Source organism: Blastococcus sp. OS1-29 (assembly GCF_057628075.1).
Genome location: NZ_JBXXJK010000002.1, coordinates 514,125 through 628,928, shown reverse-complemented (window position 1 = coordinate 628,928; position 114,804 = coordinate 514,125). Strand labels below are relative to the sequence as shown.

At 71.6% G+C, this 114,804-nt stretch carries 103 protein-coding genes, 1 tRNA gene and 1 riboswitch (1 of these 105 cut by a window edge); of the genes, 36 read left to right on the top strand and 68 right to left on the bottom strand.

All coding sequences use genetic code 11. The annotated features are described in order from the left end of the window. The 4 genes from AC2H4J_RS07605 to coaA all read right to left on the bottom strand — a co-directional run. Positions 1-1,379: the 5' portion of an ATP-binding cassette domain-containing protein gene (locus AC2H4J_RS07605; protein WP_487464247.1), read on the bottom strand. The gene continues 1,012 nt to the left of window position 1, outside the view; only the first 1,379 of its 2,391 coding nucleotides appear in the window; its start codon is at positions 1,377-1,379; the stop codon falls past the left edge of the window. 47 nt (positions 1,380-1,426) lie between these two features. Continuing rightward, positions 1,427-1,783, bottom strand: a complete 357-nt coding sequence (locus AC2H4J_RS07600) for a VOC family protein (protein ID WP_487464246.1) — start codon at positions 1,781-1,783, stop codon at positions 1,427-1,429. 116 nt (positions 1,784-1,899) lie between these two features. Beyond that, positions 1,900-2,091 carry a DUF5999 family protein gene (locus AC2H4J_RS07595; RefSeq protein ID WP_487464245.1) on the bottom strand — a complete coding sequence of 64 codons (192 nt, stop codon included), beginning with the start codon at positions 2,089-2,091 and terminating at the stop codon, positions 1,900-1,902. 208 nt (positions 2,092-2,299) lie between these two features. Continuing rightward, a complete protein-coding gene (coaA, locus tag AC2H4J_RS07590; RefSeq protein ID WP_487464244.1) occupies positions 2,300-3,262 on the bottom strand; it encodes a type I pantothenate kinase in 963 nt (320 codons plus the stop codon). 115 nt (positions 3,263-3,377) lie between these two features. Between coaA and AC2H4J_RS07585 the strand changes: the two genes are divergently transcribed. Then, positions 3,378-4,187, top strand: a complete 810-nt coding sequence (locus AC2H4J_RS07585; RefSeq protein WP_487464243.1) for a GNAT family N-acetyltransferase — start codon at positions 3,378-3,380, stop codon at positions 4,185-4,187. Between the two features lie 18 nt (positions 4,188-4,205). Here AC2H4J_RS07585 and AC2H4J_RS07580 read toward each other — a convergent pair whose 3' ends face one another. Next, positions 4,206-4,751: a YbhB/YbcL family Raf kinase inhibitor-like protein gene (locus AC2H4J_RS07580; protein WP_487464242.1), complete on the bottom strand. Its 546-nt coding sequence runs from the start codon at positions 4,749-4,751 to the stop codon at positions 4,206-4,208. Positions 4,752-4,910: 159 nt separating this feature from the next. On the opposite strand from AC2H4J_RS07580, the gene AC2H4J_RS07575 reads away from it, so the two are divergent. Next, a complete protein-coding gene (locus AC2H4J_RS07575) occupies positions 4,911-5,654 on the top strand; it encodes an HAD family hydrolase (RefSeq protein ID WP_487464241.1) in 744 nt (247 codons plus the stop codon). Continuing rightward, entirely contained in the window at positions 5,651-8,008 is a 2,358-nt protein-coding gene (locus tag AC2H4J_RS07570) for a glycoside hydrolase family 65 protein (protein ID WP_487464240.1), read from the top strand. The genes AC2H4J_RS07575 and AC2H4J_RS07570 overlap by 4 nt, the downstream gene beginning before the upstream one ends. A gap of 3 nt (positions 8,009-8,011) precedes the next feature. Here the strand turns inward: AC2H4J_RS07570 and AC2H4J_RS07565 are convergent, their stop codons facing one another. Both AC2H4J_RS07565 and AC2H4J_RS07560 read right to left on the bottom strand, forming a co-directional pair. Beyond that, on the bottom strand, positions 8,012-8,716 hold the full coding sequence (locus tag AC2H4J_RS07565) for a M50 family metallopeptidase (RefSeq protein ID WP_487464239.1): 705 nt from the start codon (positions 8,714-8,716) through the stop codon (positions 8,012-8,014). Beyond that, positions 8,717-13,867: a SpoIIE family protein phosphatase gene (locus AC2H4J_RS07560; protein ID WP_487464238.1), complete on the bottom strand. Its 5,151-nt coding sequence runs from the start codon at positions 13,865-13,867 to the stop codon at positions 8,717-8,719. It abuts the gene before it with no gap. Between the two features lie 51 nt (positions 13,868-13,918). Between AC2H4J_RS07560 and AC2H4J_RS07555 the strand changes: the two genes are divergently transcribed. Then, positions 13,919-14,626 (top strand): LysE family translocator, encoded by a 708-nt coding sequence (locus AC2H4J_RS07555; RefSeq protein ID WP_487464237.1) that lies wholly within the window; start codon positions 13,919-13,921, stop codon positions 14,624-14,626. A gap of 1 nt (position 14,627) precedes the next feature. Here the strand turns inward: AC2H4J_RS07555 and AC2H4J_RS07550 are convergent, their stop codons facing one another. From AC2H4J_RS07550 to AC2H4J_RS07540, 3 genes are all read right to left on the bottom strand, one after another. Next, positions 14,628-14,819, bottom strand: coding sequence for a hypothetical protein (locus AC2H4J_RS07550; protein ID WP_487464236.1), 192 nt, complete (start codon positions 14,817-14,819; stop codon positions 14,628-14,630). A 64-nt stretch (positions 14,820-14,883) separates the two neighbouring features. Next, positions 14,884-15,279 carry a VOC family protein gene (locus AC2H4J_RS07545; protein WP_487464235.1) on the bottom strand — a complete coding sequence of 132 codons (396 nt, stop codon included), beginning with the start codon at positions 15,277-15,279 and terminating at the stop codon, positions 14,884-14,886. 185 nt (positions 15,280-15,464) lie between these two features. Next, positions 15,465-16,649 carry an FAD-dependent monooxygenase gene (locus AC2H4J_RS07540; protein ID WP_487464234.1) on the bottom strand — a complete coding sequence of 395 codons (1,185 nt, stop codon included), beginning with the start codon at positions 16,647-16,649 and terminating at the stop codon, positions 15,465-15,467. 87 nt (positions 16,650-16,736) lie between these two features. Here AC2H4J_RS07540 and AC2H4J_RS07535 point away from each other — a divergent pair, with 87 nt between their 5' ends. Then, positions 16,737-17,426, top strand: a complete 690-nt coding sequence (locus AC2H4J_RS07535) for a TetR/AcrR family transcriptional regulator (protein WP_487464233.1) — start codon at positions 16,737-16,739, stop codon at positions 17,424-17,426. 459 nt (positions 17,427-17,885) lie between these two features. Continuing rightward, on the top strand, positions 17,886-18,095 hold the full coding sequence (locus AC2H4J_RS07530; RefSeq protein ID WP_487464232.1) for a hypothetical protein: 210 nt from the start codon (positions 17,886-17,888) through the stop codon (positions 18,093-18,095). Between the two features lie 3 nt (positions 18,096-18,098). Here AC2H4J_RS07530 and AC2H4J_RS07525 read toward each other — a convergent pair whose 3' ends face one another. Then, positions 18,099-18,506: a hypothetical protein gene (locus tag AC2H4J_RS07525; protein ID WP_487464231.1), complete on the bottom strand. Its 408-nt coding sequence runs from the start codon at positions 18,504-18,506 to the stop codon at positions 18,099-18,101. Between the two features lie 71 nt (positions 18,507-18,577). Between AC2H4J_RS07525 and AC2H4J_RS07520 the strand changes: the two genes are divergently transcribed. The 6 genes from AC2H4J_RS07520 to AC2H4J_RS07495 all read left to right on the top strand — a co-directional run bounded on the left by AC2H4J_RS07520 (position 18,578) and on the right by AC2H4J_RS07495 (position 24,192). Beyond that, positions 18,578-19,759: a MalY/PatB family protein gene (locus AC2H4J_RS07520; RefSeq protein ID WP_487464230.1), complete on the top strand. Its 1,182-nt coding sequence runs from the start codon at positions 18,578-18,580 to the stop codon at positions 19,757-19,759. 41 nt (positions 19,760-19,800) lie between these two features. Continuing rightward, entirely contained in the window at positions 19,801-20,568 is a 768-nt protein-coding gene (locus tag AC2H4J_RS07515; protein ID WP_487464229.1) for a glycerophosphodiester phosphodiesterase family protein, read from the top strand. Then, positions 20,553-21,458 (top strand): lysophospholipid acyltransferase family protein, encoded by a 906-nt coding sequence (locus AC2H4J_RS07510; protein WP_487464228.1) that lies wholly within the window; start codon positions 20,553-20,555, stop codon positions 21,456-21,458. The genes AC2H4J_RS07515 and AC2H4J_RS07510 overlap by 16 nt, the downstream gene beginning before the upstream one ends. A gap of 94 nt (positions 21,459-21,552) precedes the next feature. After that, the gene (locus tag AC2H4J_RS07505) at positions 21,553-22,908 is read left to right on the top strand and encodes an MFS transporter (protein WP_487464227.1); all 1,356 of its coding nucleotides are present in this window, start codon (positions 21,553-21,555) and stop codon (positions 22,906-22,908) included. Then, positions 22,905-23,654 carry a thymidine kinase gene (locus AC2H4J_RS07500; RefSeq protein WP_487464226.1) on the top strand — a complete coding sequence of 250 codons (750 nt, stop codon included), beginning with the start codon at positions 22,905-22,907 and terminating at the stop codon, positions 23,652-23,654. The genes AC2H4J_RS07505 and AC2H4J_RS07500 overlap by 4 nt, the downstream gene beginning before the upstream one ends. Before the next feature lie 193 nt (positions 23,655-23,847). Then, positions 23,848-24,192: an RNA polymerase-binding protein RbpA gene (locus AC2H4J_RS07495; RefSeq protein ID WP_029336385.1), complete on the top strand. Its 345-nt coding sequence runs from the start codon at positions 23,848-23,850 to the stop codon at positions 24,190-24,192. Positions 24,193-24,325: 133 nt separating this feature from the next. On the opposite strand, the gene AC2H4J_RS07490 is transcribed toward AC2H4J_RS07495, so the two are convergent. From AC2H4J_RS07490 to kdd, 8 genes are all read right to left on the bottom strand, one after another. Next, complete coding sequence (locus AC2H4J_RS07490) at positions 24,326-24,832, bottom strand: FxsA family protein (RefSeq protein ID WP_487464225.1); 507 nt, start codon at positions 24,830-24,832, stop codon at positions 24,326-24,328. Between the two features lie 61 nt (positions 24,833-24,893). Further along, positions 24,894-25,667, bottom strand: coding sequence for a polyprenol monophosphomannose synthase (locus tag AC2H4J_RS07485; protein ID WP_487464224.1), 774 nt, complete (start codon positions 25,665-25,667; stop codon positions 24,894-24,896). Further along, positions 25,664-27,205, bottom strand: coding sequence for an apolipoprotein N-acyltransferase (gene lnt, locus AC2H4J_RS07480; protein WP_487464223.1), 1,542 nt, complete (start codon positions 27,203-27,205; stop codon positions 25,664-25,666). Before lnt ends, AC2H4J_RS07485 begins: the two co-directional genes overlap by 4 nt. A 585-nt stretch (positions 27,206-27,790) precedes the next feature. Continuing rightward, positions 27,791-28,183 (bottom strand): 3-aminobutyryl-CoA ammonia lyase, encoded by a 393-nt coding sequence (kal, locus tag AC2H4J_RS07475; RefSeq protein ID WP_487464222.1) that lies wholly within the window; start codon positions 28,181-28,183, stop codon positions 27,791-27,793. Next, positions 28,180-28,920 carry a lysine 5,6-aminomutase subunit beta gene (kamE, locus tag AC2H4J_RS07470; RefSeq protein WP_487464221.1) on the bottom strand — a complete coding sequence of 247 codons (741 nt, stop codon included), beginning with the start codon at positions 28,918-28,920 and terminating at the stop codon, positions 28,180-28,182. Before kamE ends, kal begins: the two co-directional genes overlap by 4 nt. Next, a complete protein-coding gene (gene kamD / locus AC2H4J_RS07465; RefSeq protein ID WP_487464220.1) occupies positions 28,913-30,502 on the bottom strand; it encodes a lysine 5,6-aminomutase subunit alpha in 1,590 nt (529 codons plus the stop codon). Before kamD ends, kamE begins: the two co-directional genes overlap by 8 nt. A gap of 82 nt (positions 30,503-30,584) precedes the next feature. Next, positions 30,585-32,102 (bottom strand): amidohydrolase, encoded by a 1,518-nt coding sequence (locus AC2H4J_RS07460; protein WP_487464219.1) that lies wholly within the window; start codon positions 32,100-32,102, stop codon positions 30,585-30,587. After that, entirely contained in the window at positions 32,099-33,127 is a 1,029-nt protein-coding gene (kdd, locus tag AC2H4J_RS07455) for an L-erythro-3,5-diaminohexanoate dehydrogenase (RefSeq protein WP_487464218.1), read from the bottom strand. The genes AC2H4J_RS07460 and kdd overlap by 4 nt, the downstream gene beginning before the upstream one ends. Before the next feature lie 126 nt (positions 33,128-33,253). Here kdd and AC2H4J_RS07450 point away from each other — a divergent pair, with 126 nt between their 5' ends. Next, complete coding sequence (locus AC2H4J_RS07450) at positions 33,254-34,663, top strand: KamA family radical SAM protein (protein WP_487464217.1); 1,410 nt, start codon at positions 33,254-33,256, stop codon at positions 34,661-34,663. Between the two features lie 51 nt (positions 34,664-34,714). After that, positions 34,715-35,239 (top strand): GNAT family N-acetyltransferase, encoded by a 525-nt coding sequence (locus tag AC2H4J_RS07445; RefSeq protein WP_487464216.1) that lies wholly within the window; start codon positions 34,715-34,717, stop codon positions 35,237-35,239. Positions 35,240-35,242: 3 nt separating this feature from the next. Here AC2H4J_RS07445 and AC2H4J_RS07440 read toward each other — a convergent pair whose 3' ends face one another. Then, positions 35,243-36,100 carry a lysophospholipid acyltransferase family protein gene (locus AC2H4J_RS07440; RefSeq protein WP_487464215.1) on the bottom strand — a complete coding sequence of 286 codons (858 nt, stop codon included), beginning with the start codon at positions 36,098-36,100 and terminating at the stop codon, positions 35,243-35,245. A gap of 10 nt (positions 36,101-36,110) precedes the next feature. Then, positions 36,111-37,301: a carboxylate-amine ligase gene (locus tag AC2H4J_RS07435; protein WP_487464214.1), complete on the bottom strand. Its 1,191-nt coding sequence runs from the start codon at positions 37,299-37,301 to the stop codon at positions 36,111-36,113. Positions 37,302-37,575: 274 nt separating this feature from the next. Between AC2H4J_RS07435 and AC2H4J_RS07430 the strand changes: the two genes are divergently transcribed. Beyond that, complete coding sequence (locus AC2H4J_RS07430; RefSeq protein WP_487464213.1) at positions 37,576-38,421, top strand: hypothetical protein; 846 nt, start codon at positions 37,576-37,578, stop codon at positions 38,419-38,421. Positions 38,422-38,427: 6 nt separating this feature from the next. On the opposite strand, the gene AC2H4J_RS07425 is transcribed toward AC2H4J_RS07430, so the two are convergent. From AC2H4J_RS07425 to AC2H4J_RS07405, 5 genes are all read right to left on the bottom strand, one after another. Beyond that, positions 38,428-39,432, bottom strand: coding sequence for a hypothetical protein (locus AC2H4J_RS07425; protein WP_487464212.1), 1,005 nt, complete (start codon positions 39,430-39,432; stop codon positions 38,428-38,430). A gap of 94 nt (positions 39,433-39,526) precedes the next feature. Continuing rightward, complete coding sequence (locus AC2H4J_RS07420; RefSeq protein WP_487464211.1) at positions 39,527-41,653, bottom strand: intein-containing Rv2578c family radical SAM protein; 2,127 nt, start codon at positions 41,651-41,653, stop codon at positions 39,527-39,529. Between the two features lie 37 nt (positions 41,654-41,690). Then, positions 41,691-42,113: a nitroreductase/quinone reductase family protein gene (locus tag AC2H4J_RS07415; protein ID WP_487464210.1), complete on the bottom strand. Its 423-nt coding sequence runs from the start codon at positions 42,111-42,113 to the stop codon at positions 41,691-41,693. Between the two features lie 19 nt (positions 42,114-42,132). Further along, positions 42,133-42,618, bottom strand: coding sequence for an Lrp/AsnC family transcriptional regulator (locus tag AC2H4J_RS07410; protein ID WP_487464209.1), 486 nt, complete (start codon positions 42,616-42,618; stop codon positions 42,133-42,135). Further along, positions 42,593-43,738, bottom strand: a complete 1,146-nt coding sequence (locus tag AC2H4J_RS07405) for a M24 family metallopeptidase (protein ID WP_487464208.1) — start codon at positions 43,736-43,738, stop codon at positions 42,593-42,595. Before AC2H4J_RS07405 ends, AC2H4J_RS07410 begins: the two co-directional genes overlap by 26 nt. A gap of 154 nt (positions 43,739-43,892) precedes the next feature. On the opposite strand from AC2H4J_RS07405, the gene AC2H4J_RS07400 reads away from it, so the two are divergent. Continuing rightward, positions 43,893-44,810, top strand: coding sequence for a 5'-3' exonuclease (locus tag AC2H4J_RS07400; RefSeq protein WP_487464359.1), 918 nt, complete (start codon positions 43,893-43,895; stop codon positions 44,808-44,810). Between the two features lie 6 nt (positions 44,811-44,816). Here the strand turns inward: AC2H4J_RS07400 and AC2H4J_RS07395 are convergent, their stop codons facing one another. From AC2H4J_RS07395 to AC2H4J_RS07360, 8 genes are all read right to left on the bottom strand, one after another. Beyond that, positions 44,817-45,377, bottom strand: a complete 561-nt coding sequence (locus AC2H4J_RS07395) for a DUF4333 domain-containing protein (protein WP_487464207.1) — start codon at positions 45,375-45,377, stop codon at positions 44,817-44,819. Between the two features lie 84 nt (positions 45,378-45,461). Continuing rightward, positions 45,462-48,308: a DEAD/DEAH box helicase gene (locus tag AC2H4J_RS07390; RefSeq protein ID WP_487464206.1), complete on the bottom strand. Its 2,847-nt coding sequence runs from the start codon at positions 48,306-48,308 to the stop codon at positions 45,462-45,464. Positions 48,309-48,389: 81 nt separating this feature from the next. Continuing rightward, positions 48,390-49,274, bottom strand: a complete 885-nt coding sequence (locus tag AC2H4J_RS07385; protein WP_487464205.1) for a YegS/Rv2252/BmrU family lipid kinase — start codon at positions 49,272-49,274, stop codon at positions 48,390-48,392. Then, positions 49,274-50,173 carry a twin-arginine translocase subunit TatC gene (gene tatC / locus AC2H4J_RS07380; protein WP_487464204.1) on the bottom strand — a complete coding sequence of 300 codons (900 nt, stop codon included), beginning with the start codon at positions 50,171-50,173 and terminating at the stop codon, positions 49,274-49,276. The genes AC2H4J_RS07385 and tatC overlap by 1 nt, the downstream gene beginning before the upstream one ends. Before the next feature lie 24 nt (positions 50,174-50,197). Continuing rightward, on the bottom strand, positions 50,198-50,530 hold the full coding sequence (gene tatA / locus AC2H4J_RS07375) for a Sec-independent protein translocase subunit TatA (protein ID WP_487464203.1): 333 nt from the start codon (positions 50,528-50,530) through the stop codon (positions 50,198-50,200). 78 nt (positions 50,531-50,608) lie between these two features. Then, the gene (locus tag AC2H4J_RS07370) at positions 50,609-50,794 is read right to left on the bottom strand and encodes a hypothetical protein (RefSeq protein ID WP_487464202.1); all 186 of its coding nucleotides are present in this window, start codon (positions 50,792-50,794) and stop codon (positions 50,609-50,611) included. Positions 50,795-50,804: 10 nt separating this feature from the next. Then, the gene (locus AC2H4J_RS07365; RefSeq protein WP_487464201.1) at positions 50,805-51,794 is read right to left on the bottom strand and encodes a helix-turn-helix transcriptional regulator; all 990 of its coding nucleotides are present in this window, start codon (positions 51,792-51,794) and stop codon (positions 50,805-50,807) included. Next, positions 51,791-52,768, bottom strand: a complete 978-nt coding sequence (locus tag AC2H4J_RS07360; RefSeq protein ID WP_487464200.1) for a helix-turn-helix transcriptional regulator — start codon at positions 52,766-52,768, stop codon at positions 51,791-51,793. The genes AC2H4J_RS07365 and AC2H4J_RS07360 overlap by 4 nt, the downstream gene beginning before the upstream one ends. Before the next feature lie 50 nt (positions 52,769-52,818). On the opposite strand from AC2H4J_RS07360, the gene AC2H4J_RS07355 reads away from it, so the two are divergent. Continuing rightward, positions 52,819-53,961 (top strand): DUF3866 family protein, encoded by a 1,143-nt coding sequence (locus tag AC2H4J_RS07355; RefSeq protein ID WP_487464199.1) that lies wholly within the window; start codon positions 52,819-52,821, stop codon positions 53,959-53,961. 71 nt (positions 53,962-54,032) lie between these two features. On the opposite strand, the gene AC2H4J_RS07350 is transcribed toward AC2H4J_RS07355, so the two are convergent. The 9 genes from AC2H4J_RS07350 to dop form a co-directional block, all read right to left on the bottom strand. Then, complete coding sequence (locus tag AC2H4J_RS07350; RefSeq protein ID WP_487464198.1) at positions 54,033-54,725, bottom strand: alpha/beta fold hydrolase; 693 nt, start codon at positions 54,723-54,725, stop codon at positions 54,033-54,035. Between the two features lie 40 nt (positions 54,726-54,765). Then, positions 54,766-56,124 carry a Pup--protein ligase gene (gene pafA / locus AC2H4J_RS07345; protein WP_487464197.1) on the bottom strand — a complete coding sequence of 453 codons (1,359 nt, stop codon included), beginning with the start codon at positions 56,122-56,124 and terminating at the stop codon, positions 54,766-54,768. A gap of 77 nt (positions 56,125-56,201) precedes the next feature. Then, positions 56,202-56,450, bottom strand: a complete 249-nt coding sequence (locus tag AC2H4J_RS07340; protein WP_487464196.1) for a hypothetical protein — start codon at positions 56,448-56,450, stop codon at positions 56,202-56,204. A 185-nt stretch (positions 56,451-56,635) separates the two neighbouring features. After that, complete coding sequence (locus tag AC2H4J_RS07335; RefSeq protein ID WP_487464195.1) at positions 56,636-56,989, bottom strand: hypothetical protein; 354 nt, start codon at positions 56,987-56,989, stop codon at positions 56,636-56,638. Positions 56,990-56,991: 2 nt separating this feature from the next. After that, on the bottom strand, positions 56,992-57,852 hold the full coding sequence (gene prcA, locus AC2H4J_RS07330) for a proteasome subunit alpha (protein WP_487464194.1): 861 nt from the start codon (positions 57,850-57,852) through the stop codon (positions 56,992-56,994). Between the two features lie 3 nt (positions 57,853-57,855). Continuing rightward, positions 57,856-58,713, bottom strand: coding sequence for a proteasome subunit beta (prcB, locus tag AC2H4J_RS07325; RefSeq protein ID WP_487464193.1), 858 nt, complete (start codon positions 58,711-58,713; stop codon positions 57,856-57,858). Further along, complete coding sequence (locus AC2H4J_RS07320; protein WP_487464358.1) at positions 58,710-59,420, bottom strand: endonuclease VII domain-containing protein; 711 nt, start codon at positions 59,418-59,420, stop codon at positions 58,710-58,712. The genes prcB and AC2H4J_RS07320 overlap by 4 nt, the downstream gene beginning before the upstream one ends. An 87-nt stretch (positions 59,421-59,507) precedes the next feature. Further along, positions 59,508-59,717: a ubiquitin-like protein Pup gene (locus tag AC2H4J_RS07315; RefSeq protein ID WP_487464192.1), complete on the bottom strand. Its 210-nt coding sequence runs from the start codon at positions 59,715-59,717 to the stop codon at positions 59,508-59,510. Between the two features lie 90 nt (positions 59,718-59,807). Further along, a complete protein-coding gene (gene dop / locus AC2H4J_RS07310; protein WP_487464191.1) occupies positions 59,808-61,313 on the bottom strand; it encodes a depupylase/deamidase Dop in 1,506 nt (501 codons plus the stop codon). Positions 61,314-61,484: 171 nt separating this feature from the next. On the opposite strand from dop, the gene AC2H4J_RS07305 reads away from it, so the two are divergent. Then, positions 61,485-62,219 carry a hypothetical protein gene (locus AC2H4J_RS07305; protein WP_487464190.1) on the top strand — a complete coding sequence of 245 codons (735 nt, stop codon included), beginning with the start codon at positions 61,485-61,487 and terminating at the stop codon, positions 62,217-62,219. 70 nt (positions 62,220-62,289) lie between these two features. Here AC2H4J_RS07305 and AC2H4J_RS07300 read toward each other — a convergent pair whose 3' ends face one another. The 3 genes from AC2H4J_RS07300 to AC2H4J_RS07290 all read right to left on the bottom strand — a co-directional run bounded on the left by AC2H4J_RS07300 (position 62,290) and on the right by AC2H4J_RS07290 (position 65,837). Next, a complete protein-coding gene (locus AC2H4J_RS07300; RefSeq protein ID WP_487464189.1) occupies positions 62,290-63,036 on the bottom strand; it encodes a DinB family protein in 747 nt (248 codons plus the stop codon). A gap of 48 nt (positions 63,037-63,084) precedes the next feature. Further along, positions 63,085-64,842 carry a proteasome ATPase gene (gene arc / locus AC2H4J_RS07295; RefSeq protein WP_487464188.1) on the bottom strand — a complete coding sequence of 586 codons (1,758 nt, stop codon included), beginning with the start codon at positions 64,840-64,842 and terminating at the stop codon, positions 63,085-63,087. A 149-nt stretch (positions 64,843-64,991) separates the two neighbouring features. Further along, positions 64,992-65,837, bottom strand: coding sequence for a tRNA (adenine-N1)-methyltransferase (locus AC2H4J_RS07290; RefSeq protein WP_487464187.1), 846 nt, complete (start codon positions 65,835-65,837; stop codon positions 64,992-64,994). A 95-nt stretch (positions 65,838-65,932) separates the two neighbouring features. On the opposite strand from AC2H4J_RS07290, the gene AC2H4J_RS07285 reads away from it, so the two are divergent. After that, on the top strand, positions 65,933-66,862 hold the full coding sequence (locus AC2H4J_RS07285; RefSeq protein ID WP_487464186.1) for a RecB family exonuclease: 930 nt from the start codon (positions 65,933-65,935) through the stop codon (positions 66,860-66,862). A 42-nt stretch (positions 66,863-66,904) separates the two neighbouring features. Here the strand turns inward: AC2H4J_RS07285 and AC2H4J_RS07280 are convergent, their stop codons facing one another. From AC2H4J_RS07280 to metH, 3 genes are all read right to left on the bottom strand, one after another. Then, the gene (locus AC2H4J_RS07280) at positions 66,905-67,756 is read right to left on the bottom strand and encodes a VldE C-terminal domain-containing protein (protein ID WP_487464185.1); all 852 of its coding nucleotides are present in this window, start codon (positions 67,754-67,756) and stop codon (positions 66,905-66,907) included. Between the two features lie 13 nt (positions 67,757-67,769). Beyond that, positions 67,770-67,921: riboswitch (cyclic di-AMP (ydaO/yuaA leader) on the bottom strand. A gap of 223 nt (positions 67,922-68,144) precedes the next feature. Next, complete coding sequence (locus AC2H4J_RS07275) at positions 68,145-68,846, bottom strand: HAD family hydrolase (RefSeq protein ID WP_487464184.1); 702 nt, start codon at positions 68,844-68,846, stop codon at positions 68,145-68,147. An 81-nt stretch (positions 68,847-68,927) separates the two neighbouring features. Further along, the gene (gene metH / locus AC2H4J_RS07270; protein ID WP_487464183.1) at positions 68,928-72,728 is read right to left on the bottom strand and encodes a methionine synthase; all 3,801 of its coding nucleotides are present in this window, start codon (positions 72,726-72,728) and stop codon (positions 68,928-68,930) included. 198 nt (positions 72,729-72,926) lie between these two features. On the opposite strand from metH, the gene AC2H4J_RS07265 reads away from it, so the two are divergent. Beyond that, entirely contained in the window at positions 72,927-73,790 is an 864-nt protein-coding gene (locus tag AC2H4J_RS07265) for a PAC2 family protein (RefSeq protein ID WP_487464182.1), read from the top strand. A gap of 74 nt (positions 73,791-73,864) precedes the next feature. Here AC2H4J_RS07265 and AC2H4J_RS07260 read toward each other — a convergent pair whose 3' ends face one another. Continuing rightward, positions 73,865-74,941, bottom strand: a complete 1,077-nt coding sequence (locus tag AC2H4J_RS07260) for an HD domain-containing protein (RefSeq protein ID WP_487464181.1) — start codon at positions 74,939-74,941, stop codon at positions 73,865-73,867. Continuing rightward, positions 74,938-76,191 (bottom strand): cysteine--1-D-myo-inosityl 2-amino-2-deoxy-alpha-D-glucopyranoside ligase, encoded by a 1,254-nt coding sequence (gene mshC, locus AC2H4J_RS07255; RefSeq protein WP_487464180.1) that lies wholly within the window; start codon positions 76,189-76,191, stop codon positions 74,938-74,940. The genes AC2H4J_RS07260 and mshC overlap by 4 nt, the downstream gene beginning before the upstream one ends. 48 nt (positions 76,192-76,239) lie before the next feature. On the opposite strand from mshC, the gene AC2H4J_RS07250 reads away from it, so the two are divergent. After that, entirely contained in the window at positions 76,240-76,965 is a 726-nt protein-coding gene (locus AC2H4J_RS07250) for a maleylpyruvate isomerase family mycothiol-dependent enzyme (RefSeq protein ID WP_487464179.1), read from the top strand. Beyond that, positions 76,962-77,528, top strand: coding sequence for a TIGR03086 family metal-binding protein (locus AC2H4J_RS07245; protein ID WP_487464178.1), 567 nt, complete (start codon positions 76,962-76,964; stop codon positions 77,526-77,528). Before AC2H4J_RS07250 ends, AC2H4J_RS07245 begins: the two co-directional genes overlap by 4 nt. Here the strand turns inward: AC2H4J_RS07245 and AC2H4J_RS07240 are convergent. The 6 genes from AC2H4J_RS07240 to AC2H4J_RS07215 all read right to left on the bottom strand — a co-directional run bounded on the left by AC2H4J_RS07240 (position 77,515) and on the right by AC2H4J_RS07215 (position 81,275). Further along, positions 77,515-77,901, bottom strand: coding sequence for a VOC family protein (locus AC2H4J_RS07240; RefSeq protein WP_487464177.1), 387 nt, complete (start codon positions 77,899-77,901; stop codon positions 77,515-77,517). The genes AC2H4J_RS07245 and AC2H4J_RS07240 overlap by 14 nt on opposite strands. 70 nt (positions 77,902-77,971) lie before the next feature. Continuing rightward, a complete protein-coding gene (locus AC2H4J_RS07235; protein ID WP_487464176.1) occupies positions 77,972-78,721 on the bottom strand; it encodes an SCO1664 family protein in 750 nt (249 codons plus the stop codon). A gap of 14 nt (positions 78,722-78,735) precedes the next feature. Beyond that, on the bottom strand, positions 78,736-79,287 hold the full coding sequence (locus tag AC2H4J_RS07230) for a DUF3090 family protein (RefSeq protein WP_487464175.1): 552 nt from the start codon (positions 79,285-79,287) through the stop codon (positions 78,736-78,738). A 64-nt stretch (positions 79,288-79,351) separates the two neighbouring features. After that, positions 79,352-80,050 carry a histidine phosphatase family protein gene (locus AC2H4J_RS07225; RefSeq protein ID WP_487464174.1) on the bottom strand — a complete coding sequence of 233 codons (699 nt, stop codon included), beginning with the start codon at positions 80,048-80,050 and terminating at the stop codon, positions 79,352-79,354. Positions 80,051-80,076: 26 nt separating this feature from the next. Beyond that, positions 80,077-80,907 (bottom strand): undecaprenyl-diphosphate phosphatase, encoded by an 831-nt coding sequence (locus AC2H4J_RS07220; protein ID WP_487464173.1) that lies wholly within the window; start codon positions 80,905-80,907, stop codon positions 80,077-80,079. Between the two features lie 212 nt (positions 80,908-81,119). Then, a complete protein-coding gene (locus tag AC2H4J_RS07215) occupies positions 81,120-81,275 on the bottom strand; it encodes a hypothetical protein (RefSeq protein WP_487464172.1) in 156 nt (51 codons plus the stop codon). Between the two features lie 101 nt (positions 81,276-81,376). Here AC2H4J_RS07215 and AC2H4J_RS07210 point away from each other — a divergent pair, with 101 nt between their 5' ends. Together AC2H4J_RS07210 and AC2H4J_RS07205 are read left to right on the top strand one after the other, a co-directional pair. Next, entirely contained in the window at positions 81,377-82,357 is a 981-nt protein-coding gene (locus AC2H4J_RS07210; protein ID WP_487464171.1) for an aldo/keto reductase, read from the top strand. Continuing rightward, entirely contained in the window at positions 82,354-84,300 is a 1,947-nt protein-coding gene (locus AC2H4J_RS07205; protein WP_487464170.1) for an AAA family ATPase, read from the top strand. The genes AC2H4J_RS07210 and AC2H4J_RS07205 overlap by 4 nt, the downstream gene beginning before the upstream one ends. A 10-nt stretch (positions 84,301-84,310) precedes the next feature. Here the strand turns inward: AC2H4J_RS07205 and AC2H4J_RS07200 are convergent, their stop codons facing one another. Next, positions 84,311-84,583, bottom strand: coding sequence for a hypothetical protein (locus AC2H4J_RS07200; protein ID WP_487464169.1), 273 nt, complete (start codon positions 84,581-84,583; stop codon positions 84,311-84,313). 120 nt (positions 84,584-84,703) lie between these two features. On the opposite strand from AC2H4J_RS07200, the gene AC2H4J_RS07195 reads away from it, so the two are divergent. The 4 genes from AC2H4J_RS07195 to AC2H4J_RS07180 all read left to right on the top strand — a co-directional run bounded on the left by AC2H4J_RS07195 (position 84,704) and on the right by AC2H4J_RS07180 (position 87,165). Continuing rightward, positions 84,704-84,907, top strand: a complete 204-nt coding sequence (locus tag AC2H4J_RS07195; protein WP_487464168.1) for a DUF5703 family protein — start codon at positions 84,704-84,706, stop codon at positions 84,905-84,907. 56 nt (positions 84,908-84,963) lie between these two features. Next, entirely contained in the window at positions 84,964-85,707 is a 744-nt protein-coding gene (locus tag AC2H4J_RS07190) for an IclR family transcriptional regulator (RefSeq protein WP_487464167.1), read from the top strand. A gap of 61 nt (positions 85,708-85,768) precedes the next feature. Then, a complete protein-coding gene (locus tag AC2H4J_RS07185; RefSeq protein WP_487464166.1) occupies positions 85,769-86,158 on the top strand; it encodes a metal-sulfur cluster assembly factor in 390 nt (129 codons plus the stop codon). Beyond that, positions 86,155-87,165 (top strand): amidohydrolase family protein, encoded by a 1,011-nt coding sequence (locus AC2H4J_RS07180; protein WP_487464165.1) that lies wholly within the window; start codon positions 86,155-86,157, stop codon positions 87,163-87,165. The genes AC2H4J_RS07185 and AC2H4J_RS07180 overlap by 4 nt, the downstream gene beginning before the upstream one ends. A gap of 3 nt (positions 87,166-87,168) precedes the next feature. Here AC2H4J_RS07180 and AC2H4J_RS07175 read toward each other — a convergent pair whose 3' ends face one another. From AC2H4J_RS07175 to AC2H4J_RS07165, 3 genes are read right to left on the bottom strand one after another with little or no spacing between them, the layout of a single operon-like run. Beyond that, the gene (locus tag AC2H4J_RS07175) at positions 87,169-87,906 is read right to left on the bottom strand and encodes a pentapeptide repeat-containing protein (RefSeq protein ID WP_487464164.1); all 738 of its coding nucleotides are present in this window, start codon (positions 87,904-87,906) and stop codon (positions 87,169-87,171) included. 56 nt (positions 87,907-87,962) lie between these two features. Then, the gene (locus tag AC2H4J_RS07170) at positions 87,963-88,919 is read right to left on the bottom strand and encodes an NADPH:quinone oxidoreductase family protein (protein ID WP_487464163.1); all 957 of its coding nucleotides are present in this window, start codon (positions 88,917-88,919) and stop codon (positions 87,963-87,965) included. Between the two features lie 44 nt (positions 88,920-88,963). Next, positions 88,964-89,761: an SDR family oxidoreductase gene (locus AC2H4J_RS07165; protein WP_487464162.1), complete on the bottom strand. Its 798-nt coding sequence runs from the start codon at positions 89,759-89,761 to the stop codon at positions 88,964-88,966. Positions 89,762-89,920: 159 nt separating this feature from the next. On the opposite strand from AC2H4J_RS07165, the gene AC2H4J_RS07160 reads away from it, so the two are divergent. Next, positions 89,921-90,520, top strand: a complete 600-nt coding sequence (locus tag AC2H4J_RS07160) for a hypothetical protein (RefSeq protein WP_487464161.1) — start codon at positions 89,921-89,923, stop codon at positions 90,518-90,520. A 53-nt stretch (positions 90,521-90,573) separates the two neighbouring features. Here AC2H4J_RS07160 and AC2H4J_RS07155 read toward each other — a convergent pair whose 3' ends face one another. After that, the gene (locus tag AC2H4J_RS07155; RefSeq protein WP_487464160.1) at positions 90,574-91,902 is read right to left on the bottom strand and encodes a M20/M25/M40 family metallo-hydrolase; all 1,329 of its coding nucleotides are present in this window, start codon (positions 91,900-91,902) and stop codon (positions 90,574-90,576) included. A 37-nt stretch (positions 91,903-91,939) separates the two neighbouring features. On the opposite strand from AC2H4J_RS07155, the gene AC2H4J_RS07150 reads away from it, so the two are divergent. From AC2H4J_RS07150 to AC2H4J_RS07140, 3 genes are all read left to right on the top strand, one after another. Next, positions 91,940-93,082 (top strand): GGDEF domain-containing protein, encoded by a 1,143-nt coding sequence (locus tag AC2H4J_RS07150; protein WP_487464159.1) that lies wholly within the window; start codon positions 91,940-91,942, stop codon positions 93,080-93,082. 15 nt (positions 93,083-93,097) lie between these two features. Next, positions 93,098-93,182: transfer RNA gene (locus AC2H4J_RS07145), tRNA-Leu, on the top strand. 158 nt (positions 93,183-93,340) lie between these two features. After that, positions 93,341-93,622, top strand: coding sequence for a hypothetical protein (locus AC2H4J_RS07140; RefSeq protein WP_487464158.1), 282 nt, complete (start codon positions 93,341-93,343; stop codon positions 93,620-93,622). A gap of 352 nt (positions 93,623-93,974) precedes the next feature. Here the strand turns inward: AC2H4J_RS07140 and AC2H4J_RS07135 are convergent, their stop codons facing one another. Beyond that, positions 93,975-94,373, bottom strand: a complete 399-nt coding sequence (locus AC2H4J_RS07135) for a hypothetical protein (protein ID WP_487464157.1) — start codon at positions 94,371-94,373, stop codon at positions 93,975-93,977. 74 nt (positions 94,374-94,447) lie between these two features. On the opposite strand from AC2H4J_RS07135, the gene AC2H4J_RS07130 reads away from it, so the two are divergent. Then, the gene (locus tag AC2H4J_RS07130; RefSeq protein WP_487464156.1) at positions 94,448-97,222 is read left to right on the top strand and encodes a hypothetical protein; all 2,775 of its coding nucleotides are present in this window, start codon (positions 94,448-94,450) and stop codon (positions 97,220-97,222) included. A 372-nt stretch (positions 97,223-97,594) separates the two neighbouring features. On the opposite strand, the gene AC2H4J_RS07125 is transcribed toward AC2H4J_RS07130, so the two are convergent. After that, positions 97,595-98,578 (bottom strand): PIN domain-containing protein, encoded by a 984-nt coding sequence (locus AC2H4J_RS07125; RefSeq protein WP_487464155.1) that lies wholly within the window; start codon positions 98,576-98,578, stop codon positions 97,595-97,597. Between the two features lie 223 nt (positions 98,579-98,801). Between AC2H4J_RS07125 and AC2H4J_RS07120 the strand changes: the two genes are divergently transcribed. From AC2H4J_RS07120 to AC2H4J_RS07110, 3 genes are all read left to right on the top strand, one after another. Next, positions 98,802-99,185, top strand: a complete 384-nt coding sequence (locus tag AC2H4J_RS07120) for a hypothetical protein (protein WP_487464154.1) — start codon at positions 98,802-98,804, stop codon at positions 99,183-99,185. Between the two features lie 89 nt (positions 99,186-99,274). Further along, entirely contained in the window at positions 99,275-100,735 is a 1,461-nt protein-coding gene (locus AC2H4J_RS07115; protein ID WP_487464153.1) for an ATP-binding protein, read from the top strand. Next, positions 100,732-102,705: a Druantia anti-phage system protein DruA gene (locus AC2H4J_RS07110; RefSeq protein ID WP_487464152.1), complete on the top strand. Its 1,974-nt coding sequence runs from the start codon at positions 100,732-100,734 to the stop codon at positions 102,703-102,705. The genes AC2H4J_RS07115 and AC2H4J_RS07110 overlap by 4 nt, the downstream gene beginning before the upstream one ends. Here the strand turns inward: AC2H4J_RS07110 and AC2H4J_RS07105 are convergent. The 4 genes from AC2H4J_RS07105 to AC2H4J_RS07090 are packed head-to-tail and all read right to left on the bottom strand — an operon-like array spanning position 102,702 to position 113,474. Then, complete coding sequence (locus AC2H4J_RS07105; RefSeq protein WP_487464151.1) at positions 102,702-103,961, bottom strand: PD-(D/E)XK nuclease family protein; 1,260 nt, start codon at positions 103,959-103,961, stop codon at positions 102,702-102,704. The genes AC2H4J_RS07110 and AC2H4J_RS07105 overlap by 4 nt on opposite strands. After that, positions 103,958-109,525 (bottom strand): DEAD/DEAH box helicase, encoded by a 5,568-nt coding sequence (locus AC2H4J_RS07100; protein ID WP_487464150.1) that lies wholly within the window; start codon positions 109,523-109,525, stop codon positions 103,958-103,960. The genes AC2H4J_RS07105 and AC2H4J_RS07100 overlap by 4 nt, the downstream gene beginning before the upstream one ends. Beyond that, on the bottom strand, positions 109,522-110,598 hold the full coding sequence (locus tag AC2H4J_RS07095; protein WP_487464149.1) for a hypothetical protein: 1,077 nt from the start codon (positions 110,596-110,598) through the stop codon (positions 109,522-109,524). The genes AC2H4J_RS07100 and AC2H4J_RS07095 overlap by 4 nt, the downstream gene beginning before the upstream one ends. Positions 110,599-110,609: 11 nt before the next feature. Continuing rightward, entirely contained in the window at positions 110,610-113,474 is a 2,865-nt protein-coding gene (locus AC2H4J_RS07090; RefSeq protein WP_487464148.1) for a hypothetical protein, read from the bottom strand. Between the last annotated feature and the right edge of the window lie 1,330 nt (positions 113,475-114,804).

Here is a 114,804-nt window from a genome sequence, read left to right as displayed (position 1 = left end):
ACCTCGCCACCGGCGGTGCCGGCGCCGGGGCCGAGGTCGACGACGTGGTCGCCGATCGCGATGGTCTCGGGCTTGTGCTCGACGACCAGCACCGTGTTGCCCTTGTCGCGCAGCTGCAGAAGCAGGTCGTTCATGCGGGCGATGTCGTGGGGGTGCAGCCCGATCGTGGGCTCGTCGAAGACGTAGGTGACGTCGGTGAGGGAGGAGCCGAGGTGCCGGATCATCTTCGTGCGCTGCGCCTCGCCGCCGGACAGGGTGCCGGCCGGCCGGTCGAGGGACAGGTAGCCGAGCCCGATCTTGGTGAAGGAGTCGAGGAGGTGGCGCAGCCCGGCGACCAGCGGGGCGACCCCGGGCTCGTGGAGCTCCCGCACCCAGTCGGCGAGGTCGGTGATCTGCATGGCGCAGAGGTCGGCGATGTTCTTCCCGCCGATCTTCGACGACCGGGCCTCCTTGGACAGGCGGGTGCCGCCGCACTCCGGGCAGGTCGTGAAGGTGACGGCGCGTTCGACGAAGCGCCGGATGTGCGGCTGCATCGAGTCCACGTCCTTCGAGAGCATCGACTTCTGGACCCGCGGGATGACGCCCTCGTAGGTCAGGTTCACGCCCTCGACCCTGATCTTGGTCGGCTCCTTGTAGAGGAGGTCGGCCATCTCCTTCTTCGTGTAGCTCCCGATCGGCTTGTCCAGGTCGAGGCCGATGCCCTGGAAGAGGCGGCCGTACCAGCCGTCCATGCTGTAGCCGGGCACCATGAGGCCGCCCTCGTTGAGGGACTTCGACCCGTCGTAGAGGGCCGTGAGGTCGAAGTCGTTGAGCGAGCCCATGCCCTCGCACTTCGGGCACATGCCGCCCTGGTAGACGGCCTCGCGGACGACGTTCTTCTCGACCCGGCCACCCTTCTCGGTGCTCATGACGCCACTGGCCTTGCGCGTCGGCACGTTGAAGGCGAAGGCGGTCGGAGGGCCGATGTAGGGGGTGCCGAGCCGGCTGAAAAGGATGCGCAGCATGGCGTTGGCGTCGGTGGCGGTGCCGACGGTGGAGCGGGGGTTGGCGCCCATCCGCTCCTGGTCGACGATGATGGCCGTGGTGAGGCCCTCGAGCAGGTCCACGTCGGGCCGCGCGAGGCTCGGCATGAAGCCCTGCAGGAAGGCGCTGTAGGTCTCGTTGATCAGCCGCTGCGACTCCGCGGCGATCGTGTCGAAGACCAGCGAGCTCTTGCCCGACCCGGAGACGCCGGTGAACACGGTCAGCCGCCGCTTGGGGATGTCGACGCTGATGTCCTTGAGGTTGTTCACGCGCGCGCCGTGGACGCGGATCAGGTCGTGGCTGTCGGCCTCCGGCAGCTCGGGCGACGGCGCGCCGGTCCTCGTGGCCGTGCTCATCGGGTCTCCAACCGTCGGACGGGCCGCGCCGGCGGGGGTGCCGGCGCTCAGCGATCCTGCAGCAGACCCAGGATGTTGCCATCGGGGTCGGACACCGTGGCCACCAGGCGGCCGCCGCCCACATCGTGCGCGGGCTCGGTCACGGTGGCGCCGGCCGCCGTCACCTCGGCGAGCTTGGCCTCGATGTCGGGCACGTGCCAGTAGGCGACCGGGCTCGTCATCCCTTGCGGGCCGCCGCCGGGCACGAGGCCGATGTGCTGGCCCTCGGCGTCGTAACCGACGTAGTAGAGCGAGTCCGCGTGCGGCGGGACGCCGAGCAGCGCGGTGTAGACGGCCTTGGCGGCAGTCAGATCCGAGACCGGGTGCAGCACGGTCCGGATGCCCTGGGTGGTCGAGGCGGTCATGGTTCCTCCTGGCGTGGTGGACGCCGTCCGGATCGGACGACGACGGTCACGCTAGGAGCGGTCCGGCGTGGGTGCTTCTCGATTCCTGACCGGCCGGGAGCGATCGCCGCCCCGGGTCAGGCGGGGGTGAGCCAGGTGTGGTGGTCGAGCACGGCGCTGCCGTCGGGCAGCAGCTCGCCGCCGTCGTCGAAGAGGACGACGCCGTTGCACAGCAGGCTCCAGCCCTGTTCGGGGTGGCTGCTCACCACTGCGGCGAGATCACGCGCGTCGCTGGTGGCGTCAGGGCAGGTCGTTACGTGGTGGCACATCGCGGTTCCATCCCGTTCGGCGTCCCGGCGCGATGCCGGAGAGTTACGTACCGTGTTCAACTGATTACCAGTTCGGCAAGTGTGCGCCGGTGCTGAAGGACCTGATCGTGATGCAGGTCACCACGTCACCCGAAGGTATCGGCAGGTCCTGCCAACGCCACTGGTGACACGGTGGCATCGGCCCAGGTCGGGACGGCGAGTCGCGGGTTCAGAGCTTGCGCAGGAGAACGCGGCGGACCGAGTGGTCGCTGGCCTTCTGCAGTACCAGCCGGGCGCGCGAGCGGGTAGGCGCGATGTTGCTGCGCAGGTTCGGTCCGTTGACCGCGGCCCAGATGCCGAGCGCCGTGTCGCGGGCCTGCTCGTCGCTCAGGCCGGCGAAGCGGTGGAAGTAGGCGTCGCTGTCCTGGAACGCCGTCCGGCGCAGCCCGAGGAACCGTTCGACGTACCAGTGCTGGATGTCGGCCTCGGCGGCATCGACGTACACGGAGAAGTCGAAGAAGTCCGACAGGAACACCTCGGGCGCGGTGCCGTCGGCGCGGCGGCCGGCCTGCAGCACGTTGAGGCCCTCGACGACCAGGATGTCCGGCCGGTCGACCGCCTGACGGGCGCCCGGCACGATGTCGTAGGACTGGTGGTCGTACACCGGCGCGAAGACCTCCGCCCGGCCGGACTTCACGTCGGCGAGGAAGCGCAGCAGGGCCCGCCGGTCGTAGCTCTCGGGGAAGCCCTTGCGGCCCAGCAGGCCGCGGGCCTCCAGTGCCGCGTTGGGCATCAGGAACCCGTCGGTGGTCACCAGGTCCACCCGAGGGGACCCGGGGGCGGCCGACAGCAGCGTCTGCAGCAGCCGGGCGGTCGTGCTCTTGCCGACCGCCACGCTGCCGGCGACGGCGATGACGTAGGGGACCTTCGCCGTCGTGTTGCCCAGGAACTCGGCCTGGGCCGCCCACAGCCGCCGGCTCGCGGCGACGTGCAGGTCGAGCAGCTCGGCGAGCGGGAGGTAGACGGTCGCGACCTCGTCGAGGTCGATCCGGTCGCCGAAGGTTGCGAGCTCCCGCAGCTCGGCCTCGTCCAGGGGCAGCCGGGAGCCTGCGGCGAGGGCCCGCCACGAGGCCCGGTCGAACACCGCGTAGGGCGAGACCGAGCTGCGCGTTTCCGACGTCACGGCGACCATCGTGCCGTCCGGGGGTGCCGGAGGCTGTGTGCGGGTCACCCGGCCGGGTGGGCCGGGGCGCCGAACCGCCGATGGCGACCGCTCGCCCGGCGTCGGCGCGGCTACTGTTCGGAGTGTGCCGACCCGTCCGGGGCTGCTCGAATGCATCGAGCGCTACTTCGCCGCCGCGCCGCTACCGGACGCCCGGATCGAGGCCGCCGGCGCCCTCGACGTGCCCATCGGCGACCCCGCGTGGCCCTACCCGGCACGCCCCCGATCGAGCGCCGTACCGGTGACCGCGGACGACGTCCGCGCCGCCGTCGCGCTGCAGGAGGCGGCCGGGCTTCCGGCCGCGGTCGAGTGGGTGCCCGAGCTGTCGCCGGCGACCGCCGCCGCCGCCCGCGCGGCGGGACTCCAGGTCGAGGAGCTGCCGCTGCTCGTCGCGGTGGATCCGGTGGAACTGCTGCTCCCGGCCGGGGTCGACCTCTACGTGGTGGGGGCTGACGACCCGCAGCTCGCCCGCTACCAGTGGGTGGCCGCCGCCGCCTTCGCCCATCCCGGTGGCGCGTCGGAGGTGAGCGTCGTCCCCGAGGACCTCTCGGCCGAGGCGCGCGCCCGGACGGCGGCGCTGCGCGACCGGATCGCCTCGGGCCGCACCGTGATGATGGTGGCCGTCGAGGACGACGAGCCGGTGGCCGTCGGCTCGCACCAGCCGGTGGCCCTCGAGGGCACGGAGGTCAGCGAGGTCATCGGCGTCGCCACGCTGCCGCGCCTGCGCGGTCGAGGGCTCGGTGCCGGCATCACCTCGGCGCTCGTCGCGCACGCCACCGAGACCGCCGACCTGGTCTTCCTGGCCGCCGGCGACGACGACGTGGCGCGGGTGTACGAGCGGGTCGGCTTCGCCCGCCTGGCCACGACCGCCGTCGCCGAGCGGCCCGCGGATTAGAGCCGCAGGGAAGGGCCCTTACTCCTCCTCGTAGGTCGCGACCAGCGTGGCGCGGGCCAGCGTGTGGAAGAACAGGTTGAACCCCAGCACGGCGGGGGTGGTGTCGGCGTCGACGTCGAGGGTCTCGGTGTCGACGGCGTGCACGACCACGAAGTAGCGGTGCGTGCCGTGGCCCGACGGGGGAGCGGCCCCGACGTATCCGGCGAAGCCGCCGTCGTTGCGCAGCTGGATCGCTCCGTCCGGCAGCGCGGGGGAGTCCTTGTCACCGGCGCCACTGGGCAGCTCGGTGACCGACGCGGGGATGTTGGCGACCGCCCAGTGCCAGAAGCCGCTCGCGGTCGGTGCGTCCGGGTCGTAGACGGTCACCGCGAAGCTCTTCGTCCCCTCCGGGAAACCCGACCAGGACAGCTGGGGGGACCGGTCCTCGCCGCCGGCGCCCATGACGCCGCTGACGCAGGCCGTGGGCAGCGTCTCGCCGTCGGAGCAGTCGGTGCTCGTGACCGTGAAAGCAGGCACCTGCGGCAGGAAGTCGTAGGGGTTGGGCGGGGTCGGCCGGTCGGCCATGGTCGTCTCCTCGAGGGATGGGGTTCGTTTCCCGATCTGGACCCTAGGCACGCCGTCGCTGCGTCGCCTTCCGGGACGGGTGGGGCTGCCTGGACGACGTTGCCCGACTGCAACCGTCCTGACAGGTCTCGGGCACGCCGCGCCGGTAGCGTCCCGGGCGTGTCAGCCCCCGCGCCCGGCCCCCTCGGCCTCCCGGATTCGATCCGCGTGTGCCTGTTCGACCTCGACGGCGTCCTCACGAGGACGGCGACGGTGCACATGGCCGCCTGGAAGCGGACCTTCGACGAGTTCCTCCAGGCGCGCGAGCCGGGGTCGGGGGAGTTCAGCCAGCTCGACTACAACCGCTTCGTCGACGGCAAGCCGCGCGCCGACGGCGTCCGCGACTTCCTCGCCAGCCGCGGGATCACGCTGCCCGAGGGGGCTCCGGGTGACGCCCCGGAAGCTGCGACCGTGCAAGGCATCGCCACCCGGAAGAACGCACTGGTGCTCCAGGAGCTCGCCGAGCACGGCGTCGAGGTCTACCCCGGCTCGGTGGCCTATCTGAAGGCGGTGAAGGACGCGGGCCTCGCGACGGCGGTGGTGACCGCCTCGGCCAACGGCGAGCAGGTGATCGCCGCCGCCGGGTTCGCCGACCTCATCGACGTCCGGGTCGACGGGGTGGTGGCGGCGGCTGAGAAGCTGCGCGGCAAGCCGGCGCCGGACACCTTCCTGGCCGGCGCCCGCCTGCTGTCGGCCGACCCGAGCGAGGCGGTCGTCTTCGAGGACGCCATCTCGGGCGTGGCCGCGGGGCGGGCCGGGAACTTCGGCTACGTCGTCGGCGTGGACCGCGTGGGGCATGCCGACGAGCTGGCCGCGCAGGGCGCCGACGTCGTCGTGCAGGACCTCGCGGAGCTGCTGTCATGACCGAGGGTCGCGCCACCTTCCCGATCGAGCCGTGGTCCCTGACCGAGGTCGGCATGGATCACGCCTCGCTCGCGGTCCACGAGTCGGTGTTCGCCCTGACCAACGGGCACATCGGCATGCGCGGCTCGTTCGAGGAGGGCGAGCCGGTGGTCATCCCCGGCACCTACCTCAACGGGTTCTTCGAGGAGCGCCCGCTGCCCTACGCGGAGGCCGGCTACGGCTTCCCCGAGATGGGCCAGACGATGGTCAACGTCACCGACGGCAAGCTGATCCGGCTGCTGGTGAAGGACTCGCCGCTCGACCTCGACTACGGCGAGATCATCGAGCACACCCGCACCCTCGACCTGCGCGCCGGCGTGCTGCGCCGCTCCACCGAGTGGCGCTCACCGGGTGGCCGGACCGTCCGGGTCACCAGCACCCGGCTCGTGTCGCTGGCCCGACGCTCGATCGCGGCCATCGAGTACAACGTCGAGCTCACCGACGACCTCGGTGATCTCTACGTCGCCCTCCAGTCGGACCTGCTCGCCAACGAGCTCACGCCGTCGGAGGAGGACGACCCGCGGGCCGCCGCGGCGCTGGCGCGCCCGCTGGCGCCGGAGTCGGCCGTCGGCCGCGGACGGCGGGCGGTGCTGGTCCACCAGACCAAGCGCAGCAAGCTGCGGATGGCCGCGGGCATGGACCACACCGTCGAGATCCCCGACTCGAGCACCGAGGACATCGAGGCCAGCGGCGACCTGGCCCGCTACACGCTGGCCGCCCGCATCCCGCCCGGCGGCTCGCTGAAGCTGGTCAAGTTCCTCGCCTACGGCTGGTCGTCGCGGCGGTCCGGCCCGGCCCTGCGCGACCAGGTCGAGGCCGCGCTGGCCACCGCCAAGCTGGCCGGGTGGGAGCGGCTGGTCCGCGAGCAGCGGGAGCTGCTGGACCAGCACTGGGACGAGGCCGACGTCGAGATCGAGGGCGACGAGGAGCTCCAGCAGGCGGTCCGGGTGGGCATGTTCCACGTCCTGCAGGCCGGCCTGCGCGGCGAGCGGCAGCCGATCCCGGCCAAGGGCCTGACCGGTCCCGGCTACGACGGGCACACGTTCTGGGACACCGAGACCTACGTGCTCCCGGTGCTCACCTACACCGCCCCGCACGCGGTGCGTGACGCGCTGCGCTGGCGGCACTCGACGCTGGACCTGGCGCGCGACCGCGCGCGGGAGCTCGGCCGCCGGGGCGCGGCGTTCCCGTGGCGCACGATCCGCGGCGAGGAGACGTCGGGCTACTGGCCCGCGGGAACGGCGGCCTTCCACATCAACGCCGACATCGCCGACGCCGTCGTCCGCTACTACAACGCCACCCTCGACGACGACTTCGACCGCGATTTCGGCGCGGAGCTACTCATCGAGACCGCCCGGCTGTGGGCGTCGCTGGGCCACTTCGACGCCGAGCACGGGTTCCGGATCGACGGGGTGACCGGCCCGGACGAGTACACGGCGGTGGTCGACAACAACGTCTACACGAACCTGATGGCGCAGCGGAACCTGCGGGAGGCCGCCGAGGCGGTCAAGCGGCAGCCCGACGTCGCCGGGCGGCTCGACGTCGACCCCGACGAGGTCGAGGTGTGGTTGCGCGCCGCGTCGCTGATGGCGGTGCCCTACGACACCCAGCGGGGCGTGCACATGCAGTCCGACGCGTTCACCCACCACGAGGAGTGGGACTTCGCCGCCACCCCGGCGGAGAACTACCCGCTGCTGCTGCACTACCCGTACTTCGAGATCTACCGCAAGCAGGTGGTGAAGCAGGCCGACCTGGTGATGGCCCTGCACCTGCGCGGGGACGCCTTCACCCTCGAGGAGAAGACCGCCGACTTCGCCTACTACGAGGCGCGGACGACGCGGGACAGCTCGCTGTCGGCCAGCCAGCAGGCCGTCGTCGCGGCCGAGACCGGCCACCTGCAGCTGGCCTACGAGTACTGGGCCGAGGCCGCGCTGACCGATCTGCAGAACCTGCACCACAACTCGGGGCACGGGCTGCACATCGCCTCGCTCGCCGGGGGCTGGACGGTGGCGGTGGCCGGTTTCGGCGGGATGCGCGACCACAACGGCGAGCTGACCTTCGGGCCCCGGCTGCCGGAGCGGATCACCCGGCTGCGCTTCCGGGTCGTCTACCGCGGCCGGAAGCTCACGGTCACGGTCACCCCGGGGCAGGCCACGTACCGGCTGGAGGACGGCGAACCGCTCGACATCCGGCACCACGGCCGTCAGGTGACCGTCGATCACAGCGACCTGGTGCTGGACATCCCACCGGCGCCCCAGCCGGAGCCGGTGACCCAGCCGAAGGGGTGTGAGCCGCGGCGGCGCAGCCGCAACTGATGCCTAGCGCAGCAGCCAGTAGGCGCCGAGGAGCAGCGCGCCGACGTCGACCAGCAGGAAGACCCCGACCCAGAACAGCGCGGGGAAGGGAGTCAGCCCGGCCAGCTGGTCGGCGTCGGAGTCGGGCGCCCGGCGCCGTCGCCGCGCCGTCTGCAGCTCCAGGACCGTCCGGGGCGCGGCCAGCAGCAGGAACCAGGTGGCGAGCGCGGCGAAGGCCGCCTGACCCTGCGGCGGCAGCCACCAGGTGGCGCCGAACACGATCGCACCGGTGACCAGCACCGACCACAGGCCGTACCAGTTGCGGATCTGCACCAGGAGCAGCGCCAGCAGGATCAGCAGCGCCCAGAGCAGGCCGACGGCGTGTCCGGCGGCGAGCAGGGCCGCCGCGCCCAGTCCGAACAAAGCGGGGCCCGTGTAGCCGGACGCGCAGGTGAGCACCATGCCGAGGCCGGTGGGGCGCCCCGCGGACACCGTCAGGCCGGAGGTGTCCGAGTGCAGCCGGATACCGGACAACCGGCGTCCGGCGGCGAGGGCGACCAGGCCGTGCGCGCCCTCGTGGGCGATGGTCACGACGTGCCGGGTGGGTCGCCACAGCGTGGGGGAGAGGACCAGCAGCGCCGCCACGGCCGCGCTGCCGAGGAGGACCCCAGGCCGCAGGTCGGGGGAGACGACGGTGACCTGCGCCCAGAACCGGCCGAGGGACCCCACTCAGGCCCCGCCGGTGACCAGCGTCTCCAGCCCGGCCAGCGCCAGGACGCGGGCGATGGGCCCACCCGGCTCGACGCTCACCCGCAGCCGCCCGCCCGCGACACGGGCCCGGTCCACCGCCTCCACGAGCAGGCCGATGCCGGCACTCGCGAGATAGCGGAGCTCGCGGAGGTCCAGCTCGAGTCGGGTCGCACCGGCCGCGTCGACCTCGGCCAGCAGCAGCGGGCGCAGATCGCCGGCCGCGATGAGGTCCAGCTCACCGGTCAGCCGCAGGACGCCGTCCGCGCGGACGAGTCGCGCGCCGCCGTCGGCGGCGTTCTGGACCGGCCGGCGCGCGGACGCCGGACCCTTGCCGGCGGCCGGGCGGACCGGGAGGCGGAAGCGCACGGCCGTGCCGCCGGACGCGGACCGCTCGACGGTGGCGTCCTCGGACAGCTCGCGGATCAGCCGCAGACCGCGGCCCCGGAAACCGGGATCGGCGGGCACGGGCCGCCACGTGCCGAAGTCCTCCACCTGCACGTCGACGGTCCCGTCGGGCAGCCAGCGCACCGCGTACGTGCAGGCACCGGGGGGCTGGTCACGGTAGGCGTGCTCGACGGCGTTGGCCAGTGCCTCACCCAGGGCCAGCTGCAGGTCCTCGACGGCGTCCTCGGACAGCGCGGCGGCGGCGGCCCAGGCCACCACGGCGCGGCGGACCGACGCCAGCCGGGCCGGATCCGCGGCGATCCGGCCCTCCAGGGGCGGCGGCATCAGCCGCGCTGCGATCAGCGCCACGTCGTCGGGCTGGTCGGTGTCGGCGAGGATCTCGTGCAGGACCCGGCTCGCGAAGTCCTCGGGCGGCTGCTCGCCGTGCCGCCGCACGGCGTCGGCGAGCCGGTCCAGACCGACGTCGATGGGCGCGTTACGGCGCTCCACCAGGCCGTCGGTGTACATCAGCAGGACCGCTCCCGGCCGCACCCGGGCCGTGCCCTCGGTGAACGGACGGCGGCCCGGCACACCCAGGACCGTCCCCGATCCGGCGGCGTCGAGGTACTCCGCCCGCCCGTCCTCGTGCAGCAGGAGAGGCGGCGGATGCCCGGCGCGGGCCCAGCGGATCGTGCACTGCTCCCAGTCGAGGACGAGGCAGGCCGCCGTGGACGCCGTGGCGGCGGGCAGCCGGGAGGCGAAGAGGTCCAGCAGCTCGAGCGCCTCGGCCGGGCTGCTGCCGGCGAGGAGCGCCGTCGACAGCGCGCTGCGCAGCTGACCCATCACCGCCGCGGCGGCGGGGCCCTGGCCGACGACGTCCCCGACGGCGATCGCCACCCGATGGTCGTCCAGCGCCACCACGTCGTACCAGTCGCCACCGGCCTGCGTGCCGGCCGCGCCGGGGAGGTATCGCGCCACCAGCGCCAGGCGGGCGAGCTGCGGCAGCCCCTGGGGGAGGAGGCTGCGCTGCAGCGTCTCGGCGATCCGCTGCTCGGCGCGGTACAGGCGGGCGCGGTCGAGGGCCTGCGCGCACTGCTCGGCGAGCGCGAGCAGGGTGGCCCGCTCGGTGACGGTGAGCCGGCGGTCCTCGGCCAGGCCGATGCCGATCACGCCCACCGAGGCACCGCCGACGGCGAGGGGGAGGGCGACACCACCGGCACTCTGCGTGGCCCGCATGTTCTCGACGAGGTCGGGATGGCGGTCGGGATGTGCCGACAGCCAGGCGTCGAGGTCCTCATACCACTGGGGGCGGCGCTCGTGCACGGCCACGGTGAGCGGGCGGACCGTGGCCAGCGGCATGCTGTCGTAGGACCTCGTCGGTCGCTCGGCATCCGTTCCCAGCAGGGTCAGCGTGCGGCGGGACTCGTCGACCTCGTAGACGCCCACGGCGCTGCCCGGACCGAGCAGTTGCGCGACGTGGCGCGCGGCGGTGGCACCCACCGACGCGGGCGTGGTCGCCGCCGAGAGTGCCGCCGTGGCCTGCTGGAGGAGGGTGAGTCGCTGGGCGCTGGCCCGCTCGTCGGCCAGCAGCAGTGCGTTGTCGACCGCCAGTGCGGCGCGGCCCGCGATCTCCTCCACCAGGGACCGGTCGTCGGCGTTGAATCCCGGCGTCTCCGGGCGGCGACCGAGCCCCAGCACGGCCAGGACACGTCCGCGGACCACCAGCGGCACCGCCAGCTTCGAGTTCGCGTCCAGCCGCCGGCGCAACTGGGCGGGGTCGGCGTTGCGGGAGCCGATGACGGGCACACCCGTGCCGGCGGCGCCGACCGTCGTCCGGCCGGTCTCGACGGCCTCGCGGGCCAACGAGGTCTCCTCCGGCATGGTCGCGATCACCGCTTCGGTGGCGGCGTCGAGCGCGGCCACCGCGGCCCGGTGCAGCACCCCGTCGTCGCCCACCCGCCGGACGTCGCACGCGTCGGCCAGCCGGGTGGTGACCAGCACCCGGGCCAGCGTGGCGAGCTGGTCGCCGATGCCGCCCGCGCGATCGAGCGTGGCGCTGACCTCGGCGAGCAGACTCTGCCGCTGGCTCTCGCGATAGCGCGCGTTGATGTCGGTGCAGCTGCCCACGTAGCCGGAGTGCTCGGCACCGCCGCCCAGGGGGGCGGCACGCTCCAGCAGCCAGTGATAGGCGCCGTCGGCCCGGCGCAGCCGGTACTCCACCTCCCAGGGCACGTGCGCGGAGGAGGCCGCGCCCACGACCTCGAGGTAGCGCTCCTCGTCGTCGGGATGCAGCCGGGCGCGCCAGGAGTTGTCGACGTCCTGGGCGCTGCCGGAACCGGTGAACTCCTGCCACCCGGCGTTGAGGAAGATCCGCCGGTTCTCGGCGTCGGCGACCCAGATCAGCGCCGGCACCAGGTCGGCCATCGCGCCGAAGCGCTCCTCGGCCTCCCGGCGCACACGGCCGAGCTCCACGTGCGCGCCGACGCGGGCGAGCAGCTCCCGGGCCGAGAACGGCTTCTCGAGGTAGTCGTCGGCGCCGGCGGCCAGGCCCTCGACCGCGGCCTCCTGGCCCGCGCGGGCGGACAGCAGCAGCACGGGCACGCGCTCGGTGCGCGGATCGGCGCGGAGCCGGGAGAGCAGGGCCATCCCGTCCAGCCGCGGCATCATCACGTCGCTCACGACCAGGTCCGGCGGGTCGGCCAGCGCGGTCTCCAGCGCCACCTGCCCGTCGGGCACGACCTGAACGCGGTAGCGCGGGCTCAGCAACCGTCGCAGGTAGTCGCGCATGTCCGCGTTGTCGTCGGCGACGAGCACCCGCCCGGGACCGGCCAGGGGGTCGCGGGCGGGGTCCACCGGTGCCGCGGCGGCCGCGGCGTCGGCTTCCTCGGCGTCCGGGAGCCAGCGGAGCGCCTCGGCGACGAACGGCTCGGCGGCCGCGGAGACGCCGGTGCCGGCCCTGTCCTCGGCCACCTGCTCGGCCGGAAGGTGCTCCGATCCCAGAGGCAGGGCGACCGTGAACGTCGTCCCGCGCCCCCCGCCGCTCTCGGCCGTGATGGTTCCACCGTGCAGCCCCACCAGCTCGCGGACCATGGCCAGCCCGATGCCGCTGCCCTCGCCCGAGCGCGAGCGGGCGCGCTCGACGCGATGGAAGCGCTCGAACAGCCGGGGGAGCTCCTCGGGCGGCACCCCGGTGCCGGTGTCGGAGACCGTGAGCACCGCCCGGTCGTCGTCGCGGTGCAGGGCGACGGTGATCCCGCCCTCGAAGGTGAACTTCACCGCGTTCGACAGCAGGTTGAGGACCACCTTCTCCCACATGTCGCGGTCGACGAAGACCGGTTGGTCGAACGGGGGACAGTCGACGGTGAACCGCAACCCCGCTCGCTCGACCGCCGACCGGAAGACGCTGGCCAGCTCGGCGGTGGTGACGGCGAGGTCGACGGGCTCGAACCGGGCATCGATCCGGCCGGCCTGCAGTCGGGAGAAGTCCAGCAGCGTGTTGACCAGCTTGCCCAGGCGCAGCGCGTTGCGGTGGATCACCTCGAGTTCCTCGCGGGCACGGGCGTCGCCGCCGACCGCGGGGGAGTTCTGGAGTTCGGTGAGCGGTCCCATGATCAACGTCAGTGGGGTGCGGAACTCGTGGCTGACGTTGGAGAAGAAGTCGGTCTTGGCGCGGTCGAGCTCGGCCAGCGACTCGGCCCGGCGACGCTCGGCCTCGTAGCTGCGCGCGTTCACCAGGCCGGAGGCGATCTGGTTCGCCACCAGCCCGACGAAGCCGCGGTAGTCGTCGTCGTAGCGGTGGTGGGGGTTCAGGCCGACGACCAGGAAACCGTCGGTCGGTGCGGTGCCCTGGGCGGAGGTGGCGAACGGAACGGCCACGGCCTGCAACGGTGGCCGCTGCCAGTTCCCGGTCGGCAGCCCGGGGAAGCGGTCGGGCAGGTCGTCGACCAGCGCCTCCTGTCCGGCCCGCAGCGCCGCCAGGGGCCACGCCGCGTCGTCCCGGTCCGCCGTGATGGTCGCCGGCGCCGCGGCGCTGCCCGCCTCGATGCCGGTCGCGCAGGCCAGCCGGGCGGTCCCGGACTCGTCGAACAGGTACGTCAGGCTGAACGGCAGGTCGGCCAGGTTGCGGCCGAGCTGCTCGCCGATCGCGGCGAGGACGTCGGGCTCGGTGCGCGTGGTCGCCACCGCCGCCGCGAGATCGCGCAGGTTCGCCATGCGGCGCTCACCGACGACGCGCTGGGTCGTCTCGACGACGACGCAGAGCATGCCGGCGGTCCGGCCGTCGTCGCCGTCGACCGCGCTGTAGGAGAACGTGTGGTACGTCTCCTCGGGGTAGCCGCTGCGCTCCAGGAAGAGCAGCAGGTCCTCGTCCCACGTCGCGATGCCGGTGTCGAGCACCGACCGGATCCGTGGCCCGATGTCGTGCCAGATCTCCGCCCACATCTCGTCGGCGGGACGGCCGAGCGCCCAGGGGTGCTTGCCCTGCAGGGTGTCGCGCCAGTAGGCGTCGTTGTAGAAGGTCGTCAGCTCCGGGCCCCAGGCCGCCCACATGGAGAAGCGGGAGGTCAGGACGATCCGGACCAGGTTGCGGAGCGCACCCGGCCAGGTGTCGGGGGAGCCGACCGCGGTCTGGCTCCAGTCGCGCTCCGCCATCGCCCTGCCGAGTTCGCCACCGTTGCGGAAGAGCGCCTCGACCGCACCCTCGTCGCCGGCGCCCGGCGTCACGTTCCCTGACGGCTGCGTCCCCACGATCGGCACTCTGCCTGACGAGTCCCGCAGTGCGCTCCCCGGGTTGGCGGCGTGTCGCTCACACGGCGGGTGCCCGGCAAGTCGGTCGACGCGGAGCCGGAGCGGTGCGAACATCCGCCCGTGGAGCTCGCCACCTCGCTGCCGGCCTTCCTGCTGGCGGTGCTGCTCATCTCGGCCTCGCCCGGGCCGGCGATGGCGCTGATCCTGCGCCGGGCGGCGCTGCGTGGGCTCGCCGGCGCGGTGCCGACGGTGCTCGGCCTGGAGCTCGGGCTCTACTGCTGGGCGCTGTTCGCGGGCGCTGGGTTCGCCGCCCTGGTCGCGGCGTCGGAGATCGCGTATCTGGTCCTGCGGGTCGTGGGCGCGGCGGTGCTGCTCTACCTCGGCGTCCGTGCCCTCCGGCAGGCCTGGCCGGCTCGCAGGGGCCCCGACGCCGTCGCGCCGCCGGAACCGCCGGGTCGGCGTCGCTGGTGGGGCTCGTTCGGGGAGGGCGTGCTCGTGCAGCTCGCCAACCCGAAGGCTGCCGTCTTCATGATCGCCTTCTATCCGCAGTTCGTGCCGGCCCGCGGGCCGGTGTTCACGACGACGGCGCTGCTCGGGCTGCTGCAGGTGGCGCTGGAGGCTGCGCTGTACCTCGCCCTGGCCGCCGGGGTCGCCCGGGCCGGCGCCTGGTTCCGCCGCCCGCGGATCCGCCGTCGCCTCGAGGTGGTCAGCGGCAGCGTCCTCATCGGCCTGGGGCTGCGCGTCGCCGTCGGTCCATGAGTCAGTTGCCGGGCTTCATGGTCCGGCCGCGCTGCTGGTCGTCGTCGTCCGCCTCGTAGGCGCCCGGCACGGCGGACGGCTGCGTCGTGTCGGCGCCCGGCGTCGCCGGGCGGTCGGTCAGGTCGCCCCGGCCGGCGGACGGCGTGCCACCCGGCTCGTGCCGGTCGTCGGTGTCGGGCCGTTGCTCGGTCATGCGTTTCCTCCTCGGTCGAGGAAGCGGCTACCCGGTCCGGGGACGGCGAATCGGGGAAGTTGAGTCACTGTGACGAAAGCGTGGGCTCGTCCGGGGGTCGGAGGGTCTGCGTCAGATTGACGTCGTTGCCGTCCGGGTCCCCGATGTGGGCGACTCGTTGACCCCACGGCATGTCGTTCGCCGGCCCCTGGACGTGGCCGCCCAGAGAAGGGACACGCTCGAGCACTGCGTCGACCTCGGGTACCTCGACGCTGAGCAGAATGCGACCGGGGGAGCCGGGTTCGGCGCGGGTGTCGCCGACGAGGTTGAGTTCCGAGTCGCCGAGCGCGAGGACGACGGAGAAGGCAGGCCCGTCCTCGGGGTAGCGCTCGACCTCCCGGGCGCCGAGTAGTCCGGTGTAGAAGGTGAGCAGCCGGTCGAGATCGGCGGTGACGATGATCGGCCGGATGGTGGCGGGCACGGGCACTCCTGGGACGGACGACGGTTGCAGCTGAGACCGTGCCCAGCCGGCGAACTCGTCGGTGCGGGTGGGTGAGATCGTCGCCGCCGTCTACCGTTATCCCCAACACCGAGGCGGCGTCCCCGTGCCGTCGCGCTGCACAGTGAGCTGGCTGAGAAAACCGCGCCGAGGGCGCACCGGAAACGTCAGGGGACTGCGTAGAACGGCAGCTCGGTGTCGGTGGCGATGGACCGCGTGCTGCGCACCAGCGCCCGCTGGGCCAGTCGGGTGCTGAGCAGGGCGTTGCGGAATCGGAGTCCTGCTGCCGATGCCGGCGCCAGGAATCGCCCCGGGTTGGCTCCGGTCTGCCAGCGTCGCGCGTACGAGCGCATTCGCTCCTCGTAAGTAGTGAAGCCGCGTCGGTGGTCGCCGTCGGCCCGTGCCAGTTCGCCGGCGAGCACGTAGGCGCCCACGATGCCGGTGCCGACCCCCATGCCGCCGAGGGTGACGCCCCAGGCGGCATCGCCGAGCAGCGCCGTCCGACCGCTCGTCCAGCGGTGCGCGCGAACCCGGCTGATCGAGTCGAGATACACCTCGGCCGCGTCGTCCAGGCCGGCGAGCAGGGTCGGTGCATGCCACCCCAGGCCCGTGAACGCGCGGGTGATCAGCAGCTTCTGCTCGTCGAGGTCGCAGCGGGCCTGGGGGAGTGGCCGCCCCGCGAAGACGGCGAACGCCAGCGCCCGGTCGGGCGCCCGCTCGTCGACGGTCACGCTGATCATGCGGCCCGGGACGTTGTAGTGCTGCGCGGCAGTGCCGGCCCCGGCGAAGCGGGGGAGGTCCCATCCGGCGACGAGGTATCCGAGGTGGCGCAGGTGGTCGCGTTCCGGTCCGAATCTCAGACGGCGGACGGCGGAGTGCAGGCCGTCGGCCCCGATGACGAGATCGAAGCTCTGGGCGGGGCGGCGGAGGAACTCGACGCGCACGTCGGCGGGACCCTCGAGCATCGCGGTGATCTCGTCGGCGAAGACGTAGTCGACGGCATCGGCGCTGTGCTGGTAGAGCAGCCGCGACAGGTCTCGCCGGCGCACCTCGACGTCGCCTCCCGCGAAGCTGGCCGGCAGCTCGAAGATGGGGCGACTGTGCTCGTCGACCCAGGTCATCGAGCCGCCGTGCGTCTGCACGCTGCGGAGATCGTCGAGGATGCCCATCCGTGCGAGCACGCCGAGATGGGTGGGGCCGCGGAAGTCCACTGCGAACCCGGACGTCCGCAGGGCCGGAGAGACCTCCACGACGGTCACGGTCGCGCCGTGCCGCGCGAGCCAGAACGCCACCGCCGGGCCGGCCACACCGGCGCCGGAGACAAGGACGCGCGTGCCGGAGAGAGCTGTCATCGTGGGCCCCTTGACTAGGTCATCTGTGTCCGTCGGACACGGTGTACCATAGACACAGTTAAGCGGCAGGGCAAGGGGAGGAGTCCGATGAACAGGAGCGCCGTCGACCTTCTGTGGGGCCCTCAGCCCGCGGTGCGGCGGGGCCCGCGACCGACCCTGGATCTCACGACGATCGCGGTGAAAGGCGTCGCCATCGCCGACGACGCGGGCTTGGCGGCTGTCACGATGCAGCGGGTCGCGGAGGGCCTGGGCGTGACGAAAATGGCCCTGTATCGCTACGTGCCCGGCCGGGCGGAGCTGATCGCGCTCATGACCGACCTCGGTATGGGCACACCGCCACGGCTGGACGACATCGCCGGCGGATGGCGTGCGCGACTCGAGCACTGGGCCACCGAGATCTTCGGCCTCTTCGTCGCGCACCCGTGGGCACTCGAGGCGACCCTGGGATCACGGGTCATGGGCCCCAACGAGCTGGGCTGGCTGGAGCAGGCGCTGGCCGTGCTGTCGGACACCCGGCTGAGCGGCGGTCAGAAGCTGGACCTCGTCGCGACGCTGCTGGGGCACGTGCGGATGCTCGCGCAGCAGGCCGCCGCGTTGAGCGGGGCACCGTCCGAGGACCTGCTGGGCCGGACGATGTCGGTCGTGCTCGCCGGCCACGCGGAGCGCTTCCCGTCATTCGTCGCAGCCCTGGCGGACCCGGGCACGGAGGGGCACGCACTGACATTCGGGTTGCGCTGCATTCTCGACGGCGTCGCGCCGCTGGCCGAGCGGGGCTGACTGGGGAGCTTCCGTCAGCGTGACGCTCCCAATGAGTTGACATAATGTGCATTATCGGCGCACGGTGGTTGAGCCCAGAAGGGGCTGGTTCGCCGGTATCCCCGCCCGATCTCACTCCGGCTCGTCGTCCGTTCGCGCGCACGTGTTCGGCAACCGGCGTCGTGTGTGGCCGCCCCGGAGGCATGCGCCCGTGGAGAACCCGCCTCCTCGGCGGCGGTCTCCGGACACCGCAGCACCGCCCAGAGTCCAAGATCAACTCCCCCGCTGTGGATCTTGATGTCTGACCAAGATCATCGCGACCTGCTTCTTGCCATGTCGTGCGCTCGGTGGCTGCTGACGGCCTGGCAACGCATCTTCCCCCATGCAGCCACACCAGCTTCCTAACGTCACAGTGACGTTAGGAAGGTGGTGTGGCCGGCTCGGCGAGCGCGTGCGCCCCGGCGTTCGTAGGGTCGGCCTATGGAACTCCGACGACCGATACTTGCGTTCACGACGGCTTTGACGCTGGTCTGCGGCGGCGCGCTCACGGCATGCGGCGATCCGGTCAACAGCGACACGGGAACGCCGAAGGACACCGCGTCCAACACCAGCCAGCATGAGCAGACCCAGGACAACACTGGGCCGCAGCAGGGCTCGAGCAGCAGCGGCGCCGGCGCGCCGGCGTCCTGATGGTCAGCTGACTCGCTCGGTGACCCACAGACGGTCCAGGCGGCCGGTGGACCGCAGCAGCTCGGCGAGCTGACGTTCCAACTCGACCTTCGTCGGCCGCTCGGTCAGCAGCGTCTGTGCGTCCTCCAGGGCGCAGCGCAACTGGTAGAGCCGGTCCTGCAGCCCGTCGAGCTCGGCCCGGGACACCAGCACCACGTCACCGGGCAGACCGGCCTTCGCGGTGGCCGAGCGCTGCTCGTAGGCGCGCTGACGGCAGGCCTGCCCGCAGTACAGCCGCGGTCGCCCGACCGACCCCTGTTCGGGAAGAACCCGGCGACACCAGCCGCACCGCCGTTGCTCCCCGCTCCCCCGGTTGGGGATGGGGGACACCGGAAGCTCGCTCGTCGTGCCCGCTGCGTGTCGCTCTGCCACGTCTGGGCACGGTAGACGTCCGGGGCGACACTCCCCGGGGACACGCCAGAGAACCGCGCAGGAGGCTCCGAATGGCCGCTCCGGACATCGGCGAGCCGCCACGCTTCGACGTGCCGACCGAACAGGTGCTGCGGGAGGGGCGAAGCCTCAAGTGGACCCGCTACGAGCCCGCGATCGGGGCGTTCGTCGCCGAGATGGACTTCGGCACCGCGCCCGCGGTGACCCGGAGCCTGCTCGACACCGTGCAGCGCGGCCATCTGGGCTACGCCACCCCCCAGGCCGCCGCGCAGATGGCCGGTGCCTGCGCGCGCTGGCTGGGTCGGCGGTACGGATGGGAGGTACCGGACACCTGGATCACCCCGCTCGGCGACGTCGTCGCCGGGCTGCAGGCGGCCATCGAGCGGTTCACTGCGCCCGGATCCGCGGTGGTCCTCCCCACGCCGGCCTACATGCCGTTCCTCGCCGTGCCGGGGCTCTTGGGCCGAGAGCTGATCCAGGTGCCGATGGTCGAGCGCGACGGCCGGGTCACCTATGACCTGGCCGGGATCGCCGCCGCCTTCGACCGGGGCGCCGGGCTGCTCGTGCACGTCAACCCGCACAACCCGCTGGGCCGGGTCTTCGACGTCGACGAGCAACTCGCCCTCGCCGACGTCGTCGCGGCCGCTGGGGCCCGGGTGTTCGCCGACGAGATCCACGCGCCGCTGATCTACCCGGGCGCCGCGCACCGCCCGTACGCCTCGCTGTCGCCCGAGACGGCCCGGCACACGGTCACCGCCACGTCCACGTCCAAGGCCTGGAACGTGCCGGGCCTGAAGACCGCCCAGCTGATCCTGAGCAACCCGGCCGACGTCGAGCACTGGGCGCAGGTGGGAGTCCAGTACGGGCACGGCGCGTCCACTCCCGGCCTGCTGGCCGCCGTGGCCGCCTACGACGACGGCGAGGAGTGGCTGGACGACGTCCTCGGCTACCTGGACGGCAACCGGAGGCTGCTCGCCCAGCTGCTGGCCGAGCGGCTGCCGCAGATCCGGTACACCCCGCCCGAGGGCACCTACCTGGCCTGGCTGGACTGCCGGCGGCTCGGGCTCGAGGGATCCGCCGGGGCGTTCTTCCTGGAGCGGGCCGGCGTCGCGCTGGTCGACGGGCCGGAGTGCGGGGCCCCGGGGGCCGGTCACGTGCGGCTCAACTTCGCCACGCCGCGGCCGGTCCTGGCGACGATCGTGGACCGCATGGCCGGGGCCCTGGCCGCCCGCTGACCGCTCGCCGACCGCGCGGCCGCCCCCACTAGCGTGGACCCGTGCCCTACGCCTTCCTCGACGGGCCCGGACCTGTGGCGATGGCGCACCGGGGCGGTGCCATCGAGCACCTGGAGAACACGATGCCCGCCTTCCAGGCGTGCGTGGACATGGGCTACCGGTACCTCGAGACCGACGTGCGGGTGACGGCGGACGGCGTCCTGGTCGTGTTCCACGATGCGACGCTCGAGCGGGTCACCGACCGGACCGGGCGGGTGGAGTCGATGTCCTGGGCGGAGGTCTCGACGGCGCGGATCGGCGGCCGGGAACCGATCCTCCGGCTCGAGGACCTTCTGGGCGCCTGGCCCGACGTCCGGTTCAACCTCGACATCAAGGCCGCCGGCGTCCTGGCCCCGCTCGTGCGGACGGTGCGCCGGCTCAAGGTGGCCGAGCGCATCTGCCTGGGGTCGTTCTCCGACGCGCGGATCGCGGCGGCCCGCCGCCTGTTCGGCCCGTCCGTCTGCACCGCCCTGGGTCCCCGTGGGGTCGCGGCGCTGCGCCTGTCGTCCTACTCCCCGCGCGCGGCGGGACTCGTCCGCATCCAGGCGGGCGTGGCCCAGGTCCCGCTGCAGCTGGGTGGCCGGGCGTTGGTCGACGAGCGGTTCCTGGCCGCCGCGCACGCCCGCGACCTGCAGGTGCACGTCTGGACCGTCGACACCGAGGAGGAGACGACGGCGATGCTGGATCTCGGCGTCGACGGGGTCATGACCGACCGGCCCGCGATGCTCAAGGAACTGCTCGAGAAGCGCGGTCAGTGGTTCCCTCGCTGAGCGCCCTCGCCGGACGGATGCGCGGCTGGCGCCCGCGCATCCCACCCCTGGCCGACGACCTCGCCCGCCTCGTGAAGCCCGACGATCCCGACTGGTTCGCCCGCGAGATGGCCATCGCCGCCGCACCGCCCTGGGCGGTCTGGACGTTCCTGCTGCGCCGCTTCTCCTGGCTGGTGAGCATCTTCGGCCGGGTGCAGGTGACCGGCGGGATCGCCGAGGAGCTGCGCCGGGGGCCGCTGCTGCTCGCGGCGAACCACATCGGCGACTTCGATCCGTTCGTCATCGCCGTCGCCCTGCACAGGATCGGCGTCGTCCCCCGGATCATGGCGACCGGCGGCATCCTCGCCGCGCCCGTCGCCGGTGCCCTGCTGGAACGGGCCGGCGCCATCCGCGTGGAGCGGGGCACCGAGCTCGCCCGGCACGCCGTCCGGATCACCGAGGTCGCCCTCGTGCAGGGCGGTCACGTCGTGGCCTATCCCGAGGGCCGGGTGGGGCTGGCCGCCGACGGCTGGCCCGAGCGCGGCCGCACCGGGATGGCGCGGATGGCTCTCGGACTCGGCGTCCCGGTGATCCCGGTGAGCCAGTGGGGCGCGCACGAGGTGCTGCAGTACGGCAACGACTGGGGAAAGCTGCGTACCGCCGTGCGCGCGATCGTCCGCCGGCCGACGCTCGCGGTGCACGTGGGTCCCCCGGTCCGGCTCGACGACCTGGAGATGGGCCGCGTCGGTGACGCGAACCGGGCCCGCTACCGCATCGCGGCGGCGATCACCCGGGGCCTGGTCCCGTTGCGCGCCGGCGAGGAGTCGCGGCCGCACTTCGTCGACCGCACGCGCCCGACGACGGCGGTCGCCGCCTACCCGGGCGGGGTCGTGCCGGACGAGGTGCCGTGACCGGCCCGGGAGTACACGGCGCGGGAGTGACCGATGGGGTGACGGCTCCCCCGCGGTGCTGGACCCGCCGCCCGGCCACTGAGAACCTGCGCCGGTGACGACAGCGCTGCCCACCACCGGACCCGGCCTGCCCGTCGACCGGGCGCTCAAGCGGGAACGGTTCGGCTGGTACTCCTACGACTGGGCGATGTCGGTCTTCAACACCTCGGTGACGACCGTCTTCCTGGGGCCCTACCTGACCGCGGTGGCCGAGGACGCCGTCGGCGAGCACGGCCGGCTGTCGTTGCTCGGCCTGTCGATCGCGCCGGGCGCGTGGTTCTCCTACGTGCTGTCGTTCTCCGTGCTGGTCCAGGTCCTGGTGCTGCCGATCACCGGTGCCGTCGCCGACCGGACGGGCCGCAAGCGGGAGATGCTGGCCGGCTTCGCGTTCCTGGGGGCGCTGGCCACCACGGCGATGTTCTTCATCGCCGACGGCCGGTGGTTGCTGGGTGCGCTGCTGTTCGTCGTGGCCAACATCGCCTTCGGCGCGGCGACCGTCGTCTACTACTCCTGGCTGCCCGATCTGGCCGGCCCCGACGAGCGCGACGACGTCTCGAGCAAGGGCTGGGCGTTCGGCTACGTGGGGGGTGCCCTGCTGCTCGCCGTCCACCTCGGCCTGGTGCTCGCCCACGACTCGCTCGGGCTGACGACCGGCGAGGCGGTGCGCATCGCACTGGCGACGGCGGGGCTCTGGTGGGGGGCCTTCACGGTGTTCACCGTGTCGCGGCTGCGCAACCGCCCGGTGCGCGACCCCGACGCCGTGCGCAGCCACAGCGGCTTCCGGCAGCTCGCCACGACGATGCGCGAGATGCGGGCGTTCCCGCTCACCCTGTGGTTCCTGGGTGCCTACCTGTTGTTCAACGACGGAGTCCAGACCGTCATCGCCCTGTCGGCGACCTACGCCACCGAGGAGCTCGACCTCGACCAGTCGGTGCTGACCGGCGCCATCCTGATGGTGCAGGTGGTGGCGATCGGCGGTGCCCTGGGACTGGGCCGGCTGGCCGGCCGGTACGGAGCCCGGCGGGTGATCCTCGGCGCGCTGATCGCCTGGATCGTCGTGCTGGTGGTGGCGTTCTTCCTGCAGTCCGGCGCCGTGAGCCAGTTCTACGCACTGGCCGCCGTCATCGGCATCGTGCAGGGCGGCACGCAGGCCCTGTCGCGGTCGCTGTTCAGCCAGCTGATCCCGCTGGGCAAGGAGGCCGAGTACTACGGCTTCTACGAGATCAGCGACCGCGGGACCAGCTGGCTGGGGCCGCTCGCGTTCGGGCTCACCTACCAGCTGACCGGCTCCTACCGGCTGGCGATCGTCAGCCTGGTCATCTTCTTCGTGGCCGGCTTCGTCGCGCTGGCCGCGCTGCCCATGCGCCGCGCCGTCGTCGAGGCCGGCAACACCCCACCGGAGCGCCTGTGACCCCGGCCGAGTCCCCGGCCACCCAACCCCCACTGCCCGAGCTGGAGTCCGTGCCGGCGGCCGGCGACCGGCGTCGGCACCCCGCGCCGGCGCACCTGCGGTTCTTCCACGGCCCGATGGACTGCGGCAAGTCCACGCTGGCCCTCCAGGTCGACCACAACCAGCAGCGCCAGGGCCGCCACGGCGTCCTCCTCACCCAGGGGGACCGGTCCGCGGCGCCGCAGATCAGCTCCCGGGTCGGGCTCTCCCGGGCGGCCGTGGAGGTCGACGGTGACACCGATCTGCAGTTGCTCGTCCGCGACCGGTGGGCCGAGGGGCACCGGGTGGACTATCTCATCGTCGACGAGGCGCAGTTCCTGACCGCGGCGCAGGTCGACCAGCTCGCGTCCCTGGTCGACGACTGGCACGTCGACGTCTACGCCTTCGGGCTGACCACCGACTTCCGCGCCCGCCTGTTCCCCGGCACGCAGCGGCTCCTGGAGGTCGCCGACGACGTCCAGCGGGTCCAGGTGGAGGTTCTCTGCTGGTGCGGGCTGCCGGGGCTGCTCAACGCCCGCGTGGTCGACGGCGCGATGGTGCGGTCGGGTGAGACCGTGGTGGTCGCGGACACCGCACCGGCCGATCCGCCGCGGGCGGCAGAGGGCCGCTCCCCCGCCGTCCGGTACCAGGTGGTGTGCCGGCGGCACTACGTCCGCGGCCAGCTCGACCCGTCGACGGCGGGGCCGGGACAGCTGTCGCTGACCTGACGGGGGCGGAGGGGTCACCCCTCCGGGGGGCAGTGACGCTCCGGATCTGACCCCATGCGATGATGAGCAACTGTTTCGGGGGAATCTCTCCGCCATTTCTGTCGTTGATCTCTGCGAGTCCGCGTGCCTGGGTATGCCCCGGTCGCCGGACACCGAGTTTCGACCGACACCACGAACGAGAGGACGGTGGGCCATGGGCGAGCGTTCCCTGCGCGGCAGCCGACTGGGCAGCGTCAGCTACGAGACCGAGCGGAACACCGCGCCCATCGAGCGGCAGTACGCCGAGTACCGGTGCCCCTCGGGCCACCTGTTCACGGTGCCGTTCGCTGACGACGCCGAGCTCCCCGACACCTGGGAGTGCAAGTTCGACGGTGGTGCGGCCAAGCTGGTCGGCGGTGCCGAGCCGGCCCCCAAGAAGGTCAAGCCCCCGCGCACGCACTGGGACATGCTGCTCGAGCGGCGTTCCGTCGAGGACCTCGAAGAGGTGCTCGCCGAGCGGCTCGACGTCCTTCGTGGACGGCGCACCCGCGCCAGCTGAGCCCAGCACAGCTCGACCGAACGGCCCCGGTGGATCCCCACCGGGGCCGTTCCGCGTCTGGGGGCGGGCTGCGGTCGCGATCCGGGCCCCGGACGAGCCTGCGCTTCCGCGTGCTGCGATAGGCCGGCCCGCGTCAGAGCAACGGGCGGCCGTCGGGGCCGCGGACGATCTCGCCCTCGATCACCAGCGGTCCGGCGTCGGGCATGGGGCCGCCGACGCCGGCCGTCCGCACGCTCTCCACCCGCACCGGGCCGCGCAGGCGGTCGGGCAGCCGCCCGATCACCAGCCGCGTCAGCAGCCCGCGGACCAGCCCGCGGGTGACCGGCAGCAGGCAGAGGAGGCCGACCAGGTCACCGAGGAAGCCCGGCAGCACCATCAGCAGCCCACCGGCGGCCACGAGTCCGGCGTCCCCGAGCTCCCGGCCGGCCGTGCGGCGGGACCGGGCCCGTTCGCGGAGGTCGGCGAGTGCCTTCGTGCCCTGCCGCCCCAGCAGCGCGACGCCCAGTGCGCTGGTGGCCAGCGTCGCCAGGATCGTCCACCCCAGCCCGATCCAGCTCGCGACGAGCACGAACACGACGAACTCGGCCAGGACGACCAGCCCGGCGGCCAGGCGCACCCGGCGTCCGACAGCGTCTCTCACCACGGTCCTGCCTCTCCCTGCCCGCATCCCCGGCGACGGCGGCCCGCCAGCCGGGCCGCGCTCATCGCCCGCGGGAGCGGGTCCGCGCCGGCACGGGTCGGGCGACCCGGCCCGGCAGCCAGTCGGCCAGCCGGTCCTGCAGTCCCCACACGGTGACCCGCACCAACGCTTCCTTAACGATCGAGCGGCTCATCTTGCTCCGGCCGAAGGCACGTTCGGTGAACGTGATCGGCACCTCCCGGACACGGGCGCCCGAGCGGAACGCCCGCCACGCCCAGTCCACCTGGAAGCAGTAGCCGTGGCTGGCCACGTCGTCGAAGTGCAGCGCGTCGATCAGCTCGCCCCGCGCGGCGCGATAGCCGCCGGTGGCGTCGCTGAGCGGGAGGCGCAGCGCCCAGCGGGTGTACCGGTTGCCCAGGCGCGACAGCAGCAGGCGGTGCATCGGCCAGTCCGCCACCGCTCCCCCGGGCACGTACCGCGAACCGAGGACGAGATCGGCGGACTCCAGCGCGGTGAGCAGCAGTGGCAGCTGCTCCGGGGCGTGCGAGCCGTCGGCGTCCATCTCGACGACCACGTCGTACCCGTGCTCGCGCGCCCACCGGAAACCGGCGACGTAGGCGGGCCCGAGCCCCTCCTTCGTCGTCCGCCGCAGCACGTGCACCCGGGGGTCGGCCTGCGCCAGCTTCTCGGCGAGGTCGCCGGTGCCGTCCGGCGACCCGTCGTCGACCACGAGCGCGTGCGCCGTCGGCACGCTCGCGGCCAGCCGGGTCAGGATCGGCTCGAGGTTCTGCACCTCGTCGTAGGTGGGCACGATGACGAGCACCCGGTCGCTCACCGCCGTCCCCTCCCCCGCCGCCTCCCGACGATGAGGAGACCGGCCGCCCCGAGGCCGGTCAGCACCCACTCCGGGCCCGCTCCCAACCGCTGGGCCACGGTCGTGGAGTGCCGCTGGGCGATCTGCTCGACGAAGACCGCCGGCGTGAACAGGGACGACGACTCGGCGATGCTGCCATCGGGGGCGACGATCGCCGAGATGCCGCTGGTGGCCGCGACCGCGACGGTGCGGCCGAACTCGACGGCGCGCAACCGGCTCATGGCCAGCTGCTGGGCGCTCTCGTCGGTGTAGCCGAACGTCGCGTTGTTGGTCTGGACGACGATCATCCCCGCGCCCCCGTCGACGACGTCGCCGACCAGCCCGTCGTAGACGACCTCGAAGCAGATCAGGTCGCCCAGCCGGGCGCCGCCCGCGTCCAGGACGCCGACACGGTCACCGGCGACGAAGTCGTGGCGGACCAGGTCCACCTTGTCGCTGAAGAAGCGGAAGAAGCCGCGCGCCGGCACGTACTCGGCCAGGGGCACGGGATGCCGCTTGACGTAGGTGTCCCCCGGCCCGTCGACGGGATCCCAGACGATCGCGGTGTTGCGGACGTTCTGCCCCGGGCCGTCGACCACCGCGCCGACGAGGATCGGCGCACCGACCGCCCGCGCGGCCCGGTCGATCTGGGCTGCCGCGTCGGCGTTGGTGTACGGGTCAATGTCGGAGCTGTTCTCCGGCCAGAGAACGACGTCGGGCTGCGGTTGCCGCCCCGCCGCCACGGCTGCGGCGAGCTCCCGGGTGCGCTGCACGTGGTTGTCGAGCACGGCGCGGCGCTGGGCGTTGAACTCCAGGCCCGCCCGGGGCACGTTGCCCTGGATGACGGCGACGGTCGACGTCGGGCCACCCGAGGTGAGCGACGGACCGGGCAGCGGCAGCCAGGCCAGCGCCCCGACCAGGGGGACGGCGAGGACGGCGCCCACGCGCAGCGCCGCCGTCCGCAGCGCCGGGCCGCGCTCCCCCGCCGCGTCGGCCACCCGCCAGGCACGGTGCAGCGCGATCGCGGCCGCGGCGAGCAGTGCCCCGGCGAGCGCGACCGCGAAGCTGACCAGCGGGACGCCGCCGTACGCGGCCAGGGAGAGCAGCGGGCCCTCGGTCTGGCTGAACCCGAGCCGACCCCACGGAAAGCCGCCGAGGACGAATCGCCCGCGCACCGCTTCGTCGGCGACCCAGAGCGCGGCAGTCCAGAGCGGCCACAGCGGCAGCCGGGAGGTGAGCGCGGTCACGCCGCCGAGCAGGGCGAGGTGGGCAGCCTCCCAGACGGCCAGCGCCAACCACGGGAAGGCTCCGACGTAGATCCCGGTCCAGGAGAGCAGTGGGACGAAGAAGGTGAGGCCGAAGACCAGTCCGAGCCACAGGCCGGACCGCCAGCGCTGCCCCCGGACGGCCAGCGCGAGCGCGGCCGGGCCGAGGACCGCCAGGGCCGGGAGGTCGTGGTCGGGGAAGGCGAGGACGAGGACGAGACCGCCGGCGGCGGCGAGCAGAGTGCGCCACGGCATCCGCCGGGCGCTCCGGCCGGCGGGCGACCTCGGAGAGTCGGCCGGCCGCGCGAGCGTGCCGGTTCCCGGCTCTCCTGCACCTGCCGGCACGGACTGCCTCCCGGAACGCCGTCCCGGGCCGCTGGGTGCCGGGATCCTCCCCGCGCCGGACGGGCGGGGTCCGGACCGCCGCAGCGCTGCCGCGGTCCTGACCCAGCATCCCATCCCGCCAGACCCGGGTCGTCCGACAGCGCCGGCAGGATGCGCCGCCCGGGATCCGCATCTTCGGGCCGGACGGCCGGTCGCTGGAGGCGACCGGCTCGACCGTTGTCTGATGGCGCGGACGTCGGGCGGGCTCCACCGGAGGTGCCGGTCCGTCCTCCCCCGGCGGCCCGCCGCCCCCCTCGGCCCGGCTGTGGCACGGAGCGGCGCCGACGCCGCCTCCCGTGCCGGCCGGGGGGCCGCACGAATCAGCCGGAGAGCACGTTCCGGTGCTCCCGATCTGGAACTGCAGCGACTGTAAGAACTGACCGCGCCCGCGTCGGTACTCCAGGTGACAACGGGAGGGACTGTGACCGGATCGTTACCTCGACTGGAGCGTCGGGGTCAGGCGGCTGCCGGCACCACGAGGGTCGCGGTGGCCTCGACGACGACGAGTGGCTCGTCCAAAACCCGGGCCGCAGACGGACCGCGCTCGGGCTCGGCCCGCGCCACGACCCGTGCGGTGCAGCGCAGCTCCCTGCTCCGACGCCCGACGCGGACGACCTCGGCGGTCGCCTCCAGTACGTCGCCCGCGCGCACCGGCCCGCGGAACGACACCTCCGAGTAGCCGGCGAGCAGCCCCTCGTCGCCGTCCATCACGATCGCGACCTCGGTCGCGACGTCGCCGAACAGACCGAGGGTGTACGCGCCGTCCACCAGCGAGCCTCCGTAGTGGGCGTGCGCGTACGGCACGTACCGGCGATGGGTCACGGTGAGGCCGAGGCGAGGGTCGGTCATGCGGGCTCCTTCACGAGTGCGTGCACGAGGTAGCTGGCGACCTCACCGGGCGTCGTCCCCCGGCCGAAGACCTTGTCGACGCCGAGGTCGGCCGCCATGGCCGGGTCGAACCGGGGTCCGCCGACGACCAGGAGCGGCCGGGACTCCCCCATCGCCTCGCGGAACGCCGCGGCGAGCTCGCGGGTGTTGCGCAGGTGCGCGTCCTTCTGGGTGACCACCTGGGACACCAGGACGGCGTCCGCGCGCGCGGCACGGGCCTTCGCCACCAGCTCGGGGACGGTCACCTGGGCGCCGAGGTTGGTCACCGCCATCTCGCGCAGGTATTCCAGGCCCTTCTCCCCCGCGAAGCCCTTCACGTTGAGGATCGCGTCGATGCCGACCGTGTGGGCGTCGGTGCCGATGCAGGCGCCGAGGACGACGAGCTTGCGGCCCAGCCCGGTGCGGATGGCGCCGTTGATCTCCGCCGAGGACAGCAGCGGGTAGGCCCGCTCCTCCACGACCACGGCGTCCAGGTCCACCAGGTGCTTCACCGAGCCGTAGACGACGAAGAACGTGTAGCCGACGTCGATGGCGTGGCTGTGCACGACCATCGCGGGCTCGATGCCCATCTTGGTGGCCAGCTGCAGGGCGGCACCCTCGGCCTTCGGACCCATGGGCACGGGCAGCGTGAACGACGTCTGCACCATCCCGTCGCCGGTGGTGTCGCCGTAGGGCCGCACGATGGAACCGTCAGGCATGCGACACCTCCTTCTCCAGGAGCTCCACGGCGGGGTTGTAGGCGTCGGGGGCGAGCTCGACGACGCCGTCCAGGCCCTTGCCGCCGTCCGCCGGCCGCTTGGTGATGCCGAACGTGCCGTCGGCGATCGCCTGGATGAGCCCCTCGGGGTGGTCGGCGATCCGGCCGAGCAGGTCGACGGCCTCGCGGAGCACGGTGTCGGCCCGGCGGTCGATGAAGCCACCCGGCGGCGGGGCGAAGTCCTCGGCGAGGTTGCCCGCGGAGTTCAGCACGTAGCGGACGTTGCGCAGGGCGAGGTCCCGGTCCGACAGCCACGGGGTGACCACGGCCTCGGTCATCATCCCGACCAGCAGGATGCCCTGACCGGTGAGCGCCCCGGCGAGGTTGAAGAAGCCGTCGAGCAGGTAGCCGCGGAACACGTCGCCGGTCATGTGCTTCGTGGGGGGCATCCACTTCAGCGGGGCGTCGGGGAACAGCGACCGGGCCAGCAGCGCGTGGGCGAGCTCCAGCCGGAAGGACTCCTCCCGGTCGGGGTCGATCTCGAAGGCGTGCCCGAGCCCGAGCTGCCAGTCCTCGAGTCCGGCCTCCTTGGCCAGCGTCTCGTTGAGCAGCTGGCTCACGGTCACGGTGTGCGCCTCGTCGACGGCGTCGGCGGTCGTGAGGTAGTTGTCCTCGCCGGTGTTGATGATGATCCCGGCGCGGGCGTGCACCATCCGGCTGAACCGCTGGTCGACGAAGGTCCGCCGGGGGTTGATGTCGCGGAAGAGGATCCCGTACATCGCGTCGTTGAGCATCATGTCCAGCCGCTCGAGCCCGGCCAGCACGGCGATCTCGGGCATGCAGAGACCGCTCGCGTAGTTGGTCAGCCGGACGTACCGGCCGAGCTCGGCGCTGACGTCGTCCAGGGCGGCCCGCATGAGCCGGAAGTTCTCCTGCGTGGCGTACGTGCCGGCGTAGCCGGTGCGGGTGGCCCCCTCCGGCACGTAGTCGAGCAGCGACTGCCCGGTCGAGCGGATGACGGCGATGACGTCGGCCCCGGCCCGCGCGGCGGCCTGCGCCTGCGGGATGTCCTCGTAGATGTCGCCGGTGGCGACGATCAGGTAGATCCACGGACGGCGTGGCGGATCCCCGTGCAGCGCGACGAGCTGCTCCCGCCGGCGGCGGTTGGCGTCGATGCGGGCGATCCCTGCCGCGACGGCGGCGTGCGCGGCGTTCCGGGCGCACTCGGCATCCGCGCCGGTCGGCACGGTGAAGCGCGCCGTCCCTGCGCCGACCTCCTCGGCCAGCGACTGGAGCGACGTCCCCCGGGCCAACGCGTGCCAGACCGGCAGCGCGACACCGGACTCCAGGCCCACCTGGTCGCGCACGGCGTCGACCACCCGGTTCACCCAGGGGACACGGTCCTCGGTGCGCCCCTCCCCCGTCACCGGGTCGGTGCCGGTCAGCCCGGCCAGCCGCAGCACCGCGCGCTCGACGGACACGGTGGTGTGCCGTTGGGCGAGGTCGACGACCGGCTGCGCGGCCCGCGCCGCGAGCTCCCGCGAGCGCGCGACGAGCGTCGGATCGAGGGTCAAGGTGCTCATGGCCGCTCCCCTCCCGGGACTTCCTGTACAGAACGTCCCTCAGCAGCTGGGACCTTCTGTACAGAAAGTCCCGAACGGTGCGTCACGTGTGGTCTCCGATCGGCGTGCCGTCGACGATCAGGAGCCGGCAGGTGGGCCGGGCCCGCTGACTTAGGACGGCGGACAGGGTGTCGGTCGTGGCCCACAGCGCCAGGTGCGCCGGGGCGCCGATTGCGAGCGGGCCGACGGGATGCTCGGCGCGTGCCGCGTACCAGCCCCCGTGGGTGGCCGCGTCGAAGGCGTCGAACGGGCGCAGGCCCGAGCCGGGCGTGCGGTGGTCGGCCGCGGCGTGCACGCCGCCCCACGGATCCAGGGGCGTGACTGGAGCGTCGCTCCCGAGGGCGAGCGCCACACCGGCGTCGGCGAACGCGGCGAACGGGTTGGTCGCGAGGGCCCGGTCGGCACCCAGCCGCTCGGCGTACATGCCGGCGTCCCCGCCCCAGGCGGCGTCGAAGGCCGGTTGCACGCTGGCGACCATGCCCAGGTCGCGCATCCGCTCGATGTCGGGCCGGTCGATCATCTCGACGTGCTCGAGCCGGTGGCGGCAGGCGCGGACGGCCGGGCGCCCGAGCTCGGCCGCGACGGTCTCGACGGCGAAGACGACCTGGGCGACGGCGGCGTCCCCGATGGCGTGGAACCCGGCCTGGACGCCGGCGAGGGTGCAGGCCCGGACGTGGTGGACGAGCTGGCCGGAGGCGAAGCGGAGGGTTCCGGACGTGTCCGGGCGGTCGGCGTAGTGGCCGTTGCCCAGCGCGGCGGTGTGCGAGCCGAACGAGCCGTCGCAGAACAGGTCTCCCCCGGCGCCGGCCAGCCCCAGCTCGCGGACGACGTCCAGCCCGCCCCGCTCGGCCAGCTCGCCCCAGAACCCGAGGACCCGCGGCCCCGGCGTCGACGCGGCCAGGTCCAGCAGCGCGGCGAGGTCGTCGGCGCCGGAGACCTCGGGGCCGGCCATCTCGTGCAGGCAGCCGATGCCGAGGGCGGCGGCCGCGGCGAGCGTCGCCCGCTGGGCGGCGCGGCGCTGATCGGGGCCGACCGCGCCGAAGGCCGCGGTCCGGGCGGCGTGGTGGGCATCGAGCCGGAGTTGGCCGTCGGGGTGGTATCCCGGCAGCTCGGTGATGCCCGGCACTGCGTCCAGCAGTGCCGTCGACACCGTCGCGGAGTGCACGTCCACCCGTGCCAGGTAGGCCGGGCGGTCGCCGACGACGGTGTCCACATCGGCGCGGGTCAGGCCGCGGCCCTCCGGCCACGACGTCTCGTCCCATCCCGTGCCGAGCACGATGCCGGACGGCGTGGCGGAGATGTGCTCCCGGATGGACGCAACGGCGTCGGCGAGGCTCAGGCTCCCGTGGAGGTCCAGCCCCCCGAGCGCCAGGCCGGTGCCGGTGGCGTGCACGTGCGCGTCGACGAAGGCCGGGGTGAGCAGCGCGCCCTCCCCCGGGATCGTCCGGTCGGCATCCGGCGCCTCGTCCGCTGCGCCCACCCAGGCGATCCGGCCGTCGGCCAGCTGGACGGCCCGCCCGGGGCGGTCGCCGATGGTGACGTCGGTGACGAGGAGGCTCATTCGGTCACTCGCGGATCGATCAGTGCGCGGACGCCGTGGTTCCGGCGATAGAGCTCCAGGGCCAGTGCCGCGTGCCCGGGCGTGTAGCCGTTGCCGATGAGCATGGTCACGTCCGCCGCCATCCCCTCCGCGCCGAGGGCCGCCGCCGGGAACGACGTGGCCATGGAGAAGAAGACCACGGTGCCGCCCTCAGCCGTGGCGAGGATCGCGCCGTGCTCGGCGCCCCGGACGTCGACGCAGACGACCGTGAGGTCGGCCGGCGTCCCCACCGCGGCGGCGACGGCGAGCGGGTCGGTGGCGTCGGCGACGACGACCCGGTCGGCGAGTCCGGAGGCGCGGAGGGCGGCCGCTTCCGCGTCGTTCCGCACCAGCCCGGTGAGCTGTCCGGCGCCGGCGGCGCGGGCCGCGGCGAGCGACAGACTGCCCGACTTCCCCGCGGCACCCAGGACGGTGACCGACCGCGCCGCCGTCCGCTCGACGACCCGGGCGGTGGTGGCCGGCGCGCCGCACACGTCCAGCAGCGCGAGGGACACCGCGTCGGGCAGGTCGTCGGGCAGCACCGCGGCGATCGAGCGGGCGAAGAGGATCGCCGTCCCCTCGGCCGGAACCTGCTCCGACCGGCCGTCCCAGCGGGCCAGCCCGTCGGTGATCCGCAGGGGGGTGAGGGTCAGGGAGACCAGCGTGGCGACCCGGTCGCCGACGGCGAGACCGAGCGGGGACTCCGGGCCGAGGGCGTCGACGGTGCCGATCAGCATGCCGCCCGAGCCGGTCACCGGGTTCTGCATCTTGCCGCGGGTGGCGACGATGTCCAGGACGGCGGCCCGCACGGCGGCGCCGTCACCGCCGCAGGACTCCGAGAGCTGCCGGAAGGATGCGGCGTCGAGGTTCAGCCGCTGGACGGCGATGCGGACCTCGTCGGGGCCGATCGCGGGGTCCGGGTCGAGCCGCACGGCGGCCTGCGGCAGAACTCCCGCGGGCTCGAGCACCCGGTGCACGCCGAGCGCCCGCTCGACCGATGCCTGCACGTCGTCTCTCCTGTCTCACTCGTTCGTTGGTGGAGAACCTAGCGCGTCAGCGCGCAATGACCGAAGATTCTCCCGTAAGGTCACCCGTGTTGCGGAGACCCGCTGCACTGGACCCGGGAGGACGTCGTGCTCGAACAGCCCTACGAGTACTCGGCTCGCGAGCTCGTCGAGCCCGACTGGCGCCGGCTGCCCGGATTCGCCGACGTGACCGACGAGCAGTGGCGCAGCGCCCAGTGGCAGCGCGTCAACTGCGTGAAGAACCTGCGCCAGCTCCGTGGTGTGTACGGCGACCTCCTCGACGAGTCGTTCTACGCCGACGTCGAGGCCGACCAGGCCGGTCGCGCCACGATGTCACTGCTGCTGCCGCCGCAGATGCTCAACACGATGGTGCCTGACGCGGTGCCGACCTCGGCCGCCATGCTCGCCGACCCGGTGCGCCGCTACATGCTCCCGGTGGCGTCCGACCGGCTGCCCGGCGCCGCGGCGAGCCACCCCTACGCGGCCCGCGACTCGCTGCACGAGCACGAGATGTGGACCGTCGAGGGGCTGACTCACCGCTACCCCACCAAGGTGCTGGCCGAGCTGCTGTCGACCTGCCCGCAGTACTGCGGCCACTGCACCCGCATGGACCTGGTGGGCAACTCCACCCCCGCCGTGCCGAAGCTGAAGTTCGAGCTCAAGCCGGTGGACCGGCAGGCGGCGATGCTCGAGTACCTGCGGGTCACGCCCGGCGTCCGGGACGTGGTCGTGTCCGGCGGCGACGTCGCGAACCTGCCGTTCAAGAACCTCGAGGCGTTCGTCGCCGGGCTGCTGGAGATCGAGTCCGTCCGCGACATCCGGCTGGCGTCCAAGGCGCTCATGGGCCTCCCGCAGCACTGGCTGCAGGAGGACGTCGTCGAGGGGATGACGCGGCTGGCGGCGACCGCACGGGCGCGGGGCGTCAACCTGGCGATCCACACCCACGTGAACGCCGCGCAGTCGGTGACGCCCCTGGTTGCCGAGGCCGCCGGCGCGATGCTCGCCGCCGGCGTGCGCGACGTCCGCAACCAGGGCGTGCTGCTCGAGGGCGTCAACGCCACCGCCGGTCAGCTCCTGGACCTGTGCTTCGCGCTGCAGGACGGCGCCTCGATCACGCCGTACTACTTCTACATGTGCGACATGATCCCCAGCGCCGAGCACTGGCGGGTCTCGCTGGCGAAGGCGCAGACGCTGCAGCACGACATCATGGGCTACCTGCCGGGCTTCGCCACCCCGCGGATCGTCTGCGACGTGCCCTACGTCGGCAAGCGCTGGGTGCACCAGGTCGCCGAGTACGACCGCGAGCGCGGCATCAGCTACTGGACGAAGAACTATCGCACCGGCATCGAGCGCACCGACGAGGACGCGCTGGACCGCCGGTACACCTACTACGACCCGATCCGCACGTTGCCGGCGAGCGGCCGGGCGTGGTGGGCACAGCGCGAGCACGACCCGGTCGCGGCCGAGGTGCGCGCCGCGTCGTCCCGGGCCGCGTCCGCCGCCGACCTGCTGGGCTGAACCCGGCGGTCCGGGTGTCCCCGGCCGCCCCGCGGGGGTAAGGCACCCGGCATGGGGGACGACGGAGGGCTGCGCACCGAGCGGCTGCGGCTGCGGGCGTGGACGGCCGCACCGGAGGATCTCGCCCGGCTGACCGACCTCTACGGGCGCGAGGAGGTCTGCCGCTGGCTGGGCGGGCCGCCGTCGGTGTCCTCCGAGGAGCTGGTCGGGCGCTGGGCGGCTGTGCAGGCCCTGGACGAGCGGTTCGGCTGCTGGGCGATCGAGCTGGCCGACGGCACCGTCGCCGGCACGGTGCTGTTCAAGCCGCTGCCCGACGGCGTCGGCGAGGTCGAGGTCGGCTGGCACCTGCACCCGGACTCGTGGCATCACGGGTACGCCACGGAGGCCGCGCGCGCGGTGATCACGCGGGGGTTCGAGGCAGGGCTGCCCGAGGTGTACGCCGTCGTCCGCCCGGGGAACGAGGCGTCGGTCGCCGTCTGCCGGCGGCTCGGCATGGCTCCGCTGGGCCGGCTGCGCCGCTGGTACGGCGTGGAGCTGGACGCGTTCCGGCTCATGGCGCCGGTGGTCGTGGAGTGACCGTCAGCGGCGGCTGATCAGGGCCTTCAGTCGGGCGACCGGCGTCGGCTTCGCCTTCTTGAGCTCCTTGCCCGCGGCGCGGATGGCGTCGTCGGCCGCCGCGGCCTCGGGGGTCGGTGCCGTGCCGCCGAGGTGCGCCGGCAGCCACCAGCGGTCGTCGGGGCCGGCCGGCTGCTGCGGGTAGCTGCGCTGCGCGTCGTCCAGGAGTTCCTCCATTGCGGCCCGCGTGCGCCGCAGGATCGACTGGGCCTTCTCCCCTGGCTCGGCGACGATCGGCTCGCCCAGGATCACCGTGACGGCGACCCCGCGGCGCAGCTGCACCTTTCCCTTGGTCGCCACCCGGTGCCCGCCCCAGACCGCCGCCGGGATGATCGGAACCCCGGACTGGACCGCCATCCGCGCCGCGCCGGCCTTGAGCTCCTTCACCGTGAAGCTCGGGCTGATGGTCGCTTCGGGGAAGACGCCGACGACCTCGCCGTCCTTCAGGGCCCGGACCGCGGCTTCGAACGCCGCCGCTCCGGCGCGCCGGTCGACGGGGATGTGCCGCATGGCGCGCATGAACCGCCCGGCGAACCAGTGGTCGAAGACCGCCGATTTCGCCATGAACCGCACCATCCGGTGCTGCGGCAGCGCGCCCAGGCCGAGGAACGTGAAGTCGAAGTAGCTCACGTGGTTGCTGCAGATGATCGCGCCGCCGGTCGTGGGCACGTGCTCGGCACCGCGGACGTCGAAGCGGAACCCGAACAGCCGGAAGATGACCAGCGCCAGCCGGATGACGAACCGGTAGGGACGGTCGCGCCGCGAAGGCGCAGGGCCGAACAGATCGGGGCGGACGACGTCGCGCCAGCTCGCCGTGTACATGGGGCGCAATCTAGCCCGCGGGGCTGGGAGCCGCCCGGTCGGCAGCGTCCGGTTCCCCGGCGGTGAGGGCGACGGCGGTGCGGACGACGGACGCGAGGTCGCCGCCGGTCTCCCGGTGGACCCGACGCTGCAGGTCGGCACCGGTGCCGCGGCGCAGGATCGCGGCGACGCCGTCGGACACCCGCTGCTCGTCGCCCGCGTCGGCCAGCGCGGGCCGGACGTGTTCGAGGAGCGCGCCGAGCACCTCGGTCGCAGGAGCGGGGCGCCCGGTGCAGGGGTGGACGAGGTCGCCCGTGATCCCGGAACGCCCGGCCCGCCACGAGGCCAGGCGCAGGAGCTGGGCGGGCACGGCGGGCGCCGGTGTGGCCGCTCGGGCCTCGCGGGCGGCGACCTCGACCAGGCCCCGGACCAGACCGGCGAGGGTGACCGCGTCCTCCACCCGGAGAGCGACGTCGGCGGTCCGGACCTCGACGGTCGGCCACTTCTCCGACAGCCGGGCGTCGAAATAGACCATGCCGGAGTCGAGCACGGTGTCGGTGGCCAGGACGCCCTCGATGAGCCGGTGGTAGGTCGCGGCGTCGGGGAAGACCTCGGTCGGCCCGGCCGACGGCCAGCGCTGCCACGTCCGTGACCGGTAGCTGGCGTAGCCGGTGTCGATGCCCTGCCAGTACGGCGAGTTGGCGGTGAGCGCCGTCAGCACGGGCAGCCAGACCCGGATCCGGTTGAGGACGGCGACGCCCTCGTCGTCGTCCTCGACGCTGACGTGGACGTGGCAGCCGCAGGTGAGCATCTCCTGGGCGGTCAGCCCGAAGGCGTCGAGCATCCGGGCGAACCGCTCCCCCTCCGTCGGGACGGGGTCCACGGCGACGGGCGAGGTCGCCAGTGCGGCGACGGAGGCCCCGACGGTGGCGGCGGCGGCCGCCGCGCGGCTCCGCCAGAAGCGCAGCTCGGTGTCGACCTCGGCCAGATTCGTGCAGACGGGAGTGCCGAGTTCGAGCTGCTGGGCCTTGAGCTCGGGCATCAGGTGCGCGGCGGACTCTCCGCCGGTCTCGCTGCCGGTGTCGTCGGCGCGGTCGTGCTCGGCGGCGGTCTCCCCCTCGCCGCGCCGCGCGGCGGCCTCCAGGGCGTCCGGGCCGAGCGGAACCGGGCGGCCGCCGGAGTCGACGACCAGGAGTTCTTCTTCCACGCCGACGGTTCGCACCCGTCCATTCTTCCCAGGGTGTTGCGGGGCCCGCCGGACGGATCGGGGCCGCCCACTCCATCGGGTCACGGCGGTCATCGATCCGTTATGCCCAAGAAAGCGACGGATCTTCTACGGGACCTGCGGTCCCGCTCCCCCCATGGTCACCTTCCGGCGCACGCGTCCGTTCCCGCGGTTGCTGCTTTGCCGCCCGGAGGGCGGCAAATGTGCGTTCTCGGCAGGAGCCGACGAAATCGCCGCGCGTTTTTGTTGGGGATAACGGTAGTATTCCGGCATGCGAGGTGGGTGGCAGCAGCCACTGCCCGACATGCCGGCTCCTCCCCCGGCGCGTGCCTGGCGTCGGTTGGACGCGCCGCCCGGGTACGAGGCGCAGTGGCGCAGGCTCGCCGACGCGGCCCTCGAGCTGGGGCTCGGCCCGGAGCAGCTGGGCGAGACCGGGCTCGACCCGCTGGCCGCCGCCCGCGGGTGGAAGCCCGCCACCGTGGCGCTGTACAGCAAGGTCGCCCGCTACGGCGGGATAGCCCTGCCGCGGGTGGCCACGCCCGAACCCGATCCGCCTGCGCTCGAGCTCCGGCCACTCACGCTGGTGCGCAACGAGGACCCGGAGCACCTGCGCGCCGTCGCCTGGTGCGCGCTCGCTCTCGCGTGGCCGGCCCCGGTGGCGGTGTTCCGCTCGCTGCGCCGGGACCAGGTGCACGTGACCGCGAGGCGGCTGCTGGTGGCGACCGACGACGGCGAGTGGTCGGTGCCCGGGGCACTCACCGCCTGGCACGCCTGGGAGACCGTCCGCGGACGATTCCCGGCGCTGGCCGACAGCCCGTGGGTGCTGCCGGCCCTCCGCCGCGGACCGGGCCTGGACTCCTCGATCGGCGGCCGGCTCTCCTCGCAGGCGCTGCAGGTCACGTTCACCAAGCACGCCCGGCGCACCGCCCAGTACCTGCGGGCCACCGCGGCGCCGTCCCGCGCCGACGCGGTCGAGGAGCTCGCCCTGGTCTACCGGGAGCTGTCCTACGACTCCTACCGGCGGCTCGCGCTGGCCGCCGGCGCGCCTCCGGTGTCACCGCGCGGAGTGGTGCGGGCGAGCCGGGCGGTCGCCCGCACCGCCCGGCTGGCCGGCTGACGGCCTCTAGGGCTGGTCGAGCGAACGCCGCCGCAGCAGGACGACGGCGCCGGCGCCCAGCAGGGCCAGGCCGGTCAGCAGCAGCCCGACCGGGGCGCCCAGGCTGTCACTGGTCAGGCGGAAGACGAGGGTCGCCAGCGCCACCGCCGCCGCGGCCGCCAGTGGCCACCGCCCGGTGCGCACGTACCCGGCCAGGCCGCCCGCCACCAGCAGGACGAGCACCGCGATGCCGATCCCCTCCTCCGGCTGCTGCCCGTAGAAGGCGGCCACGCCGCAGGTGTAGAGCGCCATGCCGAGGCCGAGCGCCAGTCCGAGCATCGGAACCGTCAACAGGGGGGTCCAGGCCAGCGCCGCCCAGGCGAGCCCCACGACGGCCAGGGTGATGAAGACCCCGGTCTCCGCGGTGTTCGCCTCGTCCAGGACGGCGCCCGCCAGCAGTCCGACGGCCGCGAGCCCGGCGACTTCGCTGACGGCACTGGGGGCCAGCCACAGGGCGACGGCCATCACGACCACGGCCGTGCTCGCGGCGAGCAGGAACGTGTGGTCCGTGGCCAGGTTGCCGACCGTTCCGGCTGCCGTGGCGGCCGCGATCGTGAGCGCGGTGCCGGCCAGGCGGCGGCGGACCGCGTGCTGCGGCCGCCGGAGGAGGGTCCGCCCCCGCGGCCGGACGAGGGCCACCGCGACGCCGACCGCGGCAAGGACCAGGGTGACCCCGGCCAGCACGGCGACCCGGCCGGGGCGGCCGAGGCTCTCCCAGTGCTGGCCGACGAGCACCGCGCCCGCCGCGCCGATGAGGACGGCGCCGGCATAGCCCGCGGCCTCGGCGAGCCGGCTGCCGGTACGGGGCGGCCCGGGTGCGGCCGGCGCAACCGGCGGGACGGTCCGGTCGAGCTCCCGGAGCAGGACCGCGGCGTGCTCCGGCGACCACCGGCCGTCGGCCTGCAGCCGGTCGAGCGCCTGCACCAGTTGCTCGCGGGTGAACGTTTCCGTCGTGCGTACGGGACCGGACATGATCGGCACCTCCTCCAGCGCACCGTAGGGCCCACAGAGGAGGCATCGGGGCATTGCCGCTCGTAGATCCCCCGGCCGTGTCCGGTGTGCCGGCTCACAGCAGTGCCAGCTGCTCCCCTGCCGCGCCGGCCGGGCCCTGGACGGGGAGTCCCGCCGACGGCAGGCTCCCGGCCGGGAAGCCGACCTCCTCGTCGCCCGGCACACCGCCGGCGACCTGCCGGGCCTCACCGCCCGACCGCCGGCCCAGGCCGTGCTGCGCGAGCAGCGGCGCCACGCGCTGAGCCAGCCAGATGCGGTACTCGGCAGGCACGTAGGCCCTCCGTGCGTAGAGCTGCTCGTACCGCGACACCAGCTCCGGATGCGCACCGGCGAGCCACGCCATGAACCACTCCCGGGCACCCGGACGTAGGTGCAGCGGGATGACGGTGACCCCGGTGGCGCCGGCTGCCGCGATCGCGGCGAGGGCGGCGTCGAGTTCGGCCACGCCGTCGGTCAGCCCGGGCAGCACAGGCGCGAGGAACACCCCGCACGGGAGGCCCGCGTCGGTCAGCGCCCGCACGAGGTCGAGCCGTGCCCGCGGGGTGGGCACGCCCGGCTCCAGGGCGTGATGCAGTTCGTCGTCCCAGATGGCCATCGAGACGCCGAGGCCGACGGGGACCTTCGTCGCGGCCTCCACCAGCAGCGGAATGTCGCGGCGGAGCAGCGTGCCCTTGGTGAGAATGGAGAACGGCGTGCCGGAGTGCGCCAGCGCGCGGATGATCCCCGGCATCAGCTTGTAGCGGCCCTCGGCCCGCTGGTACGGGTCGGTGTTGGTGCCGAGCGCGACGTGCTGGCGCTTCCACGAGGGCCGGGCCAGCTCCTTGCGCAGGACGTCGACGAGATTGGTCTTGACCACGATCTGGCTGTCGAAGTCGTGACCGGAATCGAGTTCCAGCCATTCGTGGGTCCCCCGGGCGAAGCAGTTGTGGCTGATGACGCCGTTGGCCACGAAGTCACCGGTGCCGGTCGTGATGTCGAACATGGGCATCTCGAGGCCGAGCGGCTCGATGCTCACCACCCGCAGGTCCGCGTCGCTCTTCACAGCGATTCCTTCGACCGCGCACTTCCGCCGGATCGCCGGATCCACGAGGTGCACGAACCGCATGTGCTCGCGCAGTCCCCCGCGCACCCGGAGGGTGATGATGCCGTTGGATCGGCCCGGATCCTCGCGCGCCACATCGAAGCCGAAGTCGGTCAGGGCAGCATGCGTATGCGCGAAGATCTCCCCGTTGGTGTTCGAGATCCGTAGGACGCCCCTGCTCCGACTGCCCTCCGCGTCGAAAATGCCGGCGAGAAAGCCGCGTCTCCAAGCGTTCGTCGGGGCCTGTGGCCACTCCGCCAGTTCCAGGATCCGCGCGACCGACGTGGCTGTGGACGTCCGTATCGCAGTCATCTCCCGGCGAACAGCCGTAGCCGGAGTGAAGCCGAACCAGTCCGTCGAGATGCCCTCTGCGGCGAGGTAATCGTGGGTTCTGCGGAGCCCTTCGACGTCCGCCAGAGCGAGTCTGAATCGATGGTGATCACCCTGTGAACGGGCCGCCCGCTGATAGCGGTAGACCTTGAGGTCGGCATCGCCGCGAACCATCCCTGTGAGGTAGCCCCGGCGATAGTCGCTGCACACGGCCAGCGATGCCAGAGTTCGACCGAAGCCTTGCAGTTTGTCGTTCGAGGTCAGATACGGGCGCTGATTCGGGCCGCTCATGGCGCCGGTGACGTGCTTCCAGCCCCGACCGGTGAGGAAGCGATGGTCGCCGCTGGCCACGATCTCGGTGCCGTCCGCGAGCGTGACGCGGACTGCCGCCTTCACCGTCGACCAGTGCGCGAGCACCTCGGTCGCCACGTAGTGGCGGTACGTGCCGCGCTTCTCGGTACCGATGATGCGGTCGCCGACCTGCAGGTCGGCGATCGCCCGTTGACTACCGTCGCCCATCAAGATCTGGGTTTCGCCCGACACGCAATACGTGCACGCATGACTGCATCCGCGGTACGGATTGATCGTCCACGGGAACGGCATCGCCGATTCACCGGGAACGTGGTTGAGCGCACTCTTCGACCGCACCTCGTGGAACGTCAGTCCGGGGAACTCCGGTACCTGGACACTGCGCAGCAGGCCGCGGACCGACGGCATTCCGGGCAGCGTCGTCGGCTCCTCGACGTCCAGCCGTTGTGCGTCCCACCGCATGCCATCCATCCGAACACACGTTCGAACTGATGTCCAGTCAGCCGGCGGGCTCGAGGTCGGCGCGGACCAGCGTCGCCCCGGCCGGATCGGCGGCGGCCCCGGGGACGGCCGTCCGGTACGTGGCGAGCCCGGCCGCGGCCTTCTCGGGGTCGGTGCCGCCGAGAATCACGACGGCCCGGGCGCGCAGGTGCTCGCCCGCCAGCCACAGCTCGACGTCCGCGGGCCGGCGCAGGTTGTGCCACCACGTCTTGCGGTCGGCCTGACCCACGAGCACCCACACCGTGCCGCCGTCCCGGACGTACTGGACGACGAGCTCGTGGGGCCGGCCGGTCCTCGTCCCGGTGTACCGCAGCACCATCAGGCCCCGGCCCAGCACGCGGCCGGCGGGGCCACGCAGCAGCTGCCGCAGGACCGGGTTGGCCACCCGGTTGGTGAGCCAGAACCCGCGGCCGGTCGCCATGCAGGTGACGGTAGCGGCCTCAGATCGGGGGTCGGTCCTCGTAGGAGGTGGACAGCACGACCGTCGTCCGCGTCGACACGTTGGCAGCGACGCGGATCTGGTGGAGCAGCTGCTCCAGCGCGTCCGGCGAGGCGACCCGCACCTTGAGGATGTAGCTCTCGACCCCGGCGACCGAATGGCAGGCCTCGATCGCAGTGAGATGGGCCAGCCGGGCCGGCGCGTCGTCGGGCTGCGCCACGTCGATCGGCGTGATGGAGACGAAGGCGGTCAGCGGCAGGTCGAGCGCCTTCGCGTCGAGCTTCGCGTGGTACCCGCTGATCAGCCCACGCTGCTCCAGCCGCCGCACCCGCTGGTGCACGGCCGACACCGACAACCCCACCCGCTCGGCCAGCTCGGTGTAGCTCGCCCGCCCGTCCCGCGCGAGGGCGGCCAGCAGCGCCCGGTCGACGTCGACGGCGCGGAGGCCGTCGGCGCCGGGCTCAGCCGGGGAGTTCGACGAGTTCACGGGGACCCCCGTTCAGGTTCCGGACGCCGTCGTCGGTGCAGACCACGATGTCCTCGATGCGGGCGCCGCACCGGCCGGCGAGGTAGATGCCCGGCTCCACCGAGAACGCCATCCCCGGCTCCAAGGGCAGTTCGTTGCCGGCGACGATGTAGGGCGCCTCGTGCGTGTCCAGCCCGATGCCGTGCCCGGTGCGGTGGAAGAAGTGCTCCCCCCACCCGGCGTCGTCGATCACCCGGCGGGCGGCGGCGTCGACCTCCTCGGCCGTGACCCCGGGCCGGACCGCGGCCGTCGACGCCTCCTGGGCGGCCTGGAGGACGGCGTACCACTCGGCCACGTCGGCCGGCGCCGGGCCGCCGACGACATAGGTGCGGGTGCAGTCCGACCGGTACCCCGTCGGCAGGCCGCCGCCGAGGTCGACGACGACGAGGTCGCCGGCGAGGATCGTGCGATCGGACAGCTCGTGGTGCGGGCTGGCGCCATTGGGACCGGAGCCCACGATGACGAAGTCCACGCTCACGTGGCCCTCCTCGACGATGGCCGCGGCGATGTCCGCCCCCACCTCGGCCTCGGTGCGGCCCACCTTCAGCCAGTCGGCCATACGGGCGTGCACCCGGTCGATCGCCGCACCGGCCAACGCCAGCTGCTCCACCTCGGCCGGGGACTTCACCATGCGCAGCCGGTCCACGACGGGGCTCGCGACCTCCAGCGCCGAACCGGGCAGCGCCCGCTGGACGCCGAGCGCGTGCTCGGCCCAGGAGCGGGCGCCGACGGCCACGCGGGTGGGCGCGGAGCCGAGCCGGGCGGTCGCGGTGCGGGCCAGCAGTGCGAACGGGTCGTCGGTCTCGTCCCAGGCCAGCAGCTCGAGCCCCAGTGCGCCGGCCGGACTGGCGTCGACCATCGGCGCCTCCAGCCGCGGGACGACGAGGAACGGCTCTCCCCGGCGAGGCACGGCCAGCGCCGTCAGCCGCTCCAGCGGATGCGCGGAATAGCCGCAGAGGTAGCGGAGGTCCGACCCGGGCGTGAGCACGAGCAGGTCGATGCCCTTCTCCGCGGCGATGTCGCGGGCGGCGTGCACCCGGTCGATGGTCACGAGCCCGGCCGGAAGCGAATCGGATCCCACGCGCGCAGACTAGTCAGGGCCGATGCCGTGCACCGCACACCTTCCCCCGACCGCTAGCGTCCGCAAGCGTGAGCGAGCTTGCGAGATCACGGAAATGCACAGCACGTCTCGGCACGAGACGGACGAGCGCCAGCGAGGAAGACTCGTGACGACGATGCTGCTCGACGCCGCCAGTCTGTACTTCCGGGCCTTCTACGGGGTGCCGACGAGCATCACGACACCGGACGGACGGCCGATCAACGCCGTCCGGGGCTTCCTCGACATGACCGCCCGGCTGCTCACCACCCACCGCCCCGACCGCCTCGTCGCCTGCTGGGACGACGACTGGCGCCCGGCCTTCCGCGTGGACGCGCTGCCGTCGTACAAGGCGCACCGCGTGGCCCCCGAGGGCGGCGAGGAGGTGCCCGACGAGTTGAGCCCCCAGGTGCCGGTGCTGGTCGAGGTGCTCGCCGCGGCCGGGATCGACCGCGTGGGCGCTCCGGGCTACGAGGCGGACGACGTCATCGGCACGCTGGCCACCCGCGCCCGCGGACCGGTCGACGTCGTCACCGGCGACCGCGACCTGTTCCAGCTGGTCGACGACGCGCGCGGCGTCCGCGTCCTCTACACGGCCCGCGGGATCGCCGACATCGAACTGGTCGACGAGGCGGCCGTGAGCGCCAAGTACGGCATCCCGGGGCGCGCCTACGCCGACTTCGCCGTCCTGCGCGGCGACCCGAGCGACGGGCTGCCCGGGGTTGCCGGCGTCGGCGCGAAGACCGCGGCGGCACTGATCAACGAGTTCGGCGACCTCGCCGGCATCCGCGACGCCGTGGCGCGGACCGTCGTGCCGAGGCCGCCGCTGACCGCGGCGGTCCTGAAGAAGATGCATGCGGCGTCGGCCTATCTCGACGCGGCCCCCGTCGTGGTCGCGGTGGAGTGCGCCATCGACCTGCCCGCCGTCGAGGGCACGCTCCCGACGTCACCCGCCGATCCCGACGCGCTCGCCGGGCTGGCCGCCGCGCACGGCCTGGAGTCGTCGCTCAAGCGGCTGGGCGCCGCCCTCGGCTGGCCGGAGGACGCCGTCGGCTGAGCAGGCTCAGGGCTCGGTCCACGTGTAGGCGGCGGTCCGCGGATCGGTGATGGACAGCCGCAGGGTCACCGATTCGCCGTCGGCCGTCGTCCCGGTGCACGTGTAGCTGGCGCCGGCCTCGACCTTCATGTCGCTGGGGCAGTCGAGGTCGATGGACACCCCCTCGCGCTGCTCGAACTGAGCCGCGACGTCGCGCTCCGCCGAGGCCGCGTCCAGCACGGTCGACTGCAGGGTCATCACCAGGACGGCGACCGCCGCGACGACCAGCAGCGCGACGCCGGTGAGGACCGCGATCAGGCCCACCCTCGACCGCGGCGCGGGAGGAGGCGGGCCGAACTGCCCCGGCACGCCGTAACCGGGGTACCGGGGCGGGCCGTACGGGGGCTGCTGCCCGTACTGGGGCGGCGGCCCGTACGGCGCGGGCCGGCCGTACGGCGGGGGCTGGCCGAAGGGATCCTGCGCGTACTGCGGTGGCGGTGAGCCGTACGGCGGGTCCTGCCCCCACGGCCGACCGGGCGCCGGAGGGACCGACGGGCCGTCGTCGCTGCCCTCGGGCGGATAGGTCATTCATCGCTCCCGCGTCGGTGCCGATGTCGAGGCGTCGAGATTGTGCCCCACCCCGGCCGCCCGGGGAACGCGGCGAGCCGCTCGTCAGCCACCGATGGCGACCGCGACGACCCCGCGGCGCAGCCGCCCGACGGCGCTGCGGGCCACCGACGCCACCGGCTCGTCGGCGACCTTCCCGACCTGGTCGAGCAGGTCGATGAGCTGCCGGGTCCAGCGGACGAAGTCGCCGCCGGAGAGCTCCGTCCCGGCCTGCTCGGCGCCGGCCAGCACCCGGTCGAGGCTCTGCCCGTCCGCCCACCGGTAGGCGGCCCAGGCGAAGCCCAGATCCAGATCCCGCGTGACCCGGACCCCGTGGTCGGTCTCCACGTCGTGCAGCCGCGCCCGGATGCGCCGCATCTCGCCGATCGCCGCCGCCACCTTGCCGGCCGGGACGGCGGGCAGTGCCGGGTTGTCCCGCCGCGCCTCGAACACCACGGTGGAGGCAGCCGCGGCCAGCTCCGCGGGCGTGAGTCCCCGCCACGTCCCGGCGCGCAGGCACTCGGCGACCAGCAGATCGGCCTCCGACCAGATGCGGGCGAGGCGCCGTCCGTCGTCGGTCACCACGGGCACGTCGTCGGTGGCGACCACGACCTCCGTGTCGGCCGGCACCAGGGGGGCCACTTCGGGCACGAGGTAGCCGAGCTCCTCGAGGACGTCGCAGGTCGAGTCGAACTGGCGGGTCAGCGAGCCGGTCCGCTCCGCCATCTTGTGCTGGAGCGCGTCGGCCTCCCGGACCGCACGCAGCCAGCGCTCGGCGACCCGCACCCGCTCCTCGCGGTCGGGCAGCTCGTGCACCGGGTGGGCGCGCAGCGCGCGGCGGAGGTCGTCGAGCACCGGGTCGTCCGACGCGGCCGACCGGTGCTTGACCTTGCGCGCGCCCAGGTCGTTCTCGAGGCGGGCGTTGCGCAGGGTCGAGGCCAGGTCGCGGCGGGCGTGCGGGCTGCGGTGGTTGAAGTTCTTCGGCACCCGCACCCGGGCCAGGGCGCTCACCGGCGTCGGGAAGTCGATGGGGCCCAGCCGGCCGGCCCACTTGTCCTCGGTGAGCACCAGCGGCCGGGGGTCGGCCAGGTCGGTGATCCCCGCGTCCAGCACGACGGCCAGCCCCTGCCGTCGTCCGGACGGCACCCGGATGACGTCACCCGGCCGCAGGGCGGCCAGCGCCTCGGCGGCTTCGATCCGCCGCTTGGCCTGCGAGTCACGGGACAGCTCCTTCTCCCGGTCGCTGATCTGCCGGCGCAGCTCCGCGTACTGGCCGACGTCCCCGCGGTCGGAGTGCATCTCGACGGCGAAGCGGGCCGCCTCCTGCTCGTGCCGGGCCGCTGCCCGCGCCAGGCCGACGACCGAGCGGTCGGCCTGGAACTGGGCGAACGACGACGCGAGGAGCTCCCGGGCGCGCGCCCGGCCGAAGGAGCTGACCAGGTTGACCGCCATGTTGTAGCTCGGCCGGAACGACGACTTCAGCGGGAACGTGCGCGTGCTCGCCAGCCCGGCCACCGTCGCGGGGTCGACCCCGGGCGCCCACACCACGACGGCGTGACCCTCGACGTCGATGCCGCGACGGCCCGCCCGGCCGGTGAGCTGGGTGTACTCCCCCGGCGTCACGTCGACGTGCGCCTCGCCGTTCCACTTGACCAGCCGCTCGAGGACGACGCTGCGGGCGGGCATGTTGATGCCCAGCGCCAGGGTCTCGGTGGCGAACACCGCCTTCACGAGGCCCCGGACGAAGCACTCCTCCACCGTCTCCTTGAACGCGGGCACCAGGCCGGCGTGGTGGGCGGCGAGCCCGGCGAGCAGGCCCTCGCGCCACTCCCAGAAGCCCAGGACGTGCAGGTCCTCCTCCGGCAGCGAGCCGGTGCGCCGGTCGATGATCTCGGCGATCTCGGCCCGCTCGCCCTCGTCGGTGAGCCGCAGACCGGCGAGCAGGCATTGGCGGACGGCGGCGTCGCAGCCGTTGCGGCTGAAGACGAAGGTGATCGCCGGCAGCAGGCCGGCGGAGTCGAGGCGGGTGACGATCTCCGACCTCGACGGCGCCCGGTACCGCGGGCGGTAGTTGTCGTCGCGCCGGGAGCTGCGCGGTCCGCCGCCGTGCCAGGAGTCGAGCCGCCGCTCGTGCTCGCGGACGTAGCGCACCAGTTCGGGATCGACCACGGAGGCGCCGCGCTCCCGGGTGGACTGGCTGCGGGCGGTGTCGCCCTGCTCCCCCGCGTGGGCGGCCGGCCGCAGGGAGAACAGGTCGAAGACGCGGTTGCCGACCAGCATGTGCTGCCACAGCGGCACCGGCCGCACCTCGCTGACGACGACCTTCGTGTGGCCGCGGACCGTGACCAGCCAGTCGGCGAACTCCTCGGCGTTGCTGACCGTCGCCGACAGCGAGACGAGGGTGACCGACTGCGGCAGGTGGATGATCACCTCCTCCCAGACCGCGCCGCGGAACCGGTCGGCGAGGTAGTGGACCTCGTCCATGACCACGTAGCCGAGCCCGGCGATGGCCGGGGAGTCGGCGTAGAGCATGTTGCGCAGCACTTCGGTGGTCATCACGACCACGGGCGCGTCGCCGTTGACCGCGTTGTCGCCGGTGAGCAGGCCGACCTGCTTCTGGCCGTACCGCTCGACCAGGTCGACGTACTTCTGGTTGGAGAGAGCCTTGATCGGCGTGGTGTAGAACGCCTTGCGGCCCTCGGCCAGAGCCTTGTGGATCGCGAACTCGCCGACGACGGTCTTGCCCGCGCCGGTCGGCGCGCAGACCAGGACTCCCGACCCCTCGTCCAGCGCCTCGCAGGCCTCGACCTGGAACGGGTCGAGGGTGAACCCCAGCTCGGCGGTGAAGTCCGACAGCGCGGGGTGCGCGGTCCGCCGCCGGGCGGCGGCATACCGCTCAGCGGGGCTGGACATGCCCCGAGATTAGTCAAAGGACCCCCTGCCCCCCACCGCTCGCAAGCTCGCGGCGGGACCCTGCAGGGGGCCGACCGACGATCAGCGGCGGACGCCGACGACCTGCAGGGCGCCCGGGACGCACTCGGTGACGGCGGGCAGCGGCAGCACCCGCTCGCCGTCGGCGTAGGTGGTGACGCCGGGGCTCGACAGTTCCACCCGCGCCGCGCGGTGCACGCTGATCAACGGGTGCGTGACGTGCGTGCCGTCGGACAGCCGTGGCTTCGTCCGCACGAGCTCCAGCCGGCTGACCGCCCCGACCACGGTGACGTCGAAGAGCCCGTCGGTGGCGTCGGCTGCCGGGCAGATCTTCATCCCGCCGCCGTACCACGGGGTGTTGCCGACCGCGACCATCGTCACCGGCAGCGTCTGCGACTCGCCGTCCAGGACCATGGTCAGCTCGATCGGCTTGAGCCGGGCCAGCTCGGCGAGGACGGCCACGTCGTACCGGCGCCGTCCCTTCGGCCAGCGCAGCCGGTTGGCCCGGTCGGAGACCGCCGAGTCGAAGCCGCAGCACAGCACGGTGACCCACCAGCGGTGGCCGGTGCGGCCGGCATCGATCGCGGTCGAGGTGCCGGCCGCGAGGTCCTCGGCAGCGGCGCGCGCCGCGGCGAGTGCGTCGCCGGGGATGCCCACGGCACGGACGAGGTCGTTGCCGGTGCCCGTGGGCACCACCGCCAGCGCGGCCCCAGTGCCCGCGACGGCCTGCACGGCCGTGTGCACCGTGCCGTCCCCGCCCACCGCGACGACCGCGCCGGCCCCGGCGGCGACGGCGTCGGCCGCCTGCATCTCCGCCTCCCCGGCCGTCGTCGCGGACAGCAGCCGCGGCGAGAGACCGGCCGCCCGGAAGGCGTCGAGGACGTCGTCGGTGAGCACGCGGGCCCGGCCGCGACCTGCCGTGGGGCTGACGAGGACGGCGACCTGCATCAACGGGTGGTCGTCGGGTCGTAGGCGTCGTCCAGCGAGGAGGGCTGCGCGTCGAGCGGCGAGGCCTCGTCGTCCCCGACGTCGTGGAAGCCCTCGACGGCCTCCCGGCGGGCGCGCCGCTTGTCCACCACCCGGGCGATCTGGATGGCGCCCTCGAACAGCGCGATCATCGGCCCGGCCATCAGCAGCATGGTGAACGGGTCCTGGGTCGGGGTGATGAACGCGGCGAACACCAGGGTGAGAAAGAAGATCCAGCGTCGGCTCTTCGCGAGCACGGAGTACGGCAGGACGCCGACCAGGTTCAGCGCGACCGCGACGAGCGGCACCTCGAAGCTCACACCGAACGCGACCAGCAGCGACAGCACGAATCCGATGTAGTCCTGGGCCGTGAGGGCGATGACGACCCCGTCACCGGCGAGGGACAGCAGCAGCTGCAACCCCTTGGCCAGGGAGATGTAGGCGAGCACGGCGCCGGCTGCGAACAGGAACGTCGAGACGGCGACGAACCCGATCCCGTAGCGCTTCTCGTTCCGCTTCAGGCCCGGGGTGATGAACGCCCAGAGCTGGTAGAGCCAGAACGGGGCGGAGAGGACGGCGCCGGCGAGGAAGGCCACCTTGAGGCGGATGAACACGCCGCCGAACACGTCGGTGATGAGCAGCCCGCAGCCGTTCTTGTCACCGCCGTAGCGCAGGCCCGCCGGCAGGTTGCAGTACGGCGCCCGGATGAACTCACCGAGGCCGTGGTCGTACCACCAGAACGCGATCGCGGTGGCGACCAGCAGCGCCAGGAGCGCCTTCGCGATGCGATTGCGCAGCTCGGTGAGGTGCGCGATCAGCGACATGGTCGCCTCGGCGTCGCGAGGTGGACGCCGTCGCCGCCGCCGGCTCGGCTGGGTCACCGTGGTGCGCCTCGAGGGGGTGGATCAGTGGGTGCCGTCGGCGGCGCGGCTCTGCTCGGCGCGGGCGCGGAGCTCGGCGGCACGGGCCTCGGCCAGCCGCGCCTCCTCCTCGAGGCTCGCGGTGAGGTCACCGGAGGCCGACGAGGCGGTGGGGGCGACGATCTCGCCCTTGACCGACGTCTGGGCGGCGTCCTTGGTGCGGACGTCGTCGTCCTTCATGCCCTTCATCTCGCCCTTGAAGATGCGCAGCGAGCGGCCGAGCGAGCGCGAGGCGTCGGGGAGCTTCTTGTAGCCGCCGAAGATGAGCAGGGCGACCACGAGGATGATCAGCAGCTCCGGTACGCCGAGTCCGGCCATGACATGTCCTCCTGGTGGGTCGGGCACCGGCGATGCTACGCCGGAGGGCGCGCGGTTCCGGTGCCGCGCGCGGATCGGTCAGTCGTTCGAGGACGCGCGGGCCGCCGTGGCCTGAGCGCGTTCGATCAGCGGTCGCACGTCGCGCTCGGCCGCCGCGAGCTCCCGGCCCAGCCGGCCGGCCGCGCCGAGCACGCCGAACCCGATCGCCCCGAGGACGACGAGGGCGAGGACCACGACGACGATCCACACGATCAGCAGCAACACGGCAGGGACCCTAACCGGCCGGGCTGGCAGCAGGCTGTGGGTCGACCCCGTAGCGGTCGAGAGCCGCCCGGGCGTCGGCGGCGATCTCGGCGGCCAGCCCGGCCGGCTCGTCGACCCGGGCCTCGCCGCCGAGGGAGGCGACCAGCCGCCGCGCCCACGCGAGGTCCGCGGTGTGCACGGTGACGGCGAGGCCACCGTCCGCGAGCGGCGTGGGCTCGTCGACCGGGTAGTAGTCGGCGACCCAGCGGGCGCCGCGGGACAACCGCAGCCGCACCGCCGGCGTCTCCGGGTCGGGCCGGTAGACACCGTTCTCCACGTCGCGCTCCTGCGCCTGCGGGGGTGGGGCGGCCCGCTCGTCGAGGACGGCGACGTCGTCCACGCGGTCGAGCCGGAACAGCCGCACCCCCTCGGCGCGGCGGCACCAGGCCTCCAGGTACCACTTGCCGTCGACCAGCAGCAGCCGCATCGGGTCGACCGTGCGCTCGGTGCGCTCGTCGCGGGTGGGCACGTAGTAGTGCAGGTGCAGCGCGCGCTTGCGCTCCAGCCCGTCCCGGACGACGGCGAGCGCCTCCTCGCGGGCGTCGACGCTGACCGCGACCGGCGTGACCCGGTCCGCCGCGTGGCCCGCGGCCGCCGAGACCTTGGCGAGTGCCCGGCTGACCGCCTCCCGCTCGGCCAGCCCGGGCAGCTCCAGCAGGGTCTTCAGGGCGACGACCAGGGCGACGGCCTCGTCGGTGGTCAGGCGCAGCGGGCGCCCCATGCCGGCGGTGAACGTGACCCGCACCCGATCGCCCTCGAACGAGAGGTCGATCAGGTCACCGGGGCCGTAGCCGGGCAGCCCGCACATCCAGAGCAGCTCGAGGTCGCTGCGCAGCTGCCGCTCGTTGACGCCGAAGTCGCGGGCGGCCTCGGCGACCCGGACGCCCTCCGGCCGCGCGGTCAGGTACGGGACGAGCGCGAGCAGGCGGGTGACGCGGTCGGGGGTGCTCGTGGGGGTCACGACGACGCCCCCATCGCGGCCAGGCGGGTGAGCCGGGAGATCACGGCGTCGCGCACCGCGGCCGGGGCCTCCACGACGACGTCGGCGCCGTAGGAGGCGAGCTCGTCGGCCAGCCGGCCGGGCTCGGTGGTGCGCAGCTCGAGGCGGTCGTCACCGTCGTCCGCCGCGCCCAGGGGGGTCGCGAACCGGCGGAGGCCGACGGCGGTGCCCGGGCGCGCTCGGACGACGACGAGGTGCTCCTCTCCCCCGACCTGCCCGGCGACGACGTCGGCGAGGTCGACGTCGTCCGGGGGCTCGAAGGCGCCGGCCGGACCGGTGGCCTTCGGGGTGCCGACGACGCGGGACAGCCGGAAGACCCGTTCAGCCTTTCGGTCGAGGTCGAGACCCACGAGGTACCAGCGGCCGTGCCAGGCGACGACGCCCCAGGGCTGGACGTGCCGGCGGGCGGGCACGTCCTCGTCGGGACGTCGGTAGTCGAAGGTGAGTTCCCGGCGGTCGCGGGCGGCGGCGTAGCAGGGCTCGAACGCGGGTTCGCCGGCGTCCAGGCGCGGCTGGAGCGGGATGGACCGGGAGGAGTCGACCTCGACGCCGGCCGCCTTGAGCTTGACCAGGGCGCTGTGCGCGGCGCCGGCCAATTGAGCGGACTCCCACAGGCGCAGCGCGAGGCCGACGGCAGCCGCCTCCTCGCCGGTCAGCCGGATCTCGGGCAGCTCGTAGTCGGCGCGCGCGATCCGGTAGCCGTCCTCGGTGTCGAAGGCGCTGGTGCGGCCGGTCTCCAGCGGCACGCCCATCTCGCGCAGCTCGGCCTTGTCCCGCTCGAACATGCGCTTGAACGCCTCGTCGGCGCGGTCGGAGCCGTCGTCTGCCTCGTAACCCGGCACGGTCGCGCGGATCCGGGCGGCCGTCACGTACTGGCGGGTGCTGAGCAGGGCGATGACCAGGTTGACGAGTCGCTCTGCCCGCTTCGCCGCCATGCGGCTCAGGCTAGTCAGCCGCTGTCGGTGGCCCTCGTTAGCCTCCCTGCATGCCGTATTCCGCCTCCCCTCCCCCGCCCGTCCGCATCCGGTGGCGGCGGGGACGGGTCACGGCCACCGGACGGCGCGGGCGCGACAGCCTCGAGCTGACCGTGGAGGTGGCCGAGGAGGGGCAGCTGAAGGCACTGGCCTACCCGTCGATGGTGGGCATCCCCCGGGTGGGCGACGAGGTGCTGCTGAACACGACGGCGCTGGCCCAGGGGCTCGGCACCGGCGGGGTCGCGCTGGTCATCGCCGTCCCCGACCGGCTGCCGTCGGACCCCACCGAGCCCGGGCACCTGGTGAAGGCGCGGTACACGCCGATGCAGGTGACCGTCGCCGGGGTGGACGAGCAGGAGACCGAGCACCACGCCCTCATGTCGGAGGTCGACGACATCGGCGGCATGCCGGTGGTGGTCGCCGACCTGCACTCGGCGCTGCCCGCCGTCCTGATCGGCATGCTCGCCACCGACCCCGACCTGAAGGTCGCGTACGTGATGCAGGACGGCGGGGCGCTGCCCGCGGCGTTCTCGCGGACGCTGGACACGCTGGCCGCCTCCCTGGCGGGGGTGGTCACCGTCGGCCAGGCGTTCGGCGGTGACCTGGAGGCGGTGACCGTGCACACCGGGCTGCTCGCCGCGCGGCACGTGCTGGGAGCGGACCTCGCGATCATCACGCAGGGGCCGGGCAACCTGGGCACCGGCACGCCGTGGGGCTTCTCGGGGGTCGCGGCGGGCGAGGCGTGCAACGCGGTGACCGTGCTGGGGGGCGAGGCGATCGGCGCACTGCGGATCTCCGACGCCGATCCGCGGCCGCGGCACCGCGGGGTGTCGCACCACTCGCTGACGGCGTTCGGTCGGGTGGCGCTCGGGGGGGTCACGCTGATCGCCCCCCGCGGGCTCTCCTCGGAGCTCGGCGGTCAGGTGGACGAGGACCTCGCCGGTCAGCCGGCGCGGAACCCCGTGGTCTGGGTGGACACCGACGGTCTGGACGACGCCCTGGTGCTGTCGCCGGTGCCGCTGCGGACGATGGGGCGCGGCTATCCGGAGGAGCGGGCCTACTTCCTGGCGGCCGCGGCAGCCGGCCGGTATGCCGCGCTGCGGGTCCCCATACCGGAGGGCGACGTCGACGCCGAGGAGCCTGCCGACGCCTGACGTCGGTCACGCCGGATCGACGACCCGGCTGCCGGTCGAAGCGCCGAGGGGCCGGCTCGTGACGGGCCTCGTCAGCCGTCGACCTCCGACGCGGCGGCCGCCAGCAACCGGGCCAGTTCGAGGGGCCGGGTGAGCATCGGCCAGTGGCCCGAGTCGATGTCGACGAGTTCCAGGCGCTCGGCCTTCGCCAGCTCGGCCAGCTCCCCCGCGGCGATCCACTCCTCGACCTGGGCGGGGCTGAACTCGGGGCACACGAGCACGACCGGCACGCCGTACCGCCGGTCGTCGGTCAGGCGGACCACGCCGCTGGTCACCCCCTCCGGCACGGGGATCGCCGCCGCGGCGAAGCTGCGCCTGCCCTGCTCGTCGAGATCGGCGGAGTCCGGCCCCTCGAACGGGCCCCAGCCCGGAAAGGGCACGACGCCGTCCACGGTCGGGAAGAAGTCGGCGTAGGGCTCCCCATCGGACTTCGGCCAGCCGCCGACGAGGGCGACTCCAGTGACCTTCTCCGGACGCGCGTCCGCCGCCAGCCACGCGAGCGTGCCGGCGGCGGAGTGACCGACCACCAGGACCCGTCCGGCGGCCGCGTCGACGGCGGCGAGCACCGCCGCGACCTGGTCGGCGAGAGTCGCCTCCCGACGCCCGTCCCCCTGGCCGGGGAGGGTCAGCGGGATCGGGCGGTGGCCGAGCTCGCGGAGCGGAGGAACCACGTCGTCCCAGGCGGAACCGTCGAGCCACAGCCCGGCGACCAGCAGGATGTCCATGGCGCCCACGCTAGAGGGAGCGTCGGACATCCCCGCTCGGTCACATGCTGGCGATGAGCTTGTCCACGCGGTCGTCGACGGCCTTGAACGGGTCCTTGCACAGCACGGTGCGCTGGGCCTGGTCGTTGAGCTTGAGGTGCACCCAGTCGACGGTGAAGTCGCGGCGCTTCTCCTGCGCCTTGCGGATGAACTCACCGCGCAGCCGCGCCCGGGTCGTCTGCGGCGGCACGTTCTTGGCCTCGAAGACGCGCGGCTCGTGGGCCACCCGATCCACCTGGCCGGCCCGCTCGAGCAGGTAGTACAGGCCGCGGGTGCGGCTGATGTCGTGGTACGCGAGGTCCATCTGCGCGATCCGCGGCGAGGACAGCGGCAGGCCACGCTTGGCGCGGTAGCGCTCGATCAGGTTGTACTTGGTGGCCCAGTCGATCTCGCGGTCGATGAGGCTGAGGTCCTCGGTGTCGACGGCCTTGAGCACCCGGCCCCACAGCTCGAGCATGGACCGGTGCTCGGGGGTGCAGCCCTCGCGGTCGGCGAACTCGGCGGCGCGGGAGTGGTACTCGGACTGGATCTCCAGCGCCGACATCTCCCGGCCGTTGGCGAGGCGGACCTTGCGCCGTCCGGTCATGTCGTGGCTGATCTCCCGGATGGCGCGGATCGGGTTCTCCAGCGTCATGTCCTTGATGGGGACGCCGGCCTCGATCATCCGCAGCACCAGGTCGGTCATGGTGACCTTGAGCAGCGTCGTCGTCTCGTTCATGTTCGAGTCGCCGACGATGACGTGCAGCCGGCGGTAGCGCTCGGCGTCGGCGTGCGGCTCGTCGCGGGTGTTGATGATCGGCCGGGACCGGGTGGTGGCGCTGCTGACGCCCTCCCAGATGTGCTCGGCCCGCTGGCTGACGCAGAAGATGGCCCCGCGCGGGGTCTGCAGCACCTTGCCGGCGCCGACGACGATCTGCCGGCTGACGAGGAAGGGGATGAGGACGTCGGCGAGGCGGCTGAACTCGCCGTGCCGGCCGACGAGGTAGTTCTCGTGGCAGCCGTAGCTGTTGCCGGCGGAGTCGGTGTTGTTCTTGAACAGGTAGATGTCGCCGGTGACACCCTCTTCGGCCAGGCGCTGTTCCGCGTCGACCAGCAGGCCCTCGAGGATCCGCTCGCCGGCCTTGTCGTGGACGACCAGCTCGGTGAGGTCGTCGCACTCGGCCGTGGCGTACTCGGGGTGGCTGCCGACGTCGAGGTACAGGCGGGAGCCGTTGCGGAGGAAGACGTTGGAGCTGCGCCCCCAGGAGACCACCCGCCGGAACAGGTAGCGGGCGACCTCGTCCGGGGAGAGCCGGCGCTGGCCCTTGAAGGTGCACGTGACGCCGTACTCGGTCTCGATGCCGAAGATCCGTCGGTCCACGGTCCGAGACTAGGCGCCGGACGCCGTCGAGGCTGGGACCATCGGCGTCTCTCCTTCATGGAGACAAAACGACCAGCTCAGGACGCCTTCAAGGCTTGCTTCCGCGCTTCACCCGGCTGAACCGTGTCAGCAGGTGGATGCGCTGCCGTCTTCCTCGACGACGCCAGCTGCGAAATTAGCTGCAGAAGCGCGTCGTCCCGCCGCCCCTTCAGGGCGAGGACGAGGAGAGCCGCATCGGTGAGCGATGGGGCATTGGCGGGATCCAACTTCAGCAGCACCTCACGGCAGAGCCTCAACAAGAGGACCAGCTTGACGGTGCTGGTCACGCTGAGGAGTGCTGCCGACGCGACAACGATCCCCGTGGCTCCGCTGCCGGCTTCCGCAAGTGTCAACATCACGTCGCCTCCAGGGAGCAAACCTAGGCACGGGCCGTGACACAAGTAGTACATGCGAGGCCGCACATGTGCCGTGTCCTCGCGCAGAAGGCTGACGGCTGACTGACGTAAACGGCTCAGGCGTCCCGCTTCTTGTCGAGCTGATCGAGCAGCCGGTCGGCGGCCTTCTCGATCTCGTCGTGGTCGTTCTGCGCCGCGCGCTGCTTGGCGTGGATGAGGCCGGCCCGGTTGACCTTCCTGAAGTCGCCGTAGGGGAACTTGTACCGGCCCTTGGTCCCCTCCGAGGCGTCGGGGTCGATGGCGAGGTGCCAGGCGCCGAACCCGTCGTAGCCGTGCTTGTCGATCTCGGCGTTCTCGTCGTCGGCGGAGGGTGCCGCGTCGGACCACTCGGTGGCGTCGTCGTACTTCCCGGCGTCGATCAGCTCGCGCGCCTTCGCGACGCCGTCCTTGTTGACCCGGTAGTTCGGCATGCTCAGTCCTCCGGAGTGCTGTGCCCGCCGTGTTCGGTGCCGCCGGCCGTGTCGGGGTTGGCGGGGTCGCCCAGCCCGGGCGGGGTCCCGGGCTCGGGGACGCTGGGTGCGTGGGTGGCGGTGTGCGTCTCGGGTTCCGCGGCCGCCTCCGTGCCGCCGAGCAGTGACGTCAGGGCGGCGCCGGTGACCCGGCGGAAAGCGCGCTTGGGTCGGCGGCGGTCCAGGACGGCGACCTCCAGCTGGGCCGCGGTCAGCGTCGTCGCCCCGCCGTTGCCGGAGCCGGCGGTGACCGGACTGACGGCGGACAGGGCGCGGACGCCGACCTGCAGCGCGTCGGCCAGGCCCATGCCGGTGGAGAAGTGCTCGCGGAGGTGCCCGGTGACCGCCTCGGCCTGGCCGCCCATGACGACGAAGTCGGGCTCGTCGACGATCGACCCGTCGAAGGTCAGCCGGTAGAGCTGGTCGTTCTCGGCGGTGTCGCCGACCTCGGCGACGCAGAGCTCGACCTCGTAGGGCTTCATCTGCTCGCTGAATACCGCGGCGAGGGTCTGGGCGTAGGCGTTGGCGATGACCCGGCCGGTGACGTCGCGGCGGTTGTAGGAGTACCCGCGGACGTCGGCCAGCCGGATGCCGGCGACCCGCAGGCTCTCGAACTCCGAGTAGCGGCCGACGGCGGCGAACCCGATGCGGTCGTAGAGCTCGCTGACCTTGTGCAGCGTGGAGCTGGGGTTCTCGGCGATGAACAGGACACCGTCGGCGTAGGTGACGACGGCGACGCTGCGACCGCGGGAGATGCCCTTGCGGGCGTACTCCGAGCGGTCGCGCATGAGCTGCTCGGGCGAGGCGTAGTACGGCATGGTCATGGCTCAGAGCCCCCGCTCGGTGTTGGCGCGGTCGGCCTCGGCACGATCGGTGACGATGCCGTCGGCCACGGCGGCCACCTCGGCGTCGGTGAGCCGGACGGCGCCCTCGGCGTCGACCCGGTAGACGATCGGGTAGAGCCGGCGCACGGGGTCGGGGCCGCCGGTCGCGGAGTCGTCGTCCGCGGCGTCGTAGAGCGCCTCGACGACGGTGCGGGTGGCCGCCTCGGCGGTCAGGTTGCTGCGCCAGGTCTTCTTGAGCGAGTTCTTGGCGAACAGCGAGCCGGAGCCGACGGCGGCGTACCCGCGCTCCTCGTAGTTCCCGCCGGTGACGTCGTAGCTGAAGATGCGGCCCGGGGTCGTGGCGGGCGCCGCGTCGAGGTCGAACCCGGCGAACAGCGGGACGACGGCGAGGCCCTGCATGGCCGCGCCGAGGTTGCCACGGATCATGGCGGCGAGCCGGTTGGCCTTGCCGTCGAGGGAGAGGGTGAGGCCCTCGATCTTCTCGTAGTGCTCGAGCTCGACCTGGTAGAGGCGGACCATCTCGATGGCGATGCCTGCGGCGCCGGCGATGCCGATGACGCTGTAGGAGTCGGCCGGGTAGACCTTCTCGATGTCCCGGCTGGAGATCAGGTTGCCCATCGTGGCGCGGCGGTCGCCGCCCATGAGCACGCCGCCGTCGTAGGTGACCGAGACGATCGTCGTGCCGTGGGGCGCGAGGTCGCCGACGGGCAGCTGCGGGATCGGCCGGCGGCCCGGCAACAGGTCAGGCGCTGTGACGCCGAGGAAGTCGGTGAACGAGGAGCCCACCCGGTCCAGATAGGCGGGCGTGAACCCGCTCCGGCCCGCTGAAAACTCGCTCACCCATCCACCTCTCCCGCCTGCGTCTGCTGGCGTGACCTGCTCGTTCGCCCGGTGCTTCGCGCGGTCGTGCCGTGCGTCGTCGGGCGCCGAATCGACCCTACCGGCGGGTCCCCCAGTCGGATGGGTCGGACGGGGCCGAGGCCGGCAGCTGCCGCGATGGCGACCACACGTTGGCTGAGGCTGTGAAAGCGGACGTACTCGGCCGCGGCACGGAGTACGGCCGGGTCGTCCTTGAACTGCCCGAGACCGCCATTGCAGTTGAAGCAGAGCAGGGCCCGGACCGCGCCGGTTGCATGGTCGTGATCCACATGCACCGCTGGCGCGGCTCTGCAAATCGCACAGAGGCCGCCCTGCTCCCCGAGCATCAAGTCAGCATCAGCCGCGCTGATGCCGTAGCGCCGCTTGAGGTGGTACGTGCGAGAGCCCCCGACGCTCTCCAGCGTGGCTTTCCCGCGTGCGTTATGGCAGGGCTTGCAGTAGGAGTGTCGCCCGTTCTTGTTGCCTCTCGACCTCGGGAAGTCGGACAAGAACTTCACGGTGTCGCAATCCGGACACCATTTCCACCCCTCTGGCACAACTCTGTCCAGCGGGTGCCGAGAGCGTGGAGGCCCGTGACGGCGAGCCTTCGACTCTCTCAAACGCTGGCGGGCATGGTCACGACAATAGAAAGCCAAGCCGTCCGACCGTCGCTTGTCGCGCGTGAACATGGCCACCGACAGGTGGTGCCCACAATCTGGGCAGTATTTCTCTAGTTGAGCCATGGGTGTCGGGGAATATTTACGGAACTAGATCGTTCACTCCCCCCCTTTTTGTACATATGCCCTAACGAATTCCTCTGCATTCGATTCCAATACCTCGTCAATTTCATCGAGAATGGAATCGACGTCCTCGGTCATTTCCTTGTGTCGTTCGGCGACCTCGGTGTCGACCGAGGCCTCGACCTCGTCGGTCTCCTCGCGCGTGCGCGTCGCCTTCTGCTGCCCGCCGGTGTCCCTGGTGGCCATGCTGCCCTCCGGTGCTGCTCGTGGCTTGTTGCCTGCCAGAAAGCTACCCCCGGGATGTGACATTCCGGGTCACCCGGAGGTGTCTGTGCGTCAGCTGCCGGTGATGGTGTCGACGAGCTCCTGGGCGGTCGCCGAGGCCTCGAACAGGGCACCCACGTGCTCCCGCGTGCCCCGCAGCGGCTCCATCGTGGGGATGCGCACCAGGTTCTCCCGGCCGAGGTCGAAGACCACCGAGTCCCACGACGCCGCGGCTACCTGTGCCGGGTAGCGGCGGAGGCACTCACCACGGAAGAAGGCCCGGGTGTCGGTCGGCGGCGAGGCCATCGCCCGGGTCACCTCGTCGTCGGTGAGCAGTCGCTTCATGGACCCACGGGCCACGAGGCGGTTGTACAGCCCCTTGTCCGTCCGGACGTCGGAGTACTGCAGGTCGACCAGGTGCAGCCGCGAGTCGCCCCAGCCGAGCTGATCCCGCGACCGGTACCCCTCGAGCAGCCGCAGCTTGGCCGGCCAGTCGAGCCGGTCGGCGCAGCGCATTGGGTCGATCGCCAGGTCGTCGAGCACCTCGGCCCAGCGGCGCAGCACGTCGTCGGTCTGCTCGTCGGACTCGCCCCGGGTGGCGACGAATTTCTCCGCCTGCTCCAGGTAAAGCTGCTGCACCTCGAGCGCCGTCATCTGCCGACCGTCGCGCAGCCGTACCTTGTGCGTGAGCGACGGGTCGTGGCTGACCGCCTGGAGCGCCTCGACCGGCTCCTCGATCGTCAGGTCCCGCGGGAGGGCGCGCGCCTCGATCATCGCCAGCACCAGCGACGTCGTCCCGACCTTCAGGTAGGTCGACAGCTCGGCGAGGTTCGCGTCGCCGATGATCACGTGCAGCCGCCGGTACTTGTCTGCGTCGGCGTGCGGCTCGTCGCGGGTGTTGATGATCGGCCGCTTCAGCGTCGTCTCCAGGCCCACCTCGACCTCGAAGAAGTCCGCGCGCGAGGACAGCTGGAAGCCCTGGGTGCGGCCCTCGACGCCGATGCCCACCCGCCCGGCGCCGGCGAACACCTGGCGCGTCACGAAGAACGGGATGAGGCCGCGGATGATGTCGATGAACGGCGTCTTCCGGTCCATCAGGTAGTTCTCGTGCGCCCCGTAGGAGGCGCCCTTGCCGTCGGTGTTGTTCTTGTAGAGCTGGATGGGCTGGGTGCCCGGCACGCGGGCCGCGCGGCGGGCCGCCTCGGCCATCACCTGCTCCCCCGCCTTGTCCCACAGCACGATGTCGCGCGGCGTGGTGACCTCAGGGGTGGAGTACTCCGGGTGCGCGTGGTCGACGTAGAGCCGGGCGCCGTTGGTCAGGATGACGTTGGCCATCCCGGTGTCGTCGTCGAGGTCGTTGTGGTCCAGCGCCGTGGCCGGCGAGAGGTCGAAGCCGCGGGCGTCGCGCAGCGGCGACTCCTCCTCGAAATCCCAGCGGGGACGGCGAGGCGTCGGCGCCTCGGCCACCGCCCAGGCGTTCACGACCTGGCTGGACAGGGTGGTCGGGTTCGCCGTCGGCTGTCCGGGCACCGAGATGCCGTACTCGACCTCGGTGCCCATGACCCGCCGCACGCTCATGGCCCGAGCCTAGGCGGCCCGCTGGACACCCGGAGGATGTCGGGGTGAGCACGCCACCCCTCGGGATCCTGCTGGACGTGGACGGCCCGGTGTCCAGCCCGGTGACCCGCACCGTGACCCCCGCTCTCCTGGCCGACGTCCGGGGCCCTCCTCGCCGCCGGGGTGCCCGTCGTGCTCAACACCGGCCGGTCGACCACCTTCGTCGACGACCAGGTGTTCGGTCCGCTGGCCGCTTCCGACCTGCCCCGGGGCGGGCGGCTGCACGCGATCTGCGAGAAGGGCGGCTCCTGGACGTCGGCCCACGGCGACGGCATCGGCGAGGTGCACACCGATCCGGCGCTGCGCGTCCCGGACGTCGCACGAGACCTGGTGCGGCGCCTGGTCGACGACGGGTACGGCGACGCCATGTTCGTCGACGGCACCAAGGTCGTCATGGCGACGGTCGAGGCCCGGACCGACGTACCGAACGACGTCTACCTGGCACGTCAGCGCGGATTCGACGTCGCGCTGCTGACCGGCCTGCGGGCGGCGGGGCTCGGCGTCCGTCTGCGGGACGAGCGGCACCCGGACGCGGAGGGACGGACGCCGTGGCGCATCGACCCGTCGGTCATCGCCACCGACGTCGAGTCCGACCTCTCCGGCAAGGCCCTCGGTGCGCAACGCGCACTCGCGCTGCTGGCAGCGGACGGCGACGTGCCGACGGTCTGGCACACCGTCGGGGACTCGCGCTCGGACTACGCCATGGCCGACTACCTGCACCGCCTCGGCCACGACGTCACACACGTGGACGTCGGTCCGCAGCCGCCGCTGACCGACCGCCCGTACGCCGTGACCACCGTGCCAGGGCTGATCTACGAGCACGCCGGCGAGGCGCACCTCCGGCTTCTGGCCGAGCGGTACGCCTGACCCCGCGGGCGTCGGCTGTCGCGGCACCCATCCCGTAGCCGACCCCGTGCCCACGACCCGCCGCACGCTCTCACCGGGCCCGCGACTCGAGGACGGCGAGGTCGCGCTCGGCGTACAGCCGGTGCTGCCACTCCTCGTTGAGGACGGTGAGGAGGCACTTCCGGACGTCGAAGCTGCTCGGCGGTGGCCAGCCGGGTCCGTCGACGGGTTCGGTCACTCCGGCGAGCGACTCCTCGGTGAGCCCGTCGACGACGCGGCGGACCGTGGCCATCCGGTCGCGGCGCAGCTCGAGGACGACGTCGAGCGAGGGCCGAGCCTCCCGGTCCCGAGGAACGCCAGGCATGTCCGGCATGCCGTCGAACGGCAGGCTCAACGGGTGCCACGGTGCCGGGTCCCCCAGCAGTGCCCGATGGATCCAGCACTCGGTCGCCATGACGAGGTGCCGGAGGGTCTCGATGAACGACCACTCACCGTCGACGGATTCATGCAGGAGCTCCGGCTCGAGCCGGCGGGCACGCTCGACGGTGCCGGCCCACAGCCGCTCGACGACGTCCCAGGCCTCCCGGAAGCCGGCCGGGTCGGTGGGCCGCAGCTTTCCGCGATCGGGATACCGCCGGTCGAGCTCGGCCTCGATCAGCGGTCCCACCGCGACGCCGTTGATCGTCAGGCCCTCGACGTCACCGTCGATCTCGACGTCGTCCAGCTGCACACCGCGCAGCACCGAACCGCTGAGGTCCACGTCGTGAAACCGGCTGTCCCGCAGATCGACGTCCCGGAACTGCGAGCCGCGGAGGTCCTGCCGGACGAAGTCGGCCATGCGCGGAACCTAGCGGCCCGGTCCGACGGTCGGACCCGGCCGCGGCCCCTACAGGTACTGGCCGGTGTTGGTCGCCGTGTCGATCGCCCGGCCGGACTCGTTGCCCTTGCCGCTGATGAGGGTGCGGATGTAGACGATCCGCTCGCCCTTCTTGCCCGAGATCCGCGCCCAGTCGTCGGGGTTGGTCGTGTTCGGGAGGTCCTCGTTCTCCTTGAACTCGTCGAGGCACGCCGCCGTCAGGTGACTGACCCGCAGCCCGCCGACACCGGTTTCGAGCTGCTCCTTGATCGCCATCTTCTTCGCCCGGTCGACGATGTTCTGCAGCATGGCGCCGGAGTTGAAGTCCTTGAAGTACAGGACCTCCTTGTCACCGTTGGCGTAGGTGACCTCGAGGAAGCGGTTCTCCTCGCTCTCGGTGTACATGCGCTCGACGGTGCGCTGGATCATCGCGCCGATCGTCGCCTCGCGGCTGCCCCCGTGCTCGGCCAGATCGTCGGGGCTGATCGGCAGGCTCGGCACCAGGTACTTGGAGAAGATGTCGCGCGCCGCCTCGGCGTCCGGACGCTCGATCTTGATCTTCACGTCCAGGCGCCCCGGCCGCAGGATCGCCGGGTCGATCATGTCCTCGCGGTTGGAGGCGCCGATGACGATGACGTTCTCCAGCCCCTCCACGCCGTCGATCTCGCTGAGCAGCTGCGGCACGATCGTCGACTCGACGTCGGAGGACACCCCGGACCCGCGGGTGCGGAAGATCGAGTCCATCTCGTCGAAGAACACGATGACCGGCGTGCCCTCGCTCGCCTTCTCCCGCGCGCGCTGGAACACCAGCCGGATGTGCCGCTCGGTCTCGCCGACGTACTTGTTGAGCAGCTCGGGGCCCTTGATGTTGAGGAAGTAGGACTTCCCCTGGCTCGTGTCGCCGTCGCCGCGGACGGCGGCCACCTTCTTGGCCAGCGAGTTCGCCACCGCCTTGGCGATCAGCGTCTTCCCGCAGCCGGGCGGCCCGTACAGGAGGATGCCCTTCGGCGGCCGCAGCTCGTACTCGCGGAACAGGTCGGCGTGCAGGAACGGCAGCTCGACGGCGTCCCGGATCTGCTCGATCTGCCGGGAGAGGCCACCGATGTCGGAGTAGTCGATGTCGGGGACCTCTTCGAGGACGAGCTCCTCGACCTCGCTCTTCGGGATCCGCTCGTAGGCGTAGCCCGACCGCGTCTCCAGCAGCAGCGAGTCGCCGACCCGCAGGGGCTGGCCGGTCAGCGAGTCGGCGAGGAAGACCACCCGCTCCTCGTCGGTGTGCCCGATGACCAGCGCGCGCGGGGTGACCCCGTCGACCGGCTCGAGCAGCTCCTTGAGCATGACGACGTCGCCGGCCCGCTCGAAGCCACGCGCCTCGACGACGTTCATCGCCTCGTTGAGCATGACCTCCTGGCCGACCCGGAGCGTCTCGACCTCCACGTTCGGCGAGACCGAGACGCGCAGCTTGCGCCCGCTGGTGAAGATGTCGACCGTGCCGTCGTCGTATCCGGTCAGGAAGACGCCGTAGCCCGACGGCGGCTGGCCGAGCCGGTCGACCTCCTCCTTGAGCGTGACCAGCTGCTCCCGCGCGTCGCGGAGGGTGCCGGCCAGCTTGTCGTTGCGCTCGGACAGGAATGCCGCGCGCCCCTCGGCCTCGGCGATGCGCTCCTCCAGGGCACGGACCTGCCGTGGACTGTCGGCCACCTTGCGCCGCAGGAGCCCGATCTCCTCCTCGAGGTAGGAGATCTGGCTGAGCAGGGCGGCGACGTCGCGCTCGCGCCGCGCAGTCATGTCGTCGGGACCTTCACCTGAACCGGGGCCCATCGCGCACCTCCACGAACATCGGGGGAGCCAGAACGCAAATCTATACACGGGGCCGGACAGTTCGCCGTGGGCTCGCTGGGACCGGGACCGAGCCGTCACACCCGACCCAGGAGCTTTCAGTGCTTCTGCGCCCGCCGCTGCCGGATCGGCGCGACGGCGCCCTCGGCGAGGCGCCGGGCGGTCACGAGGAAGGCCGTGTGGGCGACCATCCGGTGCTCCGGGCGTACCGCGAGACCGACGGCGTGCCACGGCCGCAGCAGCGACTCCCAGGCGTGCGGCTCGGTCCAGACGCCCTGTGCGCGCAGCGCCTCCACGTACGTGGACAGCTGCGTCACCGTGGCCACGTACCCGATCAGGACGCCGCCCGGTCGCAGCGCCGCCGCCACGGTCGGCAGCACCGCCCAGGGCTCCAGCATGTCCAGGACGACGCGGTCGACGACCTCCTCGGCGGGGTGCTCGGCCAGATCGCCCAGCCGCAGCGACCAGTTCTCCGGGACCTCCCCGAAGAAGGCACCGACGTTGCCGCGGGCGACGTCCGCGAAGTCCTCGCGCCGCTCGTAGCTGGTGACCGCTCCCCCGCTGCCGACCGCGCGCAGCAGCGAGCACGTCAGCGCGCCGGAGCCCGCGCCGGCCTCCAGCACCCGCATTCCGGGCCCGATGTCGCCGAAGCCCACGATCTGGGCGGCGTCCTTGGGGTAGATCACCTGGGCACCGCGGGGCATGGACAGGACGAAGTCCTGCAGCAGCGGCCGGAACGCCAGGTAGCCGGTGTTCGCCGTCGAGAAGACGACGGAGCCCTCGGGGGCACCGATCAGGTCGTCGTGCTTGATCGCGCCGCGGTGGGTGTGGAACTCCTTGCCGGGCTCGAGGACCACGGTGTGCAGCCGCCCCTTCGGGTCGGTCAGCTGCACCCGGTCGCCGATGACGAAAGCGCCGGGCACGGTTTCCTGCTCGATGTCCACAGGTGGCCAGCGTACGGACGGGGCTGATGTGACCCTTGTCCCCAGTGCGGCGCGGACGCTCGGAACTGTCGGAGGGGCCACCTAGCCTCGGAACCATGACGGCGATGGTGGAGACCGACCCGACCCCGACCGAGGGTGCCCAGGCCGTGGACGCGCCCCGCCGTCCCTCGCTGTCGCCGAGCCGCGCGGCGGATTTCAAGACCTGCCCGCTGCTCTACCGGTTCCGCACGATCGACCGGCTGCCGGAGCGCAAGAGCCTGGCCGCGGTCCGGGGGACGTTGGTGCACTCGGTCCTCGAGCGGCTCTACGACCTCCCGGCCGCACAGCGCACCGTCGAGGCGGCACAGGAGCTGATCGAGCCCGCGTGGGCCGACCTGCGCGAGGAGCCGGGCGTGGCCGAGCTGTTCGCCGTCTCCCAGGACGAGGGCGCGGAGACGGCGCCCTCGGCGCCGGAGTCGGTGGAGGCCTGGCTGCTGTCGGCGGGAAAGCTGGTCGAGAAGTACTTCACGCTGGAGGACCCGACCCGCATCGAGCCGCACGGCCGCGAGGAACTGGTCGAGGTGACGCTGCCGGACGGGCTGCTGCTGCGCGGGTTCGTCGACCGGTTGGACGTCGCCCGCAACGGCGCACTCCGGGTCGTCGACTACAAGACCGGTGCGGTGCCGCGCGAGGCGTTCGAGGGCAAAGCGCTGTTCCAGATGAAGTTCTACGCACTCGTCCTGTGGCGCACCCGCGGCGTCATCGCCGCACAGCTCAAGCTGCTCTACCTCAAGGACGGCGACGCGCTGACCTACGCGCCCGACGAGGACGAGCTGATCCGCTTCGAGCGCACCCTCACCGCGATCTGGGCGGCCATCGAGCGGGCGGTCGCGACCGGCGATTTCCGGCCGAACAAGTCGCGCCTGTGCGACTGGTGCGACCACCAGGCGCTCTGCCCGGCCTTCGGGGGCACTCCCCCGCCGTTCCCGACCGAGGCGGCCGCGGCCGCCGGCTGGCAGACCCTGCCGATCGTCGCCGTCAGCTGACCCGGGGTCGGGGCCGCCAGACCGCCCCGACCCCGTACACGGTCAGCGGTAGTTCACGTGCACGTGGTCCATGTGGTTGGCCGTCGGGCTGCCCCGGTCCTCCATGCCGACCCAGCTGCCGTTCGGGGAGGACAGCATGCGCTGCTTGTAGATGAGGTACTCCACGCCGAGCTCGTCCCAGTGCGCGATGTGGTAGGCGATGATCGCCTCACCGAGGGACGAGTTCCCGAGCACCATGTAGTCCAGGGCGAGCCCTGACGGGTGTCCGTGCGGGTCGGCCGCGCTGGCCCGCGTGCCGCCGAGGGTGATGCCGCCGGCTCCGGGCACGTTGGACACGACGGCGTTCGCCGCGACCTGCGTCTGCGGCTTCACCGGGCCCGAGCTGTTGCTGATCTTCGCGACGGCGGTCGCGGCGGTCCCAGCGGCAGCCGGGGCCGGAGTGTCGTTGGCAGCCTTCGCGGCCTGCGCAGCTGCCGCGGCGGCAGCGGCCTGCGCCGCGGCCGCCGCCTCGGCCTGGGCCTGGGCGGCAACGGCAGCCTGCTCGGCCTGGGCCTGCGCGGTGACCGCGGCGGCCTGCTCGGCGTCGCGCTGCGAGCGACTCGAGGTCACCTCGCCGAGGCGTTCCGCGTCGGCACTGACCGGGGCCGAGGCGCCGGCGACACCCAGGGCGTCCGCGACGGCAACGGACGACTGCTCGTCCGCGCTGGCCGGCACGGCGCCGGTGCCGGTGCCGGTGACCAGGTTCAGCGTGGCCAACGCGCAGACGGCGGCGATGCCCAGGCCGTAGGCGACGCGGGAGCTCGGAGCGGATCTGCGGTAGTGCCGGCCGCCCCTGTTCGGGGTGGTGGCGACCTCGTCGTGGGGCTGTGCGGTGTGCAAGTTCAGGGGCGCCACAGGGGGCGGCTCTCCGTTCTTCCTCACCCGCCTACCGAGTTAGCTGACGGGTTCGGGCCGGAAGATGCCCTACCTGCGACGTGCAGGATTCACCCCAGAGGAACCATGGGTCCCCGGTCCGGCCGGCCCCGCGAGGGCCGTTCGCCGGTTCGGCGGTGTCCAGCCGACGCCCCTCGGTCGAGGAGCCGGTCTCGGCGAACAGGTCACGAACGTACTACGAATCGCACCACCAGCACTGTGACATCGGCCTGTCGGCGCCGCTCCGACTGCCGGATGGTGTACCGCCGCCCGTGACGCTGTGTCAGCTTCCGGCTCCGCCGCTGGTGACAGCTGCAGCCGGCGCGGGCCGACCGCCGAACGGCGCGTGAGGCGTGTCCGACGTCATAGCTCAGGCGGCGGAGTCCGCGAGGTCCGCCTCGGCCAGCACCGCTGCGAGCTCGGCCGGCCCGACGCCGACCAGCCCGTCGCGCAGGTGCAGTCCCGGGGCGGGCGACACGACCTGCAGGGTGGGCACGCCGAGGACGGCGGTTCCCGCCGCCAGTCCGGCCGCGATGCCGGCCTGGGAGTCCTCGACGACGACGCACTCCCCGGGCAGCACACCCAGGGCATCCATGGCCATCCGGTAGGGCGCCGGATCGGGCTTGCGGGCCGGCACCTCGTCCCCGCAGATCGTCAGGTCGAACGGGTCCGAGCCCAGGTCGCCGCGGATCGAGGCGAGCACGATGTCGGCGATGCGGCGCGGCGTCGTCGTCACCAGGGCGGTCGCGAGGCCGGCGTCGCGCACCGACTGCAGGAGCTCGGCGGCTCCGGGACGCCAGCTGATCTCCTCGGCGAGCAGCACCGCGGTGGTGTCCTCGACCCATCGGGCGTCGGCGACGAGCTCGGCCTCGCTGCGGCTGACGCCGAGGTCGCCGTAGAGGATCTCCATCGACGTCCGCATGCTGGAGCCGACCGTCGCCTGACGCGCCTGCGCGGACAGGCGGCCGCCGAGCCGCGCGGCGAGGGCGAAGAGAGCCTCGCCCCAGTGCTCTTCGGTCTCGACGAGGGTCCCGTCCATGTCGAAGAGGACGGCGCGCAGTGATTCAGTCATCCGTTCCCAGTGTCCCTGGGAACAGGCCTCCCGGCCTCCGGCAGGGGGCCGGAAGCCGGGAGATGTTCCCCACGTGGACGGCTACTCGTCCTCGGTGCGGTAGCCCAGGTTGGGCGAGAGCCACCGCTCCGCCTCGTCGACGGTCCACCCCTTGCGCCGCGCGTAGTCCTCGACCTGATCACGACCCAGCCGACCCAGCACGAAGTACCGCGACTCGGGATGCGAGAAGTACAGGCCGCTCACCGACGCGCCCGGCCACATGGCCATGCTGTCGGTCAGCTGGATACCGGTGTTGTTCTCGACGTCGAGGAGCTCCCAGATCGTCTGCTTCTCGGTGTGCTCCGGGCAGGCGGGGTAGCCCGGGGCCGGCCGGATGCCCTTGTACTTCTCGGCGATCAGCGCCTCGTTGTCCAGGCGCTCGTCGGGCACGTAGGCCCAGAACTCCTTGCGCACCCGCTCGTGCAGCCGCTCGGCGAATGCCTCGGCCAGCCGGTCGGCCAGCGACTCCAGCAGGATCGCGTTGTAGTCGTCGTTGGCCTTCTTGAACTCCACGATCTTCTCCACCGAGCCGAGCCCGGCGGTGACGGCGAACGCGCCGACGTAGTCGTGCAGGCCGGACGCCTTGGGCGCGACGAAGTCGGCCAGCGACTTGCGCGCCGAGCCGTCGCGTCCCTCCGTCTGCTGGCGGAGCTGGTGGAGTGTCGTGAGGACCGTGCTGCGCGACTCGTCGGTGTAGACCTCGATGTCGTCGCCGGGCACCTGGTTGGCCGGGAACAGCCCGAAGACCCCGCTCGCGCGCAGCCACTTCTGAGCGATGGCCTGGTCGAGCAGCAGCTGGGCGTCCTCGTAGAGCCGGCGGGCCGCCTCACCGCTGACCGGGTTGTTGAGGATGTCCGGGAACCTGCCCCGCATCTCCCACGCGTTGAAGAACGGCTGCCAGTCGATGTACGTGCGCAGCTCCTCCAGCGAGTAGTCGTGGAACGCGCGCACGAACTGGGTGGCCACGTGGTGCAGGTGGTCGCAGCCGGGCCCGGCGCACACGTCCATCGCCTGCTGCAGCAGCATCCGCGGACGCGGCGGGTGGTAGGAGCTCCAGTCGATGGGCGTCCCGGCCGCGCGGGCGGTGGCGATCGGGAGGATCGTGCGCGTGTCCTGGCGGGCGGCGTGCCGCTCGCGCAGCGTGTCGTAGTCGGCGTCGGTCTCGGCCAGCAGCTTCGGTCGCTGCTCGTCCGACAGCAGGGCGGCCACCACCGGCACCGAGCGCGACGCGTCCTTCACCCAGATCACCGGGCCGTGGTACTTGCGGTCGACCTTGACCGCCGTGTGCGCGCGTGAGGTCGTGGCACCGCCCACCAGCAGCGGGATCTCGAAGCCCTGCCGCTCCATCTCCGACGCCAGGGTCACCATCTCGTCCAGGGACGGCGTGATGAGCCCGGAGATGCCGATGATGTCGGCGCCCTCCTCCTTGGCCGCGTCCAGGATCTTCTGGGGCGGCACCATCACCCCGAGGTCGACGACGTCGTAGTTGTTGCACTGGAGGACGACGCCGACGATGTTCTTGCCGATGTCGTGGACGTCGCCCTTCGCCGTCGCCATGACGACCTTGCCGTTGGTGCGCTCGGCGTCCCCGGGCTGCTTCTCCGCCTCGATGAACGGGATGAGGTAGGCGACCGCCTTCTTCATGACGCGAGCGGACTTCACCACCTGCGGCAGGAACATCTTCCCGGCCCCGAAGAGGTCGCCGACGACGTTCATGCCGTCCATGAGCGGGCCCTCGATGACCTCGATCGGCCGGCCGCCGCGCGCGGAGATCTCGCCGCGCAGCTCCTCGGTGTCGTCCTCGACGAACGCGTCGATGCCCTTCACGAGCGCGTGGGTGATCCGCTCGGCCACCGGGAGTGACCGCCACTCCTCGGAGGCGACCTCCTTGACCGAGCCGTCACCGGCGAAGTCGCCGGCGATCTCGAGCAGCCGCTCCGTGCTGTCGGGGCGGCGGTTGAGGATCACGTCCTCGATGCGCTCGCGCAGCAGCTCCGGCACCTCGCTGTAGACCTCGAGCTGGCCCGCGTTGACGATCGCCATGTCCAGACCGGCCGCGATGGCGTGGTACAGGAAGACGGAGTGGATGGCCTCCCGCACCGGGTTGTTGCCGCGGAAGGAGAAGGAGACGTTGGAGACGCCGCCGGAGACGAGCGCGCCGGGCAGGTTGTGCTTGATCCAGCGCGTCGCCTCGATGAAGTCGAGGCCGTAGTTCGCGTGCTCCTCGATGCCCGTGGCGACGGCGAAGATGTTGGGATCGAAGATGATGTCCTCGAACGGGAAGCCGACCTGCTCCACGAGGATGTCGTAGGCGCGGCGGCAGATCTGCGTACGCCGCTCGAGGGTGTCGCCCTGCCCGTCCTCGTCGAAGGCCATGACGACGACCGCGGCGCCGTACTTGCGGCACAGCCGGGCGTGGTGGACGAACTCCTCCTCACCGTTCTTCAGCGAGATCGAGTTGACGATGGCCTTGCCCTGGATGTTCTTGAGCCCGGCCTCCATCACCTCCCACTTCGAGGAGTCGACCATCGTCGGCACACGGGAGATGTCGGGCTCGGAGGCGATCAGCTTGGTGAAGCGGTCCATCGCCTCGACGCCGTCGATCATCCCCTCGTCCATGTTGATGTCGATGACCTGCGCGCCGGCCTCGACCTGCTGGCGGGCCACGGCCAGCGCGGCCGGGTAGTCACCGGCCTTGATCAGGTTGCGGAACCGAGCGGATCCGGTGATGTTGGTCCGCTCGCCCACGTTCACGAAGAGGGATTCCTCGGTGACCGTGAGGGGCTCCAGGCCGGAGAGCCGAAGCGCCGGGCGCGTCTGCGCCGGCGTCCGCGGCGTCCGGCCCTCCGCGACCGCGGCGACGGCCGCGATGTGCGCCGGCGTCGTCCCGCAGCAGCCGCCGACGACGTTGACGAAGCCGCTGTCGGCGAACTCCGCGAGGATCGACGCGGTCTCGTCGGGCGACTCGTCGTACTCGCCGAAGGCGTTGGGCAGGCCGGCGTTCGGGTAGCAGGAGACGAACGTGTCGGCGACCCGTGACAGCTCGGCGATGTAGGGCCGCATCTCCTTGGCGCCCAGGGCGCAGTTGAGCCCGACCAGGAGCGGGTTCACGTGCCGGACGGAGTGCCAGAAGGCCTCGGTGACCTGGCCGGAGAGCGTGCGGCCGGAGGCGTCGGTGATCGTGCCCGAGATCATGACGGGCCAGCGGCGCCCGCGTTCCTCGAACATCGTCTCCAGGGCGAAGATCGCTGCCTTCGCGTTCAGCGTGTCGAAGATGGTCTCGATCAGCAGGACGTCGACGCCGCCGTCGACCAGCCCGTTGGCCTGCTCCAGGTAGGCCTCGACCAGCTCGTCGTAGCTGACGTTGCGCGCGCCCGGGTCGTTGACGTCGGGCGAGATGGACGCCGTCCGGCTCGTGGGGCCCAGCGCACCGACGACGTAGCGCGGCTTGTCCGGCGTCCGCGCGGTCATCACGTCGCACTCGTGGCGGGCCAACCGTGCGGAGGCGACGTTGAGCTCGTGGGCGAGCTCCTCCATCCCGTAGTCCGACAGGGAGATCGACGTCGCGTTGAAGGTGTTGGTCTCGATCAGGTCCGCGCCGGCCTCCAGGTACTCGCGGTGGATGCCGGCGATGATCTCGGGAGCGGTGATGCTGAGCAGGTCGTTGTTGCCCTGCACGTCGGTCGGCCAGTCGGCGAAGCGCGCGCCGCGATAGCCGGCCTCGTCGGGGCGGTCCCGCTGGATGGCGGTGCCCATGGCGCCGTCGAGGACCAGGATGCGCTGCCGCAGCAGCGCCGTGAGCTCGGCGGTGGCGTCCGGGCGCGGGGTGGGTGAGTCGGACACAGGCGATCCCCAGGGATGTGCGATGGGCGTGCGGGCCTCTGGCTCCGGCACCCCGGCGGGCTGGCCCAGGCCTGGGCGCTCCCGATGTCGCGGTCATCTTCTCACTTCCTGGCCGCGCAGGCCGTCACCCCGCCCGCTCTCACGCCAACGGGTCGCTTCTCCCCGTGGCTTCGGCTGGATCGACGTAGGCTCGGACGGGTGATCGACCCGAAGTCAGCCTCTGACGATCTGCCTCGGCTGGACGACCCGCTGGTGGTCGTCGCGTTCGAGGGATGGAACGACGCCGGGGACGCCGCGACGGGCGCGCTGGAGCACCTGGAGCTGATCTGGGACGCCAAGCCGCTGGCCGCGCTGGACCCCGAGGACTACTACGACTTCCAGGTCAACCGGCCCACCGTCTCCCTCGTGGGCGGCATCAGCCGCCGGATCGAATGGCCGACGACGCGGATCTCCGTGGCCCGGCCGCCGGACAGCGACCGCGACGTCGTCCTCATCCGCGGGATCGAGCCGAACATGCGCTGGCGGGCGTTCTGCGACGAGCTGATCGCCATCCTGACCGAGCTCGACGTGTCGATCGTCGTCGCCCTCGGGGCCCTGCTGGCCGACACGCCGCACACGCGCCCGACGCCGGTCTCCGGGTCGGCCTACGACGCCGACTCCGCGCGGGCGTTCGGCCTGGAGACCTCCCGCTACGAGGGACCGACCGGCATCCTCGGGGTGTTCCAGGACGCCTGCGTCCAGGCCGGTCTGCCGGCGATCAGCTTCTGGGCCGCTGTCCCGCACTACGTGTCGCAGCCCCCGTCGCCGCGGGCGACGGTGGCCCTGCTCCAGCGGGTGGAGGAGGTCCTCGAGCTCGCGGTGCCCCTGGGAGCGCTCCCCCAGCAGGCCGCCGACTGGGTCAAGACGGTCGACGAGATGGCCAACGAGGACGACGAGGTCGTGGAGTACGTCCGCTCGCTCGAGGAGCGGGCCACCGAGACCGACCTGTCGCAGGCCAGCGGTGACTCGATCGCCCGGGAGTTCGAGCGCTACCTCCGCCGCCGCGGCGCGTCGGGGGGATGACGAACCACACGGCTCTGTCGTGCCGAGTGGGCCCCGGAGGGGTCCGCGCAGGCACGACGGATGGGCTCACCGCATCAGGGGGACGGCACCTGGCCGCGGTGCGATCCGGAGGATCGCGGGAGTAATGGCAGCATCTGGGCGGCTGCGTCGCCGTCGAACAGGCGGTCGTGCATGTTGAGCGCGAACCGGTCGGTCATCCCGGACACGTAGTCGACGACCTGGGTGACCTCGTCGGCCTCGGTGTCGCGGTAGGACGCGGGGATCAGCTCGGGGCGGGCCAGGTGGTGGTCGACCAGCCGCCGGATGACGTCGATCGCCACGTGCTTCTGGCCGGCGGCGGTGTCGGACATGTACACGCGCTCGAACATGAACGTGCGCAGTTCGTGCATGGCGTCGAGCGGCCCGGGTGCCATGACGACGGCGCCCGCGGTGTTCTCAGGCGCCAGTGATCCCTCGACGACGGCGTCGATCATCGCGCCGACCATCGCGCTTCCCGGCTCGCCGAACACCTCGCGGGCGCGGGCCGGCAGGTCGTCGAACCGCAGCACCCCGGCGCGGATCGCGTCCAGCGCGTCGTGGGACAGGTAGCCGATGCGGTCGGCGTAGCGCACGCACTCGGCCTCTCGGGTGGCCGGCGGCGGGTCGATCTTCCAGCTGTGTGCGCGGATGCCGTCCCGGACCTCCCAGGTGAGGTTCAGCTGCTCGAGCACCTCCACGATCCGCACCCCCTGGGCGGCGTGGTGCCAGCCGCCGGGCACGTACGGCTCCAGCGCGTCCTCACCGAGATGCCCGAACGGTGAGTGACCGACGTCGTGTCCCAGCGCGATCGCCTCGGCCAGCGTCTCGTTGAGGCCGAGGGCGCGGGCCAGCGACCGCGCCACCTGGGTGACCTGGAGGGTGTGGGTCAGCCGGGTGACGAAGTGGTCCCCGTCGGGGTTCAGGAACACCTGTGTCTTGTGCTTGAGCCGGCGGAACGCCTTGGCGTGCAGGATCCGGTCGCGGTCGCGCTCGAACGCCGTCCGCAGCGGGTCCTCGGCCTCCGGTCGGACGCGGCCACGGCTCTGTGCCGCACGGGCCGCCGACGGGGCCAGGTGCTCCTCCGCCGCCTCGCGGGCGGTCCGGTCGGTGAACCGGAACGGCCGCGCGGTCATCCGCAGTCGCCGAGCGAGATGCCCAGCAGCGCGTCGACCGCGTCACACACGATCCGCGGCGCCTCGTCCTCCGCGTCGTCCCGCCCGGCCAGGGTGCGTGCCGCCCAGTCATCCACCAGGGCGATGGCGCCGGGACTGTCGAGGTCGTCGGTGAGCCGCTCGCGAAGGCCGACCAGCAGGGGCGCGGCCGGCGCGCCCGCGTCCAGCGCGGTGGCTCGCCGCCAGGTGTCCAGCCGCTGCTCCGCCGTCTTCAGCAGGTCCGCCGTCCACGCGCGGTCGGTGCGGTAGTGCCCGGCGAGCAGCGCCAGCCGGATCGCCATCGGGTCGACGCCCTCGCCGCGGAGCTTGGAGACGAAGACCAGGTTGCCGCGGCTCTTGCTCATCTTCTCGCCGTCGAGCCCGATCATGGCCGCGTGCACGTAGGCGCGGGCGAACGGCTTGGTCGCCGTGAGCGCCTCGGCATGGACGGCGGAGTACTCGTGGTGCGGGAAGACCAGGTCGCTGCCACCGCCCTGCACGTCGAAGCCCATGCCGATGGTGTCCAGGGCGATCGTGGCGCACTCGATGTGCCACCCCGGGCGCCCGGTCACCCCCCGCGGGCCCGGCCAGGACGGCTCGTGCGGACGCTCGCCGCGCCAGAGCATCGGGTCCAGCGGCTGCCGCTTGCCCCGCCGGCGGGGATCTCCTCCGCGTTCGGCGAAGAAACCGAGCATCGTGGCCTCGTCGTACCCCGACTCGGCGCCGAAGCCAGGTGCCTGGGACACGTCGTGGTAGATGTCGCCGGTGCCGTCGTCGAGGACGTAGGCGAGGCCGGCGTCCAGGAGCGTCTCGATGTGCGCGACGATCCGCGGGATCGACTCGACCGCGCCCACGTAGTCCTCCGGCGGCAGGACCCGCAGCGCCGTCATGTCCTCGCGGAACAGCGCCGTCTCGCGCATGCCCAGGACGATCCAGTCCTCGTGGTCGCGGTCGGCGCGCTCGAGGAGCGGGTCGTCGATGTCGGTGACGTTCTGGACGTAGTGGACGGCATGACCGGCGTCGCGCCACAGCCGGTTGATCAGGTCGAAGGCCAGGTAGGTGGCCGCGTGGCCGAGGTGTGTGGCGTCGTACGGGGTGATGCCGCAGACGTACATCCGGGCCGTCTGGGCGGGGCTGGTGGCCACGACCTCGCCACGGGAGGTGTCGTGCAGCTTGAGGACGGGCCCGGTCCCGGGCAGGGTCGGCAGGAGCGGGGCAGGCCAGGAGAGCACGGCACGAGCCTAGAGCGGGGTACTGACGGCCCCGCCGGAGGAGGACCGATGGAGCCCGGCGGGTATCTCTCGGCACTGCGGTCGGCGAACGAGCGGATGGACGACGCCGCGGCGGAAGCGGTGCTGGAGCACGGCTGGTCCGCGCGCGTCCCCGGCTGCCCGGACTGGCAGCTCGCCGACCTCCTCCGGCACGTGGCCGGGGTGCAGCGCTTCTGGGCGTGGGTGGTGCGGACGCGGGCCGACGATCCTGCCGCCTACCCGGAGCCGCCGGAGCACCCCGACGACGAGCTGCTCGGCTGGCTGGCCGCCCAGCACGCCGAGCTCGAGGCGGCACTGACCGGTGCGGACCCGGCCGAGCCGGTCTGGACGTGGGCGAAGCAGCAGGACGTCGCCTTCGTGCTGCGCCGGCAGCTCCAGGAGGCGGTCGTGCACACGGTGGACGTCGAACAGGTGCTCGGCGACGTCCGGCCCATCCCGGCGGCGGTCGGACTGGACGGCCTGGACGAGTGGCTGGAGGTGATCGTCCCGGCAGCGCTGCCGGACGGGCCGCCCGACGGCGCGCACCCGGTGACCTTCCACGCCGTCGACGCAGGGGTGGAGCGGACGCTCTTCCCGGGGAGCCGACCGTTCCCGATCGCCGCACTCACCGGGACGGCGGGTGACCTGTTGCTGTCGGTGTGGCGCCGGGTACCGCTGGAGGTGCTGACCGTCGAGGGCGACGGGCTGCAGGCCGAGGCCATGATCGACCTGGTCCAGCAGAAGGGATCCCGATGACGTCACCGATCACGCGGCTCGCGAGCGCCGTGCCGGTCACCGGGCACCTCGTGGGCGCGATCGAGCCCGGGCAGTGGGACCTCCCGACGCCGTGTCGCGAGTGGTCCGTGCGCGACGTGGTGAACCACCTCGTGCTCGGCCACCGGCGGTTCGCCGCGGCCCTCACCGGTGGCGCCCCGCCCGCCCCGGACGCCGACCTGCTCGCCGGCGACCCGGAGAGCGCCTACGCGTCGTCGGCCGAGGCCATGCTCGCCGCCTTCCGGGCCGACGGCGCCCTCGACCGCCCGGTGGGCATCCCGGCCGGCACACTCCCGGGGCGCGTCGCCTGCGAGCTGCGCGTGGTGGAGGCGCTCGTGCACGGCTGGGACCTCGCCCGGGCCACCGGACGCCACCTGGAGTTCCCGGAGGACCTCGTCGAGGAGTCGATCGACTTCAGCAGGGTGCAGCTCGGTCGGGTTCCTGCCGACCGCTCACCGTTCGGTCCGTCCCAGCCGGTCAGGGACGACGCTCCCCCACTGGACCGCCTCGCCGCCCTGCTCGGCCGGGAGGTCAGTCCCAGGTGACGGCGTAGCGCTCGAATTCCTCGCCGGTCTGGATGCCCACCACGCAGAACACCAGTCCGGCCGGATCGAGCATCTGCCAGAACGACCGCATGTCCCGGTGCCGGGTGGCCCCCAGGGCCTCCAGCCGGGCGACCTCGGCCGGGATGTCGTCGGTCTCGATGTCCACGTGCCACCGCGGCGGTGTGCCGGCACCGGTCCGCTGGATCTCCACGTGCCAGCCGCCGGCGAACGACCCGAGGGAGGCCCAGTCGCCGTCCGTGGGATCAGGCGCGGCCGCCCGGCCGCTCGCCCCGGCCCAGAACGCGGTGGCCGCCGCATGGTGCTCCGGCGGCAGGTCGAGAAGGAGGATCGACAAGCGGCTGCGATGCGACATGGCGGCGATCCTGGCCCCCTGCAGGGTTGCGCCGCGAGCGTGCGAGCGGTGGGGGGCAGGGGGTCCTTCGTCAGAAGGGCGGCCAGGGCAGGGCAGGCCACTCGCCGCTGGGCTCCGGATGCCGGCCCGTGCGCAGCAGCTCTGTCACCCGCTGCTGCGTCGTCCGCACCTCGCGCCGGGTCAGGTGCTCGTGCAGCTCCTCCCCCAGGTCGCCGCGCAGCCCGTCGGCGAGCCGTTCCAGCACCTCGACCGCCTCGCCCGTCAGCGGCTTCCCGGCCCAGCGCCACAGCAGGGTGCGCAGCTTCGGGTCGACGGAGAAGCAGATGCCGTGGTCGACCCCGTACACGTGGCCGTCGGGCATCGGGATGATGTGCCCGCCCTTGCGGTCGGCGTTGTTCACGACCGCGTCGAACACCGCCATGCGGCGCAGCGCCGGCTCGTCGCGGCGGACGAAGCTCGGCAGGTCGACGTCCGCGTCGCCGTCGATCCAGAGCTGCACCATGCCGGGGCCGAACGGCCCCTCCCGCAGCACCGTCGGCGGCACGACCCGCCAGCCGGTCGCCTCGGAGACCAGGAACGCCGAGATCTCCCGGCCCGCGAGGGTTCCGTCGGGGAAGTCCCAGAGCGGCCGCTCCCCCGCGACGGGCTTGTAGACGCATTCGCCCACGAGGTCGCCGCAGCGGATCGCGCCGAACAGGGTCACGTTGCTGGCGTCGACCATGCGGCCCTCGAGGTCGATCTCACCCTCGCGCAGCAGGAGCAGCGCCTCGGCGTCGTCCGCCGGCGGGCGCAGGTGCGGCTCGACGGGTTGCTCGCTCATGGCCGGGTCGCCGGTCAGCGGCGGTAGCCGTTCTGCCGCGGGCACACGTGGCCGGCCGGGTCGAGCGGCAGGGAGCACAGCGGGCACGGCGGGCGGCCGGCGGCGACGACGCGGCGGGCCCGGGCGATGAAGGCACGCGCGGCCATCGGGGTGATGGTGACCCGGAGCGCGTCGGGCCCCTCGTCGCTGTCGGAGAGGATCGCCTTCTCGTCGATGGGCTCGTCGGTGGCGGCGACGGCCTCGACGACGACGGCTTCGGCGTTGCCGTCCCAGGCCAGGCCCATGGCGGCGACGCGGAACTCCTCGTCCAGCGGCACCGCCAGCGGCTCGAGGTCGTCGACGTCGGCCTCGGGCGGGATCACCGTGTTCGCACGGCCGGCCACCTCGTCGAGCAGCTCGTTCATGCGGTCGGCGAGGACCTGCACCTGCGTCTTCTCCAGCGCGACGCTGACCGTGCGGCCGCTGTCGTCGGAGGCCTGCAGGTAGAAGGTGCGGTCCCCGGGCTGACCCACGGTGCCGGCGACGAACCGGCTCGGACGGTCGAAGAGATGGACCTGACGGGGCACGCGAACAGGTTACGCGGGCCCACCGACACGCGGCCGGGACGACACCGACGTCACAAAGTCCAGTTCAGGCGGTCGCGCCCGCTCCGCCGCCGACGACGGCGTCCGAGGACGCCTTTCCCCGGCGCTTCCGGCGGGGCTGCGGGATGAGCCCGGACACGTCGCCACCGGTGTCGTTCACGCGGACGACGAACGGCCGCGTCTCGGTGTAGGTCACCACCGACACCGACGCCGGGTCGACGACGATCCGCTGGAACTGGTCCAGATGCAGGCCCAGGGCGTCGGCCAGGATCGCCTTGATCACGTCGCCGTGGCTGCAGGCCAGCCAGACGGCGTCCGGGCCGAGCTTGGCGTTCCACTCGCGGACGGCGGCCACCGCACGGGCCTGCGTCTGGGCCAGCCCCTCGCCGTCCGCCCCGGGGAAGACCGCGGCCGACGGGTGCAGCTGCACGACCTTCCACAGCGGGTCCTTGACCAGCTCCTTGATCGTCCGGCCGGTCCAGTCGCCGTACCGCGCCTCGCCGAGCCGGTCGTCGGACTGCACCTCGACCTCGCGGCCCGCGGCGACGGCGTCGGCCGTCTGCCGGCAGCGTTCCAGCGGGCTGCTGACGATCGCGGCCAGCGGCACCTTCGCCAGCCGCTCCCCCACCGCGCGCACCTGGCCGGCCCCGGTCTCGTCCAGCTGCACGCCGGGGGTCCAGCCGGCCAGGACGCCGCCGGCGTTGGCCGTCGTCCGGCCGTGCCTCAGGAGGATCACCGTCGTCACGGCGCGAAGCCTAGGCGGCGGAGCCGCTACGCCGGCTGGAGGACGCCCAGGATGACCAGGACGAGCACCAGCAGGCCGACCAGGACGCGGTAGACCACGAACGGTGTGAAGCTGCCCCGGGTGAGGTAGCGCAGCAGCCACGCGATGACACTCAGGCCGACGGCAAAGGCGAGCACCGTGGCCACGATCGTGGGCGGCCAGTCGACCTGCGGCCCGGCGACGTCACCCTTGAGCCCCTTGTATGCCTCGTACAACCCGGAGCCGAGGACGGCGGGGATGGCGAGCAGGAACGAGTACCTCGCCGCTGCCTCGCGGGTGTAGCCGAGGAAGAGGCCCATCGTGATCGTGCCGCCGGAACGGGACACCCCCGGGATCAGCGCCATCGCCTGGGCCAGCCCGTAGCCGATGCCGTGGCCGACCGTCAGGTCGGCGAGCCCCCGCTTCTTGGCGCCCACGTGATCCGCCCAGTACAGGACCAGCGAGAACGCGACCAGCGCGATCGCCACGATCCGCAGGTCGCGCAGCGTGGTCTCGATCGTGTCCTTGAAGAGCAGGCCGAGGATGACGATCGGGATGCTGCCCACGATGATCAGCCAGCCCATGCGGGCGTCCGGATCGCCCTTCCGCCGGCCGGTGAGCGAACCCACCCAGGCGACCAGGATCCGCCAGATGTCACGGCGGAAGTAGAGGAGCACCGCGAGCTCGGTGCCGATCTGGGTGATCGCGGTGAACGCAGCGCCCGGGTCGTCCCAGCCGAACAGCTCCCCCACGATCCGCAGATGGGCACTGGAGGAGATCGGCAGGAATTCGGTGAGACCCTGCACGACACCGAGGACGACCGCTTCGAACCAGCTCACGCCTGATCAGCCCCCGTCCGGGACTGCGGGGCGGACGGCGGCCGGGAAGAGGAGGGCACGAGGGGGCACTCTAGGGCGCGCGGCTGCGCCTCCGGCCGAGGCAGGCCTCGCGCGGGCGAACCGGCGTCAGTCCGGCGGGCGCCGTCCGACGGTGAGCGCCGGTGCACCCGGTGGGGTGGGCAGGGTGCGCACGTCCTCGAAGCCGGCGTCGGTCAGCAGCGTGGCGGCCTGCGCGTCGGCGAGTGCCGTGCCGCCCGCTGCTCCGGCGAGCCGCTCTCCCGCAGTGCCGTGACCAGCGCCGCCGTCGTCCAGGCGGCCTGGTCACCGGTGTGCAACAGGTGCTGGAGACGCTCCTCCGCCGTGGACATGCGGGCAGCCTGGCGGGGCGTCGACGAGTGGGCAAGGGCATCGTCCCCAGCCGGTGTCGCGCCCCGAACAGCGTCGGCCGGCACCGGTAAGTTGGCCCCTCGTGGAGCAACGGGCGCTGGGGCGCAGTGGCCTGGTGGTGTCCCGGCTGGCGCTCGGCACGATGACCTGGGGCCGCGACACCGACGAGGACGAGGCCGCGATGCAGCTCACGGCCTTCGTCGACGCGGGCGGCACCCTGGTCGACACCGCCGACGTCTACTGCGACGGCGAGAGCGAGCGGACGCTCGGGCACCTGCTCACCGACGTCGTCCCCCGGTCGGACGTGCTGGTCGCGACCAAGGCCGTCGGCCGCACCAGGCCGGGCCCGATGGGCCGGGGCGCCTCCCGGGGACACCTGCTCGCGGCCCTGGACGCGTCGCTGGACCGGCTGGGCCTGGACTACGTCGACCTCTGGCAGCTGCACGCCTGGGACGACGCGACCCCGCTCGAGGAGACGCTCGCCGCCTGCGATCTCGCCGTCTCCTCCGGCCGCGCCCGCTACGTCGGGGTCAGCAACTTCACCGGCTGGCAGACCGCGCACGCGGCGACCTGGCAGCGGGCCTGGCCGGGCCGGACGCCGCTGGTCAGCACCCAGGTCGAGTACTCGCTGCTGCAGCGGGGGGTGGAGCGGGAGGTCGTGCCGGCCGCGGAGTCCCTCGGCCTCGGCGTCCTGGCCTGGTCGCCGCTGGGACGAGGCATCCTCACCGGCAAGTACCGGCACTCGACGCCGTCGGAGTCCCGCGGCGCCTCGACGCAGTGGCAGGGCTTCATCGACGGCCTCCGTTCGGCGAAGTCGGACCGGATCGTGGAGGCCGTGATCACCGCCGCCGAGGGCCTCGGCACGACGCCGCTGGCCGTCGCCCTGGCCTGGGTGCGCGACCGGCCCGGCGTGGTCGCGCCGATCGTGGGGGCCCGCACCGCCCAGCAGCTGCAGGCCTCGCTCGACGCAGAAGGCGTCCGGCTGCCGGCGGCGATCCGCACCGCGCTCGAGGACGTCTCCGCGCCGCCCTTCAGCTATCCCGAGCGCCGGGCCGACGGGTGACGTCGGCCGCCACCCCGGGCGGCGACCCCGTCTTCGCCGCCTTCTGCGCCGCCGGCCTGTGGCCCGGCCTGGGCCGTCGGACGGCGGCCGAGCTGCCCGGCGCCGGCATCGTCTCCCCCGACGACGTCACGGCCGACCGGCTGGTGAAGATCCCCAAGGTCGGCCGGCAGCGCGCCGAGCGGCTCTTCTCCAGCTTCCTGGCCGCCGCGCCGACGTACGAGGTCGTCGAGCTGCTCGTCGGCGCCGGCCTGGAGGCGAAGCTCGCCGCCGGGGTCGCCGACACCCTCGGTCCCGACGCGGCCAGACGGCTCAGGGACGACCCGTGGGCGCTCCTGTCGCTGCACGGCGTCGGGCTCGGGGACGCCGACCGGCTGGCGATCGCCATCCTGTCGGGGGCCGACCGGCAGGACTCCCGCCGCGGCCGGGCCATCGTCGGGCTCACCCTGCGGACGGCGACCCGCGACGGCCACACCGTGCTGCCCGCCGACCTGGTCGTCGCCGCGCTGCAGGCCGAGGGGATCACCGACCCGGTCGCCGCGATCGTGGCGGCCGTCGACTCCGGGGACGTGCTCGAGCACGAGCCGCCGGAGCCCGAGGGGGCGGGCGGGGACGACGCAGCCGAGCCCGATCCGGCGCTGCGCACCCTGTCCCTGGCCAGGTACGGCATGGCCGAGGAGCTGGTGGCCGAGGCCATCGCCCGACTGTCGGCCACCGCGGAGCGGATCGCCGACCCCGCGTCGGTGCGGAACGTCGCGAAGGGCCTGGACGCGCAGCAGGCCGCCGCGGTCGCGCAGGTGCTCGAGGCCGGGGTCAGCCTGCTCACCGGCGGGCCGGGTACCGGGAAGAGCCGCACCGTCGCCGCGATCGTGAAGCTGCTGCGCGCCAAGGGCGCCGACATCGCCCTGGCGGCGCCGACCGGCCGGGCCGCCAAGCGCCTGGAGGAGCTGACCGACCACCCCGCCACGACGGTGCACCGGCTGCTGGGCGCCCAGGGCATGACCGGCGGGTTCGCCCGCAACGAGGAATGGCCGCTGGACGCAGACGTGATCGTCGTCGACGAGGCGTCGATGCTGGACGTCGAGCTGACCGCCGCCCTGCTGGAGGCCTGCCCCGACGGCACGCACCTGCTGCTCGTGGGCGACCCGGCCCAGCTGCCCTCGATCGGCCCCGGGCACGTGCTCGGCGACATCATCGACTCCGGCGCCGTCCCCGTCACGGAGCTGACCACGCTGTACCGGCAGGCCGAGGGCGGCGCGATCGCCCGGCTGGCCACCGCGGTGCGCGGGGGCGAGCTGCCGCCGGTCGACTCCCCCGACCGCGAGGTCGTCGTCGTGCCGGCCACCGGCAGCGCCGAGGCCGCGCGCCGCGTGGTCCAGCTGGTCACCGACTCGATCCCCCGCGCACTGGGCATCGACCCGGGTTCGGTCCAGGTCGTGACGCCGGTGCACCGCGGGCCGGCCGGGACCATCGAGCTGAACAAGGCGCTGAAGGCCGTCCTCAACCCGGGCACCGGAACGGTGTGGGGCTTCGACGCCGGCGACCGGGTGGTGGCCACCGCCAACCACCTCGAGCTCGAGCCGACCGGCTTCGCCAACGGCGAGGTGGGCACGGTGACCAAGACCGGCGACGGGTCGCTGGACGTGGCCTTCACCTCCGGTCCGGTCACCGTCACCGGAAAGGCGATGTCGGACCTGCGGCACGGCTGGGCGATCACCGTGCACCGGGCCCAGGGGTCCGAGTGGCCGGGGGTGGTCGTCGTCGTCCCCCCGGAGGCCGGCGGGATGCTCTCGCGGCCGCTGGTCTACACGGCGCTCACGCGGGCGCAGTCCCACCTGTCGATCGTGCACGCCAGCGGCGCGGCGCTGGCGCGTGCCGTGCGGGAGGTCGACGTCCGCCCGCGGCGCACCCGCCTGGCCGCGTTGCTGGCCGAGACCGCCGGCTGACCCGCCCGGCTCAGACCGGGGTCTCGTCCTCGTCCAGGGGCACGTCGGTCTCCTGCTCGATGACGTCGGCCTCGTCCGCCTCGCGCTGACCCACCGGTCGGGTCGGACCGCCCGCCTCGCCGGGTCGCGCGGCCAGCTGCTGCTCCAGCGCGTCGGCCTCGGGCACGCCCTCCCCTGGGCTGTCGGCGTCCGCGGCCGTCGTCACGGCGGGCGGCTCGACGAGCGCCTCCTGCTCGGCGCGGTCGGCGTCGGGCACATCGCTCGGGGTGCCGGGCTCGGTCACGTCGTCCTCCCTCGGTCGGCGGTGCTCGGTCGCCGTCCATCCTGCCGTCACCGGCGCATCCGGGCAGGCCGGGCACACAGCCGGTGACGCCGACCGCGTCGGGCAGGCACAATCTGGGTGATGGAGGCGACCGCGGACTACCAGTACGCGCCGCTGCGGATCCCGCCGGGCACGTCCCGGTCCGCGGCGGCGACGATGTTGAGCCTGCAGGCGGACACCGGGGGCTGGGAGCTCGCGCGGCTCCAACTGCACGCCGACGGCACCCGCAAGGTCATCCTGCGCCGCCGGGCACGGCTGTCCTACCTGCCGCTCCCCGTCACCTAGTAGACGTCCCCGCCCGGTCGCGCCATGGTGTGGACAACACCGTGAGGGGGCGGCACGTGGCCGGACGTCCGACGCTCATCCAGTCGGTGCAGCGTGCCCTGCGGATCATGGAGGTCGTCGCCGAGCACGACGGCCGTGCCCGGGCGAAGGAGGTGTCCCGCTCGACCGGGCTCCCGCTCGCCACGACGTACCACCTGTTGCGCACCTGCGCCCACGAAGGCTGGCTGCAGCGGCTGGACGACGGGTCGTACGTCCTGGGCCACCGCATCGACGTCGTCCGCGGCCACGGAACGGCCGCCCGGGGCATCGCCCACGCGCGGCCGGCCCTGGAATGGCTGCGCGACACGCTGGGCGGCGCCGTCTACCTGGCCCGCTACGTCGACGGCGAGGTCGTGGTCGCCGAGATCGTCGACAGCGCCCGGGCCCCACGCATCGACCTCTGGGTCGGCATGCACGACGCTGCGCACGCGACGGCGCTCGGCAAGTGCATCCTCGGCCAGTTGCAGGCCGACGAGCGGGACGACTACCTCGCCCGCCGTCCTCTGCACGGCCTGACCCGGCGCACCGTGGTGGACCGGCGGCTGCTGGGCCTGCCGGCCAGGGGTGAGGTCGCGGTGGACGACGGCGAGTACGCCGTCGGCGTCTCCTGTCTGGCCGCCGCCGTGAGCACCGGACACGACGTGGGCTCCCTCGGCGTCGTCGTCCCGGCCCGCGAGTTGGGCAGCCCAACCACGAGGCAGACGCTGTTGCTGGGCGCCGAACGGGTCTCCCGCGCCATGACCCTCGGCACCGTCGCCTGACTGCCGCCATCTGAAATCAGGCCTCTGGCGGCCGTCCGGCGACAGTTCCACGCTGCCACCCATGGCCGGCCCTCGTGCGGAGACACCCGAGTGGGCGGTGCGGGCGCTGTCGGGCGTCTACGACCCGTGCTGCCGCGACAAGGGCATCTCGGTCGTGGACATGGGCCTGCTCCGATCCGTCGAGCTCAGCGACCGGCACGCGCGGGTCGAACTGCTCCTGACGTCGGGCTGGTGCCCCTTCGCCGCCCGGGTGCTGACGGACGTCGAGGACGCGATGCGGGCCGACCCGCGCGTCGATTCCTGCGAGGTCGAGATCGTCTGGGACGAGCCCTGGACCACCGACCGCCTCGCCGAGTCCGCCCGGCGCACGCTCCGCTTCCTGCCCGACCCGGCGGCCGTCGGCGACCGGGACGCCTACCTCGCGGCCCACACCCCTGGAGGACAGCCATGATCGGTGACGCGTTCGTGTTCGACGGCGTGGCGCATCCGTTCAACTTCACGCCGAAGAACGCCTACGGCTCGGCCGGCGAGATGTTCAACCAGCACCTCTACGCCTTCCACAACGTCCTCACGCCGGAGGGCGAGCCGAAGCAGACCGCCGAGGAGTTCCTCAAGGAGTGGACTCCGGACGACATCCGCCACATGGTCTACGACAACTCCGACACCGACATGCTCGTCGCGATGCCGCTGCCGTTGACCGACATGTTCCGCGACGGGCTCTCGCCGTGGGAGACGTGCGCGGACCTGGCCTCCCGCGACCCGGACCGGACGGTGTTCTGGGGATCGGTCAACCCCCTGGAGGGCCGGCGGGCGCTCGAGCTCATGGAGCGCCAGGTGGGCGAGTTCGGCGCCAAGGCGTTCAAGTTCTACAACGTCCGCTACGACTACGGGTCGCCGTTCCCGTGGCGGATGGACGACCCGCAGATCGCGTTCCCGGTCTTCGAGAAGGCGCAGGAACTGGGCATCAACCTGATCGGCGTGCACAAGGGTGTGCCGCTTGGCCCGCAGCCGGTGGAGGCCACGCAGACCTGGGACATGGACGGCGCGGCGGCCGCCTTCCCCGACATCAACTTCGTGATCTTCCACGTCGGGTTGCCGTTCATCGACGAGACCTGCTGGCAGCTGATCCGCTTCCCGAACCTCTACGCCTCGCTCGCGGCGACGGTGAACTTCGTCGTCCGTGCCCCACGCCTGTTCGCCGAGATCCTCGGCAAGCTGCTGTTCTGGTGCGGCGAGGACAAGATCGTCTACGGCTCCGAAGCGCCGATCTGGCAGCCCCAGTGGGCGCTCCAGGCGTTCAAGAACTTCTCGATCCCGCAGGACCTCTGCGACGGCTACGGGTACCCGCAGCTGACCGACGTCGCCAAGCGCAAGATTCTCGGCGAGAACCTGCTCCGGCTGCACGGGATGGACGTCGAGGAGACGACGGCGCGCCTGGGTCGTCCGCAGGCGCATTGAGCCCTACCGCCAGTGCGCCGGCCGGTCGAGGGCGACAGGGAGACGAGTCGACTTGTCCCCTCGCGCCGCGGTCACCTGCGGCTGCGTGAGGAACAGGCAGCGACCGAGGTCGGCGCCCCGGACGTCGGTGGCGCGCAGGTCGGCACCGAGCAGGTCCGCAGTGCCGAGATCGAGCCCGCGCAGATCGGCGCCGATCAGGTAGGCGCCCCGGAGGCTCCCGTCGCGCAGGTCGCTGCGTCGCAGGTCGTGGCCGATGAGGTCGGCGTTCCGGTGATCGGGCCCGCCGCCACGGACGAGGTCGCTCACCCGCCCCAGCAACTCCCCGATGGAGCGCCGGTGGGCGACGACGTCGAGGGCGAGAAGTTCGTCCGCCGAGCTCGCGGTCAGCCGCTCGGTCGCGGCCACCGCCTCCTCGACGTCGTCGTGCAGCGCGGCGGCCGCGGGCAGGGACAGCGCCTCGGTCAGGTACCAGAGGCTCTCGTGCAGCTGTCGCAGGACGGGGAGGACGGCGAACTGCGCCTGCGCCAGTCCGGGGTCCTCGCGCCAGGTGCGGCCGCCGAAGGTGACCTGGATCAGCTGCTGGCCGGCACCGAAGCAGTCGAACACCTCGCAGCCGGGGAACCCGCGCTCCCGGAGCTGGGCGTGGATCCCGCAGCGGAAGTCCGGCGCCAGGTTCGGGCAGGGCCGGCCCGCCGGCTTGTCGATCGCGAAGTCGGCCGACGCGGCGAAGGCCGGGGCCACGCAGCAGAGCCCGGCGCAGCGGGAGCAGTCGGCGCGCAGGTGCGCACGGGCGTCGGTCAGGGGACGAGCACGACCTTGCCGACGGTCTCCCGCGACGCCAGCTTCTTCAGCGCCTCCGGGGCCTCCGCCAGCGGGTGCACGGAACCGACGAGGGGGTCGACGGCGCCGGACTCCACCAGTTTCACCAGCTCGTCGTGGACCCGGCCCACGATCGCCGGCTCGTGCTTCCGGTACAGCCCCCAGTGCAGGCCGACGACGCTGTAGTTCTTGACCAGCAGGTGGTTCGCCCTCGCCTCGGGGATCCGCCCGCTGGTGAAACCGACGACGACGAGCCGCCCCTCGAACGCGATGCACTTCGTGCTCTTGTCGAACACGTCGCCGCCGACCGGGTCGTAGACGATGTCCGCCCCGTGCCCGCCGGTGACCTCTTTGACCACAGGGACGAAGTCCTCGCTCGTGTAGTCGACGACGTGGTCGGCGCCCAGCTCGCGGCAGACCTCGATCTTGCGCGCACCGCCGGCGGTGGCGATGACCTGCGCACCGGCCGCCTTGGCGAGCTGGATCGCGGCCGTGCCCACGCCCCCGGCGCCGGCGTGCACGAGCACCCAGTCGCCGGCCTGGATGCCGGCCCGGCGGTGCAGGCCGACGTATCCGGTCTGGTAGGTGAGGTAGAGCGAGGCGGCCTTCTCGTCGGTCAGGGAGTCGGGCACCGGCCAGGCGTTGTTCACGTCCATCAGCGCGTACTCGGCGAACGCGCCCGGGCCGTTCGACGGCGAGCCGATGACCCGCTGGCCGGTCTCGACGATCTCCCCGCACAGCTCGACACCGGGCGTGTACGGCAGCGGCGGCTTCTCCTGATACGTGCCCATCGCCATGAGGACGTCGGGGAAGTTGAGCGCCGCCGCCCGCACCTTGACCAGCACCTGGCCGTCGCCCGGCGTCGGCTGTTCGACCTCGTCCAGGCTCATCACCTTCGAGGGGTCGCCGAGCTCGTGTACCCGCCATGCACGCATGGCCCCGACCCTGCCAGATCCCCGGTGACCGCCGTCACCGGGCCCTACCGCATGGACGGCGGTCGCAGGGCCTCCGGGACGACGGCGGTCTCGCCCGTCTCGGTCTTCGCCGAGGGCACGCCCTTGAACTTGTAGGGCACCACGCCGACCCCGGGCTGGATGACGTAGGCGGCGCCCGGTTCGGCCGACGTCCAGGCCATGACCATGGCGTCGGCGACCTCCTCGGCGGTGAGCACCGGGAACCGGGCCGCGGTGAACTGGTCGCGGATTCGGTCGATGATCGCGGTGTCGGCGAATCCGGGGCAGATCGCGGAGATGGTCGTGCCCTCCGCGGCCAGCCGCGGTGCCATCGAGCGGACGAAGGCGATCGCGCCGCCCTTGGCGACGCTGTACCCGGGGTCCCCCGCCATCGGGGACAGGCCGGCGAGCGACGCGGTGACCACGATGGCGCCCCCACCGGCGCGCCTGATCGCGGGGCGGGCGGCCTGCGCGCCGTAGACGACGCCGAACAGGTCGATGTTCACCACGCGCATGAACTCGTCGAGGTCGAGTTCGTCGTCGCTCTTGGCCGCTGAGATGCCGGCGTTGAGGTAGGCGGCGTCCAGACGTCCGTGCTCGGCCTCGATCTGCGCGACGACTGCCTCGTTCGCGTCGAGGTCCGTCACGTCGAGGACGACGAACGGGCAGCCCAGGTCGGCGGCCACCTGCCGGTTGCGCTCGCTGTCCAGATCCGCGAGCACCGGGACGACGTCGGCCGCCCGGAGCTTCGTGGCGAGTGCGCGGCCGAAGCCGCCGGTCCCTCCGGTGATCAGGGCGACGCTGCCGGGCGACGGGGAACTCATCCCGGCATCACACCACGCCTGGCCACCGGTCGCCTGGAGTGCGCGATCCGACCCGGCACATTCGGGACCTCTGGGCGGCGGACCAGGACTTTCTCCCCATGTGGCGGCCGGGCTCCGACCAGCAGGGTCAGCACAGGACAAGACGACAGGAGACACGAGATGACGACGACCGAGAGTCAGAAGAGCTACACCCTCGACGAGACCGGCGTGACGGCCCTCGCCGCGTCGGAGACCCCGACCCAGCGCTGGTCCCGCTGCATCGCCGCAGCCATCCGGCTCAGCATCGGCTGGGTCTTCCTCTGGGCATTCCTCGACAAGACGTTCGCCCTCGGCCACGAGACCGGCGTGAATGCGAAGACCGGCGCGGTCGACTACTTCGGCCCGGCTGCCTGGATCCACGGCGGCTCCCCCACGGCCGGGTTCCTCGGATTCGGCACCAAGGGCCCCCTCGCGGGCTTCTACCAGACCCTCGCCGGCAACGCGTTCGTCGACTGGATCTTCATGCTGGGGCTGCTCGGCATCGGGCTCGCGCTGATGCTGGGCATCGGCATGCGGATCGCCGCGGTCAGCGGTGCGGTCATGCTGATCATGATGTGGGGCGCCGTCCTGCCGCCCGCGAACAACGTGTTCATGGACGACCACATCATCTATGCCCTCGCGCTGGTCCTCCTGGCCCTCGTCGGGGCCGGCAGGACCTTCGGCTTCGGCAGGCAGTGGGAGAGCCTCCCCTTCGTGCACGAGCACGGCTGGCTGAAGTAGGCCCACAGCTCCGGGAGCCGGCGTCGCGATCGCGGCGCCGGCTTCCGGCATGTCTAGACCGCGCGCAGGAAGCGGTCGAGCACACGGATGCCGAACTGCAGGGACTCCACCGGCACCCGCTCGTCGATGCCGTGGAACAGCGAGGCGAAGTCCAGATCCGGCGGCAGCCGCAGCGGGGAGAAGCCGAAGCAGCGCATGCCCAGGCGCTCGAAGCTCTTGGCGTCGGTGCCGCCGCTCATCGTGAACGGGACCGGGCGGGCGCCGTCGTCCTCGGCCTTGAGCGCGGCGACCATCGAGTCCACCAGCGGGCCGTCGAACGTCGTCTCCACCGCCTGGTCGTGCACGAGCCACTCCCGCTGGACGCCCTCGCCGATGAGGCCGGCGAGCTGGCGCTCGAACTCCTCCTGCTGGCCGTAGAGGAAGCGCCCGTCGACGGTCGCCGACGCCGTCCCGGGGATCACGTTGGCCTTGTAGCCGGCGTCGAGCATCGTCGGGTTGGCCGTGTTGCGCAGGGCGGCGCCGATCATCCGCGAGATGGACCCGAGCCGGGCCAGGGCCTGCTCGGGCTCGTCGGGGTCGATCTCGATGCCGTAGGCCTCCTCGACGGCGGCCAGGAACTGACGCATCGGTGGCGTCAGCACCGTGGGCAGCCGGGCCGACCCCAGCCGGGCGACGGCCTCGCAGAGCCGGGTGACCGCGTTGTCGTCGTGCACGAACGAGCCGTGCCCGGGTTTGCCGCCGGCGGTCAGCCGCATCCAGGCGAGGCCCTTCTCGGCGGTCTGCACGAGGTAGAGGCGCAGGTCGTCGCGGACGGTGATGCTGAAGCCGCCGACCTCGCTGATCGCCTCGGTGCAGCCCTCGAAGAGGTCGGGGTGCTCGTCGACCAGCCACCGGGCACCGAGCTTCCCGCCCGCCTCCTCGTCGGCGACGTAGGCCAGCACGATGTCGCGCGGGGGCTTGGTGCCGGTGCGCGCCCAGTCACGAACGAGCGCCAGCACCATCGCGTCCATGTCCTTCATGTCGACCGCACCCCGACCCCAGATGTAGCCGTCGCGCTCCTCGCCGGAGAACGGATGCACGCTCCACTCGGCGGGGTCGGCGGGGACGACGTCCAGGTGTCCGTGCACAAGCAGCGCCGGGCGGGCGGAGTCGGTGCCCTCGATGCGGGCGACCAGGCTGGCCCGGCCGGGCTCGGACTCGCAGATCTGGGACTCGATGCCGACGTCGGCCAGCTTGCAGGCGACCCACTCCGCGGCGGCGCGCTCCCCCGCGCTGGTGGCCGTGTCGCCGGTGTTGGTGGTGTCGATCCGGATGAGCTCGGACAGGAGTTCGGCGACCTCGGCCTGGGCGGCGACGAGAGGGACGGCGGTGGGCTCGGCCATGCGGCGATCGTGCCACCTCGCCCGGTACGCCGATCGGGTGACAACGCTCGACTCCGCGCACCCCCGTGCCGATATCCCGACGATGGGAATGCTGCCCGAGCTGCGCGCTCGTGATCCGGAGGCTGCCGCGCGCAGCGCCGTCCTCACGCTCGCCCTGTTCGCCGGAGTGGTCACCGGCCTCACCAAGTACCAGCAGGCGTCGGTGAGCTCGACCGCGTACCTCGCCGGTTGGGCGACCGTGCTGGTGCTCGCCGCCGCGGCCGCCGTCCACCTGCTCGTGGACCCGGTGCGGCTGGACCGGTGGCTCAGCGGCACCGTGACCGCCGTAGGCGGGGTGCTGACCGCCTCGGTGCTCAATCTGCTCACTCTCGACACCAGCGCGGCGGCCCAGGCGTTCCTCGCCTTCCCCGTCCTCTGGGCCGCGGCGCACCTCCGCCGGGCGGCGGTCGTCGTGGTCACGGCAGCGGCCGTCTGGGCCGACTGTGTCGTGCTCCTGATGCTGCGCGCGCCGGGCGAGGCGGCTCCCGACCTGCTGTTCTTCGGTGCCGTGCTCGTCGTTCCGGCCGTGATGCTCACGCGCGCCAACCGGGTGCGTGACCGCCTGGTCGAGGCGCTGCAGGAGCAGGCCACGGTCGACCCGCTGACCGGGCTGGTCAACCGCCGGTCCTTCGACGAGGCGCTGGAGACGACGCTGACCCGGCCGGTCGGTGCCGGCACCGCCCTGGTGCTCATCGACGTCGACTCGTTCAAGACGATCAACGACTCGTACGGGCATCCGGTCGGTGACGCCGTCCTCGTGCACCTCGCCCAGGTGCTCCGCGAGCAGATCCGTGCGGACGACGCACTGGTGTCGCGGCTGGGCGGAGACGAGCTCGCCGTCCTGCTGCGCAACTGCACGCCGGCGGTGGCCGAACGGCGGGCCGAGGACCTCCTGCTCGCCGTCCGCTCGACCCCCCTCCCCCTCGCCGACGGCACCCTGCTGTCGCTGTCGATCAGCCTCGGCGTGGCGCACGTGCCCGAACGGGAGGGCGACCTGACGTCGCTCTACCACGAGGCCGACGTCGCGCTGTACGACGCCAAGCGCGGCGGCCGCGGGCGGGTGGGCGTCTCGGCAGCGTCGTTCGCGACCGCTGCGGAGACGCCGGGAGGGGTGCTCGGAACGGCCGCACCGGTCCGGTAGTCTGATCCGGCACTCGTCCGGGTGGCGGAATGGCAGACGCGCTAGCTTGAGGTGCTAGTGCCCTTTATCGGGCGTGGGGGTTCAAGTCCCCCCTCGGACACCCTTCCCGGGGCATCTGCCCCAATCGCGGCGGCGGACCGCGCCGCCGCGTTCAGTCGGCGCGCCCGCCCCGGCCGCAGCACGTCCCCTCTCCCGGCGGCCGCGGCTCCGCCGCCGATGTCCCCGGTTGTGTCCCGGCTGTCCGCGCCGGGAGTGTCGGTGCGTCCAGTCGATCCTGGCGGCGCCCGCTGGCCGGGCATGCCGCAGCTGATCACCGTCGCCCTCACCGTGCCGATCGGCTGCCGACTGGTGGTCGAGATACTGCCGTCGGCGGCCGACACCGTAGGGACGCCCTCAACACCGCCCGCCGCAGTGCTGGCCGGCGGGGACCGGCTGCGACTGGTCGAGGCCGGGGACGCCACTGTGGACGATGCTGCTGGAGCGGCCGCTGGCTCCGGCGAGGCGGTGCCGCACCGCGGTGGGCAGGGGGTCGGCCGGTGACCGCGGCCCGCGGAGCGGCCGCCCGACCGAGCGCCGACCCGACGCTCGCTCACCCGACCGCCATGCCGGCCGCCGGTCCGAGTGCGGCTGCGCGCCTAGTGTTCCGTCCGGCCGCCCCCGGGGCGGCCGGCGACCGCGCCCGGCACACCACTGCCGAGGGGGCGCCGCCCGGTGCCGGAGCGGCGGCCGGCGAGACGACTGCCGGCTGGTCGGCGGCTGAGATCATCCGCGCGGTATTCGCCGGATCGCTCTGCGACGGCGAACTGCAGGTCTCCCCCCCACTGTCGGGAGCACGCCCGGCCAGGGCCCCAGAGGCGGCCAGCCAGCGGCACCCGGGCGGCGACGACTCGTCTCAGGTGCGGGTGATCCACCGAGCCGACAGCAGCCGCCACAGCGAACGGTCCAGCCGATCGGTGAGGTCGAAGCGGTGAGTGCCGTAGCAGACGGCATGCACGCCGTGGCCGTCGGCGGGCACGGGCCTGGGCAGGACAGCCAGCTCCGCCCGCAGCGCGGGGCTGGCCACCGACAGGACCGTGGATGGTTCATCAAGCGCCAGTTCCACCGGAGCCGCCTTCGACAGCCATCCGATCAGGGCGGCGGCGCTAAGCGGGCCGGCGCCCATGGTTGGCGGCGTGATTGGGTCGTCGGCGGCGCCGGCGAAGAGGCTGAGCACGGTGTCCACCGGCACCGCCCAGTGAGCCTCCGGTGGTGCGGTCAGGCCCAGGTGCACGCGGTGGAGGAGAGCCGCCATCGACGCACTCTACTTCGCTGTAAGCGAAGTAGAGTGGTGGTCGTGTCTGGGTCCCTAGTACGTCAGGTACGCCGGTGAGCCCGGCGCCCGCGGCACGGGCGGCCCCGACCGCGCCCCGGGTGCCCAGCGCCGCAGCCACGCCGGTGGTGCGCGGCGTGCGGTTCACCGCCGACGCCGATCCGCGGCTGGCCGCCCTGGTGACGGCAGGGCACCCGGTGCTGCTGGTCGCCCGGTGGAGCGACTCGGGTGGCCGCCCGGCGGTGCGCCACGCGGTCAAGCAGCTCTACGCTGCCGCCCGCGGGCTGGCCGCACACGGGGTGCAGGTCGCCCATCTACTGCCCGGCGACCCCGCGGAGCTCGAGGCCGAGGTCCGCGCCGACATGATCGCCCTGCCGAGCACGAGCCTCGACGACCGGCCGTTCGAGAACCGGTTCTTCTTCACCGATGACCACCGCGCCGCCGGCCTGCTGATCGCCGTCTCGGTGGGCAGCGGCCGCAAGGTGGACACCACATCGCTGCACCAGCCCGCGGTGTGGCGGACCGCGGAGCTGATCCGCCACGAACAGCCGGGCGTCGTCTACGCCTCGGAAATCTCCCGGCTAGGGCGGTCGGCGGCGGCCTTCGGCCCGATTCCGCTGACCCTGGAGACGCTGCAGAAGCGCTATGCCCGCGCCGGGGACGCCGGCCCCTGGGTGGGTGATGAGCACGGCAACTGCGACGAGGTCGGCGGGCTGCCGCTGCAGCCCTACACCGCCGCGGTCGGCAGCCGGATGCTCAAGCTCGCCGGCCGGGCCGAGACCGAGGCGATCGCGATCTCGGGACGGAACCGGCGGGGCAAGGAGACGGCCACCCCGGATTGCCTGGTCGCCGGCCGCGCCGCCTTCGGCTGGGAGTTCACTCCCCCACCCGGGTTCGCCACGGCAGTGTTGATGGATCCGGCCACCGGCCGGCGGGGCAACAACCTGCTCTACCTGGACACCGCGACGTGCCGGCCGACTGCTTCCGAGGTGGCGCTGCGGCTGCCGGTGGTGCTCGACGAAGTCGGCGAGCCGGTGGACCAGGCCGCCAACGTGGCCTGGCTGCTCGACCACCTGGGCCGGCCAGGGTTCGACCTCGCCGCCTGCGCCGACATGCTGGTCGCCCGCGGCTACTCCACGCCCGGGCTGCGCCGGACCCACGGCGCGACAGCCGCCTGGCCCCGGCACGATCCGTCCGGCCGCAGCCTGGCCGGCAAGATCGTGCACACGGTGGTGCGGCACCTTGAGGTCTACGAGACCGGACTGTGGACCATCGAGCGCACCGACATGACCCCGATCCGCATCGAGCAGATGCTGCCGGAGTCGGGACGCTGGCTCACCGCCGAGCGCGCCGACGCGATCCGCGGCTACCTCGCCGAGCTCGCCTCCACCCGCCCCCGGCCGCGGGTGGCCACCTTCAGCGGCCATCCGGCCCGGGTGGGCGATGAACCGGTGCGGCTGTGGGCACGTCGCCGCCCGGACGGGGAGGTCGTATACATGCTGCGCGCACCGCAGGCGCGCCGCGCACCCGAGCGGCTGCGGGCCGCCCCCCTGCCGCCGATTCCGGCCCGAGAGCTGGCCGCCTCCCTCGCCGAGGGGCTGGCCACCGCCGCCGACCACCTGCTCCCCCTGGTCGATGCCACGGCCACCGCCCGCGTCGAACGCCAGGCCGGCGAGCTGGCCCGGCTCGAACAGCGGCGGGCGGCCCTGGAGGAGGGCAACCGGCGACGGCTGCTGCAGCTGGACGCCGCTGAGCGGACGTTCGAGCCCAGCACGACGGTGCGGCGGCGGCTGTCGGCCAGCTACGACCGCGACGAGAAGCTCATCACCGAGCTCACCGCTCAGCTCAACGGGCTGCAGCGACAGATCGCCGGCGAGGTAGCCAGCACCGCGGGCATGCCGGTCGACGGGTTGCTGCGGTTCGTAGCCAGCCTGCGCGATCCCTACGCCGACACCTACCGTCCGGCGCTGCGCGCGGCGTTGTCCGAGCTGCGGATTACCGCCGTGCACGAGCCCAGTCAACGCGCCGCGGTCGCGGTCGCTTGGTCCGGGCAGCTGGTGCTGCACGACGGCGGCGAGTCCTATGCGGCGCCGATCACCGGTCGGTCCGGGCGCCGGGCAGATCAGCGCCCGGCTCGCACGGCACGCGTGCAGTCCGCGGTCGCCGCGCTCCGCGCCGGCAGCATCCTGTCCGACGTCGACCTCGACTGGCGGCGGCTGCTGCCCGCGGTCCGCGCCGCACTCGCTGTCGAGGGGGTGTTCCACCTCGGCTCGGTGACCGATCCGCGGCTGCTGCGCCTCGGCATGGCCGTCGTCCACCCCGAGCCGGGCCGCGGCCGGCCTGCCGTCGTCGTCGACGGGGCGCCGACGTTGACCGCTGTGCCGTTGTCCGCGGCCGGGCTCCGGAGACTTGCCGGCACAACCGGCGAACCGCTGGTTCTGCTGCAGCGGCTGGCCGCGCTCTACACCCGGTCCGGCCGGCGCACCCGCTGGCTGCACGCCGAGGCGTCGACGATCGCCGAACTGCACGCGGCCGCACTCGACCGTGGTGGCCGGCTGGACCGGGCCACTGTGCACCGGATGGGTTTCGACAACCTGTGGGACCCGCGCGACCAACTGCGGCGCAGCCCGTATGCCGGCGGCTGGGACCTCACCGACCCAGACGTGCTGCGGTTGCTGCCGTGCCCGCACTGCGGGCACGCAACCGTGTGGCCGTCCCGGCTTCGCGAAGTCGAGGGTCCGATCTGCGACTTCTGCCACCACGACCGGTCCGACGTCGCATGGCCGACCGATCCCTATGACCGCTACACCCACCCCCGGTCCGGGGCCTGACTTCGCACCGTCCCGCCATCGCCGGCATTGAACACGCCGGCGACGGTCCGGTTCGGCATCCGGCAGCCGGAGGCGTCCCGGCGACGGTGAACCACCCTCGCGATGCGCGACACCAAGGATCGTCATGGTCGACCGGTCGCGGAGGGCTTCACCTGACACCGCGACCGCCATGAAGTAGGCCGGTCAACTGACTAAAGACCCACCTGCTAGGCGCTCTGCGGCCGCGGGCCCCGGATGTCCTCCCGATTAAGCGTGTTCCCTGGCGCAGATCCCTGCAACGTCCGCGGCGTCATGTGACAAGCATCGGACACCGACGAATGCTTGAGTGGCTGCGCCGAAGCACGGTCTTCGACAAGGAAGGATGATCTGGCCCTAGGGCTCGCAGGTAAATGCCAGAAGGTGCGCGTGAATCTCATCCAGGGCCGTGCGGTCGACGCCGTTGAGGCGCACGGAGCGGGCGAATTTAAACGGGGCATCCTTGGCCATCTCATTAAGGGTGCCGTCGTACCTCCGATCAGCAGTGAGGAAGACATCGCAGTTGGGCAGGTAGCTCGCGTGCTGGGCATCGATCCCGCTGCTGCGCGTGATTTTCGCGTCGGTTTGGTAGCGCTGGGCAGTGAAAGCAAGCCAATGATGCGGGACGCGGGACGCCTCGACCTCGTGGAACCAGAACTCCGCCCAGGATCGGGGGTCGATGGCGCGCGCGTCTACGTACGCCCCTAGCCAGTCGGCAATGGTCCTAGTCGTGCCGTTGGACCGGACGGGATGGCGGAGCTCATCGAGCGCTGCGGAGAACGACCCCCATCCCTCGTCTCGCCAGGCCTCCAGACCTGGAGGATCAGGCCAAAGATCCAAGACCCAGCCGGGTCCACTGGCAGGCTTGGGCAGGTAGCGCGGCCGAGATGCCTTCTCGCCTCTGTCAGCCGCGATCGCTTTGTTGTGAACCTGCAGCCGATACACCTCTTCGTGGTCCATAGTGGGCAGATCACGTGTCGCCACCACAAACGCGGGCCAGTTCTTACGTGCGGACCGCCAGACCTCGAGCGTCCACTTTCGGTGGTTCCGTCGCCATTCGCTGAGAATTGGGGTGGCGCGCAACCAGTCGGGGTGCAGCCTGCGGATCTCGTCGATCAAGTCTGCGCACGACAACTCCGCCTCGGAGGGCAGCTGCACCCGGTGCCCGCTCAGAATCGCCTGGACATCCCTGCGCGAAGCCTCGACGTTGGATGACCTGGCCAACTCGAGAAGGATGCTGGGTGCCACCACGATCTCGGCTCCATGCTCTCGCACGCAGTCGTAGAGGGCCGGACCACCTCCGGTTCGACCCAAGGCTGACCAGATGTTGGTGTCGAGCATGACCCGGAGGGGTCGACGGGACCGTGTCTGCTCCCCCACTGCTGTCCTTACGTCGTTTGAGCCTGGGACTTGTGGATCAGTCGGCACCGAGGCCTCGTAACTCAAGGCGAACAGTGTGGGCCCGCGCTCAGGAGCGAGACCGAGGGCTGGCTCCCCCCGGGCCCGCATCCTGCGAGCACCCTCCGCCAGTACGCCCCCACAGGCGGTGGGGAATCCTTCTTCCGTGGCCACCGCACAGTCCTCCGCCGAAGCGAGCGTGATCCTCGAACGACTGCACGGTCGCGCTATAGCTCAGCTTCAAGTGCTTGGCATCAACTCGCTGAAGTCCGTCTCTCCGATGCCTGATGCCGTTGTGGGCGAGGTGGTGACGGCGACGGAGACGTCAGACCGCCTCGTCAGGATCCACACCGCAACTCTCTCGATCTCTTGCGATCTGCAGAGGACGGGGCGGCTGGTGTGGTTGGACAGCGCCGAACCGTACCGGCTGGCCGCAGGCGCCAGTCGCCCGACCGTGCGGCTCCTTCTGGACGACGGATGCGGCCTCGACCTGATCGAACCCGCCAAGACCAAACGGATCACCGTGGCGCTCGCCCGGGCTACCGGATGACCTGATTCGGTCAGTGATGCCGCTTCCCCAGGCGGTCTCCGCCGAGCTACCTTGAAGCCAAGGGCTGGGACGATGACGCGGGAGGGATCATGGGCCGGCAGACGCGCTATGTAGGTGACCTACTCGTCCCCGCGAACTTCATCCGTGCGGTGCGAGAGTCGGGGTACGTCAGCCTCGCAACAGCGCTTGCGGAGTTGATCGACAACGCCCTGCAAGCTTCGGCAACCAGCATCGCAATCACCGTCAGGCGCACCTCGAAGGACGCCTTGCCCGAGATCTGCGTCGAGGACAACGGCTCCGGCATGACGCGAGCGCAGCTTGAGGCGAGCCTCCGGTTCGGCGGCTCATCAAGATTCGGTGGGCGTGACTCGTTCGGCCGGTTCGGCATGGGCTTGCCAGCCGCTTCCCTCAGCCAGGCGCGACGCGTTCAGGTCACCGCGTGGCGGGCCGGTCAGCCGCCACTTCAGGTGGAACTCGACGTCGATGAGATCGCCAGCGGTGGCAACCCCGACCTGCGGGCCCGTCGGGCTACGCCTGCGACTACGGCGTCGGGTTGCTCGGTGGTCTGGCAGCGCTGCGACCGGATCGGGTATCGGCGCCTGGCATGGTTGGAACGCGCCCTGCGGCGCGACCTTGGCCGCATGTATCGCCGGTTCCTGCTGGCCGGCGTGACTCTCACCGTCAACGGCGTCAGCGTCGCACCCGTTGATCCGTTGCTCCTGACGACGATGGTGGCCGGCCGCACGGCAACCCTTGCGTTTGACCCCCTCCGCTACGAGGTCGCCGCTGTGTCGGGTGACACGTCGTGGGTGCAGGTCCGCTTCGCCGTACTCCCAGTGCACGAGTGGCATCATCTTGACAACATGACGAAGCGACGCCTCGGCATCGTGGGTGGAGGGGGCGTCTCCGTCCTGCGCGCTGGCCGCGAGATCTCTTACGGCTGGCACCTCATGGGAGCCAAGCGCAAAGAAAACTACGACGACTGGTGGCGTTGCGAAATAGAGTTCGAGCCGGTCCTTGATGAACACTTCGGCATTACAATGAGCAAGCAAGGGATCCGGCCCTCGATCCAATTGCGCGAGGCAATCGAACCTGCACTCGAGTCGGTCGCCCGACTCCTGAACAATCGCGTTCGACAGGCGTTCGAAGACGTCAAGTTTCAGGCATCTACCCAAGTTGCCTGCCGGATCGCAGAAGCCGCTGACCCGCAGCTTCCGGTCTTCCGATCGAGAGGTAAGGACATAGGGAGCGGTGGGCTCAACTATCGGATCTCGTCGCAGCAGCTCCCTGCCGAAATCATGTTCAGCACCAACCTTCAGCACCGCAAGCTTGAGGTGACGCTGAACGTCGACCATCCCGCCTTCGAAGCGTTGTACCGCCCCCTGCAGACGTCGGCGGATGAGTCAGCCACTGATTTGCGGACCGCCATCGAGCTTTTCCTACTTGCGTTTGCGCGCACCACCGCGTTGCTCAGTGCAGATCACCGCGTGGCCGACGAACTGGTATCCGTCTGGAGTAGCACCTACGGACGGATGCTCCAAAAATTATGACCGATTCCAAGTTCCTACCTTTGGGACTGCCTAAGGGAGCCTCCCTTCGCGAGCGTCAGGGGTTCAAGCGCCTCTGCACTCTGCTCGCCGCCAGTGCCCATGGTGGCGATGCCATCGGAGACCACGAGCGATGGACCGCGGCCGCGGATCTTGGCGACCTGTATGGGCAGCCCCTGCTCGCCGCGGCTGCCCACACCGCGATCGACCTCGTCGACCAAGGCTGGGGGGTGCAGGTCGACAAGCTGGGGGCTCTGTTTGCCCCGCCACTCGCCCATGGGGACCGGGAGAACGAGAAGGCGCGCATCCAGCGTCAGGAGCACCTGCGGCGCGATGAGCAGCTCCGGAAGCCGAGCGTTCGTCGCTTTATTGAGCGCATGGAACGCGTCCACCCTCGCGGTGAGCGACTGGTGTCAGTTTTCGACCTCATGCGCGATGGACGTGAACTCGCGGATGCGTTGACAGCCAACGGCACTCCCAACGGCGTCATCAAGCCGTACGTGCAGATTGTTGACTCATCGACCTGCGAGCTCACGGGGTTCCGGCTTCAAGACATCTGGCGGTACTTTCGCCATACCTGGACGAACGCCTATTCCACGGTGCCCGGTCGATCCATGGCGATCCTGGTCCGGGACGCTGCGACCGAGTATCACGCGGTCATCGGTCTCGCCGCCATCTCCAGCCCAGTCGTTCAGATTGCCGAGCGTGATCGGTGGATGGGCTGGGACACGGATCAGTTCATCGACAGTGTCCGGGCCAGGCCCACGCAACTGATCGCCGACTGGGTTGCTCGAAGGATTGCGACGCAGATGGACGAGATCTATGTCGATGATCTGCTGCTCGATGGGGTCCTTCAGCCGACCGACCTGACCCAGCCGACCTCCGACGCAATCGCCCGCTTGCTGGCCGACGCCGAACGTCACCGTCAACGCCATCACCGGGCCGGAGCGATCCGTGAGGTCCGAAACATCGAGACGGATGCATGGGTAGAGCGGGCCGAGACAGACCTCTTCCGGAGCAAGCGGGCAGCATCGCTAGCGGAAGTGTTGGAGACGGCCCGTTTGCTCGGCGGCTACCTGTCCCCGACGCCGTCCGTCGAGGGTCTCACCAAGGCACTGGAAGATACGCGCGCTCGGTCGCAGTTGCGTCGCGTGATCCGACGTGCTCGTGGTGAGCGAGTAGGGACCGTGGTCGCCGACCTCACCGTGTGCGGAGCGGTGGCCCCCTACAACTCGCTGACTGCAGGCAAGTTGGTCGGGGCACTCGCGGTGTCGCCGAAGGTGCTCGGCGCGTATAGGGCGAAGTACACCCGGCCCAGCGAGATCGCGTCTGCGATGGCTGGTCGCCCCATCGTCCGGGAAGCACGCCTGTCGTTCATCGGAACGACGTCGCTCTACGGAACGGGTTCGAGCCAGTACAACCGGCTGTTCTGGCCGGCCGACGTCATGGGGGGCGCGGCCGACACTCGGATGGGCTTCTACGAACTCGGTCGTTCTCGGTCCTTCGGTAGCTCTCATTTCTCTGATGAGACGGTCGAGGCGCTTGTCCGACTCTCAACCCTGAGCGGCAGTCTGGTCCGAGTCAACAGCCTGTTCGGAGAAGGCGTAAGCCCGCGACTTCGGAAGGTCCGCCTGGGACTTGCCGCGCTCGGGTGGCCCACCAACGAATTGCTGCAGCACGGTCGCGAGCGCATCCTCTACGGCGTTCCACTCGTCAGAAGCTTGCGGAACTACTCGCTGGGCGTCGAGACGGATCCGGACTACTTGTTGGACCCGGACCTGGACCAGACCGACACGCGCGTCGCCAACTGGTGGCTTCACCGGTGGTGCCGCCACAGAGCCGAGCAGGTCAGGGTCCTGGAGGCGATGCGGGCGCATCGCCTGGTGCGCCCCGTGAAGCACGGAGCCCGCGTGCCGCTGCCCGCGGACGATGAAGAGCCGTCGGACACGATCGAGATCCCCGACGCCGGCTAAGGGAGCGACGCACTCTTGTCGGTAACGATGAAGACCTCTGACGAGGCCGACATTGCGCCGACGAGGGCGTCCACCTCGGGGTCATCGTCCAGCCGGACGCCCAACACGCGGATCTGCTTGCCGGTGGGGAGGGCGGTCAATGAAGACGTGGTCCGCATCAGAAGCTCGCGTCGTTTCGTCCGACGACTCATCATCCACCAGCTTCGCGGACCGTTCTGTTGACCAACAACTCCCTGGTAGTCGAACCAGCCGCCGGGTGACACAGTGTCCGGCGCCGGGGCGACCTCCTCCCAGTACTCCCCGCAGAGATGGCGGACCGGGCAGAACCCGCAATTCTCAGGCCCCGTGACCGCCGTCGGCATCTGAGTGGCAATCGCAGCGTCAGCGCCCTCGATGCGCGCCTTGTAGGCCTCGCGGAGCGCTTGTAGCTGGTCCTCCGCTGGCGCAGGAACCGTCAGCTCGTGACCCGGATAGGCGGCGGTAAGGGCGGTTGCTCTCCGCCCGCTCGGGTTCACGTCTCGGTCTAGGTCCCACAACAGCGCATAGGCGTGCAACTGGTCCAAGTGGCTTGGATCCTCGGCCCCAGTCTTGTAGTCCGTGATCCGGACGGCGTCGCCAGCGATGGTCAACAGGTCGACGCGCCCGGTCAACCGCAGCGCGTCGGCCGTGAGCGTGAGCTCCGGGTGCGCGCCCACGCCGACCGGTCGTCGCGGTTCGACCGATCGGGGCTCAGCACCGCCGTTCTTGCAAGTCGCCGGGCCGCTCGACTGGCCGGAAGCTGGCAGTTCCGTTCGAGCCAGATAGCCCTGAATCTGGGCGCGAGCGTCTGGCAAGCGGTCACGAAGTTCGACCCCCAAACGCCTCCTGCGATCGCCGCCCAGGCGCGGGTTGTCATCCAGCCGAGCCAAACGCTCCCTCAAGGCCTGCTCGGCTACGGCAGTGATCCCGCCTAGCTCGCGGAGGACCTGGACCGCCCCCGCTGCACGCGTGGACTCGCACCCCGCGGCAACAAGCGCCTTTACGATCGTCTCAAGTGCCTCGTGAACAATGTCCCCGAACAGCGCAGCTCTGACCGGTAGGGGCGGATATCCCGCGCGCGCCCACAACGAGGGGTACTTCGCCCGCGTAAGCATCCACCGCCGTGGACAGGCCGCGACCTCCTTGAGGGACGAGTAACTCCACAATTCAGGAGGCTGCGGCCAAATCCCCGAGGATGCTTCCACGCCAGGGTCGAACTCGAGCCCGCTCTCCCTCACGTCAGCGAATCCCGGACCATCTGACTGGCATGCGGAAGATTGCGGGCGATCACGATGTCATCGATCAGGCGGACCGGCACGCTGCCGAACTCCTTAGCGTCCCGCAGGCCGTCGCTCTGGGCGACATCAGGTGTGAGCGGGCCGTGGATGCCAAAGATCCACTGTTGGTTGCCCTTCCGCGCAAGGATCGGCGCTATAACCGACCCTATCCCGTCGATCTCCACCTCTCCCTTGCGCTCAAATGTCACGCCTTCGATTCCGTGGCTAACCAAGTCCTCGAAAAGCTTATTTGCCGATCGATCGAGACGATCCGCATCGAGCTGCGGTGGAGTGCCGTGGACCAGGTAGCGCAGCAAACTGGCACCCACGTGCCGGTCAAGCAGGCCGTGCTCGAACCGGTTACGGAAGCTGCGGAGGCAGCGGTAACACGACTCGTCGCATCCGGCCGGACATTCCTCAAGCAGGGCCAAAGCCTGCTCGAAGATTTCCAGACCGAAGTCCTTCACCCGCCGTGTGAAGCCGGCGCCACCCGCGAGCGTGTCGTAAAGATAGATCTCTGCCTCAAGCCCTTCGCTGCCCATTGGCGTCAACGCCGGTCGGTACTCCGCCTGGAGTTCGGTCGCTTCGATGTCGAGCCGCCGAGTCGCCGCAATTGTCAGCCCTTCAGCCACCGTGCGGAGGGCGATGTGCGTCGACAGGAACGCCGGGCGCAACGTGACGGGTGCGGCCACACTGAGTCGCACCAGCAAGACATCGGAGATGAAATCCGTGCCGAGGACCAGACCCCGTGTTGAGGCTGAGCCGGGGCAACTCTGTTCCTTCTCATCCGGGTACGGCTTTTGATGTGTCCCGACGACCACGGCCGAGGCTGTCGCGGTCGGCTCGATCAGCCCGCACAGCGTGCAGTAGGTGTATCCCTCGTTGCGCGGGCCGGTGTTGGTGACCAGCAGAGTCTCGCGTCGATAGGTCTGTTCGAGGCGGTTAGTAACGTGCTGCCATGCGGAGTCCTCCGTCGGACCTGGCGCCATGAGCTTCGCCCGTGTCGCATAGCTGCGCGCCGGGGCGTCGTCAGGGCTCGTGCCAGGAGCCACCTTGGCGCGGTGCGCAAAGCCCGGCGGTCGGATCCAGTTCTTGGCCTTGCCGAACATCTCCGCAGCCCCACAGGCCGGGCAGTCGCGTGCCTCGCCACGCTCGGCCTCCGCGTACGAGAAATGCTTAGCGTAGTGGCAGACCTGGCACTCGAAGTAGAGCAGCTTGGCCCGCCAAGCCTCGAATCGCTCCTTCTGGACAGGTGCGTAAATCGCGCCGGACGTCCACTCCTTGTTGTCGATCCATACCACCTTGCCGGGGGCGTACTGGCTAAGCGCGACCGGTAGGCCCTGACTCGGCGCGTACAGAAACTCAGCTCTGAACGGCGTCGATCGATCGATGTCAAAGACGTGAAATGCGACCACGTCCGTGGGGAAGGCATAGCGAGGTAGAACACCCTTGTAGAGCAGACGATCGAGCAGGTTGGTCTGGCTCCGCTGAGCGCTCGGGTCCTCTGCGCCATCCTCGGCCGGCCCCTCGGCCTCAACCTCTTCGGACTCGGGTTCTGAGTCACCTTCTGCTGGCTCAGGCAGGCTACCGTCGACGTCGAGATCGAGCGCCTTATCGATGTCGTGGATCGTCCTGGTCACGATGCCAGCCAACAGCCTGTCTCGATCGGAGTCGCTCAACTCGCTGGGCAGCCACGACAAGATTTCTGCCCGAAGCGCAGCCTCGTTCCCCTTCAACCAGTCCTCAATATCGGAGCGGTTCAACGGCGACGTCGTACCGACGAACGCCTCGACAGTGCCGAGTACCTCGAACAGTTGCGGCTGCAAGTCCGGCTCAATCGTGGGCAGGCGGTCCTGGTGGTAGCGCTGCAACAGGTAGGCAGTTACGTGACGCCGCGCAATCTCGTCGTTGTCCATAGTCAGGACCGGATCGTCGACCTTCCCGCGGATCATGAGATCCGGTTGACGGAAATAGTGATCGTCGTGTGTATCGGCACTTCCGAAGGCGAGAACGGTGGCGACGGCGTTGCCCCGACGGCCAGCCCGACCTGCTCGTTGCTGGTAATTGGCACGTGACGGCGGCATGTTGCGGAGCGCGACGCCGGACAGGCTGCCGATGTCGATACCGACCTCCATAGTGGTCGTGCATGACAGCACGTCGATGGCTGCGCGCTCCTGCTGACCAGGACCTGGCAAACCCAGGTCGACGTCTTGGAAAAGGAGTTCGTGTTCCTCAGCCTTGGAGAACACGTCGTCGGAATGGGACGCGTTCAACTGCGCCGTGTGCTCGGCCGCAATGATGCTCATCGGCGACTCCGGCGGATCGGCCAGTGCCCGGACGGCGCTGGCGCGGTAGTAGCCCTTGCGCGCCTGGAAGACCGCATCCTCTTCGGGATCCAACGTCCGCACACGCTCGGCACCACAGTTGACGCAACGAGTTGTCCCCGGGAACGGTCGTTGCGTGAACCGGCAGCGCTCGCAGTACCCCCACAGGCCCCCCAACTCCAGGGCAATGTTCCGAGCTGACAGCCGGTACTTGCCCCCCACCCCCTCACAAAACGTCCCCAGGAGGACCGGGAGCCAGTCCTGGGCGAACTTCTTGCGAGCCGGGGCGGAGCCCAGCCAGGATTCAATCGGCTTGAACTTTCCGGCGTGGGGCTTCACACCACCCCTGGTCTTCCACCAGTCATCGGTCATGGCTGAGAACCACACGCCGCGATTGCTGGTGGTCCACTGGGCAAGCCAGAGCCGTGCGAGAGCCTGCTTGGTTTCCTCCGTAGCCGCGACACCGTCAATGTCGGGCAGCTTGGCCAGCAGCGGCCCGGCAAGGTTGGCCCGTTCCCGAATCGACGCCAGCCCCAGCGACGCGAACCCGTAGTACCGGTCGGTGAGGGTCGCGTACATCGCCCGTAGCAGGGACTGCGGCGGCGGATCCGTGATCTCGGACAGCTGCCAAAGCTCGGCCGCATTCCCGTCCAGAGCGCCGTTCTCGAGCGACTTGGCGACCTCAACGAGGGCCTGGAGAGACTCGGCCGGAGCCAGTTCGGGGCGGAGCCGGACCGCGAGTAGTCGGGCCCCAACCATGGCTGCGAGGTACATGCGCTCCAGGCTGAGGGACGGTGCGAGGACGGCTTGCTTCGACAACTCCTGCCATCCACGGAGGACGACGGGCCGGATTACGTCGCGCATGGAGTAGTCCTGCAGATTCGGCGCAAGCCGGGCCGCAACCTGACGTGAGTCGGAGAACGCGAGCACCTTGCGGCCCCGAAGCGGTGCGAAGTCTGAGTACTCCTGAGCCCCGGCGGGCTGTACTTCCAGCTGACGTGTCACCAAGGCTTGGAACGGTTGGTCGCCCTTGGTTTGGTGATCCTGCACCGAGGAGCGGCCAAACCCGGCGCGCTGGCCGCACACCCCGCAAGGCGTGAACTGGCCGTTGGCCTGCGCCTCATCTTCGTCCTCGTCTTGGTCCCCCAGAATCGCCTCGCCGGCACGGGGTGTCGGCAGGAAGACGACACGAGTGCGCTTCCCGAGTTCGGCCGGGTTCAGCCGTCCAGTGATGAGGTCGATATCGGCAGGCTCAACGTTGTTCTCAGCCGGATCCTCGAGCAGTAGATCGAGCGGCTGCAGCTCCGGAATGGAACCCGAAGCGGCCTGAAACGCTCCCCCCTGCTCATTCCAGAGAAAGGTGGGCTCGATGACGTCATCGGTGTACGTCCGCGCATACGCGGAGCCGCAGTGTCGACAGGTGTAGAACTCGAACACGCGCGCCCCACAGCCACAGGTGGCCTGCGGCTGGGCATAGAGCGCGCCCACCGGGGCGACCACCGGGTGGGTCGTGCGATCCACCTCGGTGCAGTCCGGATCGATACACGCCCACAGGCCGGGCAGCCCCCGAAAAAACGCGTGAACCCGACAGGGAAGGAGTCCAGCGTCGTCCGCGGAGCGCCGCGCCGAGCTGCCTAGGGCAACTAAGGCCGAGACTGCTCGGTCTGCCAGTTCCTTCCCCACCGACGGGAAGATCATCGAGCCCAACTCGTCGACCGGTTGCGCCCGCTTCATGGTCTCATTTACGAGCAGACTCATCGGTCCGAAGGCGCTCAGGGCTTCATGCAACGCCGGTCCCACCGAAGAGCCCGCGGGCGGAGTCACCCCGCGATAGTCGAGGAACTCGCGGACCGCCTCCACCCTTGCCTCGTCGCCGGCCGCATCGTAGAACTCCGACATCGGCACGGCGGCCAAGACCGCCGCGTCCTCAGCGCTGCCGGTCGCCTCGTGGGCACGGAAGGCCAGCTGCCCCTCGACCGTCCTGAAGTCACTCTCGGACTTACCGGTCAACTGCGCGGCGAATTGCCGCGCGTACTCCGAGCTAGCGAAGCTCGCACTCGTACAGATCACCTGCAGGCGGTCACTCGATATGCCGAGTCGGGCGCGCAGGCGCCGCAGCAGGAGCGCGACCTCGGCTCCAGCTGCTCCCCGATACAGGTGAGCCTCGTCGATGATGAGCGAAAATTTCTGATGGGGATTGCTGGCAAGCCAGGCGCGGGTGGCATCGAACACCGGGCGCTCGAGCGGCCGCATGAGCATGTACTCGAGCATCGAGTAGTTCGTGATGAGGACATCCGGTGGAGCGCTCAGCACCTCATGACGTGTGAGGAGTTCGGGATCCTCAGGTCGCATGACGGCACGTACGAACTCGCCGTCCTTGTTCTTCCAGCGACTTCCGCTCGTGCCGTACCAGGCCTTGAGATCTGGCTTGGCCGGCCACTTGCCCCGGACCTTCAGCTTGTCGATGAGTGCAACAGCGTCGTCGTGCCACGGCGATGTTGGATCGGCCGCTTGGTCGAGGAGTTGCACGTAGAACTTTTCGATAGAGCGGAGCCGCTCTTGATCCTTCTCGACCTTCCTCACGCCGGGGTAGAGCGTCCGGCTCGTGTAACGGGCGAACCGCGCGGGGCGGCCGGCCCAGGCCGTGAACTGGGTAGTGACACGTGGATCGCCGAGCAGCAGGCGTAGGCGACCGAGTTGGTCGTTCACCAACGCGTTCATCGGATACAGAATGAGCGCCCTGACGGCTGGAGCGTCGAACGAGCCGGGCTCGTGCGCTGCCTCTGCCGCCAGCTTGGCCAGCATGGGCAGGAGGAAGGACTCGGTCTTACCGGACCCAGTACCGGTGGTCACTGCAAGACTTAGGCCGTCGCGCGACGTCCACTCGAGCGACTGCGCCTGATGTGTGTACGGCGGGTCGTACAACAGCGGCGACACGTCTCCCTGTCGGGTCGTCAGGCTGCCGAAGAGCTTCTGCACCTCCGGATCAAGTTCGAGATCAGAGAACCGTCGGTCAGTCGTGTAGCGCGGCGTGCTCTCAATGAAGGGGGCCCGGAACAGCACCCCCTCCTGCTCCAGGCACACACGGCGCTGGTCGATCAGGGTTGGGTGCCCGACGTGGTACGTCGCCTCGATGTAGTCGCGCAGCGCCGCCTGAATCTTGGTGATCGTCTCCGCAATGGTGGGCGCTTGCGCCGTCACTCTGTTCCTCCTTCATTCGAGGCCTGCATCCAGAGCATCTCGGTGAGAAACGCCGTGAGCTCAGGCATCGCGCGGCCTGGCACGCGATACGAGAACAACGATCCGTGCGAGCGCGGGACCGACACGCCGACAAGTTCCAGATACCTCTCCGCCCAGCTGGGGACGGGCGAAAAAATGTCCACGAGTTCCTCCTCACCCGGCCCTGAGGGGGCCCGTGTGTGGAAGATCTGGGGCTGGCCGCGCTCATCGTCGAGAGCCGCCTGCAGCCGCCAGGCCTCGTCCCGACCCGGTGCCGGGGCGTCACCGAGCGGCAGGTCGACCAAGGCCTGCGGGTCGCCCCCTTGGATGCGCACGAAGCACCACAAGTCCGCGCCGTATGCCTGCGGACGCCGCGCAACGAAGTCTCCGACGTCGCTTGATGCTGGCGCCCTCCACCGCCCTCGGTAGTACCTCACCGGGCTGCTTGAATCAATCAAGGTCAGCCCGTCCACCCGGCCAGCCGGACCGGACTCCGCCAATCGTCGGCGGTATTCGTCCAGCAAGCCGGCCGACGAAAGCGCCCGCGGATGCATAAGCCACTGTTCGCGTGAGATCTCGTGCAGCCCCTCGGCCTTGAGTCGCTCATGCGCCGTGTGGACTGACAGTTGGATGGTCCGCGTGTGGGTGACGTGAAGCACCTGAGACCCCAAGGCGTCACTCACCAGCGGCGCACCGAACGGACGGACGCCGAGCAGCAGGTATCCCCCGGGTTGCTTCGTCACGTACGAGGGTGGCCCAAGGAAGAGCAACCTCGCCGCGCGCTGCGCGCGGAGGGGCAGTTCCAGGAGATCGCCCGTAGAGATCAACAAGTCGAGCTGATCCATCAGATCATCGCGGGACGGAGTGACATCAAGGGCGAGCGGTCCGACCGCTTCAAGCACTGCGTCAACGATCTGGCGGGGAGTGGCGGGACAGAGGAACGACGCAGCCCTCCGCAACGAGGCACATAGTCCCTCGGCTGACAGAAGGTCGACCGCGTTCTCGTCCATCCCCAGCGCCTTGACGGCCAGTTCGGCCGCCTCTGCAGCTGACAACCGCCCGACTCTCACCGGGCGTCTCCCACGGAAGGATCCCTGATGTCAGCTTTGAGCGCTTCGGTGCCGAGGACCGCAAAACGTGCGGCGCGGACCAGGACTGGCGAGGTCAAGATGCGCTGCAGCAAGTCATCTCGAACCGAAGGCTCCCAGCCTGCGAGGCGTCCCGGACTCCGGACCAAGGATAGAAGGAATCGCGCCGCGAGACGCGAGTCCAGAATGCCACTGTTCGCGGCCGCGCCAGCGATCGTCGTGGCAAAACCGGATTGAAGCGAATCGGCCGACTCCGACCATCGCCACAGGCGATCGGCGACCTCCCTCGCGAGTGTCTTCTGACTAGGGGAATCTCCCACCAATGCCTGCATTTCCTCGAGGTGATCAAGCGGGTCTGCGCCCTCGAGCCTGCGCTCGAGACGTGCCCAGTTGTTCCCCGCGATTCCCGACACGAGAGCGCGTGTGATCGCATCCAGAGCTACCCCCTGTTGGTATCTGGCGAATGGGTCGGCTGGCAACTCCGCAGACGCCCAGTCGCGGTGTGCCTTAAGCAGGCGCACGACCTCGAGCAGAGTCCTGGCACTCATTTGGACGGACGGGCGGGCACTCCCCACCGCCAGGAGCCTGTTCGGATCGGGAGGGAGGATGACTGACGCCTCGACGAGGCCAGCGGTCGCTCGGAGCAAGCCACCTCGGGGCGGTGCCTCCGGCTCCGTGCCGAATCCGTACGGACGTCCGCTGAGCGGCGACTCCACCGGGAAGAAGATCACCTGAGTGCCCTCACCGTCTGTCCGGTCGATGAGGTGGGCCGCATGTCCTCCGCCGTGACGCTTAACGACACGCCACCGGAGGGCACGAAATCCCCGCTCGCAGACCAGGGCGGCGAACCCGATCCCCGCCCGAGATACAGCCACCTCGCACGACTCGGCTTCGTCGTAGCAACTCTGGAGATCGGGACCACGGAGTTCGCGCTTGGCGAACCGGAGCCAAGCGTCTGTGCTCATCGGGAGGTCGACGCGACGGCGGATCCGAGCCAACTCGTCGCCTTCGGCACCGCGCAACGTCAGCGAGAGATGCGCAGTTGTTTGTGGAGGTCCGTCGATTGCGAGGGCAGCGCGTTCGTCCCATAGCTCGGCCAAGCTCGGCCGACCGGGGGACGAGCGCAGGCGTATACCCTCCCCGAGCGTCGCGCTCTGCGGGCGAACTTCAGGATCCCGGATGGTGACCAACAGGGACCCGCTTGACAGAGGTCGATCTCCGGTCGACACGAGGGTGGCGGTGACCTCATGCGTGCCCATCGTGAGATCTTCGAGGGCAACGAACAACTCCGACTGCCGGTCAGGCCACGCAACGACGTACGCGTCGCTGTCGACTGTTATGACGCATTTGTCTGGTTCCCGCTCAGCACGAACTCCTATCATTGCCGGCTCGCCTGCAAGCCACTCGACGGCGCCCTCCCCGTCCCAGAAACTGGCCACCACGCCAATCGGTCTCACGGCGACGCCGACCAGGACCGAGATGCCGGCCGCGACCAGTTCTGCGGATTCTCTCTCGGGCAAGATCTGCGGAACTGTCAACTCATAAGCCCGCACGCCATTGACATGAATGTTCGTCACCTGGAGCCAGGACAGATCCGGAGGTTCGAGTTCGACGTCCCCGACCAACACGTACGAACGCCCGGGGCGAACGAACTTGCCCTTCACCTCAACTGCGGGGCCGGCCTCCCTTCGTCGAAACAGCCACCACGGGCCAGGACTCACCATGCACTGATCGGCGATGAGTCCGTTAACCGCGCGGGATCCGCGTTCCAGCTGGATAAATGGCGCTTCCGGCCACGGCCAGGAGCTGAATCGGACTTCCTGCCCCGGATAGACGAGTCGTCCAGTCGCCAGCATCCGACCGTCGACGCCGGCGATCCGTGCCCGGGCCGTCCGGAGTTCCTCGTAGACATTCGGCAGACGTCCGTGGAGCGAGCTGAGATCAGGGAGTTGGGCGTAGGCCTGCCAGCCGCCGTCCCCGCGACGCAGAATCAGTTTGGGATCGGTGGGCGCCGGAAGTCGCTCCTTCCGCGGCGACGAGGACCCGTCCGCTGGATTAGGACGAAAGCCGCTCAACCGCACACGGCTGGCCGACTGCTTCGCGCGGGTTAGCCACACCCGAGTTTCGTGCTCGCTGGACAGACCATCCACTAGGCGAAGGAGGGTCGAGCGCACGAGGTATGGCGACTCTTCGTCATCGCCCGACAGTAGGGCGGCGGCCACCCGACCAAGCAGGGTCGTGTTCCCGCAGAAGATGCGGAACCGCTCTGTATATCCGGCCGTCCGAGACGCGAGCCTCATGCCGAGGGCATCAGGGTCACCCAACAGGCTCGTCGTCAGGCCCGTACGAAATTCGTACAAGAGTTGGGCCAGCTGGCGCTGCAGGTAGGTAGGCAAGACAGCGTGTGTGATGGGCCAGGAGATGATCGAGAAGTTGTTCGCGAAGGCGCCAGTGGGTACCGCCCCGCCGTACTCGGCAGCGAACTTGACGAACCACGCCTTGATGCGCTGACGGTCGCCGTGCGTCCGCCACGAGGGCGTTGAGGCCTCGAAGCTCGGCCAGTACTCATCCCCGACGTAGTCGTACCCCGACTCCGCCGCATAGACGACGAACGGTAGCCACCACATCCGGGCGCGCGCGTTGAATCCTTGGGCTACCGAAGCGCGAACATTGGTCTTCAACAGCTCGAGATCGGTCGCGCTCAGGTCATGCTCCAGCGCAAAGACCGGTGTCGTGGGCTCTAGCTGCTGACGAATGTCATTGAGCCGTCGGAAGTGGACATCCAGCTTGCCGTGAAAGTACTGCAGGATCTCGACAGTCCCACCTCTTCCAACCTCCTCCACGCTGGTGCCACCTCCCTCTCGCAAGCTCCGACCGGTCGAGCCTTACTTGGCCACGCTCAGTCTGCGGCACGCCACCGACAGTTTCGGTCGGACAGGCGGGCAGCCGCCCCTGCCGGGTTACAGGGCTCGCCCGTTCGTGAAGGAGGTCGCACTACCTCATCGGCCAGGCGGCTAGGGGCAAGCGCGGGCCGGCACCTGGGCGTCCGAGGCCGCGAAGTCGATGAGCTGTGCCGGGCGAGGTCGGGTCCCGACGCGGACTATCGCCAAGTCCGGCCAACTGTCGGTCGCCCTCGTCTCGGTGTCCGCTCGAGGGAGTAGCCGGCTGGAACCGCCACATGCTTCGCTCAGGCCCAGGCGACAGAACTCTTTCCTCGTGTCGCGCAGTCCTCTTCGTGACGGCCGCACCACGCACTCGGCTCCGTAGAGCGGGACTTCCCACCTGTCCGTAGCGGCTTGATCCTGGGTCAGTATCAGCGGACATGAGTCCACACCCGGCTGGGGTGACTGCCCCGATCTAGCAGTGTGCCTACAGGCAGGTGAACTACTCCGTGCGTTGCCCCTTGCTTCCTGCGTGGCATCGCCCGCCACTATCAAGGTGGAAGCTTCAAGATCGAACCCAAGGCACTCCGCGGTCTGCTCGTGCCCGTCCACGGCACCGCCGGATCATGTGTTTGAAGCTCCGTGGCCGACGGATCGTGTTGCACTGCGCGGCTCCGCGCCGCGCCGCCGCTGTTCGGTTGGCGCGACTGTCGAGCTTCGAACGGCACTATGCGCGGGTGATCCGGAGGACAGCCGTCGGCTGCCGCTACGCGGTCAAGTCCGACCGCGCACGCGGCAAGCGCCCCACGAGGTGGCTTCCATGACTGCTATCACCCTGCATGGCCGTGAGATCAGATCGGTCTTCCACCTGCTGGGCGCAAGCGAGAATGACCTAACAGCCGCTCTGGGCTTCACTATCTCCCGCAGTCCGCGATTGCTTATGGCGATAGCTCGTCGGTTCGTCCACGTGGCGGATGACGCGGAGATCGGGCTTGCCATGGAGCGCCGAGACGACCAAGGCCGCACTGACCTGGAGATACGCACCCCCAACGGACTGCTTGTGGTCGAGGCGAAGAAGGGGTGGAACCTTCCGTCAGCGGAGCAGTTGCATAGGTATGCAGACCGCATCCATGACGCCGGAGGGACAGGCGCCCTGGTAACGCTGTCCGCGTGCAGCGCAGCTTGGGCTGCCACGCAACTCCCAGCCTTCATCGATGACATCGCAGTGCACCACCTGCCATGGGCGACCGTTAGACAGGATGTCGCGCAACAGCTGCCAGGCGCTCCCCGC

Coding starts and splice junctions, on each gene's coding strand:
- AC2H4J_RS07600 (WP_487464246.1), bottom strand. CDS start 1,783: ATGACCGCCTCGACCACCCAGGGCATCCGGACCGTGCTGCACCCGGTC.
- AC2H4J_RS07595 (WP_487464245.1), bottom strand. CDS start 2,091: ATGTGCCACCACGTAACGACCTGCCCTGACGCCACCAGCGACGCGCGT.
- coaA (WP_487464244.1), bottom strand. CDS start 3,262: ATGGTCGCCGTGACGTCGGAAACGCGCAGCTCGGTCTCGCCCTACGCG.
- AC2H4J_RS07580 (WP_487464242.1), bottom strand. CDS start 4,751: ATGGCCGACCGGCCGACCCCGCCCAACCCCTACGACTTCCTGCCGCAG.
- AC2H4J_RS07570 (WP_487464240.1), top strand. CDS start 5,651: ATGACCGAGGGTCGCGCCACCTTCCCGATCGAGCCGTGGTCCCTGACC.
- AC2H4J_RS07550 (WP_487464236.1), bottom strand. CDS start 14,819: ATGACCGAGCAACGGCCCGACACCGACGACCGGCACGAGCCGGGTGGC.
- AC2H4J_RS07540 (WP_487464234.1), bottom strand. CDS start 16,649: ATGACAGCTCTCTCCGGCACGCGCGTCCTTGTCTCCGGCGCCGGTGTG.
- AC2H4J_RS07535 (WP_487464233.1), top strand. CDS start 16,737: ATGAACAGGAGCGCCGTCGACCTTCTGTGGGGCCCTCAGCCCGCGGTG.
- AC2H4J_RS07530 (WP_487464232.1), top strand. CDS start 17,886: ATGGAACTCCGACGACCGATACTTGCGTTCACGACGGCTTTGACGCTG.
- AC2H4J_RS07520 (WP_487464230.1), top strand. CDS start 18,578: ATGGCCGCTCCGGACATCGGCGAGCCGCCACGCTTCGACGTGCCGACC.
- AC2H4J_RS07495 (WP_029336385.1), top strand. CDS start 23,848: ATGGGCGAGCGTTCCCTGCGCGGCAGCCGACTGGGCAGCGTCAGCTAC.
- lnt (WP_487464223.1), bottom strand. CDS start 27,205: ATGCCGTGGCGCACTCTGCTCGCCGCCGCCGGCGGTCTCGTCCTCGTC.
- kal (WP_487464222.1), bottom strand. CDS start 28,183: ATGACCGACCCTCGCCTCGGCCTCACCGTGACCCATCGCCGGTACGTG.
- kamE (WP_487464221.1), bottom strand. CDS start 28,920: ATGCCTGACGGTTCCATCGTGCGGCCCTACGGCGACACCACCGGCGAC.
- kamD (WP_487464220.1), bottom strand. CDS start 30,502: ATGAGCACCTTGACCCTCGATCCGACGCTCGTCGCGCGCTCGCGGGAG.
- AC2H4J_RS07460 (WP_487464219.1), bottom strand. CDS start 32,102: ATGAGCCTCCTCGTCACCGACGTCACCATCGGCGACCGCCCCGGGCGG.
- AC2H4J_RS07445 (WP_487464216.1), top strand. CDS start 34,715: ATGGGGGACGACGGAGGGCTGCGCACCGAGCGGCTGCGGCTGCGGGCG.
- AC2H4J_RS07440 (WP_487464215.1), bottom strand. CDS start 36,100: ATGTACACGGCGAGCTGGCGCGACGTCGTCCGCCCCGATCTGTTCGGC.
- AC2H4J_RS07430 (WP_487464213.1), top strand. CDS start 37,576: ATGCGAGGTGGGTGGCAGCAGCCACTGCCCGACATGCCGGCTCCTCCC.
- AC2H4J_RS07425 (WP_487464212.1), bottom strand. CDS start 39,432: ATGTCCGGTCCCGTACGCACGACGGAAACGTTCACCCGCGAGCAACTG.
- AC2H4J_RS07420 (WP_487464211.1), bottom strand. CDS start 41,653: ATGCGGTGGGACGCACAACGGCTGGACGTCGAGGAGCCGACGACGCTG.
- AC2H4J_RS07415 (WP_487464210.1), bottom strand. CDS start 42,113: ATGGCGACCGGCCGCGGGTTCTGGCTCACCAACCGGGTGGCCAACCCG.
- AC2H4J_RS07400 (WP_487464359.1), top strand. CDS start 43,893: ATGCTGCTCGACGCCGCCAGTCTGTACTTCCGGGCCTTCTACGGGGTG.
- AC2H4J_RS07395 (WP_487464207.1), bottom strand. CDS start 45,377: ATGACCTATCCGCCCGAGGGCAGCGACGACGGCCCGTCGGTCCCTCCG.
- AC2H4J_RS07390 (WP_487464206.1), bottom strand. CDS start 48,308: ATGTCCAGCCCCGCTGAGCGGTATGCCGCCGCCCGGCGGCGGACCGCG.
- AC2H4J_RS07385 (WP_487464205.1), bottom strand. CDS start 49,274: ATGCAGGTCGCCGTCCTCGTCAGCCCCACGGCAGGTCGCGGCCGGGCC.
- tatA (WP_487464203.1), bottom strand. CDS start 50,530: ATGGCCGGACTCGGCGTACCGGAGCTGCTGATCATCCTCGTGGTCGCC.
- AC2H4J_RS07360 (WP_487464200.1), bottom strand. CDS start 52,768: ATGGCGGCGAAGCGGGCAGAGCGACTCGTCAACCTGGTCATCGCCCTG.
- AC2H4J_RS07355 (WP_487464199.1), top strand. CDS start 52,819: ATGCCGTATTCCGCCTCCCCTCCCCCGCCCGTCCGCATCCGGTGGCGG.
- AC2H4J_RS07350 (WP_487464198.1), bottom strand. CDS start 54,725: ATGGACATCCTGCTGGTCGCCGGGCTGTGGCTCGACGGTTCCGCCTGG.
- AC2H4J_RS07335 (WP_487464195.1), bottom strand. CDS start 56,989: ATGCCGAACTACCGGGTCAACAAGGACGGCGTCGCGAAGGCGCGCGAG.
- prcA (WP_487464194.1), bottom strand. CDS start 57,852: ATGACCATGCCGTACTACGCCTCGCCCGAGCAGCTCATGCGCGACCGC.
- AC2H4J_RS07320 (WP_487464358.1), bottom strand. CDS start 59,420: ATGTTCACGCGCGACAAGCGACGGTCGGACGGCTTGGCTTTCTATTGT.
- AC2H4J_RS07315 (WP_487464192.1), bottom strand. CDS start 59,717: ATGGCCACCAGGGACACCGGCGGGCAGCAGAAGGCGACGCGCACGCGC.
- dop (WP_487464191.1), bottom strand. CDS start 61,313: ATGAGCGTGCGGCGGGTCATGGGCACCGAGGTCGAGTACGGCATCTCG.
- AC2H4J_RS07300 (WP_487464189.1), bottom strand. CDS start 63,036: ATGGCCGACTTCGTCCGGCAGGACCTCCGCGGCTCGCAGTTCCGGGAC.
- arc (WP_487464188.1), bottom strand. CDS start 64,842: ATGACTGCGCGGCGCGAGCGCGACGTCGCCGCCCTGCTCAGCCAGATC.
- AC2H4J_RS07285 (WP_487464186.1), top strand. CDS start 65,933: ATGACGGCGATGGTGGAGACCGACCCGACCCCGACCGAGGGTGCCCAG.
- AC2H4J_RS07275 (WP_487464184.1), bottom strand. CDS start 68,846: ATGACTGAATCACTGCGCGCCGTCCTCTTCGACATGGACGGGACCCTC.
- AC2H4J_RS07260 (WP_487464181.1), bottom strand. CDS start 74,941: ATGACCGCGCGGCCGTTCCGGTTCACCGACCGGACCGCCCGCGAGGCG.
- AC2H4J_RS07250 (WP_487464179.1), top strand. CDS start 76,240: ATGGAGCCCGGCGGGTATCTCTCGGCACTGCGGTCGGCGAACGAGCGG.
- AC2H4J_RS07245 (WP_487464178.1), top strand. CDS start 76,962: ATGACGTCACCGATCACGCGGCTCGCGAGCGCCGTGCCGGTCACCGGG.
- AC2H4J_RS07240 (WP_487464177.1), bottom strand. CDS start 77,901: ATGTCGCATCGCAGCCGCTTGTCGATCCTCCTTCTCGACCTGCCGCCG.
- AC2H4J_RS07235 (WP_487464176.1), bottom strand. CDS start 78,721: ATGAGCGAGCAACCCGTCGAGCCGCACCTGCGCCCGCCGGCGGACGAC.
- AC2H4J_RS07215 (WP_487464172.1), bottom strand. CDS start 81,275: ATGTCCACGGCGGAGGAGCGTCTCCAGCACCTGTTGCACACCGGTGAC.
- AC2H4J_RS07195 (WP_487464168.1), top strand. CDS start 84,704: ATGGAGGCGACCGCGGACTACCAGTACGCGCCGCTGCGGATCCCGCCG.
- AC2H4J_RS07185 (WP_487464166.1), top strand. CDS start 85,769: ATGGCCGGCCCTCGTGCGGAGACACCCGAGTGGGCGGTGCGGGCGCTG.
- AC2H4J_RS07180 (WP_487464165.1), top strand. CDS start 86,155: ATGATCGGTGACGCGTTCGTGTTCGACGGCGTGGCGCATCCGTTCAAC.
- AC2H4J_RS07170 (WP_487464163.1), bottom strand. CDS start 88,919: ATGCGTGCATGGCGGGTACACGAGCTCGGCGACCCCTCGAAGGTGATG.
- AC2H4J_RS07165 (WP_487464162.1), bottom strand. CDS start 89,761: ATGAGTTCCCCGTCGCCCGGCAGCGTCGCCCTGATCACCGGAGGGACC.
- AC2H4J_RS07160 (WP_487464161.1), top strand. CDS start 89,921: ATGACGACGACCGAGAGTCAGAAGAGCTACACCCTCGACGAGACCGGC.
- AC2H4J_RS07155 (WP_487464160.1), bottom strand. CDS start 91,902: ATGGCCGAGCCCACCGCCGTCCCTCTCGTCGCCGCCCAGGCCGAGGTC.
- AC2H4J_RS07135 (WP_487464157.1), bottom strand. CDS start 94,373: ATGGCGGCTCTCCTCCACCGCGTGCACCTGGGCCTGACCGCACCACCG.
- AC2H4J_RS07125 (WP_487464155.1), bottom strand. CDS start 98,578: ATGCTCGACACCAACATCTGGTCAGCCTTGGGTCGAACCGGAGGTGGT.
- AC2H4J_RS07115 (WP_487464153.1), top strand. CDS start 99,275: ATGGGCCGGCAGACGCGCTATGTAGGTGACCTACTCGTCCCCGCGAAC.
- AC2H4J_RS07110 (WP_487464152.1), top strand. CDS start 100,732: ATGACCGATTCCAAGTTCCTACCTTTGGGACTGCCTAAGGGAGCCTCC.